The sequence below is a fragment of the Microcoleus sp. PH2017_34_RAT_O_A genome, assembly GCF_020737885.1.
Lineage (GTDB): Bacteria > Cyanobacteriota > Cyanobacteriia > Cyanobacteriales > Microcoleaceae > Microcoleus.
Genome location: NZ_JAEQDD010000021.1, coordinates 1 through 99,996, shown reverse-complemented (window position 1 = coordinate 99,996; position 99,996 = coordinate 1). Strand labels below are relative to the sequence as shown.

The 99,996-nt window shown below is 45.3% G+C and carries 74 protein-coding genes, 1 pseudogene and 1 riboswitch; of the genes and pseudogenes, 35 read left to right on the top strand and 40 right to left on the bottom strand.

The features are described from left to right. Positions 1 to 184: 184 nt before the first annotated feature. The 9 genes from JGK11_RS10165 to JGK11_RS10125 all read left to right on the top strand — a co-directional run bounded on the left by JGK11_RS10165 (position 185) and on the right by JGK11_RS10125 (position 8,988). Entirely contained in the window at positions 185 to 451 is a 267-nt protein-coding gene (locus JGK11_RS10165; protein ID WP_293211464.1) for a hypothetical protein, read from the top strand. Positions 452 to 600: 149 nt separating this feature from the next. Next, positions 601 to 1,746 carry a leucine-rich repeat domain-containing protein gene (locus tag JGK11_RS10160; protein WP_293211462.1) on the top strand — a complete coding sequence of 382 codons (1,146 nt, stop codon included), beginning with the start codon at positions 601 to 603 and terminating at the stop codon, positions 1,744 to 1,746. Between the two features lie 66 nt (positions 1,747 to 1,812). Continuing rightward, complete coding sequence (locus tag JGK11_RS10155) at positions 1,813 to 3,144, top strand: leucine-rich repeat domain-containing protein (protein ID WP_366053581.1); 1,332 nt, start codon at positions 1,813 to 1,815, stop codon at positions 3,142 to 3,144. Between the two features lie 34 nt (positions 3,145 to 3,178). Then, the gene (locus tag JGK11_RS10150) at positions 3,179 to 4,222 is read left to right on the top strand and encodes a hypothetical protein (protein ID WP_293211460.1); all 1,044 of its coding nucleotides are present in this window, start codon (positions 3,179 to 3,181) and stop codon (positions 4,220 to 4,222) included. Between the two features lie 15 nt (positions 4,223 to 4,237). Next, positions 4,238 to 5,077 (top strand): hypothetical protein, encoded by an 840-nt coding sequence (locus JGK11_RS10145; protein WP_293211457.1) that lies wholly within the window; start codon positions 4,238 to 4,240, stop codon positions 5,075 to 5,077. A gap of 263 nt (positions 5,078 to 5,340) precedes the next feature. Beyond that, complete coding sequence (locus JGK11_RS10140; protein WP_293211455.1) at positions 5,341 to 6,180, top strand: hypothetical protein; 840 nt, start codon at positions 5,341 to 5,343, stop codon at positions 6,178 to 6,180. 215 nt (positions 6,181 to 6,395) lie between these two features. After that, on the top strand, positions 6,396 to 6,836 hold the full coding sequence (locus JGK11_RS10135; protein WP_293185915.1) for an Rrf2 family transcriptional regulator: 441 nt from the start codon (positions 6,396 to 6,398) through the stop codon (positions 6,834 to 6,836). Positions 6,837 to 6,995: 159 nt separating this feature from the next. Beyond that, positions 6,996 to 7,958 carry a cysteine synthase A gene (gene cysK / locus JGK11_RS10130; protein ID WP_293199050.1) on the top strand — a complete coding sequence of 321 codons (963 nt, stop codon included), beginning with the start codon at positions 6,996 to 6,998 and terminating at the stop codon, positions 7,956 to 7,958. Between the two features lie 349 nt (positions 7,959 to 8,307). Continuing rightward, positions 8,308 to 8,988: a J domain-containing protein gene (locus JGK11_RS10125; RefSeq protein WP_293157273.1), complete on the top strand. Its 681-nt coding sequence runs from the start codon at positions 8,308 to 8,310 to the stop codon at positions 8,986 to 8,988. A gap of 42 nt (positions 8,989 to 9,030) precedes the next feature. On the opposite strand, the gene JGK11_RS10120 is transcribed toward JGK11_RS10125, so the two are convergent. Together JGK11_RS10120 and JGK11_RS10115 are read right to left on the bottom strand one after the other, a co-directional pair. Next, entirely contained in the window at positions 9,031 to 9,180 is a 150-nt protein-coding gene (locus tag JGK11_RS10120; protein WP_293211452.1) for a hypothetical protein, read from the bottom strand. Next, complete coding sequence (locus JGK11_RS10115; RefSeq protein WP_293191504.1) at positions 9,170 to 10,672, bottom strand: cyclic nucleotide-binding domain-containing protein; 1,503 nt, start codon at positions 10,670 to 10,672, stop codon at positions 9,170 to 9,172. Before JGK11_RS10115 ends, JGK11_RS10120 begins: the two co-directional genes overlap by 11 nt. Positions 10,673 to 11,094: 422 nt before the next feature. On the opposite strand from JGK11_RS10115, the gene JGK11_RS10110 reads away from it, so the two are divergent. From JGK11_RS10110 to thiC, 6 genes are all read left to right on the top strand, one after another. Further along, entirely contained in the window at positions 11,095 to 11,964 is an 870-nt protein-coding gene (locus tag JGK11_RS10110; protein WP_293211450.1) for a 6-carboxytetrahydropterin synthase, read from the top strand. Between the two features lie 303 nt (positions 11,965 to 12,267). Next, positions 12,268 to 14,349, top strand: coding sequence for a tetratricopeptide repeat protein (locus tag JGK11_RS10105; RefSeq protein WP_293191508.1), 2,082 nt, complete (start codon positions 12,268 to 12,270; stop codon positions 14,347 to 14,349). An 88-nt stretch (positions 14,350 to 14,437) separates the two neighbouring features. After that, a complete protein-coding gene (locus JGK11_RS10100) occupies positions 14,438 to 14,998 on the top strand; it encodes a Uma2 family endonuclease (RefSeq protein WP_293199046.1) in 561 nt (186 codons plus the stop codon). A gap of 170 nt (positions 14,999 to 15,168) precedes the next feature. Then, positions 15,169 to 15,729 (top strand): Uma2 family endonuclease, encoded by a 561-nt coding sequence (locus JGK11_RS10095; protein WP_293185907.1) that lies wholly within the window; start codon positions 15,169 to 15,171, stop codon positions 15,727 to 15,729. Between the two features lie 96 nt (positions 15,730 to 15,825). After that, positions 15,826 to 16,650, top strand: coding sequence for a Uma2 family endonuclease (locus tag JGK11_RS10090; RefSeq protein WP_293211448.1), 825 nt, complete (start codon positions 15,826 to 15,828; stop codon positions 16,648 to 16,650). A 235-nt stretch (positions 16,651 to 16,885) separates the two neighbouring features. Further along, positions 16,886 to 16,982: riboswitch (TPP riboswitch) on the top strand. 8 nt (positions 16,983 to 16,990) lie between these two features. Beyond that, positions 16,991 to 18,364 (top strand): phosphomethylpyrimidine synthase ThiC, encoded by a 1,374-nt coding sequence (thiC, locus tag JGK11_RS10085; protein WP_293185905.1) that lies wholly within the window; start codon positions 16,991 to 16,993, stop codon positions 18,362 to 18,364. Between the two features lie 45 nt (positions 18,365 to 18,409). Here thiC and dcm read toward each other — a convergent pair whose 3' ends face one another. After that, the gene (gene dcm / locus JGK11_RS10080) at positions 18,410 to 19,696 is read right to left on the bottom strand and encodes a DNA (cytosine-5-)-methyltransferase (protein ID WP_293211446.1); all 1,287 of its coding nucleotides are present in this window, start codon (positions 19,694 to 19,696) and stop codon (positions 18,410 to 18,412) included. 576 nt (positions 19,697 to 20,272) lie between these two features. Further along, a complete protein-coding gene (gene pyrE, locus JGK11_RS10075) occupies positions 20,273 to 20,848 on the bottom strand; it encodes an orotate phosphoribosyltransferase (RefSeq protein ID WP_293211444.1) in 576 nt (191 codons plus the stop codon). A gap of 84 nt (positions 20,849 to 20,932) precedes the next feature. Here pyrE and JGK11_RS10070 point away from each other — a divergent pair, with 84 nt between their 5' ends. After that, positions 20,933 to 21,457, top strand: coding sequence for a hypothetical protein (locus tag JGK11_RS10070; RefSeq protein ID WP_293185901.1), 525 nt, complete (start codon positions 20,933 to 20,935; stop codon positions 21,455 to 21,457). 265 nt (positions 21,458 to 21,722) lie between these two features. Here the strand turns inward: JGK11_RS10070 and JGK11_RS10065 are convergent, their stop codons facing one another. Together JGK11_RS10065 and JGK11_RS10060 are read right to left on the bottom strand one after the other, a co-directional pair. Beyond that, complete coding sequence (locus JGK11_RS10065; protein WP_293185900.1) at positions 21,723 to 22,484, bottom strand: pentapeptide repeat-containing protein; 762 nt, start codon at positions 22,482 to 22,484, stop codon at positions 21,723 to 21,725. 20 nt (positions 22,485 to 22,504) lie between these two features. Beyond that, positions 22,505 to 23,149: a hypothetical protein gene (locus JGK11_RS10060; protein WP_293151824.1), complete on the bottom strand. Its 645-nt coding sequence runs from the start codon at positions 23,147 to 23,149 to the stop codon at positions 22,505 to 22,507. A gap of 377 nt (positions 23,150 to 23,526) precedes the next feature. Here JGK11_RS10060 and JGK11_RS10055 point away from each other — a divergent pair, with 377 nt between their 5' ends. Then, positions 23,527 to 23,847: a WGxxGxxG family protein gene (locus tag JGK11_RS10055; RefSeq protein ID WP_293185898.1), complete on the top strand. Its 321-nt coding sequence runs from the start codon at positions 23,527 to 23,529 to the stop codon at positions 23,845 to 23,847. A gap of 403 nt (positions 23,848 to 24,250) precedes the next feature. Here JGK11_RS10055 and JGK11_RS32850 read toward each other — a convergent pair whose 3' ends face one another. From JGK11_RS32850 to JGK11_RS10045, 3 genes are all read right to left on the bottom strand, one after another. Next, entirely contained in the window at positions 24,251 to 24,634 is a 384-nt protein-coding gene (locus tag JGK11_RS32850) for a response regulator (RefSeq protein ID WP_366053575.1), read from the bottom strand. Further along, entirely contained in the window at positions 24,618 to 25,028 is a 411-nt protein-coding gene (locus JGK11_RS32845; RefSeq protein ID WP_366053573.1) for a sensor histidine kinase, read from the bottom strand. The genes JGK11_RS32850 and JGK11_RS32845 overlap by 17 nt, the downstream gene beginning before the upstream one ends. A gap of 144 nt (positions 25,029 to 25,172) precedes the next feature. Further along, positions 25,173 to 25,496: a PAS domain-containing protein gene (locus JGK11_RS10045; RefSeq protein WP_293211442.1), complete on the bottom strand. Its 324-nt coding sequence runs from the start codon at positions 25,494 to 25,496 to the stop codon at positions 25,173 to 25,175. A gap of 61 nt (positions 25,497 to 25,557) precedes the next feature. Between JGK11_RS10045 and JGK11_RS10040 the strand changes: the two are divergent. Together JGK11_RS10040 and JGK11_RS10035 are read left to right on the top strand one after the other, a co-directional pair. Beyond that, positions 25,558 to 26,085, top strand: a pseudogene (locus JGK11_RS10040) (creatininase family protein); the annotation flags it as partial. Between the two features lie 343 nt (positions 26,086 to 26,428). Beyond that, positions 26,429 to 27,184, top strand: a complete 756-nt coding sequence (locus JGK11_RS10035; RefSeq protein ID WP_293186854.1) for a DUF561 domain-containing protein — start codon at positions 26,429 to 26,431, stop codon at positions 27,182 to 27,184. 181 nt (positions 27,185 to 27,365) lie between these two features. On the opposite strand, the gene JGK11_RS10030 is transcribed toward JGK11_RS10035, so the two are convergent. Continuing rightward, positions 27,366 to 28,028, bottom strand: a complete 663-nt coding sequence (locus tag JGK11_RS10030; RefSeq protein WP_293186853.1) for a hypothetical protein — start codon at positions 28,026 to 28,028, stop codon at positions 27,366 to 27,368. 84 nt (positions 28,029 to 28,112) lie between these two features. Here JGK11_RS10030 and JGK11_RS10025 point away from each other — a divergent pair, with 84 nt between their 5' ends. The 3 genes from JGK11_RS10025 to dprA all read left to right on the top strand — a co-directional run bounded on the left by JGK11_RS10025 (position 28,113) and on the right by dprA (position 30,872). Beyond that, positions 28,113 to 28,760, top strand: a complete 648-nt coding sequence (locus JGK11_RS10025) for a DUF2301 domain-containing membrane protein (protein ID WP_293186852.1) — start codon at positions 28,113 to 28,115, stop codon at positions 28,758 to 28,760. 158 nt (positions 28,761 to 28,918) lie between these two features. Further along, positions 28,919 to 29,572, top strand: coding sequence for a YdcF family protein (locus JGK11_RS10020; protein ID WP_293198420.1), 654 nt, complete (start codon positions 28,919 to 28,921; stop codon positions 29,570 to 29,572). 148 nt (positions 29,573 to 29,720) lie between these two features. Further along, positions 29,721 to 30,872, top strand: coding sequence for a DNA-processing protein DprA (gene dprA, locus JGK11_RS10015; protein WP_293186850.1), 1,152 nt, complete (start codon positions 29,721 to 29,723; stop codon positions 30,870 to 30,872). A 283-nt stretch (positions 30,873 to 31,155) separates the two neighbouring features. Here the strand turns inward: dprA and JGK11_RS10010 are convergent, their stop codons facing one another. The 10 genes from JGK11_RS10010 to JGK11_RS09965 form a co-directional block, all read right to left on the bottom strand. Next, complete coding sequence (locus JGK11_RS10010; RefSeq protein WP_293211440.1) at positions 31,156 to 38,535, bottom strand: DUF4347 domain-containing protein; 7,380 nt, start codon at positions 38,533 to 38,535, stop codon at positions 31,156 to 31,158. Positions 38,536 to 39,122: 587 nt separating this feature from the next. Continuing rightward, complete coding sequence (locus tag JGK11_RS10005; protein WP_293211437.1) at positions 39,123 to 44,288, bottom strand: DUF4347 domain-containing protein; 5,166 nt, start codon at positions 44,286 to 44,288, stop codon at positions 39,123 to 39,125. Between the two features lie 467 nt (positions 44,289 to 44,755). Next, entirely contained in the window at positions 44,756 to 45,829 is a 1,074-nt protein-coding gene (locus JGK11_RS10000; RefSeq protein ID WP_293211435.1) for a hypothetical protein, read from the bottom strand. A 154-nt stretch (positions 45,830 to 45,983) separates the two neighbouring features. Beyond that, the gene (locus JGK11_RS09995; RefSeq protein ID WP_293211433.1) at positions 45,984 to 49,622 is read right to left on the bottom strand and encodes a calcium-binding protein; all 3,639 of its coding nucleotides are present in this window, start codon (positions 49,620 to 49,622) and stop codon (positions 45,984 to 45,986) included. Positions 49,623 to 49,630: 8 nt separating this feature from the next. Further along, entirely contained in the window at positions 49,631 to 53,161 is a 3,531-nt protein-coding gene (locus JGK11_RS09990; protein ID WP_293211432.1) for a DUF4347 domain-containing protein, read from the bottom strand. Between the two features lie 434 nt (positions 53,162 to 53,595). Beyond that, on the bottom strand, positions 53,596 to 54,474 hold the full coding sequence (locus tag JGK11_RS09985) for an inositol monophosphatase family protein (protein WP_293211431.1): 879 nt from the start codon (positions 54,472 to 54,474) through the stop codon (positions 53,596 to 53,598). Between the two features lie 282 nt (positions 54,475 to 54,756). Beyond that, positions 54,757 to 55,314: a prepilin-type N-terminal cleavage/methylation domain-containing protein gene (locus JGK11_RS09980; protein WP_293211429.1), complete on the bottom strand. Its 558-nt coding sequence runs from the start codon at positions 55,312 to 55,314 to the stop codon at positions 54,757 to 54,759. 207 nt (positions 55,315 to 55,521) lie between these two features. Further along, positions 55,522 to 58,446, bottom strand: a complete 2,925-nt coding sequence (locus JGK11_RS09975) for a pentapeptide repeat-containing protein (protein WP_293211428.1) — start codon at positions 58,444 to 58,446, stop codon at positions 55,522 to 55,524. Positions 58,447 to 58,542: 96 nt separating this feature from the next. After that, positions 58,543 to 59,457, bottom strand: a complete 915-nt coding sequence (locus JGK11_RS09970) for a DUF1822 family protein (protein ID WP_293204660.1) — start codon at positions 59,455 to 59,457, stop codon at positions 58,543 to 58,545. Between the two features lie 26 nt (positions 59,458 to 59,483). Further along, positions 59,484 to 60,110, bottom strand: coding sequence for a hypothetical protein (locus JGK11_RS09965; RefSeq protein ID WP_293186742.1), 627 nt, complete (start codon positions 60,108 to 60,110; stop codon positions 59,484 to 59,486). Between the two features lie 351 nt (positions 60,111 to 60,461). Between JGK11_RS09965 and JGK11_RS09960 the strand changes: the two genes are divergently transcribed. Further along, the gene (locus JGK11_RS09960; RefSeq protein WP_293211427.1) at positions 60,462 to 64,118 is read left to right on the top strand and encodes a DUF4114 domain-containing protein; all 3,657 of its coding nucleotides are present in this window, start codon (positions 60,462 to 60,464) and stop codon (positions 64,116 to 64,118) included. Between the two features lie 235 nt (positions 64,119 to 64,353). Here JGK11_RS09960 and JGK11_RS09955 read toward each other — a convergent pair whose 3' ends face one another. Next, on the bottom strand, positions 64,354 to 64,485 hold the full coding sequence (locus tag JGK11_RS09955) for a hypothetical protein (protein ID WP_293182031.1): 132 nt from the start codon (positions 64,483 to 64,485) through the stop codon (positions 64,354 to 64,356). 136 nt (positions 64,486 to 64,621) lie between these two features. Between JGK11_RS09955 and JGK11_RS09950 the strand changes: the two genes are divergently transcribed. Continuing rightward, positions 64,622 to 65,197 carry a Uma2 family endonuclease gene (locus JGK11_RS09950; RefSeq protein ID WP_293182033.1) on the top strand — a complete coding sequence of 192 codons (576 nt, stop codon included), beginning with the start codon at positions 64,622 to 64,624 and terminating at the stop codon, positions 65,195 to 65,197. A gap of 5 nt (positions 65,198 to 65,202) precedes the next feature. Here the strand turns inward: JGK11_RS09950 and JGK11_RS09945 are convergent, their stop codons facing one another. After that, on the bottom strand, positions 65,203 to 66,489 hold the full coding sequence (locus JGK11_RS09945; RefSeq protein WP_293211426.1) for a folylpolyglutamate synthase/dihydrofolate synthase family protein: 1,287 nt from the start codon (positions 66,487 to 66,489) through the stop codon (positions 65,203 to 65,205). Positions 66,490 to 66,647: 158 nt separating this feature from the next. On the opposite strand from JGK11_RS09945, the gene JGK11_RS09940 reads away from it, so the two are divergent. Continuing rightward, entirely contained in the window at positions 66,648 to 67,667 is a 1,020-nt protein-coding gene (locus JGK11_RS09940; protein ID WP_293191524.1) for a DNA cytosine methyltransferase, read from the top strand. Between the two features lie 9 nt (positions 67,668 to 67,676). Here the strand turns inward: JGK11_RS09940 and JGK11_RS09935 are convergent, their stop codons facing one another. The 6 genes from JGK11_RS09935 to JGK11_RS09910 all read right to left on the bottom strand — a co-directional run bounded on the left by JGK11_RS09935 (position 67,677) and on the right by JGK11_RS09910 (position 73,653). After that, complete coding sequence (locus tag JGK11_RS09935; protein WP_293182039.1) at positions 67,677 to 68,222, bottom strand: hypothetical protein; 546 nt, start codon at positions 68,220 to 68,222, stop codon at positions 67,677 to 67,679. Continuing rightward, positions 68,219 to 68,716, bottom strand: coding sequence for a DUF4365 domain-containing protein (locus JGK11_RS09930; protein ID WP_293182041.1), 498 nt, complete (start codon positions 68,714 to 68,716; stop codon positions 68,219 to 68,221). Before JGK11_RS09930 ends, JGK11_RS09935 begins: the two co-directional genes overlap by 4 nt. A 164-nt stretch (positions 68,717 to 68,880) precedes the next feature. After that, on the bottom strand, positions 68,881 to 69,039 hold the full coding sequence (locus JGK11_RS09925; RefSeq protein WP_293191526.1) for a hypothetical protein: 159 nt from the start codon (positions 69,037 to 69,039) through the stop codon (positions 68,881 to 68,883). Further along, positions 69,036 to 70,859, bottom strand: a complete 1,824-nt coding sequence (locus JGK11_RS09920) for an adenylate/guanylate cyclase domain-containing protein (protein ID WP_293211424.1) — start codon at positions 70,857 to 70,859, stop codon at positions 69,036 to 69,038. The genes JGK11_RS09925 and JGK11_RS09920 overlap by 4 nt, the downstream gene beginning before the upstream one ends. 3 nt (positions 70,860 to 70,862) lie before the next feature. Next, positions 70,863 to 71,708, bottom strand: a complete 846-nt coding sequence (locus JGK11_RS09915) for a FecR domain-containing protein (protein WP_293182047.1) — start codon at positions 71,706 to 71,708, stop codon at positions 70,863 to 70,865. A gap of 679 nt (positions 71,709 to 72,387) precedes the next feature. Beyond that, positions 72,388 to 73,653 (bottom strand): Zn-dependent hydrolase, encoded by a 1,266-nt coding sequence (locus tag JGK11_RS09910; RefSeq protein WP_293198396.1) that lies wholly within the window; start codon positions 73,651 to 73,653, stop codon positions 72,388 to 72,390. Positions 73,654 to 74,099: 446 nt separating this feature from the next. On the opposite strand from JGK11_RS09910, the gene JGK11_RS09905 reads away from it, so the two are divergent. Further along, entirely contained in the window at positions 74,100 to 74,504 is a 405-nt protein-coding gene (locus tag JGK11_RS09905) for a gamma-glutamylcyclotransferase (protein WP_293182053.1), read from the top strand. 204 nt (positions 74,505 to 74,708) lie between these two features. On the opposite strand, the gene puuE is transcribed toward JGK11_RS09905, so the two are convergent. The 3 genes from puuE to JGK11_RS09890 form a co-directional block, all read right to left on the bottom strand. After that, on the bottom strand, positions 74,709 to 75,632 hold the full coding sequence (gene puuE / locus JGK11_RS09900) for an allantoinase PuuE (RefSeq protein WP_293182055.1): 924 nt from the start codon (positions 75,630 to 75,632) through the stop codon (positions 74,709 to 74,711). 415 nt (positions 75,633 to 76,047) lie between these two features. Then, complete coding sequence (locus JGK11_RS09895) at positions 76,048 to 76,755, bottom strand: GntR family transcriptional regulator (protein WP_293182057.1); 708 nt, start codon at positions 76,753 to 76,755, stop codon at positions 76,048 to 76,050. A gap of 358 nt (positions 76,756 to 77,113) precedes the next feature. Continuing rightward, entirely contained in the window at positions 77,114 to 79,375 is a 2,262-nt protein-coding gene (locus tag JGK11_RS09890) for an iron uptake porin (protein WP_293198393.1), read from the bottom strand. Between JGK11_RS09890 and JGK11_RS09885 the strand changes: the two genes are divergently transcribed. Further along, entirely contained in the window at positions 79,374 to 79,502 is a 129-nt protein-coding gene (locus tag JGK11_RS09885) for a hypothetical protein (protein ID WP_293182062.1), read from the top strand. The genes JGK11_RS09890 and JGK11_RS09885 overlap by 2 nt on opposite strands. 13 nt (positions 79,503 to 79,515) lie before the next feature. On the opposite strand, the gene uraD is transcribed toward JGK11_RS09885, so the two are convergent. The 6 genes from uraD to rsmI all read right to left on the bottom strand — a co-directional run bounded on the left by uraD (position 79,516) and on the right by rsmI (position 85,482). Beyond that, positions 79,516 to 80,022: a 2-oxo-4-hydroxy-4-carboxy-5-ureidoimidazoline decarboxylase gene (gene uraD, locus JGK11_RS09880; RefSeq protein ID WP_293182064.1), complete on the bottom strand. Its 507-nt coding sequence runs from the start codon at positions 80,020 to 80,022 to the stop codon at positions 79,516 to 79,518. 215 nt (positions 80,023 to 80,237) lie between these two features. Then, the gene (locus JGK11_RS09875) at positions 80,238 to 81,251 is read right to left on the bottom strand and encodes an aromatic ring-hydroxylating dioxygenase subunit alpha (RefSeq protein ID WP_293211422.1); all 1,014 of its coding nucleotides are present in this window, start codon (positions 81,249 to 81,251) and stop codon (positions 80,238 to 80,240) included. Positions 81,252 to 81,544: 293 nt separating this feature from the next. Then, positions 81,545 to 81,907 carry a hydroxyisourate hydrolase gene (gene uraH, locus JGK11_RS09870; RefSeq protein WP_293182068.1) on the bottom strand — a complete coding sequence of 121 codons (363 nt, stop codon included), beginning with the start codon at positions 81,905 to 81,907 and terminating at the stop codon, positions 81,545 to 81,547. Positions 81,908 to 81,960: 53 nt separating this feature from the next. After that, positions 81,961 to 83,121: an FAD-dependent urate hydroxylase HpxO gene (gene hpxO / locus JGK11_RS09865; RefSeq protein ID WP_293191538.1), complete on the bottom strand. Its 1,161-nt coding sequence runs from the start codon at positions 83,119 to 83,121 to the stop codon at positions 81,961 to 81,963. A gap of 174 nt (positions 83,122 to 83,295) precedes the next feature. Next, positions 83,296 to 84,516: a glycosyltransferase gene (locus JGK11_RS09860; RefSeq protein ID WP_293191541.1), complete on the bottom strand. Its 1,221-nt coding sequence runs from the start codon at positions 84,514 to 84,516 to the stop codon at positions 83,296 to 83,298. Positions 84,517 to 84,600: 84 nt separating this feature from the next. After that, on the bottom strand, positions 84,601 to 85,482 hold the full coding sequence (gene rsmI, locus JGK11_RS09855; protein ID WP_293211421.1) for a 16S rRNA (cytidine(1402)-2'-O)-methyltransferase: 882 nt from the start codon (positions 85,480 to 85,482) through the stop codon (positions 84,601 to 84,603). Positions 85,483 to 85,581: 99 nt separating this feature from the next. Here rsmI and JGK11_RS09850 point away from each other — a divergent pair, with 99 nt between their 5' ends. Together JGK11_RS09850 and JGK11_RS09845 are read left to right on the top strand one after the other, a co-directional pair. Beyond that, positions 85,582 to 86,445, top strand: a complete 864-nt coding sequence (locus JGK11_RS09850) for a sugar kinase (RefSeq protein ID WP_293211420.1) — start codon at positions 85,582 to 85,584, stop codon at positions 86,443 to 86,445. Between the two features lie 245 nt (positions 86,446 to 86,690). Next, positions 86,691 to 87,821 (top strand): cupin-like domain-containing protein, encoded by a 1,131-nt coding sequence (locus tag JGK11_RS09845; protein WP_293191549.1) that lies wholly within the window; start codon positions 86,691 to 86,693, stop codon positions 87,819 to 87,821. An 801-nt stretch (positions 87,822 to 88,622) separates the two neighbouring features. Here the strand turns inward: JGK11_RS09845 and JGK11_RS09840 are convergent. The 3 genes from JGK11_RS09840 to JGK11_RS09830 all read right to left on the bottom strand — a co-directional run bounded on the left by JGK11_RS09840 (position 88,623) and on the right by JGK11_RS09830 (position 91,063). Further along, on the bottom strand, positions 88,623 to 89,066 hold the full coding sequence (locus tag JGK11_RS09840) for a retroviral-like aspartic protease family protein (RefSeq protein WP_293191551.1): 444 nt from the start codon (positions 89,064 to 89,066) through the stop codon (positions 88,623 to 88,625). Positions 89,067 to 89,443: 377 nt separating this feature from the next. Further along, positions 89,444 to 90,727 (bottom strand): sugar ABC transporter substrate-binding protein, encoded by a 1,284-nt coding sequence (locus JGK11_RS09835; protein WP_293211419.1) that lies wholly within the window; start codon positions 90,725 to 90,727, stop codon positions 89,444 to 89,446. A gap of 24 nt (positions 90,728 to 90,751) precedes the next feature. After that, on the bottom strand, positions 90,752 to 91,063 hold the full coding sequence (locus JGK11_RS09830) for a hypothetical protein (RefSeq protein WP_293204646.1): 312 nt from the start codon (positions 91,061 to 91,063) through the stop codon (positions 90,752 to 90,754). Positions 91,064 to 91,118: 55 nt separating this feature from the next. On the opposite strand from JGK11_RS09830, the gene pilM reads away from it, so the two are divergent. The 6 genes from pilM to cobD all read left to right on the top strand — a co-directional run bounded on the left by pilM (position 91,119) and on the right by cobD (position 99,748). After that, a complete protein-coding gene (pilM, locus tag JGK11_RS09825) occupies positions 91,119 to 92,213 on the top strand; it encodes a type IV pilus assembly protein PilM (protein WP_293211418.1) in 1,095 nt (364 codons plus the stop codon). A 458-nt stretch (positions 92,214 to 92,671) separates the two neighbouring features. Continuing rightward, a complete protein-coding gene (locus JGK11_RS09820; RefSeq protein ID WP_293211416.1) occupies positions 92,672 to 93,589 on the top strand; it encodes a PilN domain-containing protein in 918 nt (305 codons plus the stop codon). Then, the gene (locus JGK11_RS09815; protein ID WP_293182090.1) at positions 93,586 to 94,386 is read left to right on the top strand and encodes a pilus assembly protein PilO; all 801 of its coding nucleotides are present in this window, start codon (positions 93,586 to 93,588) and stop codon (positions 94,384 to 94,386) included. The genes JGK11_RS09820 and JGK11_RS09815 overlap by 4 nt, the downstream gene beginning before the upstream one ends. A 410-nt stretch (positions 94,387 to 94,796) precedes the next feature. After that, positions 94,797 to 97,247, top strand: coding sequence for a type IV pilus secretin family protein (locus tag JGK11_RS09810; protein WP_293211415.1), 2,451 nt, complete (start codon positions 94,797 to 94,799; stop codon positions 97,245 to 97,247). 1,043 nt (positions 97,248 to 98,290) lie between these two features. Further along, the gene (locus tag JGK11_RS09805) at positions 98,291 to 98,584 is read left to right on the top strand and encodes an HU family DNA-binding protein (RefSeq protein ID WP_293148925.1); all 294 of its coding nucleotides are present in this window, start codon (positions 98,291 to 98,293) and stop codon (positions 98,582 to 98,584) included. Between the two features lie 15 nt (positions 98,585 to 98,599). Next, a complete protein-coding gene (gene cobD / locus JGK11_RS09800; protein ID WP_293211414.1) occupies positions 98,600 to 99,748 on the top strand; it encodes a threonine-phosphate decarboxylase CobD in 1,149 nt (382 codons plus the stop codon). Positions 99,749 to 99,996: the final 248 nt, after the last annotated feature.

Below are 99,996 nucleotides of genomic sequence, written 5' to 3'. Positions count from 1 at the left end.
CTAGTAAGGCAAAAGTAAACATAAGTTAAGAATTGGGATTCAATCCAGTAAAGCAAAACTTTCCATTATATCATAAAATTATTTTGCAAGAGGTCTATTTTTAGCAGGGGCAGAATGGATTAATAATGGTGAAGTAGAAAAAATTCTAACAGACAATAAGTATTCCGTCGCGCAGAATCCATCTGTGGGTGATGTGGTAATTTATCGAGACAACAAAGGGCAAATTCAACACTCAGGAATTGTGGCAGCCATTTCGGGGAATGAAGTAACAAGGGTTATTAGTAAGTGGTCAATTTATGGTCTTTACGAGCATAACTTACTTGATGTACCTGCATCCTATGGAAACAAAGAAGAAAATATTAAAGTTTACAAAAGCAATCGGACTTCTGGTAATTTTCCCAAAGGTTTGGGCGCAGGGCGTGCTGGCAATCATCTATTGCGCCTACGCTAATAGTATCTTTGCTATAATCTCTCTTCTGAGTGAGAGATTATAGCAAGTCTTACGTTCAAATCAAACTACTAATAAAAATTTATTATCCAATGAAAAGAATACAGCAACTTCTAGGTAGGTATTATTTTCAATTTATACTCATTTTGTGTGTGTCTTTAACACTTGTTTTGAGTGGATACAGTGTGCTTACACCTCTTAAACAACAGGCACAAGTACAAGTGAAAACAGCAAGTTACCGCACCTTTGCTGATTGGTGTAAAAATAAAACTAATTTGACTCCCTCTGCTAAACATACTGTTGAAGTGTTGTTGCGGCAGGTTCGGACAACTGACTGCGCCCAAGCTAACAAGAAGCTTTCCAGTCTCACCAAGCTGCGTATCGTCGGATCTGAACTCGTTGACATTAGCCCGCTGAGTTCTCTGACTAATTTAACAGAGTTAGCCCTTTTTAGTAATCAAATTTCAGACATTGCACCCCTGAAGAATTTAACGAAGCTAACTTTATTGGATCTCAGATATAATCAAATTAAATCTCTCAAAGATTTGCAAAATTTGCAAAATTTGAAGGAGCTAAGCCTAAACGATAATCAAATCTCGAATGTCAATCCCTTAAAATATTTAACAAATCTAACATATATCTCGCTAGGGGCAAATAAAATTTCTGATATTAGTCCCTTGAAATCGCTTCACAAGCTAACTGAATTACTTCTGTCTAGAAATCAAATATCAGACATTAGTACCCTGCAATATTTGACTAATATCAAAACCTTATTGCTGGGAATAAATCAAATCTTAGACATTAGTTCACTCAAATTTATGACTAATCTAACTGAACTTTACATTGATGAGAATCAAATATCAGACATTAGTTCATTGAGATTCATGAGTAACTTAAAAGAAGTCGATTTGGGCCATAATAAAATTTTTGATATTAGTATTTTATATGGGATTAATTTAACGTCTCTTGAGCTTACTAATAATCGAATTGAAGATGTGAGTTCATTAAAGTTTATGACCACCTTAACTATACTTTCCCTCTCTGACAATCAAATTTCGGATATTAGTCTACTGAAATCTCTGACTAAACTGACTGAGTTATACCTTAGCGAAAATAAAATATCTGACGTAAGTTCATTAAAATCTTTAACCAGCTTAACAAAGCTAGACCTTTCTAACAATCGAATTTCTGACATTAGTATGCTCGATCGTTTAATTAACGTTCAGCGATTATACCTCGAAGGAAATCCGTCGATCGATAAAAAGTGCCCATTGCCTTTTTATAGCTGTGAATATTAATAAATAAAACGATTGTAACAACGATTTCACTTTTATTAAAAACTTAAATCACAGGAGCGATAGCAAATGAAGAGAGTACCGAAAGTTCTATGTATGTACTATTTTAAAGTCACCTTCACCTTTTGTGTAGCTTTAATTATTGTTGTAAGTGGATGCAATTCACTTTTATTTAAACAACACATACAAACAATGATTTATCCTACCTTTGCTGACTGGTGTGTAAATAAAACTAATTTGAGTTCGTCTACTAGGCATACTATCGAAGTTATGTTGCGGGAACTTGACACAACCGACTGCGTTAAAGCTAGCAAAAAGCTTTCTAGCCGTGCTGAACTTAGCATTGATGGCGAGCAAATAACTGACATCAGTCCTCTTTCATCTTTAACGAACTTAAAGAAGCTAAGTCTCAGTGTTAATGAGATTTCTGATATTAGCCCGCTTAGCTCATTGACCAATCTAACTATTCTTAATTTAGATTGTAACAACAAAATTTCTGATATCACTCCGTTAAAACATCTGACTAATTTAACAGAGTTAGCCCTTTTTGGCAATCAAATTTCAGACATTGCACCCTTGAAGGATTTAACGAAGCTAACTGTATTGAATCTCAGATATAATCAAATTAAATCTCTTAATAATTTGAATAATTTGAATAATTTGAATAAACTAAGCCTAACCGATAATCAAGTCTCAAATGTTAATCCCTTAAAATCTTTAACAAATCTAACATACCTTTCGCTAGATGCGAACAAAATATTTGATATTACTCCGTTACAATTTCTCAAGAAATTAAAAAGTTTATACTTGCATAAAAATCAAATATTAGACATTAGTCCATTGAAATCTCTAACTAATCTAAATACCTTGTTTATTTATAAAAATCAAATATCAGACATTAGTCCCCTGCAATTTTTGACTGACCTAACTACACTATATATCTACGAGAATCAAATATCAGATATTAGTTCATTGAGATTTATGACCAAGTTAACTGAAGTCGATCTGGGTCATAATAATATCTTTAATATTAATATGTTATCTGGAATTAATTTAACGTTTCTCGATCTCACTAACAATCATACTTCCGATGTTAGATCGCTAAAATTTATGACGACATTAACGGTACTTTCTCTCGCTGACAATCAAGTTTCTGACATTAGTTCGCTGAAATCTCTGACTAAACTGACTGAACTCTACCTTAGCGAAAATCAAATCTCTGACGTGAGCGAATTAAAATCTTTAACCAGCTTAAGAAGGCTCGACCTCGCTAACAATCGAATTTCTGACATTAGTATGTTAAAATCTTTAATTCACATCTTAGAAGCCTACCTTGAAGGCAATCCGCTGACTGATAGAAATTGCCCCTGGGGTTACGACTTTAGATGTCGATACGAATAATTAGACGGTAGACTCCTGCGGTTTTGGAGTGCTGATGGTGAGTGATGACCCTCTGAATTGGGTTCCCACAACTCTCTACACGAATTTAACGCTGACTAATAATACCAATGTCTTTGAGGTGAATGAGGGGGTGGCTGTCACGATGACTAAGGACGGGAAGTATGCGTTTGTGGCCGGTCGTAATAGTAAAAAAATCATCTTGGGTGAAGATCCGCTGGCGGGGGGGAATATTGGGATTATTCAAGATCCGTTGGGGCCTAATCCGAAATTAGTGGCGGCTACTGAACCGGTGCCGGGGGTTTTAACTAATAATGTGACTCTTTCTGGTGATGGGAAGTATCTAATTGGCTCTTATCCTACGCTGGGTGGTAGCGGAAATGCTTATGTCTTTGATGTGGAGGAAATTATTAAGACTGTTGAAAATCCTGCTTACGCTTTGAAAACGCGGGCTGTTGAGAAGTTTAATCCGAATATCATACCAAAAGGTGCTATTCCGGCTGTGATTGCGATCGGTGGTAATCCTTTGGGGTTGATTGCTGCTGCTCCCGATGATCCATGCTTAACACTCATAGAGAAAATTATAGCTCTTGGTAAAGAGTTGAAAAAACGCTTCGACGATCTGCGCTTAGACGATCAGGATCTTTATCATCGGCGTCGTGAAATCAGCAATCCTCCCGTCCCACGAATTCCTCCCTTATCAGGTCGCCGGACTACTGTGACTGGCGATCCCGGTTCTTGGGACGGACATATAGAGAAGTACGATAAAGTGCAAAAAGAGTTGAAAAAATTGCTCGATGATCTTGAAAAAATGGACAATTGTGATGATTATGATCCGGATGGATACGGCGGGTCTACAATGCAGGATGCCTATGATCAAGCTGTGGAGTATAGTCAAAAACAACCTCCTGAAGAGCCAGATATCAGAAACCGAAGTAGCTTACTGGCACGGGCAAATGAGCTTGGCGCACAGGTAAGAGACGGTGCTTTATGGGTAGCAGCGGGGGTAGGCGGAGCTGTTCTGATCGCATTGGAAGTAATTGCAAGGCTTCTAGGGTTAGACTTACGTTTTAGGCCTTGATAGACACTATCATTTATGACAAAACAGAACTGTTTGGAACTTGATTTTTCTTGGAAAGATTGGGAAAGCTGGAATTACTTGAGAGCTTTGTCTTTACCAACTCTGCCTTGGGCGGCTCCTTTCCTACCGTTGCTGGGATTGCCAAATGCTCTATTAGAGCAACCATCTATCTGGGAGTCAATTTATACCCAGGCTTTTATTGAGTATGAGACTGACTATCGTCTGAGAGATTGGACAGGAAGTCCAGACGGGGAGCGGGGCGAAGTGATACGGCAGGTAGTCACGAAGGCGTTGCCCCTGCTAGCACAGCAGATGGGACGGAATGTGGCAATTGATTTAGAGAAATGGGTCAGGTTTCACTTCTTCTGTCTTGAAGCCAAAAGAGCGATGAGAGAGTGGGAAAGAACTCTTCGGATTGCCTATTTTTCGCCAAATTCCCGTAAGTATCAGAGAAAAATTCCTCCACCCGCCGTCTTAGTGCCGATATTGCCAGAAATTCAGGAATTGGTGGATTTAGATCGCAGAACCGAGATCAATCATGCTTTGGAGCGTGTTGCCCCACCACCTCCATACGAGCAGATTCCCGAAGAATATATGGAACATTGTTATGAAATGACCATGATTTCGGGGGTACTCGATCAAGCGCTGACTTTGAAAGCTTTGCAAACAATCGCCTCTAGACTCAATGACACGGAACGAAAAGAAGTGGTAACGTGGGCGCAGGCTCAAGCTCTGATTATGTATAGAGATGGTAAGCCAGAGAATCTGTGTGGAGATAAGTATTTGCAAGTTGAACTACCTTGCTTTGATGTTCCATCATTACTTGACTTTTCTGCTTTAGATGAGAGTGCTTGACGGAAGCCACCACGAGGATCAGACTTTGGATTAATGAGTGATAAGCTGTTCTACATCTAAATTGTATTTTTTGTGCGGGCGAGACGCCTACCCCACAAGAACTTCATCAAATTTTGACTGTAAAGTTTAAATGCAGAACAGCTTAATACAGTGTTTTATGGGTAGGAGCAGGGGTAGCAGGAGCTGCTCTGGTTACATTAGAAATAATTGCAAGGCTTCTGGGGTTAGAGTTACGTTCTAAGCCTTGATAGACACGATCATTTATGACAAAACTAAACTGTTTGGAACTTGATTTTTCTTGGAAAGACATTGAAAGCTCGCATTACTTGAGAGCTTTGTCTTTACCAACTCTACCTTGGGCTGCTCCTTTTTTACCGCTGGTGGGATTGCCAAATGCTCTACTAGAGCAACCGTCTATCTGGGAGTCGATTTATACCCAGGCTTTTATTGAGCATGAGACTCACAATCGCATGAGGGATTGGACAGGAAGTCCAGATGGGGAGCGGGGCGAACTGGTACGGCAGGTAATTGTGAAGGCGTTGTCGCTGCTGGCACAGCAGATGGGACGGGATGTGGCCATTGATTTAGAGAAATGGGTCAGGTTTCATTTTTTCTGTCCTGAAGCCGAAAGAGCGATGAGAGAGTGGGGAATAACTCTTCGGATTGCCTATTTTTCACCAAATTCCCGTAAGTATCACAGAAAAATTCCTCCACCCGCCGTCTTAGTGCCGATATTGCCTTTGATTGAGGAATTGGTGGATTTCGATCGCAGAACCGAGATCTACCAGCATTTGAAGCGTGTCGCTCCGCCCCCCCCATACGAGCAGATTCCCTACGAATATATGGAACATTGTTATGAAATGACAATGATTTCGGGGGTACTCGATCAAGCGCTGACTTTGAAAGCTTTGCAAACAATTGCCTCTAGACTCAATGACATGGAACGAAAAGAAGTGGCGATGTGGGCGCAGGCTCAAGCTCTTATTATGTATAGAGATGGTAAACCAGAGAATCTATGTGGAGATAAGTATTTGCAAGTTGAACTTCCCTGCTTTGATGTTCCATCATTACTTGACTTTTATACTGTAGATGAGAGTGCTTGACGGAAGCCACCACGAGGATAAGACTGTGGATTAATGAGCGATACATACGATCGCCCTGCGAGCCTTTTTTGCAAGGAATTGATGGAAGTCAGTAAACTCTAGTGGAGAACCGGAGTATAATCAAAGGTGAGGAGTGAGAATTTGGAACTCAAAATTGAGAATGATTCTAAAATCTGACTTCGGAGTTGAGAATTCTGGTACTTTCAAGTGCAACTATGGTAGAACTCTCCTGTAAAAGCGAATACGCAATCTTAGCTTTGCTGGAGCTGGCCGATTGCTACGATGAGGGCGAACCCCTGCAAATTCGCCAGATAGCTGCTCAGCAAAATATTCCCGATCGATATTTAGAACAGTTGCTCGCTACCATGAGACGCTGCGGGCTGATTCGCAGCCAGCGAGGAGCTAAGGGTGGTTATATCTTGGCGCGGGAACCGTGGAAAATTACACTGCTCGAAATTATCAACTGTCTCGAAGGCTCAGACTTCGATCGCTCTGAAAAAGACTCGCCTGCTCAAACTGTAGAAAGTGCTGTGATTTGGGAAGTTTGGCAAGAAGCGCGATCGATCGCCAACTCGGTGTTGCAAAAATATACGCTACAAGATCTGTGCGAAAAACGCAATGGCAGACGGCAGCTCAATATTATGTATTACATCTAGTTAAGCCGACGCGCGTCTAATTTTCAAAATCCTGTTTTTTCAAACAATCAGTGCGGTAGGCGAGAGAGCCAGCCCTAAAAGTTAAATCTCAATACGCAATAGCTTAATATTGCCAACTAGGAATTAACATTTACTTTCAACAACAAGCAGACAAAGATTATGCGTATTGCTGGCGACATTACAGAATTGGTGGGGCACACACCCCTGGTGCAACTCAACCGCATTCCCCAAGCCGAAGGCTGCTTGGCTCGGATTGTAGTCAAACTCGAAGGCATGAATCCGGCAGCATCAGTAAAAGACCGGATTGGTGTCAATATGGTGAATCAAGCCGAGGCAGAAGGGCTGATTACTCCCGGGAAAACGGTTTTAGTAGAACCGACATCTGGCAATACCGGAATTGCTCTAGCAATGGTGGCGGCCGCAAAGGGCTACCAGTTGATTTTGACCATGCCGGATACGATGAGCACGGAACGTCGATCGATGTTACGAGCTTACGGAGCTCAACTAGAATTGACTCCCGGCATTGAAGGCATGAGTGGCTGCATTCGGCGCGCTCAAGAGATTGTAGACAAAACTCCGAATGCGTATATGTTGCAGCAGTTTCGGAATCCAGCCAACCCGGACATTCACCGTTCGACAACGGCTGAGGAAATTTGGGCAGATACCGACGGCGAGGTGGATTTCCTGATTTCTGGAGTCGGCACTGGCGGCACGATTACTGGTGTTGCAGAGGTGATTAAGTCCCGGAAACCCGAGTTTAAGGCGATCGCAGTTGAACCAGCAAACAGTCAAGTTCTGTCGGGCGGAAAGCCCGGGCCTCACAAAATTCAAGGTATTGGTGCTGGTTTTGTGCCGCCCGTGCTGAATGTTGATGCGATCGACGAAGTGATCATTGTTACCGATGACGAGGCGATCGCCTACGGGCGCCGCTTAGCCAGAGAAGAAGGACTTTTGTCCGGTATTTCCAGCGGTGCGGCACTGTGTGCAGCTTTGAAAGTCGGCAAGCGTCCTGAAAATGCAGGTAAATTGATTGTGATGATTCAGCCTAGCTTCGGCGAGCGCTATCTCAGCACTCCCTTGTTCCAGGATCCAGAACTGAATCTGGCGGTGGCTGTCAACTAAACTAGCCTCCGGCGCGAGTTGCAGAAACTGAGGGCAGGGCGTAAACTTTACGCCCTGCTTGGCTTTGTTGTTTGCAGTCAGGAATGCAAGTTCTTCTTAACAGTTGTTTGTAGTCAGGAATGCAAGTCCTTCTTAACTCAACTTTCCACAGAGAGGACTGAAGTCCTCACTACAAACTTTAAAAGCATCAATATTTTTATAAAATAGATTTATGGTAATTTGAAAACTTAGGTTTTTTACTTACATTTTTTGGCATTTATATCATCTAAATACTTAGTATATTAGCAAATAATGATATTTTTGTCAAGCACTTTTTCGCAGATTATCCATATTTCAAGGAAATAATAGCGTGTCTTCTGTTACCAATCACTACAAAACCCTAAAAATTAGCCCAACCGCAACCCAAGCCGAGATTAAACAAGCATACCGCCGTTTAGTCAAAATATTTCATCCAGACAGCCAGAGTTCAACAGCCGGTCACGAAGAGATTGTTCGCCTCAATGCAGCCTATGAAATATTAGGAGATGCCCAGCAAAGACAATCTTACGATCGCCAAATCTCCCAGCCCAGCGAAGAGCAATCGCCCTACGCACCAAACGTCACCCGCCAGCGACAACAAGCAGCGCGGGACGCCGACGAACACATGGAACAGTGGCTGATTAAAGTATACAAACCAGTCAATCGAATACTCAACAACATCTTGAAGCCGCTGAAAAAGGAAATAAACGAATTGTCAGCAGATCCGTTCGATGATGAACTGATCGAAAAGTTTCAAGCTTATATCGAAACCTGTCGCGATTTTCTTTCAAAAGCTAATGACTTTCTGAGGGTGATGCCCAATCCATCTAATGTAGCCGGAGTTGCGGCCCATCTTTACTACTGCATCAATCAAGTGGGAGATGGCATAGAAGAATTGCATTTATTTACCCTCAATTATGACGATCGCCATTTGCACACAGGTCAAGAACTGTTTAGAATTGCTGCTAGACTGCGGCGGGAAGCACAGGAGGAATTGAAAATTAGAAGTTAGTGAAGAAGTTATGGTTATTGGTTATGGGTTATTTGTTATTGGTTATTTGTTGCGGGCTATCAATAACAAATAACAAATAACTTCTAATTCATTCCCAATTCCCAATTCCCAATTCCCAATTCCCAATTCCCAATTCCCAATTCCCAATTCCCAATTCCCAATTCCCAATGAGTTCTGAATGTCAAATTCCAAAAAGAACTTGAATTCGCTTCCGGATTTTAATAAAAGGAGTTTGTTCCAGAGAGTCGCCCTCTAACAATCCCAAATCTCTCAAAGCTTGCTGGCGTTCGGACAATTTTTGAGCAATCTGATCTGCCAAATTCGGTTGTTCTGTTAAAAGTTTTTGCAAGTCGTGGCGTTCCACCACAAACAAAATTGCATCTTCGCTAGTTTTAACAGTCGCCGTTCTCGGAGTTCCCAACAGCAAAGAGATTTCCCCAAAAAACTCGCCCTCGTGAAGCGTCGCAATGTACTGATCGGCTTTTTGAGAAAGAACTTCTACAGAACCAGAAAGAATAATATAAAAAGAATCGCCAGGGTCATTTTCATTGCAGACAATCTGTCCTGTTGGAAAAAGTTGTCGGTAGCCGTATTCAATTAACTGCCGCAGTTCTACATCTGTACACTGTTCAAAATAAGTTACTCGCCGCAACAAATCTCGTAGCGTCCAATTATTAGGGGATTTAACCCCTTGCTTTTTAGGCTCGGAAACGGTGGAATTAGATTTGAGTTCGGCTGAATGTTTGGCATTCTGGGGGTAAACTTGACCGTTTGAATTATCGTCTTTGTGATTATTGTGAAAATGTTTGGTTAACTCTTGCGGGTTCCGCAGCCACAAATCCCGCTGGGGAAATGGGATTTCGATATTGCGGTGGCGCAATTCATAATCTATTAAAAAGTTGACCGCACTTTTAATTTCATCGCTTTTCTGTGGCTGGTCAATCCAAATTAAAAGTTCAAAATCTAAAGCGTTATCTCCAAACCCGCGAAACCAAACTTTCGGAGAAGGATGTGATAAGATATTCGATTCCAGTCTCGCAGCGACTAACAGTGCTTCTGTAACTAATACTGGGTCAGTTCCATAGGCAACGCCGACGGGGATGTGGACGCGGCATCTGGGGTCTCTATAACTCCAGTTAATAATGTTGGTTTCGACAAACTTGATGTTTGGTATGATTACAAATAGTCCGTCGATTGTTTTGATAATTGTGGAACGGATGGAAATATTTTCAACTGTTCCTAATAAATGGTCAATCTCAATAAAGTCTCCGACTCGAATTTGCTGCTCAAATAGTAGGGTCAGACCGCTGATAAAGTTGCTGGCGAGATTTTGCAAGCCGAAGCCGAAACCAATGCCGACGACGCCAGCTAAGACTGTCAGAGAGGTGAGGTTGAGCCCTGCACCTTGCATGACGAATATACAGCCAAGGGTTGCTAAGATGTAGCTGATGATGGTGGAAATTGCTTCCCGACTGCCCCGATCCAATCCCATCCTAACTAGCAGGCTGCGTTTGATTCCTTCACTGATGAGACGAGCTATAACGAAGGCTAATATAGCTAATATTATCAGTTTGACGATCGCACTAATGGACAGATGAGTGTCCCCGATATAAAATAGCGGAGTTGCGATCGCACCATACAAATTTTCAAAAAAGCGATCGGCTTGTTCAGTAATCCAATTCATTAAGATTTGGTAATGAGTAATTGGTGATGGATGATTAGTTTTGCTGGCAACTGAACCGCAAACTCCTGACTGTGGCAGAGTTTATGCGAAAAACCCGAAGTGTAGAGTGCGCTGTGTTGCAAAAAGGTCGTCAAGCGCAGCTACCCTGTTGGGAATCGCACTTTCTCAAAGATTCTTAGCTGATGGAAAAGCAACTGATGGCGAGAAACGGTTTTGTAGCGGTATTTTCTGCCCGTGATATCTGTGTTGTGGCGTACCATAAGCCCAGCGGCTGGTGAGGCAACGTGTTGCCAATATCTCAAAAATTGGTAGAAATTCATTCGCAGCACCCTAAAATTATCGAAAAATTCCAGCAAAAATTAGTTTATCCTTAAGAAGTAAGTCCTTTACAGAACTTAACAAGCTTACCTTACTTGACTTTTATGCAGTGCATCATCAATCGTCGGGCACAGTTTTCGGCGAGTCACCGGTACTGGCTGCCGGAGTTGAGCGAAGCCGAGAACTTTGAACGGTTTGGCCCAACTGCCCGCGCACCGGGACACGGACACAATTACGTTCTTTACGTTTCCATGATAGGAGAACTCGACGAGTACGGCATGGTGCTCAACCTGTCTGATGTCAAACACGTCATCAAGCGGGAAGTTACCAAGGATCTCGATTTTTCTTACCTTAACGAAGCATGGCCGGAATTTGGGCAGACTCTGCCAACTACCGAAAACATAGCACGGCAAATTTGGCTGCGGCTAGCTCCTCATTTGCCTGTGAGCAAAATTCAATTGTTTGAACACCCGGAACTTTGGGCTGAATATTTAGGAAATGGCATGGAAGCTTATCTAACTCTGTCCACTCATTTTAGTGCCGCCCATCGGTTGGCTCGTCCCGATTTAAGTTTTGAAGAAAACTCGGAAATTTATGGCAAATGTGCTCGTCCTAACGGTCACGGTCACAACTATCATTTAGAGGTGACTGTTAAAGGGGAAATTGATACGCGGACTGGGATGATTGCTGATTTGGGAGCTTTGCAAAAAGCTGTTGATGATTATGTTGTTGAACCTTTCGATCACACTTTTTTAAATAAGGATATTGCTTATTTTGAGAAGGTTGTGCCAACGGCGGAGAATATTGCGGTTCGGATCGGGCAATTGTTGCGATCGCCCATACGGGAATTGGGCGCTGAGTTGCACAAGATTAAGCTGATTGAAAGTCCGAATAATAGCTGCGAAATTTACGGTGCCGATTTAGATGCAGCGACGGTACAACAGCAACAGTCAGCAGTTTTAGCTGCGGTTTAGAGGTACAAATCGGATCAGTTGGGGCGGTTTAGGCGGATATGAGGCAAATTGTGCAGATTGGTGAAGCCGCCCCGATGATTCCGAGGATGATTGGAGGCGGATTAGGTGCGAGAAAGTGTTCTTTGACACAAGTTATGTGGCGAGTATTATTGGGACTTTTCCTGACAAGTCAGACGCAGCCCGTATTTTGGAGATAGTAACCCAGAATTCCTCATCAAAGCTATTGTCACTGCTGAGAGTATGAGGTCGATCGCCCGATCTGCTGACAAACAACACTAATTTCTCCTAGGTGAGTTGACGTTTATGCGAGTCTCAAATGTAGCTCTCTTGACTCTGGCCGCCCTCGCATCCCAGAATGTAACTGCTCAAACTAACGCCGCTCCGGCTGCACCTCCCATCTCTGGTGAGACACCGCAGGCCAGCAACTTTGTTGATGCCATAAATAATACCGTCTCTCGTCCGGCGGAGTCAATGAGCGCGCCCGAGACGATCGCCGACGAACAATTTTCCCCACGAATTGCGGTAAAATCGCAGACTGGTTTGCTGGTAGCAGCGGCCGGCGCTGAATTATCTCCTGCTGTTAAAACCAAGGCAAATCCTGCTGCTAGAGCCACCGATGAACTGACTCAATCTTTACAAGAAACATGGCTGGCTAAATTAATCGAAACTGGGGTTAAAAGCAGTCCCCAAGTTCGCGACGCTTTCGATTTTTTCTCTCCACGGACTGGCAGTGCAGAAACTGGATATGGTTTTAATAATACGATAACTCTGCTGAATATTTTATTAATTCTGGGTACTATTTTGCCACCGGTGACAATCGCCTTTTTTTGGGCGATCCGCAGGCTGGTAGTCAAACAGTTGGTTGCTGACGCCAATCAAAGATTGCACGGCATTGGTGTGTTGGAATCAGAGTTGCTCAACTCTCGCCAACTGACTCAAAAAATGAGGGATGAATTAGAGGCACAAATGAGTGCAGCTAAACAATCACTTGATTTTTTAACTAGAGAAACTGAACTTTCCAAATCTTCCGTCGAGCAAATTGAGACTCTCAAATCTCAATTTATCATGCGCCTGCAAGTGTTGGTAACAGAAGTTGACGAGAAAAAATCTCAAATTGTTCAGGAAATTTCCCAGGTTCCGGCAATTGTTGCCAAAGAAGCTGTCAAACTCGCACCTCAGCGGCAGTTAAATAATGCACAAACTTCTGCAACAGCACCTGCTAGTGACGGACAAAATTTGATTGCTGACGATTGTATAAAGCAAGTCGAAGAGCTTTATTTTCAGGGCAATTACAATGAGGCATTAGCCTGCGTAGAAAAAGCTATTTTAACGAACAAGAATGCGGATGAGGCGTGGTATTGGCGCGCCAATGTGTTAATTAGATTGCAGCGTCATGAAGAGGCGATCGCCAGTTACGACCAAGCAATATTAATTAAACCGGATCACTACGAAGCGTGGTACAATAAAGCGAATTTGCTGGGAAAATTGCAGAGGTGCGAAGAGGCGATCGCCTGTTACGAGCGAGCAAGTGCGAGCGAGCCGAGAAAATACGGTTGTTGGCACAGCATAGCAGCTTTGTTGGGTAAATTGCAGCATTACGAAGAGGCGATCGCCAGTTACGATCGCGCCCTGGCTATCAAAACAACCGACAGCGAAATATGGCACAACCGAGGTGCGATGCTGGGTAAAGTACAGCAGTACGCCGCCGCAGTCGATTCTTACGATCGCGCTCTTGAGCTCAATCCCAAGAGATACGAGACTTGGTACAATCGAGGTAATATGCTGTGGAGATTGCTCCGCTACGCTGATTCTGTTGCTTCTTACGATCGGGCTCTCGATATCCGGGCCGACAAATACGAAGTTTGGTACAATAGAGGCGCCGTGCTGGGAAAAATGCAGCTCCATCAAGAGGCGATCGCATCCTACGACAAAGCAATTGCCATTAAACCGCAGGATTTTGAAGTGTGGCACAACCGAGGCGCAGCTTTCGACAAACTATCACAACACGAAGCAGCAATTGCATCTTACTCCCAAGCAATCACGCTTAATTCCAAGTGTTACGAAGCTTGGTTTGGCAAAGGCGAATCTTTGGCAAAATTGCAGCACCATGAAGAAGCGATCGCAGCTTACGAAAAGGCGATCGCAATTCAGCCAGAATCCTACGATGCTTGGCACCACTGCGGTACAGCTTTGTCGCAATTAAAGCGCTACGAAGAAGCAATGGCAGCATACGATCGAGCCATTGCTATCAAGCCAGAAAATGCCGAAGCTTGGCGCGATCGAGGCACAATTGCCTCAGAATTAAAACAAGATACAGAAGGATTTGCAGCCGGTGAAAAAGATACTCAAAACCAGCCACAAGTCGATGAATCTTCGGAGAGTTAGTTGTAAGGTACAGCGCAACTGAGCTGTATTGGAATATTTTTGGCAAAAATGGTAAACTTATGCCAAATGCTAAAAAAGGAGAATAGTTATGTCTGTGAAAATGCAAAGACGGCTATTTACAGTGCAAGAATATCACCTGATGAGTGAAGCTGGTGTTTTTAGCGATCGCGAACGAGTGGAACTTATCGAAGGAGAAATTATCCAAATGGCAGCAATTGGTAGGCGCCACGCCGCCCGTGTCGATCGCCTGGCAGAGTTTTTTGGCGATCGGGTGCGAACACGTGCTATCATCCGGGTGCAAAATCCTATTAGCATTGGCGATCGATCTGAGCCTCAACCTGATATTGCCTTAGTACAGCGTCGCGCTGATTTTTATGAAGAATCCCTGCCAAATAGCGAGGATGTTTTGCTGTTGGTAGAGGTAGCAGATAGTACCGTTAATTATGACCGCGATGTGAAAATACCAAATTATTCGCGATCGGGCATTCAGGAAGTATGGTTATGGGATTTGGAAGCAAACTGTTTAGAAGTTTACCGCAATCCCACCGCAAATGGCTACACTTCAGTGCAAAAATTTGAACGCGATCAACAAGTTTCACCACTGGCTTTTCCTGAGTTGACAGTGAGTGTTGATTTAATCTTGGGTTAAAAAAATAGTAAGCTTAAACGGGAGCATCTCAGTTTTGCATTTATAGTGCTGTCCCCGCTCGCGTATGCTACAAATCGCGAGCTCTTAAGCTCGCACTATAATAAAAAAAATGCTTTTTGCAAAATAGAGATGCTCCCGCTTAAACTAACTGCGAAAAAAGGAGAATAGTTATGTCTGTTGAAATGAAAAGACGGCTATTTACAGTGCCAGAATATCACCTGATGATTAAAGTAGGTGTTTTTAATAAAAATAACAGAGTCGAATTGATCGAAGGAGAAATTATCGAAATGGCAGCAATTGGGACTCGTCATGCAAGTTGTGTAAAGCGTCTGATCGCTATGTTCTCCGATCTGGAGAGAAGACGTGCTATTTTGGGTGTTCAAGATCCAATTCAGTTGACAGAAAGGACTGAACCTCAACCGGATGTTGTCTTGCTGCAACCTCGTTCTGACTACTACGCTACAGCGCATCCAATACCATCAGAGGTGTTGCTTTTAGTAGAGGTTTCAGATAGCACTGTAGATTTCGATCGCGATGTCAAAGTTCCTAATTATGCGCGTTCTGGAATTCAGGAAGTATGGCTGTGGGATCTTGAGGAAAACTGTTTGGAAGTTTACCGCCAGCCGACGATAAATGGCTACACTTCAATACAAAAGTTTGAACGCGGACAACAAATTTCGCCGCTGGCTTTTCCCGATTTTGTAGTGAGTATTGATTTAATCTTGGGTTAGGCTGACTTTTATCTTATTTTCGATTCCCACTCCCAATTACCAAAACCTTAGACTTACTATATAATTAATTTAACTCCTCAAATCAGCGAAAGTTTTATGACTGTTGCTAAACCATTTGAATTGGGAGTCACCCATCTCCCAGACCACACCGAACTGCCAGAGTCTGACGGTACTTTTGTGAAAAACTTTCAAGAACTGCCTCAAAGCATTATTCTCACCGATTCCCTGCGGCCTGTATTGCAAAAAATTCACCCTGACGGACGGTACCGCATCGGTCAAGATTGCGGGATTTATTGGCGTTTAACTGACCCTCCCGAACGCGGCGCCGAAGCACCAGATTGGTTTTACGTCCCCAATGTACCGCCACTTTTAAATGGTCAGGTGAGGCGTTCCTATGTATTGTGGAAAGAATACGTTGCACCGCTAATTGCAATTGAATTTGTGTCGGGGAACGGTTCAGAAGAACGAGACAGAACTCCACCGCCAGACCCAGATAGAGAAGAACAACCAGAACAAAAACCTGGCAAATTCTGGGTTTACGAACAGGCGATCCGCATTCCTTTTTACGGGATTTATGAAGTGAAAAAAGCGGCTGTAGAAATGTATCATTTAGAAGACAACCGCTATCAGCGCCTGAGTCCGAACGATCGCGGGCGCTATCCGATTCCACAGCTTGGAGTTGAATTGGGAATCTGGCAAGGGGAATATGATGAGATGAATTTGCCTTGGTTGCGTTGGTGGGATAGTGAAGGCAATTTGTTATTAATAGGGGAGGAACGTGCTCAACAAGAAAGCCTTCGCGCTCAACAAGAAAGCCTTCGCGCTCAACAAGAAAGCCTTCGCGCTGACGAAGAACGACTTCGGGCAGATCGTTTGGCAGAAAAGTTGCGCCAAATGGGCATTAATCCCGATGAATTGTGATTGTTTTGTTAGTTGTTGAATTCTGGGTAATCGCTCTTTTTTTATGACAGAAATATCATAAATTGGGAAAGGACGATTACCTATGGGATAGCTGCGCTTTACGACCATTGATAAATTGCAAAATTAAAGATATTTAATTTTTAATAAAAATTCTTAAAATTCTTGAAAAATTATATATTTGTGGAATTTTTTATAAAGATTTAATCTTTGCCCAACGTAAGTGCTAGTATCATAAGCCTAAAGCTAGGGGTGCCCGCAGATCCGGGCTGAGAAAACACCCTTAGAACCTGAGTCTGGGTAATACCAGCGGAGGGAAGCTGTTTATGAAGGACATTAAGATATGCGTACCGAATGGATCGCTAAGCGTCAGGGTCACAGCAACGTATCTCAAATGCACTACGCCCGTCAAGGTGTCATTACTGAGGAAATGGACTTTGTTGCTAAGCGAGAAAATCTCCCAGGAGAACTGATCCGCGCCGAAGTAGCGCGGGGACGGATGATTATTCCCGCTAACATCAATCATACGAATTTGGAACCAATGGCGATCGGCATTGCGTCTAAATGCAAAGTCAATGCTAACATCGGTGCATCTCCGAACTCTTCCAATATGGAAGAAGAAGTTGACAAGCTTAAACTAGCAGTTAAATACGGTGCTGACACCGTGATGGACTTGTCCACCGGCGGTGGCAATTTGGATGAAATTCGTACTACGATTATCAAAGCTTCACCAGTTCCTATCGGTACTGTACCAATTTACCAAGCTCTAGAAAGCGTGCACGGTAATATGGAAAGTCTGACGGCGAATGACTTCCTGCACATCATTGACAAACACGCTCAACAAGGCGTAGATTACCAAACAATTCACGCCGGAATTCTGATTGAGCATTTGCCGTTGGTGAAAAATCGGCTGACTGGGATTGTCTCTCGTGGTGGCGGAATTTTGGCGCGGTGGATGCTACACCACCACAAACAAAATCCTCTCTACACTCACTTTAACGACATCATTGAAATCTTCAAGAAATATGATGTTTCGTTTAGTTTGGGAGATTCTTTGCGCCCCGGTTGCACTCACGATGCGTCGGATGAAGCTCAATTAGCTGAACTCAAAACTTTGGGACAATTAACTCGCAAAGCTTGGGAACATGATGTGCAGGTAATGGTGGAAGGCCCGGGCCACGTACCTATGGATCAAATTGAGTTTAATGTCAAGAAACAAATGGAGGAATGCTCGGAAGCTCCTTTCTATGTTTTGGGGCCGTTGGTGACTGATATTGCACCAGGATATGACCACATTACCTCAGCGATTGGGGCGGCGATGGCTGGTTGGTACGGTACTGCTATGCTGTGCTACGTGACTCCTAAGGAACACTTGGGATTGCCGAATGCTGAGGATGTCAGAAACGGGCTGATTGCTTACAAAATTGCGGCTCACGCTGCGGATATCGCGCGCGGCCGTCCGGGTGCGCGCGATCGCGATGACGAACTTTCCAAAGCGCGTTACAATTTCGATTGGAACCGTCAATTTGAGCTATCGCTCGATCCTGAAAGAGCAAAGGAATATCACGACGAAACTTTGCCAGCAGATATCTACAAAACTGCGGAATTCTGTTCGATGTGCGGGCCTAAGTTCTGTCCGATGCAGACTAAGGTTGATGCCGATGCTTTGACTGAGTTGGAGAAATTTCTTGCTAAGGAACCTGTAGCGCTAAGCTAACTATATTGCTAGGGCGGGCGGATAAATTCGCCCACCCTTCCCAATTCAAAAGGCACTAACTTTTTGTTTGGTAGATGACAAAACATTCTGCATAACTTCTTTCGCCACAGCTTTTACCACATTAATACTGACGCTATTGCCCAGTTGATAGTAAGCTTTATCATCATTGGAATGCAGTACAAAACTATCGGAAAAACCTTGTAACCGTGCGGCTTCGCGGGGAGTAATTCGCCGGACTCTATGGTTGTGATAAACACCTAATTTATTTGCATCGCTGGCAACAAGTGTTACAGAAATCTTCTGCGGATCTAGAAATTTATAGACTTCAAAGGAAAAGTTACCCGATACAGGTTTATACAAATCATTGTTGCGCTGTAGGTACTTCTTGGCAACCAGTAAATCCAGAATTTCATCAAGATTGGGATGAGCAAAAAAAGTAGCGATTTGTTCTTTAGTTAAAAGCTTCCCATCTTGGTGATGTCCAAATTCTTTATTGCGCCTTTTCAATATAAAACGATTCATCAACTCAATTTCATCTAAACTGCACTGGCCTCGCAAACCCAATTCCCAAGAATGAATCGAATTGCCGCCACGATAGTCGATTAATCGGATTCCGTGCAAGCGATTTAAATCATTGTTAACGATTGGTTTCAATGCCTTGACAAATTCTGGCGAGCAATCATATTTTTGGTCTGGATTGTCTTCCAAAATATCTGCAACTGCGACGGGTTTACTCAACGGGGAAAATAAGGATAACTGTTGATGGTTGCAGGAATGGGAATCTTTTGGGCCTAAGTCGGAAATTAACCCAAATTGGGGCGAAGCATTTAAAATTCCTACTAGGTAAACTCGGACGCGGTTTTGGGGTAAACTAAAGTTGGAGCTGTTGAGTATAAAGTAATCGAAGCTGTAACCTCGATCGGTCATTTCGCTTTTTATAGTTTCTAGGGTTTGTCCGCTGTCGTGGGAGACGAGTCCTCGCACATTCTCAAAAATAAATGCTTGAGGCTTGAAAGTGTCAATCAGCCGTACAATCTCGAAAAATAGTGTGCCTCTGGTGTCTCCAAAGCCTGCTTTTTTGCCTGCGTAGGAGAAGGATTGGCAAGGAAATCCTGCTAGTAAAATATCATGTTCTGGAAGTTGGTCAATTAGTCGGATGTCGCCTGAAGGTGTGTCGCCAAAATTGGTCTGGTAGACTAATTGAGCATCGGGATTGATTTCGCTACTTAATACGCATTCTGTTTCCAGATTCAAGGAATGTGCGGCGGCTTCAAAGGCTAATCTCATGCCGCCTATTCCTGAGAATAAGTCAATGAAACGGATTTTTTGCATGGCGATTTTAGGTATCCGCTCAATAAATCGGGGTAGAGTACCGTGTTGGAAACGATTTTGCGATGTTTGAGTCTCATCATTAAGTGATTTCCCCCGATTTATTGAGCGGATACTATTTTACCATGCTGTGCCTAGATTGTGAACCTTCTTTTTTGCTGTTACCCCTATTTATTGAGCGGATATCTTTTTATCATTTCTCCCCCAAAGTCCGCCAGTACAATTAAATCCTTCAGGAACATATTTCCTGAAAGTGTTGAAGAGTTTACTATTTGAAATAATCCGCTTAACTCTGAAACAGTGACGCTAAGAATAGCAATAAATTGATCTTGAGTTTCTATCAATTTTGGTATAACACTGAGTTATGCTTCCTTTTGAGATAAGTCGGAAGGCGAAAACATCGAAGCTAACTCACGGATTTCTTCAACTGTTCTTCTGTAATTGTGAGTTGACATTTTGGGTTGTCTGTGGTAATGAGTGCTGTGAATTTGATGCGATCGCCCGCCGTTCTCGCTATTAAATGTTCGGCGGCAGTTGACGCGATTTTTTAGGCTAGGAGATTGGCGATCGCACTTTTACCTATTGCTTGCTACTAATCCATTCTTTGAGATCGGCGATCGTAAAAACAGCCTGAAAATCCAATCCCTGCTCGCGATATAATTGAGCTCCACCTTGCTCTCGATCGATCAGCGACAACACGCGATCGACTTTATAGCCAGCACCCCGCAGCCTCTCCACCGCCTGCATCGCCGACTTACCCGTCGTTACGACATCTTCCAACACCGCCACATTCGTCCCTTCAGGCAACACAGGCCCCTCAATATACGCCATTGTCCCGTGTCCCTTCGTCTCTTTGCGGACAATTAGCGCCGGAATCGATCGACATTCCAGAGCCGAAACCACACTCACAGCAGTTACAATCGGGTCAGCACCCAACGTCAAACCGCCCACAGCCTGCACTTGAGGTGGCAGCATCGAGAAGAGTACGCGCCCCGTCGCCAAAGCACCTTCAGCGTGCAAAGTCACCGGTTTGCAGTTGATATAATAAGAACTTTTCTGCCCCGAAGACAGCACAAAGTCGCCCTCGCGGTACGCAAACTCGCACAATAAATCCAAAAGTCGATCGCGCAACACCTTTAAATCAGCAGCATCCATAACTTAACACCTTGTAGAAAACGCAAATAATCCGCCGATAATCAGTCTATATTGGAACCGTAATTAATCTAGAAGCTGAAATTTATGAGTCAAAAGTTAAAAAGCCTCAGCAGTGCGTTGATTCTCGCTGTCGCCTCTGCCGCACTGGCATCCGTCAAACCTGCTCAAGCAGATACAGCCCGATTTAGCCCCGTTGGTGACAACTTCAACCGACAATTCTTTGAAGCTTCAGGAGACTTTTATCACAACGTCAGCTTGCAAGGTTACATGGGCGACTATCTAGGAATTGGTTCCCCCAGCGGCGTAGTTGCCTTTCCCGAAAAAGAAATCGAGCGCGATGCCAGTCGCGTCAGCGGCCTCTACCGACGAGTAATGCAGCGGCAGGTTTCCAGCGACCCTATTCTTCGCGTTCCCGATGCCACCAATCCCTTTGATGCCTCAGTTATGGCCTTGCCCGCAGCCTGCCAGGTAGCACCTCAACCGAGCGGCTGTTTCGCTCCTGGGAGCCGAGTCCAAGAACCGTTTGTACCGCGGCAGCAGCAAGAGTCGGAGGCAGTACCAGGCCCGGTTAGAGGACTGTACAATGTATCACCGGCTCGTGGAAATTAATTAGCGATGAGAAAATTGGTTTGTAGTAAGGACTTTAGTCCTGATTTACTCAAACTCACAGATAAGGACTGAAGTCCTCACTACGAACCTTGATTACTGATGAGAAAATTGGTTTGTAGTAAGGACTTTAGTCCTGATTTACTCAAACTCACAGATAAGGACTGAAGTCCTGACTACGAACCTTGATTAGCGATGAGAAAATTGGTTTGTAGTAAGGACTTTAGTCCTGATTTACTCAAACTCACAGAAAGGACTGAAGTCCTCACTACGAACTTACTGATTGTGAAACTATGCTGCCGTCAGGCATGATTGTCCCTTGCAAATGAGCGCCGTCGAGATTAGCTCCAGCCAAATTGGCTCCTCTGAGATTTGCCCCTGTCAAATTCGCCCCTCTCAAATCAGCTTTACCGAGGTTTGTCCAGCGGAAATCGGCAGCACTCAAGTCCGCAAAACTAAGATTTGCCCTAAAAAGATATGCTCCCGTGAAGTGAGCTTCCCCGAGGTTAGCTTTAGAGAAATTGGCTGCGTAAAAATGTGCTTCAATCAATTCGGCTTGATTGAGATTGGCTTGACTGAGATTAGCATGATTGAGGTTCGCGCCGATCGCATTAACTCGAAACATTGCCGCCCCGATTAAATTCGCATCTCCTAAATCGGTTTGTTGGAGAATCGCACCACTGATGTCCGCCCCAATTAAATTAGCCCCGCTCAAATCTGCCCCCCGGAGGTCGGCCGCTCGGAGATTTGCTCCCGTTAAATTAGCTTTAACTAATTTAGTATCGAGGAGTTGTGCTCCAGCAAGATTTGCTAAACTGAGATTAGATTCAGCAAGGTTTGCTGTAATTAATTTAGCCTTAAACAAGTCTGTTTTAAAAAGGTTACACCGCCCAAGATACGCACCTCTAAAATTTGCTTCAGCGAGGTTAGCTTCGCTCAGATCCGGTTCGAGGTTTGGGTTGAGATTTCTCCATTCAATCCAAGTAACTGCACCTTTTTTTAGCAGCGCTAAATGCTGTGTATTTGCCATAATTGCATCTCCTATAACCCCTATTCCTTGCGACCAAAAATTGCTGGATTTTCGCGACCAGATACGCTTTCCACCGCCGCAATTGCTGCCTGGGAACCTGCTATAATATCTCGTTCTGCTCCGCCGAGGTAAAGCCGTCCGAAACTACCGACAGCCTGAACTTCTAAGATGTTAATAGATGCACCTTTTTCTGCTTCATTGGCTGCCAGCGCTGCATAGGCGGCCGGTTCTACTTCTAAGACGTAAAGCGTTTGTCCCGCCAGCAGCAACTGTCCGCGCCTGCTGCGGTTGATTAATTGGGTTTGGTGGGGGTCGATGTTGCGAATAATTTGACTGGAAATGACTCGCGGTTTGATACATTCTTCTCTACGGACTCCGATGAATTCTAGAATTGCTTTGCCTGCGGCCCTGGTTTCGCCCTGCTGGCCCGAGTGTACTTCCAGCAAGCCGTACAGGCGCTCGACTATCTGCACTCCAGGGCGCACGGAGGCTGATTTGAGGGCGACATCGGTAATTCGGTTAATTTCGATGCCAGGGGAGATTTCTATCCACAGCGACGCATCCCCCGGCAGTGGCAAGAATCCGGCGGCGACAGTGCCTATGTATGCTGCGTGCTGTGGCTGCAAGTTGTCTAGAAATACGTAGCTGCGTAGCTCTATTCCCAATTTGTTTTAATCTCCGTCGATCGAGCTTTTGTTGTCTGTGCAATATCTGAGTTTACCTTTTTTTGTCAACAGTACATTGTCTGTATGATTTTTGACGGTTGACGGTTGACGGTTGACGGTTGACGGTTGACGGTTGACGGTTGACTGTTTGAACAATACCGATGCGGCCGGAAACGATATGAGATACACCCCTCGAAGTGACGTTTTGGGCTTTGCGAGCTATGTTTAATTTCGTATGACCACTAAAAATTTGATATCAATCTGTAGTAATAGCTGGAGTTAATCAATCTTTACTGCTACAGGTGGATTTAACTTTGAAAGGCGATCGATATAGTGATGATAGTTAAAGATTTTTGCCAACAGAGAGCATTTGAATTATGAAACGTTCTGACTTATCCAAAGCAATCGGTGCAGGTATTATCGCTGCTGGTCTAGCCATTGTGCCAGCTAACTTGCCTGCTTCGGCTCAGACAAATACAACTCCGGGTACTAACAGCAGAGATACTACCACTACCACTACTACTCCTCGCTCTGGTGTCTACAGTGCTGAGAACGATCGCGATTTTGATTGGGGATGGTTGGGCTTGCTCGGCTTGTCCGGTTTGCTCGGTTTAATGCCCCGCAAACGCGAAGAAAATGTCCGCTATACCACTACAACTGGCGATCGCGATCCAGCAGTTCGTACAGATTACCGCTAATACTAGGGTATAACGGGCTGTGGGCATGATGCAGGGACAGGATGTTTTAACCTGTCCGAATAGCGCCAACAATCATCAAAAAACCTCCATCTGTGAGGTTTTTTTATTGGATACGATCGGCAATCAATTGGTTCGTGGTGAGGACTTTAGTCCTCAGGAATGAGAATTAAATAACTTACAATTTTATGATTCTTGTCCTTTCTTGACGGGCGGGACGCCCATCCCACAAATATGTGTAAATTATTTAATTTTCGCTCCTCAGACCGAGAGAGGACTAAAGTCCTTACTACAAAACTATTTTATTTGTTTCTTCTTCTTCTTCTTCTTCTTCTTTTTCCTTCGCGTTCTTCGCGCCTTTGCGGTTCGTTAAATAAAGATTTTTAGCAGCAAAAAATAGTTTAAATTAAAAAATGTTTTTGCCCGATCGCTCCACGAACACATCCAACATCGCCTGCACCAACTTGTCTGGATCTAAAGGCTTACAAATGTGTCGCTGGAACCCCGCAGTCAGGGCTTGCTGGTAGTCAATTTCTCCAGCATAGGCGGTAAGGGCGATCGCGGGAACCAATCCGCCTTGCTCCGGCGGCAGAGCCCGCACCTGCCGCAGCAACATATAACCGTCGGTGTCGGGCATTCCAATATCGCTCAACAGCACATCCGGGACAGATTGAGTTAAGACTTTTAAGGCATCGTCGGCGCTAGCAACTGCTGTCACGCTGGCGCCACAATCCTCCAGCAGAAAAACCACCAAATCTCGCGCATCGGCATCATCATCCACCGCTAACACCCGGATGCCGCTCAAATTGAAAGATGACTCCGGCGCCGTCTGGGCAGGAATTGTCTGAGGTTGCACCGGTATCAGGGGTGAACTTGACAGCATTTGACAGCAAGTTCCAGAATACCTGCTGAAGTCTGCCCGCATCGCCCAAAACCAAGCCGAGATGGGGTGCAAATTGAGTGCAGATTTCAATTGATTTGACTTGGGCCGACAGACGCACAGTGTCAATCGCCGCAGCGATCGCCCCAGCCAAATCCACAGGTATGATATTGAAGCTGACCTTACCTTGCAGAATCCCCGACACGTCGAGCAAATCTTCGATTAGCTGGGTTTGCAGTTTGGCATTGCGCTCGATCGTTTCTAGGGCGTAACGCTGCTTTTGGGGCGTGAGACTCTCGACCACTCTGGTGTTGGCTGTGCATCTTCGGGGCGGACACCGATGAGGGAGACAGTCCCTCGGAACGGTAAACTGTGTTGGCTGCCAAATCCCACTCAAACACGATGCCCTCGATCGCCCTGGTAGCTAACTCAAAGCGCTCGTTGCTTGCTAGCAAATCGAGTTCGGCTTGCGATCGGTAATATCAAATACCACTCCGATAAACCGCACTGCTTCGCCTTTGCTGTCGTAGAAATAGCGCCCTAACACGCTCAACCAGCGGATTTTGGCCGTGTCTGCGCGCACGATTCGGTAGTCGATCGAGTAGAGCGATCGCGTTTCCCGAGCCGTTTTGACTGCCTGCAAGACTTGTTTTAAGTCGTCTGGATGCACGAACTTTTTCCACACTGCGATCGTAGTTTCGCCGCCCGGTGTCGGTTCGCAGCCGAAAATCCTGAAATGGTTCGCCGACCAAATTACTCGATTTGTTCGCACGTCTAGATCCCAGCTTGCTATGCCCGAGCCTTTGATGGCGACGCTCAAACGTTCTTCTATGATCGGCGCTCAGACACTTTTAGCCGCAATTGGCGAAATTGCTGACAGTATTTACCGGGCAGGATTTCGGAAATTAGTATTGATGAATGCCCACGGCGGACAGCCGCAGGTAATGGAAATTGCAGTGCGGGATATTCATCAGAAATATCAGGATTTTTCAGTGTTTCCGCTGTTTGTTTGGCGGGTGCCGAATGTGGCGGCCCAATTACTCACGGCGAAAGAGTTAGAATTGGGAATTCACGCGGGAGATGCCGAAACGAGTTTGATGTTGTCAATTTTGCCCGAACAGGTGAAAATGGAGCGAGCAGTTTGCGAGTATCCGAGGGATTTGCCTGCTGACAGTTTGCTGAGTATGGAAGGTAGCTTGCCTTTTGTTTGGCTGACGCGAGAGTTGACTGATAGCGGTGTGTTGGGCGATGCGACGGTGGCGACGAAGGAAAAGGGCGATCGTATTTTGGAATCTCTCTCTGACGGCTGGGTACAAGTTATCAAAGATGTGCACAAGTTTCGACAGCCGGGAAATAATTAAAACAAAACTTACGCATCGGCACCCAGAAACCGGGTTTTTTACCTAATCTGCGGTCTAAAATCCGTCTTTTCGTAAAAAAACCCGGTTTCTAAACAAGGAGTGCGTCATACCAATTTAATGGGTCGTTGCACATATCCCGATCCCCCTAAATCCCCCTTAAGAAGGGGGACTTTGAGTAACTCTTGTCCCCCCCTCCCACCAGGGGGGTTAGGGGGGATCAGATTCTATGCACCCTCATAAAAAATTGGTATCAGTCCTATAAAAATTAAGAATTAAAAATCAAAAATAGTTCTAATTCGTGTCAAAATGAGTCTAACAAATTTTCTGAGTTGGAAGGCTAACTATGAGTGTAACTCCTAAATTGCAGCGCGCATTTGAGCAAGGCCGCGCCCTGAAAATTATCAGCGGTTTAAATAATTTTGATGCGGCTAACGTTGCGGCTGTTGTCAAAGCAGCGGATCTCGGTGGCGCTTCCTTTGTCGATATTGCTTGCGATCGCGATTTGGTATTGATGGCAAAACAGTTGACAAATTTGCCAATTTGTGTGTCGGCTGTGGAACCAGAAAAGTTTGTAGCTGCGGTAGAAGCTGGCGCTGATTTGATTGAAATTGGCAACTTTGATGCTTTCTACGCCGTAGGGCGCCGCTTTGAAGCTGAGGAAGTTTTGGAGTTGACTCGCCAAACGCGATCGCTATTTGGGAACATCACTCTTTCTGTAACAGTTCCCCACATTTTGACACTGGACAAACAAGTACAGTTAGCAACCGAATTAGTCAAAGCTGGCGCTAACATCATCCAAACCGAAGGCGGTACTAGCGCCCAACCAATTCACGCCGGAACTTTGGGATTGATTGAAAAAGCAGCGCCTACTTTGGCCGCAGCCTTTGAAATTTCCCGCGCCGTACAAGTCCCCGTACTCTGCGCTTCGGGCATCTCCAGCGTCACTGCACCGCTGGCTATTGGCGCTGGCGCTGCGGGTGTTGGCGTCGGTTCTGCTGTCAGCCAACTTAACAGCGAAGTGGCGATGATTGCTGCTGTTCGCAGTTTAGTTGAAGCTTTGGCAAAAGTCGAGCGATCGCACTTTGCTACTTCAATCTAATTAAGAAGGAAGAGTTGACAGTTGACAGTTGACAGTTGACAGTTGACAGTTTTCAGAGGGAAGAGGGAAGAAGGAAGAGTTGACAGTTGACAGTTGACAGTTGACAGTTTTCAGAGGGAAGAGGGAAGAGGGGAGAAGGAAGATTTTTCCCCCTCTTCCAATCTCCCAATCTCCCTCTTCCTTAATAATTAATCCACCACACGGCATAATCATGTAATAAATGATTGTTTGGGGGGATATCATCAACTGATTCTAACTCTGCTAAACGCAACATAAACTTTTTGCGATCGCCGACGCGCTGAACTTCCACAAATATGCCGTCTTCCTGAATAGAAAAATCTTCCAACCGATGAATTGTGAATTTATCAGTATAAGAAGGTTGAGTTTTTTTGAGCCTTGCATATTCTTTTTTAGTGCCAAAACCCATAAGATACTCTTCTTCCCATTCAAACTCTTCTATGCCAGTAACATGGCACGGAACTTGAAAATTTTGCTTGAGGTAGTCTAAATATTTGATTGTATTTTTAAGATCGGCATTGATTTTTTTGTTTCCCAGGATTCTTCTAATCTTACTTTCAAATTGACCGCCATTAAATGGGTTGTTTTCATCGAGATCGGCGAAGATTTCTGGCTTGAAGGTGCCTCCTAATTCTGGTAATTCAGCAAGCAAGCGCTGCAAGTCGTTTAGCGGTTTCGGTCTTCTACCTGCTACAATGGTTTCATCAAGCTGAACTAAAGGAAGTTCGGATTCTGAAGGAAGGGATTTGCTTTGATTTGGGCGATCGTCAACTTGAGACTTGTTAACTTTAGGCTGGTTAACTTTAGGTTTGTTAAATTTGGGCATCGCTCGGTCTCGCTGTATCGGTTTATCAATAAAGTATATCTTGGTAGAAGTACATTCGTGTCTGACAAATAGGAGGAAGCTGTGATGCAATTACTGAAATCGCCTGATGAATCGGCAGTCTATCAAGGGCAATTCGGCGAGTTTACGATTACCGAAAGCGATCGCACTGGAGTGTTGATCTACCGCGCCGGATTGGGGGTGGCGGCGCTGTGTTTGGCGGTGGGTGCTACTCTGGTGTTGCAACAGGGCGACAACCCAATGGCAATTCAAGCTGTAACGCCTGTTTTTGCGTGTTTCTGGATAGCTTTAGGCGTTAGTTTGGCAACTATTCACATTTACATGATTGCGCTGCATCGCACGTTACAGATGTTTTGGGCGATCGGCGGCGCGGCAGCACTGTTTGTCGCTTTACAAAGTAGCGAACCTTTGGCTTTGGCGGTGTACGAACATCCAGCGACTTTGTGGGGAATTGGCTTTACTTTTGCTGCCTTGAATGGCATCTTTTTTAAAGAAGCTTTCTGCTTTAACCGCCTAGAAACTAAGTTTTTGACTCCGGGAGTTCCGCTATTACTTTTAGGACATATTTTTGGCTTCTTGACACCGGAAAATGAACAGTTGCTGCTGGGACTTTGGGCGATATTGTTCATCATTTTTGCTGTCCGCAAGTTTTTTCAACCTATCCCCCAGGATATCGGCGATAAGAGCGTTTTTGAGTATCTCAAACACAAATAATTTGGGAATGGGGAATAGGGAATAGGGCATAGGGCATAGGGAATAGGGCATAAGGCAATTTTATAACTTTCTCACTGTCTCACTATTTCCCTCTTCCTGAAACCATTGGTATTGTTGCTTCTTCCTTCTTCCTTCTTCCTTCTTCCTTCTGCTATAAAATGAAAATTCGTCTGATCCGCCGCCGAGAGATGTGGGCAATTACCTGGGAAGGTTGGGTAATTGCGATCGCAGGTTTAATCATTACAATGGTCTTAATTATCACAAATATTCATCCATTTTTGGCGGTAAATGCGCCGATTAAAGCAGATATACTGGTTGTGGAAGGCTGGTTGCCGGATTATGCAGTCGAAAGTGCGATCGCAGAATTCAACAAAGGCGGATACCGGAAATTGGTGACAACCGGGCTTCCGGTAAGTAAGGGCCACTATCTCGCCCAATATAAAAATTATGCTGAACTGACCGCCGCGACTTGTATTGCGCTAGGATTTGATAAGAACAAAGTGGTAGCTGTACCCGCACCGAGTGTTGTGAAACACCGCACTGCTGCTTCTGCGATCGCACTTCGAGATTGGCTAGCTACTTCTGCCCTAAAAGTGGACTCAATCAATCTTTATTCTATTGGCACTCATGCCCGCCGCAGTTGGATGGTTTTCAAAGAAGTGTTGAATCCTGAAATTAAAGTCGGGATTATAGCTGCGGAATCGGAAGATTATAACTCACAAGAATGGTGGAAATCTAGCGCAGGTTTTCGGACTGTGACTGGGGAAATCATTGCTTATATTTATGCCCGTTTTGTCAATTGGAAAGCTTAGGTACGTTGTTGGGCTTCAGCCCTCTTTGTCTATAAATCTAAAGAGGGCTAAAGCCCAACAACGTACCTTTTTTAAGTTGACAGCAATGGATAGTGCTGTTTATACCAAAAATGATAAAATTATTTTCAGATAAATTGAGGGCAAGTCGTTGCTAGAAGAACGCGCTTACTGGTTAGCATGGTCACAGATTAATGGTATAGGGCCGATTTTGTTGCAAAGATTGCACCAACATTTTAATACTTTGGCAGAAGCTTGGATGGCGAAACCAGTAGATTTAATGCGAGTAGAAGGGTTTGGCAAGCAGGTAATTGATACCACTGTACAAGAACGATCTAAACTCAATCCTGAAGAATTTATTGAGAAACATCTTATTAACAATCCCTGTTTCTGGACACCCGCAGATCGGGATTATCCCAGCTTATTATTGGAAATTCCCAGCCCGCCGCCGGTGCTGTATTATCGCGGTTTAGTCGATATCAAAGAGAATCAAGGAATTACGCCGACGGTGGCAATTGTTGGCACTCGCAGTCCTTCGGAATACGGCCGCCGCTGGACTCGTAAAATTAGTGTGGCTTTGGCTAAAAATGGTTTTACTGTTGTTTCGGGATTTGCCGCAGGTATTGATACGGAGGCTCATACAAGCTGTTTGGAGACGGGAGGTCGGACTTTGGCTGTTTTTGGTACTGGGGTTGATATCGTTTATCCTAAGCCAAATGAGCGGTTGTGCGATCGCCTGTTACAGCAGGGATTGGCAATTAGTGAATATCCGGCGGGCACTCAACCGAATAAAACTAATTTTCCGCGCCGAAATCGGATAATTGCTGGCTTGAGCCGCGCTACTATTGTGATAGAAGCTCCGCAGAAGTCGGGGGCGTTAATTACTGCTTATCAAGCGAATGAGTTTTGTCGGGATGTGTATGTTTTGACGGGAAGGTTGGATGATGAGCGATCGTTTGGATGTTTGGAGTTGCTGAGTAAAGGTGCTCATCCGATTCTCCCCAATAGCGATCGACTTTTAAGCGAAGACCGATTGCTAGAAATGCTCGGAGCTATGCCAAAATTGGATAGCGCGCAGCAGTTGTCCTTGTTTCCGGCAAATCCAACCCCTGAAAAGCCAGAGCCGCTATTGGATGGGGAGTTGGCTGTAGTGTTAAAAGCTCTGGGTTCGGGGCCGAATTCTCTTGATACAATTGTGGAGGCTGCGGGATTGGAAGCGGGGACGGTTTCTGGTATTCTTTTGCAGTTGGAATTGTTGGGATTAGTTTCGCAATTGCCGGGTATGCGATATCAGCGCTGTTGATTTGATATGTTAGAAAAATCGGCGGTTGAAACCGCATCTGCACAGACAAAATCCGGCGGTTGAAACCGCGTCTGCACAGACAAAATCCGGCGGTTGAAACCGCGACTATACAAACAATGTCCGCCTCCGCGGACTGAAGAAAAAACGCAATTTTAACCGCCTATTCTTCAACCTGCGGAGGCAGGTTTTGTCTGTATAGACGCGAATTCCATTCGCCCGGTCTTTTTCAACCCGCCTCCGGGGGTTTTGTTTGTATATAGGCGGTTTTAACCGCCGATTTTTGTTAAATCAATCCGAAACTCCCTGCGGTAATACTCCCAGCAGAAACTCCGCTGATAGAAGCTAAAATCTCTCCAGTTTGGGCAAACCGAATTAATGTTACACCGCTATCTTGACTAATCGCCAATTGTGAAGAATTCAGCCCGTTACCCAATACTAAGAAGTCTTTACCAAATTCAAAATCGGTAATAGTATCAGTCCCAGAATTGGTGGAGATTAGGAATTTATCGACTCCCTTTCCTCCAGTCAAAGTATCATTTCCTAAGCCGCCATTGAGTAAATCATCTCCCTTGCCACCAAACAAGATATCATTACCATCATCGCCGTTTAAGATATCAGCACCGCGGCCGCCAAACAAGACATCATTACCGCTAGCGCCGAGCAAAGTATCGCTACCTTTGCCGCCGTAAAGAGTGTCATCTCCAAGGCCTCCGTCTAGGGAATCGTTGCCTCGTCGGCCGTTGATTGCATCATTTCCGGTAGTGCCAGTGAGGATGTCATCGCCATTTGTGCCGTTGATTTGACCAGAATTGCTGCCCAAATCTGCGTCACCGGTGACTATAGGAGTTGCAATCCCAGCAGGCAATGTTACTGCTTGAATTTTGCTATCTAAAGCAGCACCAGTATTGTCAGTAACTAACTGGGAAATTGGCTTGCTTCCGGCACCAACTGCTTTGAAGTCTTGAGTAGTTGCGCCCAAGGATACTTGTTGGACGCGGGCAACGGCTTGGGGAATTGATGTTGCTGTTGGGTTGGTGACGGCGGTATCAATGCGCTGATTTGCTGTTGCCATTACTGTCGCAGCTTGCGAGGTAATAGAGGTGACTTTTTGAATGTTGAAACTGGGGTCAATCTGCTGGATTTTAGCAGCGGATTGCAGAATTATTGGTTCTAAGGCGGCTGGATTGCTGAGGTTTAAGATAGCACCGCCTTGAATTTTATCGCCCATTGAACTGACAACAGCTTTGACAAGATCGCGATCGGCTGCACTGGATGCACCGTCAATCAAAGCGACTGTTTGAGTGATGGTGTTTTGGACTTTCACCATTGCTGCTAAGACTTGGACTCCCCCAGGCTGGTTGTTGTTGGTAGCTAGGATTGGATCTAAGCTAGTCAGGTCAACTTCAGCGGGGAGGGAAAGGGCGGCTTTGACTAAAGATTGGGCGGCTTCGGGTGCAATTCCCTTGTCGATTAAGTCGGCGACTAAGCTAGTTAGGAGTGTGACAACTGTGGAATCTGGTGGTGCGGTGACTGGTGTTTCTAGGGGTAATCCGGTGGCGGTGTCAGTGCCTCCGATCGCAACTAAATTGCCTTCTGATGGGTCGATTTCTCCGTTTTTGTTCGTGTCGAATATCTCGAAGGGGATGTTGAGATCGAATTTGCCGCCTGTATCGGTAATTGTGGATGGTTCGTTGGTGTCTTTGATGCCGTTTTTGTTGGCATCGAGGAAGACAGTTGCACCGGAGATGTAGCCGTCAATTACCCAGCGACCATTTTTTGTTGTCACCTTGAAAGTCTGTTCGCTACTGGCACCGTAAGAGTCTGTAGCGATTAACTTCACCTCGAAGGGTTTCCCATCACTTGGAGGGGTGCCGGTAAATATGATGGTGTTTTCCCAGGGTCTGGATTCAATTCCTAGCCAATTAGTGTTTGGATCACTATTAGATAAAGGACTGCCATCAGGTAGAGTTAACTGGTAGGAAATCTGGTCGCCATAGAGATTGGTATCAGGGTCAATGTATACATCTTTGATGGGTTGGTTAAGCTCAGTGTACCTGCCACTTAAACGAATCTTCTCTTCTGGCGGGCGGTTGTCGATCGTAAAACTGCCTTCTTTGGCAAAAGGCGAACCGGCCCAAGCTGTGTCAATTGCTTGCACGCTCCAGAAATATTTCCCTCGGGGCAAGTTTTTGAGTTGCCATCGGGTGTTTTGATTGACATTCCCCAACCCCACGAGTTGCCGAGTTCCATCGTTCAAAGACATCGGGGAAAGAATCTCTGCGCCCCCTTGCTTAGTGCCAACTCGAAGGTTGTAGCTTAAACCATTAGGAGGAGTTTGAGCATCACTCGCTTTATTCCAGTTGAAGGTAACTTCTGGGCCCGAAGCTGCAGCCGTCAGCCCTGTGGGTGCGGTGGGAGGAGTGTTCGCTTTAGGAGTGTTGTTGCGGAAGATTTTGGTAGAGAAGACATCTCCTGCTGGGTTGTTGAGTTCCTTTATTGAATTACTAGCGACCAGGATATCCAATTTTCCATCCTTGTCGTAGTCTCCCCAAGCTGCATTGGAATAAGCTTGACCACCAGGAGGCGATACGACACTGCCGATTTCTACGCCACTGTCGATAAAGCTATTTTGACCAGTAAAGCTATTTGGGTCAATAAAGCCATTTGGGTCATTTGGGTTAAAAGGTCTGCCTGTGTTGTTGCGATAGACTTTGGTGACTACTTTTTGTGAACTTCCCGCATCTAGCTGAGTCAAAACACTGACATTGACTAGGATATCCAGTTTGCCGTCATTGTCGTAGTCTCCCCAAGGATTTTGAGATAGAGAATTAACCCGACCAGGTATTTTTACACCTATGTCATCAAATCTGTTTGGCTCCCTGGTACTGGTTGCGTTGCAGAAGACTTTGGTGATGGACTGCGATTGCTGGAATGAACTATCGGAACCACTGACTAGGATATCCAGTTTGCCATCATTGTCGTAGTCTCCCCAAGCGATTTGATCAACGTTACTAAAACCAGGAAATATTACGCCAGTGTCTGTAAAACCATTAAAAAAACCATTAAAAACGGAATTGGAATTGCCCGAGTTGCGGTAGAGTTTGGCAGTTGTTCTGCCGCTGGAATCCGGCACATTGAGCAGAACATCAAGTTTACCGTCGTTGTCATAGTCGCCCCAAGCAGCGAAACCTCTACTGGATGGTAGTCCAGTCGTGCTCTGTTGCTCAAAGCTAAAGTTGTCTTGACCGTTGACAGAGCCGGAGTTGCGATAGAGCTTGTTATTATCATCCCGCCAACTATCGTTGGCTGTTTGCAAGATATCCAGACGACCATCATTGTTATAATCTGCCGAAGTCACGTAGGAACGGAACCCGTAAACATCAGGTAGCGTTGCTCTCTTGGCAAAGTTGTTGCTGTAGATGTCTCTGCTTTCATTGTTGCTGCCACGATTCTGGCCGACCGAGAAATCCAGGCGCCCATCATTGTTGTAATCTCCCCATGCTGAGAAATCACCTGACAAGTCTATTCGATTACTTTCGCTAAAGCCATATTCGCTAGACCTTTGATTGTTGTTATCGAGGAGTTCGGTGTTTTTGTAGATTTGGTTGTTTCCGAGGATATCCAGTTTGCCGTCATTGTTATAGTCTCCCCAGATAGCTGAGTACAAGCGCTTCGGAGAAATCGGAACGTTCGTGTCGATGAACCGTGACTCAGCATCCAAAATTTCCACGGTGGCAAAGCTTGGAGTGCCAATACTGGCATTAAAAGCATTATTAGCGATCCGAAACGCGATTTCTTCTGTTCCCTCAGCTATACCATCCGGTAAGATGTCAATTGTGAAAGTTTTGCTATTTTCGCCTGGGTTAAAGATGAGAAAAGGAGGGGTATTGGGGATGGAGGAAAAGTTCCAATCTGTTCTGAAAGTCGCTGAACCTGTAGGAGGTTCTAAGAACACCGTGGAACTGCTGTTTAGATCCCCTAGAGTTCCAGTGCGAGTGAGAGTAATTTGTGCCTGAACAATTCCTGTGAAACTTTCATTGACTTTGTAAGTAGCTTGGGAAAAACTTACCGTGGGAATACCCAAAGGCCGATCGCCAGTTATCGGTAATCCCAAGATAGTTTCATTAGATCTCGGTATGACGATCGGTCTGTTTGTGCCACCTGTTCCTGTAGTGACTGGCGGATTGACGACTACTGGATCGACCACGACTACTGGATCGACGACTACTGGTGGCTTTGGCTCGACGACGACTACTGGATCGACGACTACTGGTGGCTTTGGCTCGACGACGACTACTGGATCGACGACTACTGGTGGCTTTGGCTCGACGACGACTATCGGATCGACGACTACTGGTGGCTTTGGTGCAATGTCGTTATCCGTAATCGCCACAACCACCCCACCAACCACAATCCCGTTATACTTAACATCACCGCTAGTCACACTGTGAGTGATATTCCCGCTGTGCGCCCCTTCCACGATCGCATCATCAACAGCTTTCACCGTAACTGGTTGAGATACATTCCAATTAACGGATGTGAAAGTGATAGGCGCGATCGGCTCAATCTGACTACCTGTGGTGAGAGTGAGAGTGACAGGGGCGATCGGCTGCGATTTCAGCACCGCAGTGTAACTGCCATTAGCCCCGCCTTCTGTAGCAGTTGTTTCGGCAACACTAATAGAAACACCAGCCGTATCATTGTCCTTATTGGTAATACCAACATCCGATACATCTTTGTTGCTGTAATTCGGATCTGTACTAACAGTAGCCGCCGTGATAACTTTGTAGTCAATATCGCCGTCAACAATACTATCGTCTACCCCAGTTACTGTCACCGGTTGCGCTGTATCCCAGTTAGCCGGAGTGAAAGTTAAACTATTAGTCGAAACACTTCCCTCTGCCACATTAGAACTGTTCAAACCAATAATTACATTAGCCGTTGGTTTAGTATTCAGCACCACCGAAAAGTTAGCCTTGCTGCCATCTTCGCCCGTAGTTAATCCCGCCGTCGGATTCACCGTAATTCCCGGAGTTTCATTGTCACTGTTGGTGACGGTGACATCATCAGGCTTGAGATTGTTGTAATTAAGATCGGTGCTGACAGCCGCCGCCGTGATAATTTTGTAAACTACATTTCCATCAGCTACCAAATCGTCAACGCCAGTCACCGTTACTGTTTGCGGTTGATTGTAGTTGGCGGGAGTGAAAGTTAAGCTATTAGTCGAAACAGTTCCTTCGGCAACATTGGAACTGCTTAAGCCGAAAGTAACGTTAGCACTCGGTTGAGAATTGAGTTTGACTGTGAAAGTAGCTTTACCGCCGAGTTCAGTCGTAGTTAATCCGGTAATTGGATTAACAGTAACGCCAACTTTGTCATCATTGGCGATCGTTGTGGTGGCGGTAGCAGTGGTAATTGTTGGTGTTACGCCCGGGCCTGCGGGACTTGATAGGGTGACGATAATTGTTTCGTCGGGTTCAACGATGGTGTCGCCTAACACATCGAGAGTAATAGTTTTCGATGTTTCACCGGCTGTAAAATTAATCGTGCCTGCGATACCCGTTGCCGCAGAAGTGCCACCGATATTGTTGTAATCGCTGACGTTGGTAGCAGTTCCGGCGATCGCATAATTGACGCTACTTGCCCCGCCAGTGCTACCGCTGCGAGTCACAGTAAAAGTTAGAGGTTTTGTGCCGTTATCGCCTTCAGGAATGCTCGCAATCCCCGCAGCAACCGCATAGGAAACAGTACCGTTAGCAGCAATAGTTAGTGTTGTTTGTTTGGTTGTACCCCCAACGCCACCGGTGATTGTGCCAAAGTTGAGAATTGCGGTTTCGGCGTTTTCTGCGATGTTGTCGGGTTTGATCGTAAGTGCAATATTCTTGGTGAGTGCCGCACCTGTTGCACCTGCGGGGAATGTAATCGATGTCGGGGCGATAGTGTAGTCTGAATTTTCGGTGGCACTACTGCTGGAATTAATTACAATCGGTACAAATACCTGGCTAATAGTAGTGCCGCCGCTGAGAGTGACGGGAATATTAACTACTGTGTCTGTTGTTCCTTCTGTACCGCTGTAAGTTGCCGCACCAAAATTGACTGTATTGGGTGTATTTAGCAGAATTGAAACATTGTCTGAAGCGTTATTAGCTACTGCCAAATCGGGGAGAGTATCAGCATTAAAGTTGCCGGAAATAATCGAAGTTGGACTTGTCCCCGCAGCAAAGTTAATCGGTGTACCAAAACCGCCAGTGCCATTTCCTACTAAAATTGCAGCGCCGCTAGTCCCTGTTACTGCTAAGTCAAGTTTGCCGTCTCCGTTTAAGTCTTTCGCCACAATCCCGGAAAGCCCTGTGCCCGCGCTAACATTAGTGGCTGCGCCAAATCCGCCCGTGCCATTTCCCAATAGAATTGAGATACTGGTAGGGCTAACTGTGGCTAAATCGAGGAAATTGTCTCCGTTAAAGTCCCCAGTGGCGATCGAATTGGGATTTGTCCCAGCCCCAAAATTACTAGCTGTACCAAATCCGCCCGTGCCATTTCCTAAGAGAATTGAGACATTATTAGAGAGGCTGTTGGCAACGGCTAAGTCGGGGAAACTGTCAGCGTTAAAGTTGCCTACAACAACGGCACCCGGAATCGAACCAACATTGAAGTTAGTGGCTGCGCTAAAGCTACCAGTGCCAGTTCCGAGCAAAATTGAGACGCTGCCAGAAGCACCTTGAGGGTTAGCGTTTACCACTGCTAAATCTAGAAAATTGTCGGCATTAAAGTTCCCGACACCTATTGAAATGGGAGTATTACCTACACTAAAATTGGTAGCTGCACCGAATCCGCCCGTACCATTTCCTAACAGAATTGAGATGTTAGCACTATTTGCTACTGCTAAGTCGGGGAAATTGTCATTGTTGAACAGTCCCGATGTGACGAAATTCGGAGTAAAACCTACGGCAAAGTTGGTAGCCGTCCCAAAACCCCCTGTGCCATTTCCCAACAAGATTGAAATGTTGTCGTCATTCTGGTTTGTTACTACTAAGTCGGGGAAGGTATCAGCGTTGAAATTCCCTAGATTAATACCTTTGGGATTTGTCCCCGCGCCGAAGTTTGTCGCCGCACCAAAGGTATTTAAAACGTATTCGTAACCTGCTAATACTTCGGGTGCAAATACCAGCGGTGTTTCTATTTTCCCAGTGCTAATTTCTAGTTTCCAATCCCCACCCTTTGCTACACTTCCCGTGAGGTTTTGGGAAGCAGCCACCGACGCCCCGGTTAACTCACTCAACCGTTTGACAAATGCTTTACCTGTCTCGCCTGCTGCTACTTCGCACCCGTACAAGAGGATATTAGGTGGATTTTTGGGGATAGAGGTTAGTGGCGAAAACCACTGCTGTAGAAAATGCCGATCGCCCTCTATTTCATCTAAACTCAAGCTACCGTCGCCCAATTGCAAGCTACCGGGAGCACCGTGAGAAATGATGTGAATGCTATCAATATTGGTACGAAGAGCTAAAATATCAGTAATTTGTGCGATCGCATCCTCATTCCCATCTAACACTACAACTTCCGTACCGGGTGTTACCCCAGCCACCAAACTTTGATAATTTGGTACTCTTGTATCGATAAAGGCGATCGCCCTTACAGAAACTGGAACATTTAAATTTGACATAATACACCTATTTGGGGTTAAAAAAAGACAACAATTCCCCTGTTTCGTAACTTGCGTACAAAACTGTCTATCAATTTTGATTTACACAGACACGGGATTTCTGCGTAAAAATTTGGTTATTTCTGATCTGTTGTAGCTACAATAACAGTTTTTTTAGCAGAGCTATATAAAGTTTTCTTTAAAAAGAGCTGGTTAATTAAACTACCGATAAAGAGCGACAAAATACTTAAGTACAATTACTGCGATGAATACGAGTTGCGCTTACCACAAATATTTTTGAAACGTAAGTGCTATTGTACTGATATTTTAAGCGTGGTAATTGATACATAAATTAGGCAAGTAAGGTGATGTGCGATCGCAAAAATTGGAAACCTAGATTAGGGGTGATTGCCCGGACATGATATAGCCTTTATCAAAGAGATGAGGTATGACTGACAGCTTCTATAACCCTTAAACTAAGAGGGCCCAAGCCCAACTACGTACCTCACCTTTCGGAGAAAGGCTATATAATTTGGCGATTTCTCCGCAGACAACCCGGTTTTTTAGATAAACCGGGTCATCCAGGGCGATCGCACATTAAAGACTAACTACAGCAAAGTGAAATCCGCAGCATTAATCTGAGTGGAAGACACTCCAATTAAAGAAGCAAAAACTTGTCCGGTGGCGGCAAAACCAATCTGAGTTATCCCATTACTTTGAGTAATTGCCAATTGCGAGAAAGTCATGCCATTACCGAGAATCAGCAAATCTTTACCATCCTCAAAGTCGGCAATGGTATCGATGCCGGAATCATTATAGAGTAAAAAGCGATCGATTCCCAGGCCTCCAATCAAACTATCATTGCCCAAATCACCCGATAAAACATCATCCCCTTCACAGCCAATCAAAGTATCATCATCTTCACCCCCATAAATGCGATCGTTTCCTGCGCCTCCATCTATCAAATCATTATTGCGATCGCCCCTCAAATAATCATCACCTTGACCGCCGCACAAGGTATCGTCGCCTAAATGTCCTAAAAGGGTATCATTGCCTTCACTACCCATGATTAAATCGTTATCTTTGCCGCCAAATAAAGAATCATTACCTTTACCGCCATCAATCCAGTCATCACTCTGATTGCCGTTAATAAAATCATCATCTTCTCGCCCATTAATAGAATCACTACCGCGATTACCAAAAATGGTATCTTCTCCTTCACCTCCTAAGATAATATCGTTGTTCTTTCCTCCAGATAGTAAATCATTTCCGAGGTTGCCAACAATAAAATCATTTCCTTCATTGCCGTTAACCGAGTCATTGTCATTGCCACAAAAAAGATTGTCATTGCCTTCAGAAGCATCGAAAAGATTGGGATTTTCACTGCCGTAGAAATCATCATTTTGCAGGGTGCCAAACTGATTTATGTTGCTGCTGTTGCCGTACAGAGTATCATCAACTTGATTGGGTTGGTTGAGTTCTGGAGGCACAATTGTACGGCAAATACAATCGGTGTCTGGGGTTTGAGGTGCGTCAGTTGGGGCGGGGGGAGGAATTACGATCGCAGGTGTTGGCGTTGGCGTTACTTCTGGGGCAGGTGTTGGAGTTGGACTTGGAGTTGGTGTCGGCGTTGGAGTTGGAGTCCTAGTCCGAGTTATTATTGGGGTTGGTGTTGTGTCGTTATCAGCGATCGCCACTGTCACACCGGAAATTGCTATTTGACTATACTTGGTATCAACACTCGTGGCTGTATGACCGATCGCCCCTGCGTGCGGCCCTTCAACAACCGCATCGTCTGTAGCCGTTACTGTAACTGGTTTTGCCACATTCCAGTTACTAGCGTCAAAAGTGATCGGGGCGATCGCATTTATTTGAGTACCATTCGCGAAACTAACCGTCACCGGTGCCATCGGCTGCGCCGTAAGTTTGACGCTGTACGTCCCTGTAGCACCTCCTTCCGTCGCAGTGGTACTCGTCGGTGAAATAGTCACGCCGGCGGTATCGTTGTCAGCAATCGTGGCAGTCACAGAAGAAATCGTCAGGTCATTATACTTAGTGTCGCCGCTGACAGACTTGTGAGCAATAGTGCCGCTGTGGGTTCCTTCGGCGATGCTGTCATCGATCGCGCTAACAGTCACATTTTGAGCAACATTCCAATTATCAAGCGTAAAAGTAACAGGTGCGATCGCACTAATTTGACTGCCTGCGTCGAAGTTAATCGTAACTGGTGCAGTAGGTGCAGCAGTGAGAACCAGGCTGTAAGTGTCTGTGGCACCGCCTTCGCCGATTTGGGTACTCCCGGCTGATTGAACAATAGAAACACCAGGGCGATCGTTATCAGCGATCGATGCAGTAACATTGGGAATTATCAAGTCGTTGTAATTAGCATCGTTACTGGTACTTGTGTGAGTAATAGTGCCGCTGTGCGTCCCTTCCGAGAGATTGTCATCGATCGCGCTAACAGTCACATTTTGAGCAACATTCCAATTATTAGGTGTAAAAGTCACAGGTGCGATCGCATTTATTTGACTGCCCGGATTAAAGTTAATCGTAACTGGGGCAACAGGTTCAGAAGTGAGAACCAGACTGTAAGTATCTGTGGCACCGCCTTCGCCGATTTCCGTACTGCCGGCTGACTCGATAATAGAAACACCAGCGCGATCGTTATCGCCGATCGGTATAGTAATATCGGCAATTGTCAAGCTGTTATAATTGGCATCGGCACTGCTAATAGCGTAAGTAATAGTGCCAGCGAGTACCCCTTGCACTATATTGTCATCGATCGCACTAACAGATATCTTTTGAGGAACATTCCAATTATTGCGATCGAAAGTAATCGCCGCAACCGGATTAATGCGATCGCCCGCAGTTAAACTAATAGTAACCGGTGCAGTAGGTTGCGATGTTAGCCTAACTGCATAGCTTCCTGCTACGCCGCCTTCTGTAATACTTGTATTCCCATCCAGAGGTATGACGTTGATACCTGCTTTGTCATCATTTGCGATCGTAGTTGTAGCAGTTGCAGCAGTAATCGTAGGTGTTATACCCGGTGCAACAGGATTCGACAGCGCAACCGCAATAGTTTCATCCGATTCTACTACTGCGTCACCTAACACATCAACAGTAATGGTTTTGGATGTTTCACCCGCTGCAAAGTCGATCGTGCCAGTAGCAGCAGTTGCCCCGGAATTGCCACCGATATTATTGTAGTCGCTGCCGTTAGTAGCAGTTCCGGCGATCGTATAATTGACGCTACTAGCCCCGCCAATATCGCCGCTGCGAGTCGCGGTGAAAATTAGAGGTTTTGTGCCAGTATTGCCTTCGGGAATGCTAGGAATCTCAGTCGCAATGGCATAAGAGATTTTACCGTTTGCAGCAATAGTTAGCGTAGTGCGATCGATCGCACCTGCAAGGCTACCTGTAATTGTACCAAAGCTAAAAATTGCGGTTTCGGCATTTTCAGCTATGTTGTCGGGTTTGATAGTAACTCCAACATTCTGGGTGAGATTAGTAGTATTCGCGGGGAAAGTAACAGTTGTAGGGGCAAAGGTGTAATCTGAATTTTGGGTAGCCGTGCTACTGGGATTGATGACAATTGGTACAGTTACCGTATTGTTGGGAGAACTGCTAATAGTAACGGGAATATTGACTATTATGTCTGTTGTTGATTCAGTACCGCTATAAGTTGCTGCCCCGAAATTCACCTTAGGAGTTGTGTTGAGCAAAATCGAGGTGTTTTGACCGCCAAAGTTTGCCGTAGCTAAATCGGGTAAGCCGTCTTTGTTAAAATCGCCTACAACAATACCTTGGGGATTGATTCCCACACCAAAATTAATAACAGTGCCAAAAGTGCCGTTACCACTCCCTAACAGCAGGGAAACATCCTCCGATCCATTATTTGCTGTGGCTATATCGAGTTTTCCATCGACATTAAAATCGCCAGCAGCAATAGCAAGAGGGTCTGTTGCGACACTAAAATTGGTAGCTGCACCAAAGCTTCCCGTGCCATTACCTAATATAATTGATACATTACTTGAGCCTTCATTGCTAGTTGCTAAGTCAGGATTATTGTCCCCGTTAAAGTCTCCTAAAGCGACATAATTAGGTCTATTGCCAACGGGAAAGTTAGTGGCTACGCCGAAAGTTTCATTAGCATTTTGCAACAGGATAGATACGTTGTTAGAACCAGAGTTCGCTGTCGCAAAGTCTGACTTACCATCCTTGTTAAAGTCGCCAACAAGCACAAAATAAGGAGTTGAACCTACACTTAAATTAGTAGCTGCGTTAAAACTGCCATTACCGTTTCCCAGCACGATAGAGATATTATTAGAGCTTCGATTGGCTGTAACTAAGTCAGGATTGCCATCAGAATTAAAGTCTCCCGCAGCTACGGTATAAGGACTTGACCCCACACCAAAATAGGTAGCATTACCAAAAGTACCATTGCCATTCCCTAACAGGAGAGAAACGTTGTTAGTATAATAATTGGCCGTAACTAGGTCAGAATTGCCGTCCTTGTTAAAGTCGGCTACAGCAACATACCAGGTAGCTAGATCGCTTGGTGGGTTGGTGTTAAAATTAGTGGCAGTACCAAAGTTGCCAGTGCCATCTCCCAGTGCGATCGAGACGTTGCGATTAGATCCAGTGGTGGCAAATGCTAGGTCAAGGTTGCCATCTTTGTTAAAATCTCCAGTGGCAACTTTGCGGAGACTGTAGGTTATCGGAAAGTTAGTTGAGTTACCAAAAGTATTTAAAACATATTCGTAACTTGCTAATATCTCTGGTGCAAATACTAGAGGTGTGTTAATTTCCCCGATTCTTGCTTCGAGTTTCCAGTCGCCGCCTTTTGCCGCGCTTCCCGTGAGGTTTTTGGAAGCCGCAACATTGGCATTTGTGAGTTGGGCGATTCGTTTGAGGAAGGTGAAACCGTCTATATCTAAATCTACATCTAAATCTCTCGCTTGTTCCCCGGTACCGCCGGGGAATGAATTCCCCGTCTCATAGCGAAAGTCATCTAAAGATGACTGAATATTCGTCTTGTTTTCAGTCGGTTTCAACCGACTTTCGCTTTGAGACAGGGGTTTTAACCCCGGTTGGACTTGCGGATAAGCGCGAGGTGTTAAAGAGCTATTTTCAGTCAGTTTTAACTGAGATTTTGTACCAATGTCAATTGGGGCTTTTTCATGGGGGAGGGCGGGTTTATTTAACCTGTCTGTTGTCTTTAAGACTGTTGGTAAATTCGCCCGTACAGGATTATAGATCGTGCTGCAAGCTGTCAGTTTCAACTGAGATATTGCAGCATTCTCAACAATCGAGAGAGAAACCGGGTTTCTGACATTGGTGAATGAGTTATTTCCAGTCGGTTTCAACCGACTTTCGCTTTGAGACGGGGGTTTGAACCCCCGGCGGACTTTCGGGCAAGGGTAGGAGTTTGATGCAACATTACAACCATAAATTAAAATATCCGCACTGCCTGTAAAAGCATTCCGCCACTGCTGCAATTGCTGGGAATATGTTTCTAAATTATCTAAGGAAAATCTGGTTTTACCGAATTGCAGACTTCCGGGACTGCCGTGGGAGATAATGTGGATGCTGTCAATATTCGCCCGATCGGCTAAGATTTGGGTGATTTGGTCGATCGCATCCTCGTGCCCATCTAACACTACTACTTCCGTACCCGGTGTTACCCCAGCCACTAAACTGTGATAATTTGGTACGCTTGTGTCGATAAAGGCGATCGACTTTACTGAAACTGGAAAATTTAAATTTGGCATTATACACCTATTTGGAAATTAAAAATAAGACAACAATTCATCTATTTCGCTAAGTTTTCTCACAAAATTTAATTTTGATTGCTAAAGACACAGCATCTGTGTAAAAACTTGCAGTTGGAATATCTGTTGTAGTAACAATAGCAGCTTTCTTCGAGGAGTTCTGTAAACTTTTCTTTAAAAATAGCCGATTAATTAAAATTTTGATAAAGACAATATTCAGGAAATGAATCCGAAATCACTGTACCACAAAGATTTGCGAATCAGACGAAACTATCATATTAATTAAGGTACGTAGTTGGGCTTCAGCCCTCTTTAAACGTATAGATAAAGAGGGCTAAAGCCCAACTACGTACCTAATTTTTATGATGAGAATAAAACTGCCCTGCTTCTTAACGAGGATCTCCAATCATCAGGAGTGTTAAACGAACCGTATTGATTTATAGATAACCTCAATAAAATCAATGCCCTCATGTCATGGAACGCAATTTGGCTATACTTAGAATCATGACTGCTAATCCTACGGCGGCGATCGCGTAATAAACATTAATATGAGCGACTAAGCCGTCATCATTGTCAATCGTAGTTGTGGCGATCGCAGTGGTAATATAAGAGCTAAAAGGTGCCACAGGATTTGACAGTGCAACCGCGATCGTTTCATTAGGTTCAAACTGTGTATCGCCCACCACATACAGAGTCAGGCTTTTGGATATTTCACCCGCTGCAAAGTCGATCGTACCTGCGATCTCTGTTGCGCGATCAGTTGCCCCAATATTATTGTAATTGCTGCTGTTGGTCGCACTACCGCCGATCGCATAATCTACGGAACTTGCCCAGGATGTAGCGCCTTTGCGAGTGATGGTAAAAGTAACAGGAGTAGTGCCAGCATTGCCTTCTGCAATTGCCACAGCCTTAGGAGTAATAGAATAGTCGATCGGATCGAGAAGAATAGTTACCTTCCTCACTCCCGAACCCAAGCGATCCGATCGCCCGCTAATCACCCTGTTAAAGCTAGCATAGATGCTGGAGTTGACCGATCCCGTCGTATCAGCTTGACTGGCAGTAGCATACAAGTACGGCGAGTTCAAGCTATTTTGCAGTCCTTTGTGGTTGTTCCATGCCAGATGTTTGTTACTAATTTCTAACTCGATACGGGAACCTTTACTTACCAACTTAGGAACATTTCCCTGGATAATTTGAGCGCCAGGAGGTGCATTGTAGTCGTTACCAAAAACAGCCATATTCCCATTTGCAATCTGCATCTCAGCATCGTTGCTTTGAGTCCCGCCATCCCCTCCATAGCCGTCATTCGATGCCGAATCACCAATATTTACCGTCCATCCTGATGGTGTTGTACCGTAGTCAACAATAAATTTAACTGTGGTGAAACCTTTAAAGTCTATCTTTACTAACGTTTCTAACCAACTGTCGCCGTTGGCATCAATCGGAGGTTGGACAAGAGTAATAAACTGGTTCTGCGTACCTGCGATCGCGCCTGTTCTTAAGTCAATTTCGTAAGGCATTGTCAGGTTTGATTTTACCATGATAGACCATATCGGAGTGGCAAAGATCGAAAAAGTAGGTTTAATAGTATCGATAACTATAACAGAATACGGTTCAGTTAAGGTTTGTTTGTCATTGCGCCGCGGGAGAGCAATCGTTTTTCCCAGTGGACTGTCTTAACTGAACCGTATTGAACTATAACAAAGTGAAATCCGTCGCATTAATCGCAGTGGCAGACACTCCTATTAAAGAAGCAAAAACTTGTCCGGTGGCGGCAAAACTAATCTGAGTTATCCCATTACTTTCAGTAATTGCCAATTGCGAGAAAGTCACTCCATTACCGAGAATCAGCAAATCTTTGCCATCTTCAAAGTCGGCAATAGTATCGATGCCAGAATCAATAGAGAGTAAAAAGCGATCGCTCCCGAGGCCTCCCAGTAAGGTATCATCTCCCAAATCGCCGCTGAGGTAATCGTTGCCTTCACCTCCTACCAAGATATCATTACCTTGACCGCCGTAGAGAGTATCTTCACCCTTTTCACCCATCAGGATATCTTCGCCTCGATTACCAGAAATAAAGTCATTACCAGCGCCTCCTGTCAAGGTATCAAAACCCTTACCGCCGTAGAGGGTATCGTCGCCGATTCCGCCATCAGTTAAGTCGTTGCCTTGATTGCCATTTATCCAATCGTTGCCATCAAGGCCAAATAGGAAATCATTTCCATTTTTGCCACGCAATAAATCATCAGCAGCGCTACCGACTAGAGTATCATCACCATCAGTGCTTTCGGTAAAGTTTTGACCATCTTTGACTAATTCAATACCGCTATCGGGGAAGGGTTCTTCGGGATTTGAAGGTGCGCTGGAATCATCTGTTACAGTATTGCGAACAGTAGGATTGTTAACTGTTGCTGACTGAATTTGGGTATTTAGAGATGCGCCCGTGTTTTCTGCGATCGCCTGCTGAATCGTTTTACTACCTGCTGCTACTTGCTGCAAGTCTTTGGTGACTTCACGTTGTTCCACCAGTTGTACGCGCGCTATTTCGGTGGCTGCATCTGAAGGCGAGGAGTTGCTGGAGGCGATCGCACCAATCCGCTGATTGCCCTCTGCAATAATTTTCGCAGCATCCGAGGCAATGGCAGATACTTGCGGTACTTGCAGTTGAGTCGCTGCCGACTGAATAATGGTTTGTAATTGTCCGGAATTGGTTAAATCTACAGGGCCGGATTTAATTCGATCGGCAAGGGTGGAAATAATGCGATCGGCAATTTCATTTTTAGCAGTAGTTGAAGCACCGCTAATTAAATTAGTTACCAAGACAATGGTATTTTGTACCTGAGCGTGGGCGGCATAAACAGCTAACCCATTCGGATTGTTTTGAGTAATTGCCTCTAGCGGATCGTAGCTAGTCAAGTCAATTCCTGACGACAGTCCTAGTCCCGATTTTACTTTAGTCTGTGCCTCAGTTACGCTAATCCCTTGCTCGACCAACTCAGCCATCAAAGTAGTTAGTGGAGTAACAACAGTAGCATCGGGCGTGGCAAACAATGGTGTTTGCTGCGGCAAATCAGTAGAGGTATTAATGCCGTCGGTAATGACAATTCTGCCTTCATCCGGTTCGAGGTTGCCACTGTTGTTTTTGTCGAATCTGTCAAGAGAGACATCTAAGTCAAAGCTGCCATCGGCGTTAGTAATTGAGAACGGTTCGCTGTCATCTTTGATTCCATTAAAGTTTCCATCGAAGAAGACTGTCGCCCCGGCCATGTAGCCGTTAATTGCTTTGCCTCTAGTGCTATAACTCGGCCCCAAACTAAAGCTAGCTAACTCAAATGTGGCAAAGTTCTTATCGTAGACTGTTTTGTAATCAGCTCCGCAAGGAATAGGTATGGTGATTTCAGGGATAATAGTTTTGCGGCCCCACGGCGTCCAAACTTTTACTGCTGGAATGGTTTTCTTACAGAATTTTACTGAAATTACCTTAGCTTGAGCAGCCAAGAAAGCATTAACTTGTCCTGTTACATCAAACAGTGCCGATGGTTGGCTGATACGGGAAGTGATTTCTGATACTCGGATTTTGCCGTCACCGCCTTGTTTGGGCTGGAATTCTCCAATATCTATCAGATCGATGCCGACTTTTCCTTGAATTCCACCTCTGACAGAACCCTCGGCAATTAGCGCATCTATCTTAGCACCCACGGCAATACTAGCGTCAAGACTGAGTTCGTCAACATCTGCCCCTGTACCGTCAGCATTTTCGCGATCGCTCACATAAAATCCATCCAAAACTTGGTCAGCAGAACCCGCAGCAAAATTCGAGTTTTTCCACTGACTTAATCCGTAGGTATCGTACCCAAAGCCTAGATGAGCTGAAGCACTAAACTTACCTGCGAGTAAACCCTTAAGCGGCCCCCAGATCGGAAAATCTTTCTCAATATTAAAGTCAAATTCCAGTTTGGGTATCTGATAGCTTAAAACCGGAACATCCGGTTTACCTATCAGCAATTGAATCGCGGTTTCTGGTTTGGTCAAGAGTGGGATATCAAAGCCATCAATATCTTGTAAAGCATTTAACAATTCCTTGACTTTGCCGCTTGTCTTGGAGTTAATTTGTTGGTTTGCGCTTTGCTGTACAGCAGTTGTTGGGACTGAAAAAGCAGTCTGAAGACGATCACTTTGATCGGCAACATCTATATTCCCCAGAGTATAGGAGCCTAAGTCGATTTTGTCGGGAGAATTTGCTATTTGGGTTGCCAAATTAACAACCTTATCAACCTTAGCAACCGCATCTAAAAAGCGAGTATCGATATCGCGACCAGATATTTTTGCTGCCAGTTCTAATACACTGACTTTGCCATCGCCATTTTTATCAAATGACCCGGCTAGACCTAGTTTAGACAGTAACTTAGTGTCGGCATTCAAAAAGTTAATAACTGGTCGAAATGGTTTAATGACATCAGAAATTTTACCGATAATTGGTTTGGCAAAATTATTGACAAATGTCCCCAAATCTAGTTGCATATTGTTAAATGCAACTGTGGGCTTTTGCGGTCCAGTTAATTTACCATTAGCGTAATTTAGGAGCGGCCAATCAACTGCTAAGTCGAAGTTATAGGAGGGGAATGCAGCATTGCCGTTGATGCTGGTTTTTCCGGTGAGACCGAGATTAGCATTACTCGTTAAGTTGGCATTGAATAAGTCTTTGAACTGATAGTTGCCTTGCAGTTCTGGCAAGGTGAGGCGAGAACCATCATTGGGCAATCCCAGATTGTCTAAGTCATTCAGCTTGACTTCGAGGTTGGCATCGACTTTAGTAGGGTTTTTGGTATCGTTTGCCAGGTCAACTTGGAAAAAACCTAAGTTCCCTTTAGCCTTGAATTCATCATTTAGAGCCAAGTCGATATTGGCGGTTAACTTGGTTTTGTCAGTGTCTATGTAACAGCCGAAATCTTTACTAACACCAACTCCTAGGGACAAGTTGTAGTTGTATTTTGATTTGGCTTTTCCATCAACGTTTAAACCTAGAACTGGCACTCCTAAATCTTTGGAGAGATTGATATCAGGAAATTGGTATTTCTTGCCAAGTGTAATTAGCAGTGTGCTTTCATCAGCAGTTGAATTTCCATCTACTTTGACATCAAAATCCGGCCCTAAAGTATTGCGGATGCTACTTTCTAATTGACTCAGACTTTGATTAGCGCCATTTTTAATCGTATCGACTAGCTTGGTCTTGAAGTTGCTAATAAAATCTGGAGAAATGTTCTTGAGGGGGCCGACAATGGGTAGGTTAACTGCCTGTAATTGGTTGTCAAGAATTTTCTCAAGTTTATCCAATCCAGCTTCTATACCGCACCAATTCTTTGCATCGATGCCACCAGCAATCGTCTCATTACCTCCAATCCTTGTCGGTGGATCGACTGGCTTGGGTATGACTGGATCGACTGGCTTGGGTATGACTGGATCGACTGGCTTGGGTATGACTGGATCGACTCGACTGGCTTGGGTATGACTGGATCGACTGGCTTGGGTATGACTGGATCGACTGGCTTGGGTATGACTGGATCGACTGGCTTGGGTATGACTGGATCGTTATCGGCGATCGCCACCGCGACATTTGGAATCCCGACAATCCCGTTATACTTAGCATCAGCACTCGCAGCCGTATGAGAAATAGTCCCTGTATGATTGCCTTCAACAACCGCATCGTCCGTAGCCGTTACTGTGACAGGTTTCGCCACATTCCAGTTAGTAGAGTCAAAAGTAACAGATGCGATCGCACTTATTTGATCCCCTGTACCGAAACTAATCGTCACAGGCGCCGTGGGCTGGGATTTTAACTGAACGCTGTACGTCCCTGTAGCACCACCTTCAGTAGCAGTTGTACTCGTCGGTGAAATAATCACACTTGCGGTATCGTTGTCAGAAATCGTGGCAGTTACAGGAGAAATTGTCAGGTTGTTATACTTGGTATCCGTGCTGACAGACTTGTGAGTAATCGTGCCGCTGTGAGTTCCTTCGGCGATGTTGTCATCGATCGCACTAACGGTCACATTTTGAGCAACATTCCAAGTAGTGGGCGTAAAAGTGATAGGTGCGATCGCGCTAATTTGACTGCCCGTGTCAAAATTAATCGTCACAGGTGCGGTAGGTATGGTAGTCAGAACCACGCCGTAGGTAGCCGTTGCACCGCCTTCAGCAATATTTGTACTACCGGCAGATTGGACAATGGAAACACCCGGACTATCGTTATCTGTAATCGATGCGGTTACATTCGGAATCGCTTTGGCGTTATAACTAACATCGGTACTGGTAGCTGTGTGAGCGATCGTCCCTGTGTGCGTTCCTTGTGCTACAGTATCGTCGATCGCAGTAGCAGTGACAGTCTTCTCAACATTCCAGTTAGTGCTGTCAAAGGTAATTTGGGCGATCGGGCTAATTGCATTGCCAGTATTAAAGCTAATGTTAACTGGTGCAGAAGGTTCCGAAGTTAGCTTGACTTTGTAACTGCCCGTTGCGCCGCCTTCTGTCGCAGTGATGTTCGTAGGTGCAACGCTGAAGCCGGCAGTGTCATCATTTGCGATCGTCATGGTAGCAGTTGCCGTCGCAATTGTCGGCGCGCCACCCGGTGAAACAGGATTCGATAGAGTAACCGTAACTGTTTCATCTGGTTCAACCAATCCGTCACCCAACACATCCAAACTAATAGTTTTGGATGTTTCGCCCGCTGCAAAAGTAATTTTGCCAGTAGCAGTCGTTGCGCCAGAAGTGCCGCCGATATTGTTGTAGTCGCTGCCGTTAGTCGCTGTTCCGGCGATCGTATAATCTACTGTACTAAAAAGTTCCGTGCTGCCATTGCGAGCGATCGTAAATGTTGCCGGAGTTTTCCCAGAATTGCCTTCGATAACGCTAGGAGTATTGGCAGCAATAGTATAAGAACTATTCCGATCCAAGATAAAGACTTTTGCTTGACTCGTACCGGCAACACCACCTGTAACTTTGCCAAGATTGAGAATAATTTGTTCGTTACTGTCAACGATATTGTCAGCTTTGATAGTGACTGCAACATTCTGGGTGAGAGTAGTAGTGTTGGCAGGAAAAGTCAGCGATGTAGTTGAAAGAGTGTAATCAGCACCTAGAGTAGCTGTGCTACTGGGGTCGATGACAATTGGTACAACTACATCGCCGAAAGAACTGCTATTGGTGATAGTAACTGGGATATCAATTACTGTGTCGGTAGCGCCTTCATTGACATTGTAAGTACCACCTACTTTGGCACCGACAAAACTTACCTTACTGGGTGTATTGAGCAGCACCGAAACAGTGTTGTCTGAAAAGTTAGTTGCAGCAATATCCAGCGCGCCATCTCCATCAATATCCTTCACCACAACGGAAGTGGGATAAGAATTCGCAGAACCCACCGGAAAGTCGATCGGAGTGCTAAATTCACCATTACCTTTTCCAATCAGAACTGACACGCCTTTAGCACCTCCTGTGAAGGCCAAGTCCGGCTTCCCGTCACCGTCTATATCTCCGGCAGCCACGAATCCAGAAGCCACTAAATTGGGAGCAGTAGTAAAAGTTCCGGGGTTTTTTTGTAATAAAATTGAGGTATTATTAGGGGTATTATTATTCACAGCCAAGTCGTCTGTATTGTCCGCGTCAAACTTCCCTACTACGATCGAATACGGCCCTGTTCCCACTGGAATAGTTGGGCCATTAGTAAAGACTCCACTATTGTTTGCCAACAGAATTGAAACTGTGTTAGCGGTGCGACTTGTCACAGCTAAATCGTCTTGTTTCCCGTCACCATCAAAGTCACCCACGGCGATAGAAGTGGGCTGTATTCCTACCAAAGAATTGACTGGTGCACTAAAAGTCCCGTCAAGATTCTGCAATAGAATTGAGACAGCGCTATTAGTATTGGGGACACCCGTGGCGCGAGTAGTCGCTACAGCTAAGTCTGTCAAGCCATCGCCGTTAAAATCCGTAGCAGCAATGTAATTAGCCCGACTTGTTGGGTTCAAAGATATATTAGTGCTTGAAGCTAAGCCACCCAAAAATAGCGTGAGAGAACCGTTGCCGTTATCGACAACTAAGCCGTCTCTGTTACTTCCGAAAAATCTGCCGATCGCGAGGGCATTTCCTCCCTGAGTCAAGTTAGTAGCTGGATTGAAGCCTCCTGTGGCATTTCCTAGCAGAATAGAAGTGCCAGAAGTGCCACCTCCGGCAGCGTTGCTATTGGCAACAGCTAAATCTTTTATTCCATCGCCGTTAAAGTCTCCAACATCAACTAAGACGGGATTTGAACCCACAGGAAAGTTGGTAGCTGGCTTGAAACTATTCAAAACGTGTTCGTAACCTGCTAATACTTCAAGTGCAAATACCAGCGGTGTTGCTATTTTTCCGGTGCTTGTTTCTAGTTCCCAGTCTCCACCTTTTGTCGCGCTTCCCGTGAGGTTTTGGGAAGCTGCAACCGACGCCCCGGTTAACTCACTCAAGCGTTTGACAAATGCTAAACCTGTCTCACCTGCTGCTACTTCGCACCCGTACAGCAGGATATTAGGTGGATTTTTGCTGAGTCGCGAAAACCACTGCTGTAGAGAATGCCGATCGCACTCTAGATCGTCTAAACTCAAGCTACCATCACCCACCTGTAAGCTACCTGGAGCACCGTGAGAAACGATGTGAATGCTGTCAATATTGGTACGAAGGGCTAAGATTTGAGTAATTTGTGCGATCGCATCCTCGTTCCCATCTAACACCACAACTTCCGTACCCGGTGTTACCCCAGCCACCAAACTTTGATAATCTTGTACTCTTGTGTCGATAAAGGCGATCGCCCTTACAGAAACTGGAAAATTTAAATTTGACATAATACACCTATTTGGGGTTAAAAAAAGACAACAATTCCCCTGTTTCGTAACTTGCGTGCGAAACTGTCTATCAATTTTGATTTACACAGACACGGGATTTCTGCGTAAAAATTCGGTTATTTCTCATCTGTTGTAGCTACCATAACAGTTTTTTTATCCGAGCTATATAAAGTTTTCTTTAAAAAGATCTGGTTAATTAAACTACCGATAAAGAGCGACAAAATACTTAAGTACAATTACTGCGATGAATGCGAGCTGCATACACCACAAATATTTTTGAAACATAAGTGCTATTGTACTGAGGATTTAAACGTGGTAATTAATACATAAGTTAGGTAAGTAAAGTTATGTGCAATGAAAAAACAGGTTCGTAGTGAGGACTTCAGTCCGCACCCATTCCGAGGACTCGCATTCCTCACTACAAACCAACCTGATTACCGCAAACCCGAATCAATCTCAGCCAAAATCCCCTCAGCATCCCTGCACAAAGCATCGTGACAGCAACCGTTACTCGCCAACAACCCCCCCCACTGACTGACATCTCCCCGGTTATATTGCAAAGCAGAACCATCAAAACGAGTAAATCGCCCGCCCGCCTCCGTCAAAATCAATTCCGGCGCCGCCAAATCCCAATCCTTCGGCGCCGACTTCCCCGAAAGAGCAATATAAACATCAGCTTTTTGTTCGACAATCGTCGCAATCTTGCAGCCGATGCTACCCACAGCCAGTTGATTTTGGCAGGGAAATTTGTGCAATAGTCGATTTAGCCGATCGTCCCTGTGACTGCGACTGGTTACTATAGATAAATCTGCCACTATATTTCGCGCAGAAACCTGCAATTTCACCGCACAACCCCCGCGACTTTCCCCAAAAGCACCAGCATCGCGGATGGCATAATAAATCTTTTGCTTGGACGGCCAAGCCACAACCGCTAATATCGGTTTTCCCTCAAAAGCTAAAGCAATATGAACCGCAAATTCACCAGTCTTGTCAATAAAATCGCGCGTTCCATCCAAAGGGTCAATAATCCAAACCCAAGATTGAGATAAAGGAACTTTGCCACAACTTTCTAAATAAGATTTGTAAGTTTCTTCGCTCAGGTAGCCAAATTCTGCATTCCCTAAAACCGACTGCAATTCATCGAGAATGTAAGAATTGACAGCGACATCAGCGGCGGTAACTGGGCCGTCTTTTTGTTCTTGAATGTCCAGGTTGGGAGTATTAGCATCAGGGCGATAATAGGATTGTAAAATATCTGCGGCACCCCAAGCGGCGGCCTGGGCAATTTCGCTTAATTGTTCGAGATTTTTCATGTTTGATTGATTAAAGTAGGGTGCCTCAGATTAGAACTCTTGCTCTCGTCAAATTTACCCCCCGCAAGTCCCCCCTCCCGGAGGGGGAAACAAGAATAATCTTACCCCCTCCCCTTACCAAGGGGAGGGTTGGGGTGGGGTGCTTTGTATTTTTGCAAGAGATCTATTGCATCTACTTGATGATAATCGAAAAAACCCCGACTGACGCAACCTACGACTTAGTCTCAACTCCAGTTATATTTGGGTACTAGCTAACAAAAACTACATTTACTAAATCTAGCACTATTTTATGAAACTAGGATAAGGACAATAAATCTCAGGAGTGGCTATAAATTGTGTCACCATCTGTACTTGTTTAAGCACCGGAGAAGCCAAACTCAAATCAACAGCAACCGGGCCGCACGGAACTAAGATATTATTATCGTGGGCGTAGATAATTCCAAAATAAGATCGCACACCTAAATTTTTAGACACAGCTACTTGAGCTGCAATTGGATAGCCATTGTAAGTCGCAACTTTGATACCATACAAATAATTCTTGCTTTCTCGCACAGAAAAGCCAAAACCTTTCAAAATAGCAGCAGCAGAAGTTGCTGTTGGATCTTGGGAAAATGAAAGCGATCCGAAAGAGTTGGTAAATCCCGTTGCTTCGTAATATTGCGCCGTTTGGTGTTTGTTCAAATAGCTAATATATTGTGTGGCTTCACTTTCTTTAGCTTTACCGATTAACCTGAAGAAGGTAGGGAGGGCGATCGCAGATAAAATCCCAATAATAAAAATGACAACCAGCAACTCAATTAAAGTGAAGCCCTGGGAAGCGTTGGTACATCCTGCACCCATGCATAGCTTGTACCGCAGGGAATCGCACTTCTGGTAACTGATATACAATCCGGTATTTAAGTATATTCTTTGCCTTTGTAGAAGTGACTTGCCCTCGCCTGCAAAACGGAGTTTTAAAAGCGATGTGTGGATATGTTGCACAAAATTGCAGACAAATGCCGACATAATTAACACCTCAAACAAAAACTAAATTTACTCAATATACCGCTAACAATTCCCTTGAAAATCTCCCCATTTCTTGGGATACTCAGATTGATTCTGGCAAATAGCAGGCAACCAACTAGCACCGGGAAATTGCTTATCCCATTTTTGTTTCAACTTTTCTCGCGCCGATCGCACAGAAACATACAAAGAATCGCCACCAGCAAAAGCTTTCAGAAAATGCCTCAAAAACTCCTGGGCGATCGCATCTAGCACAGGTTCCCGCATCACGATAATTTGAGGGATATCTAAATCAGCTAACTGTTTCCCCAATCCCAAGCCATCGCAAGAATTAAAAATTGCTATCTCCAAACCACGTTCAATGGCTATTTTCAAGGAAATTCTGAGTTCTTCGACAGTTAACTTATCTGTTTTATTAATATAAATTGCCCCACTGCTGCCATCTACTTCGCTGTAACTGTGACCGGAAAAACAGAGAATGTCCCAGCCTATTTTATCTCTGAGACATTCCTCACATTCCTCGCGAGTTGGTTTGAGCAAAAACATGATTTCTGTGTCTGACAAATTCTCTAACACCTGTTTGTCTTCATCGATATTAATTCCTGTATCGTCACCCAAAATTGCTAAGATTCTCACTTTACTTCTTGGTAGGACGAATTTCTTTACCCTATTAGATACTGTGCGACTTAAAGCGACTTCTGCTTGTTGGCAATAAACTTCAAAAAACTTCCACCGATGCCAGGGAAGTTTTCGCAGGAAGGCATCTTCAGTTTGCACAATCACCCGCACCTCATCATCAAAGTTTAAATTGTCGTGCAATTTTTGCTCGATCGGGTTAAATGGTGCTGAATTCAGCCAATTATTTACTTCCGCTTCCACATCCTCAGCTAACGTTGTTAGCTTCTTTATAGAAAAGTTAGTGACTTGACCTTCTTTGCCTTTGATCCGGCTGTTCTGGTTTTTAATGTTATACATTTCTTCCCACTGTTGATAGCGTTTTAAAATTTTTGCTTGTGGTGGCAAATTGCCTTCTATTTGGATTGGCAAACGGTGTCCGTCACAGTAAATATCAGCGCTGACGGCAAAGCCTTGGTTCAAGTCACCACGATCTAAGTTTAAGACAACTACCTGTTCTGAAAGTGGTTTTACTATCTTCTCTACTACTGATAGCAAGTATCTTTGCTGTTCTGGGAACTCTTGAATTATTGGATTTTTTACTCTTGCTAATTCTAGCATTTTTTGGTAGAAACCATTGAAATCAGTCTCAATCTTCTCTTTGTCTGTGTCAGGAGGTACGCTAACCTTGATGACAACAACGCCATTGCCTTTATTTTCAATACTCTGAATTTTTAGTTCTGTACCTTTGAGATCGTCCTGAACTTTTTGGAAAGATTGGTAGAAGGCTTTCCAATCAACACCGTTACGGAAAATTAAGTCAACTGTATTGACTACCTCTTGAAAAAAACTGGTAAATTCTCCGATCTCAAATTGAGATTTTTCACTGTGGGGACGGCGTTCGCGATCGTCAGTGCCAGGTTTCGGTTCTTCTAGCAAGTAAACCCACCGACAATCTACCCATTCTAGTTTCGTAGTGCTGTCAATATTCCAGGTTCCTAAACCGCAAGCACCAGTCATTCTCGCATTACTGAAATCAGTGCCGATCGCCTGAACTTGACTAAAAATTGCATACTCTAAATTAGCAGCTTCTAAAGTCGCTTGACTGAGGTCTGCTGTTTGAAGTTTGGCGTAGCCGAGGTCTACACCTATCAAGTTTGCTCCTTTCAAATCCATGCCTTGATATGATTTATTATAGCCGTTGCCGGTCACTAGCAAATCTCGAACTGCGGGATCAATTAATATTGTCTCGCCGACTCTTGCCCACTCAATTCTTGAGCTTTTGTGCCACATTGTACGATAAATATTAGCACATCTAAAATCAGTGTTTTTGAGAAGAGCGTAACTAAAATTAATATTGGCTAAATTAGCACCCCGAAAGCTGGTACCGCCTGCCGCTGCAATCGCATTAGCTAATTGGTGAATTACGGCATATTTATCATCTTCAGCTAAAACTCTGTTGCCAATATAAGTTCCCAATGAGACCAAAGCTACAGCTAAAATTACCGCTATAATGATAATCGCAATAACTATAGGTGGATTGGAAGAATTTGCGACACATTGGTCTAGAAAATCATAACATTTATTGTTCGTGTTGTCAGCTAATCTAGTATTAATTAACACAGATGCTTTTAAATACCGGGTTGAATTATTGATAATAATTCCGGTGGCGATCGCACTTATTGCCAGAGCTTCAAATACAGCTAAAACTGCCACTATTCTGCCCAATACAACCTCAGCCAAAGCCACAGCTAAAGGCAAAGTTACAACTGCGATCGTAGTCGCAGCCACAGCCCCGATCAAACTTACAATTAAAAACGGAATATCGTTGGTATTCGGTTCACCAGCCAACGCCCCAGTTAAGCTCCCAGGTCTAAAACCTCTCAGCCAAGCCAGTATCGGGTGTTTATCGTTCGAGATCGCACTTAAAACAGCAATGCAAGGTACAAAGATTGCAGCCGCCATAGCTAAAGACCCCAAAGCTTTTTGTATTCCTTGGCGAATCGTGAGAGCCAAAAGAACAGTATTCAGTAATAAGATGATTGCTGTTACAATCAAACTGGAGTACCCAATATTTTTGGCAAATAGAGATCTGAATGTCTGACTGATAGCAGTTACAGCAGCCGTTCCTGACATTGCTGATATCAGTGCTACAATTATGAATATTTTGATTTGCGATCGCACTATTAATCCGCAGCGAGCGTGACTGAAGTTAGCACCATCGAGAGTTGCTCCGCTAAAATCTGCACCTCGGATATCTGCATAAGAGAAATCAGTATTAGTCAGATCTTGACCTTTGAAAGAACGACCTTGGAGATTTTGACCGCGCAAGTTTTGAAAGGTTAATGATGACATAAAATCCAAGTGAAATTTTCAATAGGTTAGCAGTCAATACTTGAGTTGTTGCTTTCGTTCCCAGGTGCTAGCTGGGAATGACAAATGCGTGGCAGATTACCAATGAAAATGTTTCGTCACGCTAGCTTCTCCGAGTGCCACAGTAACGCCAAATAATTCTCTTAATTCAGAACTAAATTCCAACTGAATAAAGTTGTCATCATCTCTGGATGTTGCCTCAAGAACTACCTCTTCTGACTCATCCATCACTATCAATTTTAACCCTTCTGGCAAACAAGTTTGATTTCCCATCGGATACACTTGCACTTGGATATCCACTTCGGAACCTGGTTCTGGTGCCAGCATGACTGCAAGTGTTACAGACTGTTGTGCTAGCTGCATTCCCAAATCAATTTTATAACCCCTCTCGATAGGTAATGCGTTCGTACTTCTAAAATGCCACTCCAGTTGTTCGGGATTTAATAGCTCATCAATTACTTGCCATCCCGCATCAAAAACATCCTCAAACCAGTTCATTAAATTAACTGGTTTCAGTTGTTGAATTCGATTCATGTAGGCAAGAAAATATTCTAGGGATTGCAGTTGAGTGAGCGGTACTTCTCTCATTGCAGAAGTTTTAGTAAATCCTAGTAGCGTTGCTTCTTTCAAAGATTGATTTAATTGTACAGCAACGTAACCGATGCGATTTTCCCAAGCATCGGAGGGAATGTTACAAGTTTGGGAATCGGGCAATACGGGACGACATTCAATTTTGCCAACGCCGACGATATCTAAATCGGCGACATCTACAAATTTGAGCATGAGTGAATCGCGACTTTCGCTATGAGCCAAGTTAGTTTCAAATCCCATGCAGCGTAGGTAAGAATCTACTGCATACACTGCTAGGGTATTGAGATAAACTTGTTTGAATTTTGTCGGCAGGGATTTTTGAGCGCACTGTTGAGCGATGTCATGGGCTTCAAAGGATAGCGGTACGGTGAAAGTTATTGGTTCGATCATTTTACTCATCATTAGTTTCTGTGGTTGTCGCTTAATTGCTACTGTAATTTATTACGAAAATCATCACCAAATCTCCGCAGGTTTCGATTAAAAAAACTGTCGATACCTGAAATAGAAACTCCAAACCTTTGAGACATACTATCCAATGTTTCACCATCCAATTTAGCTAAAGCTATAACTTGCCAAGAAATATCCGGGCGACATCTAAGTGACACTCTTCTAAAATGGCCATCTGGATCTTCTTCGATCAATTCACGCAGCATTGTAGCCTCTTCGGACAATGGTGATTGTGGTGACTGGTAATTATCTAGGTCGTTTAAGGAAGGTAGTTCGCGTGTTCTATTTTTTTCTTTCATATATCGCTTAACAGCATCTTTGAATCTCAACTTCAATATGTGATTGACCGGGGCCATCAGTGGTCTTTCTGGATCGTATTTGTCAATTTTTAGACAAATATACTCAATTGTTTTTAGAAGTGCTTCGTTATAAAGGTCTTCGTAAATATTAGGAGACCATGACCTTTTTTGGGGATAAGCAAGCTTGCCCGATAGCCAAATTGCGTTTCTCAGTTTGGTTAATGCTTTCTGTCGCTCAAGGCTAAGGGCTGGGTGCTGTTGAGCTTCGACGGCTAGCTGTTTGAGTTGTAAATCAATTTCGTCCTCCATCTCAATCTCCTCACTCCTCTGGGGATTCTTGTGCAGTCTTGGGGCATTTCTATGTTGTTTTTCGGTAGAGTCTCAATTTTTTACGCATTTGTGGGGAGATTGTTACAAAACTTTACGTTTGAGGGGGTTTGGGAAAAAAGTTTTGAGATTTGCGTAAAAAGTTTGAGGTGGTTTCGTAATTAGGGTTGAGGGGGCGATCGCACTTTCGTGTGAAAAAGCAGTTTTGAGATTTGCGTAAAAACTTGGGGCTGCTTCCGTAATTAGAGTAGAGAAGCCAATTCAACGTTTGGGCGATCGTTTGATTTCATTATATCAATTTTCATTTAATCCAAGATTAGGAGTATAATCTCAATGACAACTATCAATCAAGGTCAAACTAATGTTCTGCTGAAAGATGTTCTAATCGCCGACACTTTGCCGGGAAGTGCTGCCAACAATTCTATCCTCAACCCTTTAAGCAACAGCAACAAGCAAAATATCGGCGAAGGTTCCTTGATGCTTGACAGCAACAATAAAATAGCGATCGAACCCGATAAACCATTAGTTACGACTAATTTACTGAAATCAAAAGATGCTGCTTCCGAGTCAATCAGCAACAAATCCGATGATTCATTAATTGTTCCAAATCCTCTCAATAGCAGCTTAAGCAGGTCAGTTAGTGGCAATACGAGTCGCGGCGACGCCCTATCCGGTTCCCAGTCAGCCATAGATGCCAAGGATACCCTGACTGGAAGCAGCAAAGATGCACCGTTAATTGCCATCAAAGCTGACAGTCTGACAACAACTGACTCTTTGACTAACAATCAGAGTGCCAAGGAAATATCCCCTGATAAAAAAATCGATGCGTTAGCAGAAAAAGAAAATAAATCGGAAACACTGGCCACTAACAGTAACCTGATTTCACAAGCAAAAGAATCCATAATTCAAGCAGCAACTACTGATAAAGTGACGGCGGAGAAACCAGTCGCTATTGTCGATGAAGCGGGCAAAGATAGCAACAAACAAAACTCGACAACTACTACTCAAACTGTTGAGACTTCAAAATCACCAGCCACAATTCAAGCAGCGACTACTACTGATAAATTGACGGCGGAGAAACCAGTCGCTACTATCGATGAAGTTGGCAAAGATAGCAACAAACAAAACTCGACAACAACTACTCAAACTGTTGAGACTTCAAAATCACCAGCCATAATTCAAGCAGCGACTACTGATAAAGTGACGGCGGATAAATCAGTCGCTACTATCGATGAAGCTGGCAAAGATAGCAACAAACAAAACTCGACAACTACTAGCGGAGACAAGGACAAAAAAGTTGCGGATAACAGTCAAGCTGTTGCAGTTGAAACCCCTAAAGAACTCAGCAAAACTACTCCTAAATCTGAGATTGTCGCCGATAATTCGTTTACATCTGGGAAATTTGTTGTTGACTCTAGCGGCCAAGTTGGTATCGATTTCTTGTTTGACGGCGGACTGTATAAGGGTCAATTAGCTATCGTCAGTCTAAAAGGGATGGAGAAGTTTGTACCTGGTTCAGCAGAATTTATCAAGGAAGTGGCTTCAAGGGCATTAAGCAATTCTGTAAAAGGTCATGTAGTCATTAATGATTTGAGCGAAGGTGCAAAATTTACGGGTAATTTACCTGAAGGGAATTATAACGAAGGAACTTATTTGGGAGTCAAGAGTTTTGCAATGACTTCGGGGGATGAGTTTGGCGTTATGTTGGTGCCAAATGGAACTGTGCAAGAGGTTCTGAATAATCCTGTTATTGGAGGGGATAAACGTCCTTTATTTTCAATGGTGACGGCGAATCCTGCTGAGGGATTTCATGTCGGGCAAATTGCTGATGTGACTGGTAGTGGCAAGACTTTTGCAATGGAGGATATGCGGGTTGATTTAGGGAGCGATCGCGATTACAATGATGTGATATTTCAGGTGCGGGGTGCGACGGGTACTGCGGTGAATTTGGATTCTGTGATTAATCCTGAAAAAGATTGGCGTAAAGCTGATATTGGTAAGGCTTTGATTGCTTATGCTAAACCCTATGTTGAACCGAAGGTAGAGCCTGCTAAAGAGGATGAAAAACCTGCCAAAAATACTGATTCTGGTTCGGTTTTAGATGTTCCGATTTCAGATAACGCAAGTGTTTCAAAAGAGAAAGTAATTTCTCCAACTAATACTGAGTCTCTCTCGAAAACGGAGGTTGTTACTTCAGATACAACTGTAACGCCAGCAGTGAAGACTGAAGATGACGAACCTGCGATCGCCAATTCGATCGCTACTCCTACCAAGGATCTGCCGGTTTCAGACAAGGCTGTCGTGTCTGAGGTGAAGACTGAAGATTCGATCGATACTCCTACCAAGGATTTGCCGGTTTCAGACAAGGCTGTCGTGTCTGAGGTGAAGACTGAAGATTCGATCGATACTTCTACCAAGGATTTGCCGGTTTCAGACAAGGCTGTCGTGTCGAGGGTGAAGACTGAAGATTCGATCGCTACTCCTACCAAGGATCTGCCGGTTTCAGACAAGGCTGTCGTGTCGAGGGTGAAGACTGAAGATTCGATCGATACTTCTACCAAGGATTTGCCGGTTTCAGACAAGGCTGTCGTGTCTGAGGTGAAGGCTGAAGATTCGATCGATACTTCTACCAAGGATTTGCCGGTTTCAGACAAGGCTGTCGTGTCTGAGGTGAAGGCTGAAGATGAGAAATTGGCGATCGTACTGACTTCCACTCCGAATGAGTCTGTCAAAACCGATTCGGTGACTTCATCTCCAACAGTCATCGATCCGTTGACAATAAAAGAAGAAAAAGAGGCGATCGCAACCCCTATTTCTACTACCACAAAAGATGCACCGGCTTCAGATAAAACTGTAACGAAATCAGTTGAAATCGAATCTCAAGCAATTGCACCTCAACCTGCGCCTAAAAACATTTCAACCGTTGAGACAGAAACCAAGATAAATCAACCACAACCTGCTGTTACTCTCAGCCCTAAAACCGATGAACAACCAGCAATTTCTACTCAAGCATCTGGTAAAACTTTTCAGCCGATAGTCCACGAAAGCAAGCCAAATATTTATCCTCAAGAACTTTCGACTGTCAATCAATCAATTGCGACAGATAGCAAGCCAGTAACGGCAATACCAGAATTAGCTAAACCAGCAATTTCTACCAACAGCCAGCCAGCAATTTCTATTCAAGAAGTTGCTCCAATAACTCAACCTGTCGCACCCAATGCAACCAGCATAATAGCCACAAATAGTCAAGAAAAAACCAATACAGAACCCACAAATTATCCACAAGATATCGGCTCGAATCCAGTCACAACGACTACCTCATTCCCTTTTTTAAAAGCATCTCAACCCTTAGTCGGTATTATTAGTAGCGGATTTAATGCCAATAATTTCGACATAGACTACAGCCGCATTACTCTCGGAAAAGACCGCATTGCTAATGATGATAATCCCTTAATTCAATCCGGTGAAGGCAGCGAACAAGGAACTCATGTTTTAGGCTTAATTGCCGCCACTCAAAATAATAGCAAAGGCATCGACGGCATTAACAATGAAGCACCGATTTGGTTAGGTAGGGCTAGTGGCAATAACAGTTGGGCAGAATCCTTAATTGAATTTGTCGATAACGCCAAAAAATCCGATCGACTCAATGCAGTTGTTAACATTAGTTTTGAACTAACTCAAGTTGATGTTAGCGGCAAAATAGTTTCTCGCTACGAACTGACAGAAGCCGAAGAAAATGCCCTAGAATACGCTCGCAAAAATCACATCGTTGTTGTCGTTCCTGCTGGCAATAATCCCCAAGAAATATCAGCTTTAGGCAAAGCATCCCTTCAGTTTGACAATATCATCAGCGTCGGTGCATCATCGGGTGGTCAAGTGACAGATTATTCGGGAAATGGCAAAGGTTTAGATATTTTAACAGAAGGAGGAACGCTGAACAATCCCGTGCGATCGCCCTGGATGCTTCTCCAAGCTATCGAAAGGGCGTGAAGCGCAGGTATCCCGAGCGTGAATCGCCCTTATTGAGGTGAAAAGTGCGATGTGCATCAATGCCCAAGAAACCGGGTTTTTCATAATCTGAGGGCTGTGGCGAAATATTGTCGTCAAAAACCCGGTTTCTGGCTTCTCCCTGAATTTCTTACTTCCGCAGCACCGAAGTGATAATCACTGTAATAGTGGCACTAGCAATTAAAGTGAAAGCAAGTTGTACTACCCACTGAGTTGCTTACTGGTAGTTAGAAAAGCGATCGTTAAATTTCTCGGAATCCCTCGATAGCTTATCTACATCTGTCGATAGCTTGTCCAGTTTCTCAATTACATCTACCAAGGTTGGTTCCTTTTTGGATGTAGTGGTCATTTGGTTTATTTTAATTCGATAATTATATTGTAATATATTATATTGTGTGTTTTGTCGCCTTTTAAATTATTCATTTGTTGTAAATTCTGAGTTATGTTAGAATTAAGATTCAACTGAATAATGGGAGAAAACTTTTATGACAGCGATGACAGTCAAAGATTTAAACCAAGTTCAGACCCTTTTTTCCGAAGCGGGTTTAGATTACACAATTGAACTAGAAGACGGGAAAATTTCAGTTATGGGCCCATCAGACATTGTATCCAGTGAAATCAGTAGCCGTCTCATCGCCTTTCTCTTCGCTTGGATAAATCCACGCCGCTTGGGGAGAGTGTTTGACTCCGCAGGCGGTTTCATCATGCCGAATACCAACGTCAAAGCGCCAGATGTTTCGTTTGTGCGCGCGGCCCGCTTGCGCCAAAGTCCGCGTTATTTTGGTGAACTTGTCCCGGATTTGGTGGTTGAGATCAAATCTCAGAGCGATCGCATTAAGGCTATAGAAACTAAGGTTTTGAAGTTTATAGAGCTGGGTGCGGTTGTCGGCATCCTGATCGATCCTGATGAGGAAACAGTGGCAATTTATCGATCGACTGGTGAACCGACTATTTTAGCAAATGGCGATATTTTAACAGTACCAGAGCTTTTTCCCGGTTGGGAATTGCCCGTTTCGGAATTATGGCCTCCCATTTTTACAGAGGAAGAAACACAATCCTGATGCGTTTAAGTTTGAGATTGTTGTTGCAGAAAATAGCCGACTAGATAAAGTGAACCGCACAGGATTGTGAGGTTTTCGTCGGTAACAGCCGCATCTAAAGCTGTTGTTAAGTCGGGAAAAGCTTGAGTGAGAGTTAATTCAGGGCAGATATTTTCAGCAATGGCGGCTAATTCTGTGGGGGATGCTGAGTTTTGATCGGGTACGGGAACGAGATAAAGCCGATCGCCCTTTTTGAGTAATGCTTGTAAAATATCATCGCAGTCTTTCGTCGCCAGAATGCCGATTACCCAGTTAATCGGCGACGGGGAAGTGGTAAGATTGTCTACATATTCGCGCAGGGCGATCGCAGCAGCAGGGTTGTGCGCGCCGTCAATCAGGATGTTGCGGTTGTTCCAAGTTGTCTGCTGAAGTCTTCCCGGCCATTGGGTTTGGGCGATTCCGTTGGCGATCGCACTTTGGGAGATTTGCCATCCTAGGTTTTGCAGGGTGTGGAGAGTTGCAAGTGCGATCGCCGAATTCATTAATTGAACTTGTCCCAGCAATGGCAATTTATATCTTATTGTAACCGCAGATAAACTCGAATTAACGCCGATTTCTGGACTTGGATGATATTCTACAAATCCGTCTCCTAAATCTAGCGCAGGTTTTACCCAAACTGCCGGACAATCCAATTCTTGAATGCGTTTTTCTACTACTAATCTAGCAGATTCCGGCAATTCTCCGACAACTACCGGACACTTTGATTTAATAATTCCCGCTTTTTCCCCAGCAATATCAGCGACAGTCGGGCCGAGGATTTGCCAGTGTTCGAGACTGATAGAAGTAATCGCACTCACAAGCGGAGTTTCGCAAACATTAGTCGCATCCAATCTACCGCCCAATCCGGTTTCTATGACAGCAATATCTGCTTTTTGTTCGGCGAAATACAGCCAAGCTGCGGCGGTGATGATTTCAAATTGAGTCGGAGTTTCCGTATTACCTTCAGCAGCGCGGACAACTTTTTCTAAACAGTCTTGCAATGCTATTGGAGAAATTGGTTTTTGGTTGATACAAATTCTTTCTGTCCAATCGATTAAGTGCGGCGATGTGTAGCGCCCGACTCGATAACCTGCCGCCGTGAGTACCGATGAGAGATAAGCGCAAACAGAACCTTTGCCATTTGTACCGGCAACGTGGATAATGGGTACTTGTTTGTGGGGGTTGTCGAGTTTTTCGAGGAGTTGGTGAATTCTTTCGAGGCCGAGGTGGACGCCGAAGTGTTGGTATGATTGAAGGATGGAGTTTGCATTCATTGAGGATTATAAATTCTGTTTGTTTGTGAATTATATTTTTTTCTTTAACCGCAGAGGGCGCAGAGGGCGCAGAGTGAGAGAAGCAAGAGACAGATATCTCATCAAAGAAAGTTTTATTATTAATTTATTGTATTTATTGCGGGTAACAAAAGGTGGCTTTGAATATTATTTCTCTGTTTGCGGGTTGTGGTGGATTGGATTTAGGTTTTCGTCGGGCTGGGTTTAATCCGGTTTGGGCGAATGAATATGATAAGTCGATTTGGGATACCTATCAATTTAACCATTCTGAAACTATTTTAGATCGCAGAGATATCCGAAAAATTAATTCTGATGAAATTCCTGACTGTGTTGGGATTATTGGCGGGCCTCCTTGTCAAAGTTGGAGTGCGGCGGGCGCGAAACGGGGAATTGATGATTCTCGGGGTCAGCTTTTTTGGGAGTATATTAGAATTGTCCGAGACAAGCAGCCTTTGTTTTTTTTAGCTGAGAATGTTAGCGGCATCTTAGCGCCCAGAAATCAGGATGCTTTCACTTATATATTATCGCAGTTTGAGGAACTTGGGTATCGGGTTTCGTTCAAGTTGGTGAATGCTAAAAATTTTGGTGTTCCCCAAGATAGGCAAAGGGTGATTGTGATCGGTTATCGTCAGGATCTGGGTTTTGGTTTTGAGTTTCCCGCACCTGGAACCGAGGTTTTGACACTGCAAAATGCGATTTTTGACTTGCAGGCGATCGCCCCAATTCTAGTTAAGGGTAAATTAGATAATTATCACGATTCTGTCGCGAATCACGAATGTGCAGATTTAGGATTTTCCAGCATTTATATGTCGCGGAATCGAGTTAGAAGTTGGGGTGAACCTTCCTTTACAATTCAGGCCAGCGGCAGACACGCGCCTTTGCACCCTCAAGCTAGTAAAATGATTTTAGTTGGCAAAGATCAGCGCATTTTTGACCCGCATTCGCCTCAGCCTTACCGTCGGCTTTCTGTGCGAGAGTGTGCGCGAGTTCAGACTTTCCCGGATGACTTTATTTTCAAGTACAAATATATTGCTGACGGCTACAAAATGGTTGGGAATGCAGTACCTGTGAATTTGGCTAGGATGTTGGCGAAAAAGATTTATGCGGATATTTGTTCTGTAGGGGCGGTGCCAAGAGTTCCCGCGCTCTCACTCCTGTAACATTATCTGTTAATTTTGCCATAAATTATCTAGAGTAAAGTTGCGGGGATTTTTGAGAATGAAAGTTTGATTTTCTTTGATCAAATCTCCCGTACAGACGAAAGGCAAGCGTTCTTGATAAGCTTTGATAGCGAGGATATAATCTTTGTCTGCAAGTTCGGTTTTAATTTTCTGTAATTTGTCGCAAATCACGCCTAATAAGGTAATTTCGCCGCTTAAGTTGTCGGCGTTGGGCGTGTGAATTTGCATCACAACTCCCTGAATAGTTGTATTGGGAATCCCGGTAATTAAGTCTGCTAAAATTTCACTTTGCGATCGATTTTCTACGGATTCTAATATTTCGATTATCTCCCGGATTCGGGCAGCATAATCTCCGAGATTTTGTTGGTTGGGGAGTAATATTTCAAATTCCTCTCCGGCGACTGGTTTGTGCCAAAGTGTGGCATTTTCTAAGAAAGGTTTGTCTTCATTCCACCCGTGAATTTGCAGGTAATTTCTAACTTGATTTAGGTTGACTGTTTGGAGGGTTTCGCTATCTTGGAATGTGACTTTCATGGTTGAACTCCTTGGCTAATCCCCTCCATAATTGACTGAAGGGCGATGACTGTAAATTGATTAGTTCTCGGTATAGTGACTGTGACAGCGGTGGTGTTTTGTGTTTCTGGCATTCCCCGCAGAGATATCCAATATCCGCATTCCTTCATGCAGGTTTCTGTTTCTGACTGAGTTAACCAGTTTGCTATTGTTTCGGGGATTAAAACAACAACTAAAATTCGGGGTACGGCGAAGTCATCTATTCTCAAGTCATCGTAGTTTTTGAGTTTGAGAGGGTAGCGAATCGAGTTATTTTCTCGAACATCCCTTGATGTCGATTTTAACTGCAATTCTAAGCGCGGTGCTCGGATGCTACCTGTCCCTCCTTTGGCAGCAATTCCCCAGTCTACGCTATCGTCGTCTACAAATGGTTTGTAAAGAGAATAGCCTGCAACGCTGGCGATGGCTTGCAGGTAGGTGTTGCTAAATTGTTCTTTTTGTTGGTTGATATCCACGCTGGCTTGTATTTTTTATATGGTAACTCGAAGTCCTAGATATAATATCAATTTAGCTAAAAAACTCTGCTATTATATAAAGTTGCGGTGCGTGAATGCTGAGTTCTTATACTACCGCACAAATCTATTCGCTGTCACGCACCATACATCGCTTGAGAAGTAGATTATCGATCGCCCTTAGCAGCATACACAGCATACAGCCGATCGAGCTTTAGGAAGGTTTGCAGCAGCGCATTCGCCCCCTGAGTAAACTGTTCGGGCGAAGTATACTCATCTTCTGCATGGCTGATGCCGCCCCGAGAAGCCACGAAAATCATCTTCATTTTTTGCCAACAAGCGCACAAATAGTTGTTTCTTGTTTTCTGCCTCTTAATTGAATACTCTTAACGGGTTTTGCTTCGTAGCTATCGCTCACCAATTCCCAGGTTTCTCCTGTTATTAATACTCGATAAGGATTGTCTTCTTTAATATCTTTATTCATTGGTTCTAACCTGGCGGCAATATTCACAGTATCTCCTAAAACCGAAAAATTTAATCGATTCCCGCCGCCGACAGTTCCAGCAATAATCGACCCTGTATGAATGCCAACTCCGAATTCAATTTTTGGCTTTCCTTCCCTTTGAAACTTCTGATTTAATTCTTTCAATCGTTCTGACATATCCAAACAAGCGGCAATACAATTTTGAGCGTCCTGTTTGATTTCTTCAGGTTTAGTATGAGGAAAGGGAATGCCAAATATTGCCATAATTGCATCGCCAATATATTTATCGATCACGCCGCCGTGATTCATAATACACTCACTCATGGCATTTAAATATAGATTTAGCCAAGGCATCAATTCATCTGGAGATAGTTGCTCGGAAATGCTAGTAAACCCTCGAATATCCATAAATAAAACCGTAGCGACCATTTCTTGCGGTTGCAGTTCGCCATTTTTAAAGATTTCGTCTTTTCGCTGCCAAATTAATTCAGCAGTTTCTTTTGCCATGTATTTTTCAAATAGGCTCATTAATTGTTGTTTCTCTTGTTGTTCTCGCAGTTGCAGTCCAATTCCAGCTAAGACGATCGTACCAATCGGTGCAGCAATGGGCATTAGTAGAGAATTAAACGTAAATAATAAGAAAGAAACTGCATACCAGATTAGAGGGAAAAGGATAGCGATCGCAATTCGTCCCCTGGGCCCAGATTTCGATAATATTCCGCTAGTAATTGGCCCAATTAAAAGTAATATCAGCCAACTTGTCCAGCCAGGTAAAGGTTGCAGCAGTCGGTTATTTAGCAAGTTATCGATAACTGCGGCATGAAGGTAAATCCCACTGGTGGGTGAAATTTGATTTAAAGGAGTCCGCAAGGGATCTAAACCTGTTGCCGTCGTACCTACTAATACCAATTTGTCTTTAAAAGCATCTTTGGTAATTTTACCTTCCAGAACATCAGCAAACGAATAAGTCGGTATAAATTGCGTTTTCCCAGGCCAATTTATCCCTGCACTGTAAAATTCTAGACTGCCGTTATTAGGCGGTGATAAAAACTTTTCTAGCCCTCCAGATTGCGGTTGCTTGTCGGCGTTGTAAACTCGCAGCATGGCAATTCCCAATGAGGGAATATCTCGCAACCACAGCGTGGCTTGACGACCGATTCCATCTGTGTCTGACTTATGGAAAATATGACCTCGATCGGCGGCTGCGGCTTCTAAAGTTGGTACAATTGGTAGCGGTTTTCCTCGGTCATCCCAAGCCTTAGCTAACACTACATTACCTGTTGCACTCATAGCGTCTGCAAGTTGGTCATCTTGGGGACTGGATTCGGCAAAAATAATGTCGAAACCAACGACTGCGGGTTTAGCAGGGGAAAGGGCTTGTAATAATTGAGTGTAGCGATCGCGCGAAAACGGAAATCTCCCCAACTTTCTTAAACTTGCTTCGTCTATGGCAATGACCACCACTCGTTTATCCCAAATAGGTTTGGGTAAAATTCGACTTTCGCGAAGTTGAAACAGGCTGTTAGAACTCAGTTGTTCCAGCGGTTTCCAGCCACCCAAATGCAACGCGCCCAAGGAAATAAGAGCAGCAGCAACCCCCGGCAGTAAGGATTGGCTGCGGGTAAAAAAAACTCGCAAACGAGGGATTATTAATTGAGTCATTATCTATTTCTTAAGTAAACTAGCACCGAGTTCATAAGACACCTCATTTCCCACCGGACTGCGAACAACTAGCCAGTAGTCAGAGTTAGCTGGTCTCGGCACTATCTCGTCGATTTTACCTGTTCGATCCATCTTTAAGGGTTGGCCGTTTAAATACACTAAATTCAGCGGATCGACAGTACAAATGCATCGAACTTTGTCTTGACTGATGGCTGATAAACTGATCAATTCATAGTTCAGATTTTCTTTGAATGCCTGGGGTGGATTGGGAGGATTGCCGGGAAAAGTGACGGAAGCATAGCCCTTTTCTATCTTCACAGTTTGCCCTTGAGCGCTAGCGTCAACCTTCCCCTCAAATAAGGCAGTTGCGGCTTTTCCCTCTGGGCCAACACCCACGGCGAACTCAGTCCCCCTGACACCCACAACTCCCGCTGGGCTGTTAATTTCTAGGCGCGAATTGGCGTTAGTCAAGCGTCGGGCCGAAACTCTTGCCAATCCTGCGGGGACTGACAGCAAGGTAACTCTACCTCCATTGACAGCAACGGACAGACCTTTAACTTGGACGGTGCTTAATTCTGCTAGATTAATCGTAGCGATGCCAGTGTCTACCGCTAAAACCGCGCTAGAGTTTTTGCCTGTGGAGATTTGCTGGCCGGCTGTTGTCAGGCGATCGCCCACTTTTGCTGGTCTGCCTTGATATGTTACGCTTCCCCTAACTTGCCGTACTTCTACCCACCGACTCCCCGGCAGTTGAATCTCCCTAGCCAGCAAAGGCAAGGCGAAAGTGATTAAAATACTAGCAAATAGGATTGTCAACCATTTAGAAATACCAGACCGATTTAATTTCATCGTTGCTAAAAATTACTTGGCCAATACCCTTATCTAGATTACTATTTTTTTGCTAGCTGCTCTAGACAATTTTTAACGACTTCTTCAGACTTGCAATTGTTCCCTATTAGCAATTATAAATTAGCATCTTGTGTTAAGCTGTCGCACATTTAAATTGTATATTCAGGGCGGGCGAGACGCCCACCCCACTCATTGTCTGATTTTTTTGAGATGCAATTTAAATGCAGAACAGCTTACTACTGGTTTATGAATAAGCTGTCACGCATTTAAATTGGATGTTCAGGGCGAGTTCTTCTGGCCCACTCCACAAGAGGGGGATTATTTTTTGACATTCAATTTAAATGCAGAACAGCTTAGGATCGCAAATTAAATAATTTACACAAGTCTGTGGGATGGGCACCTCGCCCACCCTTTCTGGACGGGCGGGACGCCCATCCCACAAGAAGTATAAAACCTGTGGAAGTTATTTAATTTTCATTCCTTAGGACTTACCTATAGCAATCCTAAATCATTTGCATAATTCTTGTAGGAGCTCTTCCCCCCTCGTGAAGAACCCGATAGATAGGGTAGGCACGGGGGGTAAGAGCTCCTACAAATTTAAAGGAAATATCGAAACGGATAATATTGGCGTATTTTTTAGATTCTCAGCAGTCACTTATTCTCACGTTTTAATGATGCGTTACAACTCCATGAATCGATCGCCCTTAGCAGCATACAGCCGATCGAGCTTTAGGAAGGTTTGCAGCAGCGCATTCGCCCCCTGAGTACACTGTTCTGGCGAAGTATACTCATCTTCTGCATGGCTGATGCCGCCCCGAGAAGCCACGAAAATCATCCCCATATCGGTAAAGCGTCCGATTTCTTGGGCGTCGTGTCCGGCCCGGCTAATTAAATGCCTGTAACTAAACCCTAATTCTTGACAAACTTCTACAATTGCATTCTGAATCTTTGGTGCTGCTAGTGTTGGCTGTACGTGCAGCAATTGAGTTATTTCGATTTCGGTTTGGGTGGCAGAGGCTATTGCTTGAAACTCCAATTTCATTTTAGCTAACAACTGTTCCAAATTAGTTTCAGACAAATCGCGCAAGTCGATTTTAAACTCGACTTTTCCCGGCACAGTATTCGTAGCATTCGGCCACACAGTTAAGTAACCTACCGTTGCCACTTGTTCTCCTGGTGTTTCTACTGCCAGTTTGTTGACTGCTAGTACCATTTGGGAAGCCGCTACCAGCGCATCCTTTCTGGCGTGCATGGGCGTCGATCCAGCATGATTGGGGCTGCCCGTTACTCTCACTCCCAGGCGGTACTGTCCGACAATACCTTTGACTACTCCTATGCAGTCGCCCGTACTTTCCAAAACACCTCCTTGTTCGACGTGTAATTCCACAAATGCTGCTATTTCTTTGGGATGGCGTTTTGCTTCGGCAATTTTTGACCAATCTCCGCCAATTTGTGCTAAACAAGTTTGGATGGAAGTGCCATCGCTGCGACGGTAATATTCGGGGTTGTTGACTGTATTTCCCGCCATCGCTTTGCAGCCGATAACGGTGCTTTCTTCGTCGGTAAATACGATCGTCTCAATGGCGTGTTCCAAGCGCAGGCCGTTTTCGCGCAACACCCGCACGACTTCAATTCCTGCCAAAACTCCCAAAACTCCGTCGAAATGCCCCCCCGTAGGAACAGTATCAATGTGAGAACCGGTTGCTAGTGCGGCACCTTCGCGCAATCCGGGATATCTGCCAATTGTATTTCCGGCCGCGTCAATCCGAACAGTCATCCCTGCTTCTCGCATCCAAGACTCAACAAGTTTGCGCGCCAGCAAATCTTCTTTGGTAAAAGCTACCCGACTGACACCTCCTCCCGGCAGTTTGCCGATTTGGGCGAGTTGGGCAATGCTGCTGTTGAGGCGCGAACCGTTGACTGAAAGTGCTAGCCTAACTGTCATGTTACATTCTCCTATTCTGGGAAATTTAATGATGCGATCGCTCTTGTATTATTAATCATTTAACTGATTATTGTAGAATGTATCCCAGACAGGTTAAATCTGTAAAATAATGTAGTTTTGCCTACAACAGGCGATCGGCTGTAGCACTTAAACTGCTGCAATCAAAATACAGCACGCAGCATAAAGCGATCGCAGCGATTTAACTGTAGAAACAAGTACATTTTTATCGATCGGGTGATATGAGTCAATCCACCTAATTAAACGTAAAATACCGATCGCTAAAAATCTTGGCCTGTATGTCTTCTGTTTACCCGCTGGCGCAGCCTTTATAGCCTTTATAGCCTTTATAGCCTTTATAGCCTTCTTCCTTCTACCTCCTACCTTCTACCTCCTTCCTTCTTCGTTCTTCCTTCTTCCTTCTTCCTTCTTCCTTCTTCCTTCTACTTATGAGTCAAACACCAATTGTAAGCAAACGAGTATTCATTTGCGGTTCCGCCCTGCGGGGTCAGCCGGACAACAGCAACCTGGGAGAAGCAAAGTTCATCAGAGAAGCCAAAACTCGTCCGATTTACCGCTTGTACTCCGCAGAAAATGGCTGGCATCCTGCAATTTACGAAGTGGCTACCGGAGGCGTATCAATTCCGGGAGAAGTGTACGAATTAACTGTCGCAGACTTTGAACAGCTTGCAGCCGGAGAACCCCCACATATGTATCCATCCGATGTGATTTTGGAAGACGGGGAAGTATTAACCGCTTTCCTCTACCCTCGCGAGTTAGTAGAGAAATACCAATGGGAAGATATTTCCGATCGCGGTGGATGGGCCGCTTACAAAGCAATTTCGCACTACTGAGATCTTGCACCATTTGCAATCAGCCTTTTACGGGCGGGCGAGACGCCCACCCCACGGGCGAGACACCCCAGAATCAAACTCACCCTTTGTGGAACAGGCATCTTGCCTGTTCTTGACATGGGTGCAAGATGTCAGCAGTCAGGACTTCAGTCCTCCCAGGTTCGTAGTAAGGACTTCAGTCCTCCCAGGTTCGTAGTAAGGACTTCAGTCCTTCTTAGAAACCATCGGTTTTTGATATTCATGCCAATGTCGGGCAATATCAATGCGGCGACATATCCAAACCCTCTCATGCTGCTGTACATAATCCAAAAAACGCGCCAAAGCTGCCGCCCGCCCAGGCCTCCCCGTCAAGCGGCAGTGCAGCCCCACACTCATCATTTTGGGTGCAATCTCGCCCTCGGCGTAGAGTAAATCAAAAGCATCGCGTAGGTAAGCAAAAAACTGATCCCCAGAGTTAAACCCCTGACTCGTAGCAAACCGCATATCGTTATTGTCAAGGGTATAAGGAATTACCAAGTGAGGCCGATCGCACTCGTACACCCAGTAAGGCAAGTCATCCGCATAGCTGTCGGCATCGTAGAGAAAACCGCCTTCTTCCACTACTAGCTTGCGGGTGTGCGGGCTCGTGCGTCCCGTATACCAGCCGAGGGGACGGCTGCCGGTAACTTGCGTGTGAATGGCGATCGCCCTGTGCAAATGTTCCCGTTCCGCCTCTTCCCCAAAATACTTATAATCAATCCAGCGGTAGCCGTGGCTGGCAATTTCCCAATCAGCCTCCAACATCGCTGCAACGGCTTCGGGATGCCTTTCTAACGCCATCGCCACGCCGTAAACAGTCACCGGTATCTTCCGAGAAGTAAACATCCGGTGGAGGCGCCAAAAACCGGCCCGACTGCCGTATTCATAACAGGATTCCATATTCATGTGGCGCAGTCCCGATAGGGGTTCGGCGCCGACAATCTCTGACAGAAATGTTTCCGAAGAACCGTCGCCGTGCAGGATGCAGGTTTCTCCACCTTCTTCGTAATTGATCACAAATTGCAGTGCTATGCGCGATCGATCCGGCCATTGAGGATCGGGGGGATTTTGCCCGTAACCGATTAAGTCTCGCGGATAATTTACTGGCATATATAACAGTTGACAGTTGACAGTTGATAGTTGACAGTTGATATAGTAATCCGATCTGATTCTCACAAAACAACGCCCGCTTGTCTTCCTCGACTCCTTGTATAGTAAGATCTTCAGGTTTTTGAGATCTAGAAAATCAATTAGGATTGCTATAGTTTACAGTTGATAGTTGGCAGTGGACAGCTTGCCCGGTTGCTTAGAGAAGAGTTGACACTTGACTGTTGTCTGTTCATTGATTACGCATCGGTGCGTCGAAACCCGGTTTCTACGAGTTTTGCTCTTCGGGAACGAGAAATATAGTAAGAAACCGGGTTTGTGAGGGCGCAAGTGCGATCGCGAACTACAGTTGTTAGTTATCAGTTTTCAGTTTTTTTTGATTAACAACTGTCAACTGTCAACTGTCAACTGTCAACTGTCAACTGTCAACTGTCAACTGTTTCCCTTCTATCTCCTGAATTTCTTTAATTACCCGCGCTTTACTGGCAATTAAATGTTCTTGAATTGCTGCGGCTGCTGCGACGGGATTTTGTTCGATGACAGCTTGAAAAATGCGACGGTGTTCGCTGCGGATTTCCAATACTCCGGGATTGTATTCCATCGTGCGAAGCCGCACTAATATCATTTTGTCAAATACCTGATCTAATAAAGTTACTAACCAAGGATTGCCGGAACTTTGGGCTAGCAAGCGGTGAAATTGGCAGTCAGCGTAAAGCAATTGATAATTTGTCAATTCGCCCGATCGCAAATATGTCGTACTTTCTGCCTGCAACACAATCGCTTCCAATTGTTGAACTTGAGCCGGTGTCGCATTTTGGCAGGTCTCGGCTACCGATAGCTGTTCCAAAGCAATCCGACAATCATAAAGATCTGCTGCATCTGCGATCGACAGCGTAGCGACGCGCAATCCGTGATGCGGATCTGCCGTAACTAAATTTTCACGTTGCAGTTCGCACAAAGCCTCTCTCACCGGAGTCCGGCTGACGTTGAGCATATCTGCCAGTTGAGTTTCGATCAAGCGTTCTCCAGCCACTAATTCCCCCGACAGGATAGCAGTTCGGAGAGCTTGATAAGTCTGTTCGTGCAGAGATTGAGTGCGGCGAATCGCGCGAAATGAAAGACCCAAAGTCAGTTGTCCTTAAGTTTTAAATAGAGTTGGTTTGCTATTGTTAAAGATTGTTGATTCAGCCTCATATCTCAGGTTGTTATGTTATATCAATTCCGGCTGCGCCGGAATGATATAGAGGAGACGGCTTGGCCTTTGTCCCTACCCCAGATTGATTGTAGGGACAAAGGCCAAGCCGTCTCCTCATTTTGGCAGCTAATAATTCCGATGCAGCCGGAATTGATATTAAATGACTTTGGCTGACTCATTATTAATCATACAGCACATTAGAGGTTTGTCAACCATTCTCAATAACAGGCAGGATGCCTGTTCCACCATAAAATTTATTCCTTGTGGAACAGGCATCTTGCTTGTTCGCTCAGAAGCTGAACTGAGTGCGAAGATTGCCCACAAACACGGTGGGATTGCTATCAAAATTGTTGGCATTAAAGATAGCGTAGAATGCCGGGACGATCGCAATATTATTAGTAATCGGGTAATAATACGAACCCTCTACCTCGTACTGAGTACCTCCATTGCCGCCGCCCGAGAGCAAGAACCTGCGACCCGAGATATAATCGTGGGGAACCACAAATGAAAGTACACCCAGCGCGCCCTTTTTTCCCAGATCCGGAAATCCAATGCCAACTTGAAAAGATTGTACTTTAATGTCTCCGCCAGAGCGATCGCGATTTACCGGATTTACCTCAAGCTGGCCGTAGGAATACCGCCCGAACAAACCAAAATTCCGGCTCAACAACCAATCAAAATTAACCACAAAAGTATCAGCACCGGAGTCTCTAACTCTTCCCCCAAAACCGTCATCCGCATAACCGTAAGGCAGCGGTTCGCCCACAGCACCGCCAATAAATCCATTATAAGGTTTGAGGCTCGATCGCGCGTAAATCAGCCGCAGATTGAAAGAATTGCTGGGGGCGTATTCCAACTGCGCTGTCATTGTGTTGGAACTGTTAAACAAACCATCCCTGGGATTGCTAGCAGTATTAAATACAGCAGGATTCAAAAATTCTGTATTTTCAGCCATATAAGCAGCCGTCAACTTCAGCGGCTTGGCAACTTGCCAACTGACAACAGCACCAGAACCGCGATCGACTGCATTTAACAGTGTACTTCCGTTCGAGTTAAAACTCGTTGCCCCTTTCAGATAAAATGTGAAACGGTTGCCATCAAAATATCGATAATAATTCAATCGCGGCCCGATCGCAACTTGGACTTTATCTCCGACGGGAAACGTGTAGGACATCTCGCGAATTCCCACAGCATTAGCCGTTGGCGCACCAGTTTGATCTAAAAAAGGACTTCCCCACGAGTTGTAAAAGCCCGCCGAAACTAATTCGTTTGCAGGCGAGTTGCCGTTGCCGAAAACCAACTGAGTTACCAGGGAATCTTTGCCAGTAAACGAAGTGTTTAGCGTCAGGAAAGCATAGTAACTAAAAGTAGTTTCAGGCTGCCCGCGCTCAACGCGAGTCGGTCGATTGTTAGCATCGCGAGTTGGGGCAGCAAACGGGCTTCCGGGGGCGGTGCGGCTGCGTTCTGCGGTGATATCGCCAGTCGGAAATGCTGAGGTGAGGTTGAACCAAACCGTCGCATTGAGTTTTGTGGTAGTTGAGAATTGATTCGATTCTAAATTCGCCGTGCGAGCTTCTAATACATCGATTCTACCGCGCAGCATTGCTAGTTCTGCGGCAAATTCTTCTTGTAGTCTCTGGAGTTTCTGTAAATCCTCTTTTTTAACTAAATTCGAGGTTCCTGCTGTTATCAACTCAGCAACTTTATCGAGGCACGCATTCAAACCGGCGGCGAATTCGTAGCGAGTCATGGCTCGATTTGGGCGATAAGTGCCGTCGGGATATCCAGCTATGCAGCCGTAGCGTTCTACTAATGATTGCAGCGCGCCAAATGCCCAATCTGTGGGTTTAACGTCGCTGAGTTGGGAAACTGATGTGACTTGTTCCATCTCCGGCGAGGCGGAAGGATTGGTTGCTTCTAAGCTGTCTGCTTGGATTTGGGTGATGTTTGTCGGCGCTGGTTTTTCTGGGGTTTGAATTGATTCTGATAAGACGTTTGATTCGCTGGATTCTTGAGTTGCTGTATCTGTCGGTTGCAGATTATTTGGTTGGGAAGTTGCGGCGACTTCCGATTCTTTGTTTGTTGTTGGTTTCGCTGAAATATCGGCAGTTAGTTCTAGGGTTTGTGCAGGCTTTGTTTTTGTGGAATTTGGCTCTAGCGCAACTGGCCATCTAGCGGATTTTTCGGATGTTATATTTGTCTGGTTGACATCGTTGGTTTGAGAAATCTCTGCTATTTTTTCGCTGTTTGTTGTGAGGGAAATACTCTCGGCTTTTTCTGGCTTTTGTGGTTTGGCATCAGCGATTGTTTCTGGCGTTGATGCGGGATTTGCCGCTGTTTCAATTTGGGCGATCCTCTTCGAGGGCTTCGCTAACGCACTTTGTGACTGGGCGGCATCAACCAGCGGTAAGTCGCCTGGCGAGGCTATTATTTCTTGAGTTTTATTATAGGAAACTTCCGCAGCAGAGCTTGCCGGAGAATGCAGCAGGCTAATACAAAATAGTGAGGGTGTTGCTGTCACTAGGATTTGGAAATATAAAAATTTAGACATGAGCCTCACTTGGATTCAATACTGTACCAAAAGTAGCATTTTAGTGCCACTGTTTGCGCTGTGGTTTGGCATTGGTACAGTGCCAGCAATTCTGACGGCATTTTTGCGGGCATTTTCCCGCAGTTAACGTAGTGAGGACTTCAATCCTCTTTCCCAATAGCCGACTCAAGGCGAAACCGCGCAATCTCATAGATTTCTGTTAAAGCCTGCTGCATTTCAGTTTCTGGGGAATTGTTGAGGCGGCGCTCAAATGCTTCAAGAATGCTGGTTTTTGTCTGGTTTTTCACCGCCACAATGAAGGGAAAACCGAACTTTTCGCGGTACGATCGGTTGAGGGATTGCAAGCGATCGAACTCTGCGACAGATAGCCGATCCAAACCTGCGCCGGCTTGTTCGTTAACCGATGCTACAGCCATTTTTGCTTTGCTTCCCAAGTCCGGGTGTGCTTGAATTAATGCTAATTTTTCTTCCCCAGTCATGGAATTGACGACTGTTACCATTTTAGCGCGCAAGTCGGCTGTGGAGGCAAAAGGGCGATCGTCCCAAGTGCAACGGGCGACTGTGGGAGTGCGTTCAAAAATCGCGCCCAAGGCTTCTGTAAATGTCTCCTGGCTCATTTCGTTGAGTTCAATGAGAGAGTATTGCATTGCTAATTAAATTAATTAATACCATTTCTAAAAAATATTGCTACCAAAGAAGTTGGTCAGGTGCGTCGCTGTGAGATTGTCGATCTTTTTTAGGGATTTTCGATGGCGACGCACCCTACATCTACAAACTGTCAACTGTCAACTGTCAACTGTCAACTGTCAACTGTCAACTGTCAACTGTCAACTGTCAACTGTCAACTGTCAACTGTCAACTGTCAACTGACTTTAGTTTGTTCGACTTCGCCGTGGGCTTTTAGAAGTGCAGCAATTTTGTGGCGGATGATGATTCCCGGCTTATCTGTCAGCATATGTTGCTCTTGGGCGATGTCGAGCGGTACGTCCCAATCTGTTGTTTCTAAAATCCGCTTGTCTTCTAAAGTAACAGCGCGATCGAAGGCAATAATATCGCTGGTTTTTGCCTCATTTTCGGTATCGTTCCGGAGGCAAAACTGCACCATTTGAGAAGTCGCATCGTCAATCGGAGTCATGGTATTGACGATGATGTGAACGAGTCCGTTTGGGTAAGCAATCCGCAGCTTGACGGTAAACGGTAGAAACCAAATTCCGTTTATTGTCCGCACGGTTTCAGCTTGCTCTATGTTTAAGTTTTGCTGTTGTTCGGCGGGATTAGCGACACCCAAAACACTTCGGTAATGCAGTTCCCATTCTGTTTCTGTAAACTCCATCACATCGGGCGTGAGATGCTCTTCGCTGCCGAAAGTTGCGGTATGTACAAAAGTAGGATGAGCCATATCTAATTCGTTTTCCATCACCCGCAATCCCGCACAATTCCAAGGTTCGTAAAATTCGTGAATTTGGCGGTAGTTGGGGTCTGCTGCTTCGGGAATATTGGGAATCTCGGCGATTGGTTCGTCCAAACAAACCCAAACGTATCCGTAGCGATCGCAAGCCTGATAAGATTTTACTTTGTAGTTGCCAGAAATCGAGCCGTTTGGCTGTTGTGGAACGCTGACACAAGTTCCTGACGAGTTGAATGTCCAGCCGTGGTAAGCACAGGAAATGTTGCCGCTGACAACTTTTCCCAGGGAAAGTTTAGCAGTGCGGTGACAGCAGCGGTCTTCTACTGCTGCGGGTTTACCTTCAGAATCGAGCCAAAGTGCGATCGGCTGACCTAATAATACAAAAGGTTTTGGTTCGCCTGACAATTCGGCGACGGGAATAACGGGATACCAGAAGCGTTTGAAAACAGGTTGTTTTGTGACTAACATGGTTTTTTTAATTTTAAATTAATTATTTGACATCTCCCCTCTTTAGTTAAAGCATGGTGCGTCGCTCCAACAATTTTGGATATTTACAAATATATAGCCTTTCTCAGATAGATGAGGTACAGTTGACAAATTGGTAATTGGTAATTGGTAATAGCTTGAGAGGGTACCTCACTTTCTTGAGAACTGCTATGGGCGATGCACCCTACCGCGATAAACACTGCGCCCTCAACTGTCAACTGTCAACTGTCAACTGTCAACTGTCAACTGTCAACTGTCAACTGTCAACTGTTTAATCAACTACCGCGATAGGTGCTGTACGACCAAGGCGAAACTAACAGCGGTACGTGATAGTGTGAGCTTGGGTCGGCGATGCCGAACTGAATTGGAACGCTGTTTAAAAAAGGCGGATCGGGCAAATTTTCGGCGGACTGCGCGAAGTATTCGCCAACAGCAAAGACTAATTCATAAATTCCCGGTTTGAACTCGTTTTCTGATAGTAGCGGAGCAGCGGTGCGGCCGTCAGCATTAGTTGTTACAGTTTTTAGCAGGATTTTGGCGCCGGAGTTGGGGTCAATTGATTGCAGGGCGATCGACATATTTGCCGCCGGACAGCCGCGGGCTGTGTCGAGAACGTGAGTAGTAAGTTTTCCTGACATTATTGTAAGGTTAAATGCTAATTTTTGATTGATTTTCCCGCTAGAAGATTGTGCTAGTGTAGGGGCCCTGCCATGATGACTTTGGCGATCGCATCTGTGACATCACTTGGCTGTTCCTTAGCCAGTTGTTCGTACCAAAGTTGTGTCACCTGCGGATCTTTGCCGTGAATTTGTTCGGCACGCTGGCGCGCTTTTTCGACAACTGCATTCGCCCGCTGCTTGCGCTCAGTTTCGTAGCGTTTGAGCGCGTATTCTACGCCTAAATTCGTAGTCGAAAGGTAGTTGCTGAGTACGAGTCCATCTTCCATGGCTTGACAGCCTCCCTGGCCCAAATCCGGGCAAGTAGCGTGGGCGGAATCTCCCAGCAAAGCAACTCTACCGCGAACGTAGGAGTCGATCGGACCTACGTCGTGAATTTCCGGGCGGGCGACTGTATTGGGATCTAATCTTTCTATCAACAATTGCACTGGTTCGGCCCAACCTGCAAAATGTTCTTTAAGTTCGGCTTTGTAATTGTCGGGATTGGCGGGAGTTCCTGTGGGTAACGGAACATCAAAGAAAAAGTAAAAGCGATCGCCCGCTACGGGCATTAATGAGGCGCGCTTGCAGTCACCGACATAAATCGCCCAAGTATTTGGCGGCGCTAGTGCTTCATCCGCCGCTACTAGCCCGTTCCAATTGATATAACCGCCGTATTTCGGCTGTACTTCGCAGCCCAATACATGGGTTCGCAAAATTGAGCGAACGCCGTCAGCAGCCACCAACAAATCGCCGCGCGCTTTGTCTCCGTTCTCAAAAATTGCAGTTACTCCGGTTGCGTCTTCTTCCACGGCAATACATTTGCGATCGAGCTTGACTTCTTCCTTAAAAGCTGCTAATAACATTTGTTGTAAGTCACGGCGCGCCACCGGATAAGGACGCTGACCGACTTGTTGAATTAGCGGCATTAAATCGATGTCATTTAGCAGTTGACCGATTTTGGTGCGGTATTCCATGCGCTCCATTTTTCCGCCAATTTGCGCCATATTTGCGCCTAAACCAAGGCGGTTGAGAACTTTGACGCCGTTCGACCACATGGAGATACCAGCGCCTGCTGGACGCAGTTCTTTTACGCGATCGTAAATTGCAACTTCATAACCTGCTTGTTGGAGGGCGATACCGGCAGTTAAGCCACCAATTCCGGCACCGATAATGACAACTTTTAAGTCGTGCATTCTGTGTTTCTCCTGCTGAGTGACATCCTAATACTATTTTAGATTTTAGATTTTAGATTTTAGATTTTAGATTTTAGTATCAAGAATTACATCTTAAGTCGGTGAGTCAGATTTAATTTACTCGATTATCATCAAACAAACCCAACTGACGCACCCTACATAATTAATTGGGAATTAGCCTAAAAACTTGGTTAATTCACCGAGATTTTGCCCGATCGCATTTGTCCCGCGAATGTGAGATAGCGGAGAACCTCCATACAAAAAACTATCCAAGCTGACTTGATAATTTTGCTGCACGGCCAAATCCAGCCACAAATTCTTAAATCCCGCTCCCGTTTTGTAGTCGGGAATGTTATGCTGGTAGTAGGGAAAACTGTCAAGGCAAGTATTAAAAAAGTTCTTGCGACCGCAATGCTTTAAATACTGATATCGCGGTTTGAATTCAGTTTGATTTTGCAATACTGTATGAATCGTATCCGCTAAGGATTCCGCGTCAAATTTGGAATAAAGACCCGCACCTTCCGGGAAAACGGGCGAGTTTCCTCGGGCGTATTGGTTGAATTCTTCAAAACAAATTACTGGTACGTTGCAACTCATGGCTTCGGTAATTCCCCGGTTTTTGCCTTCGAGAAGGGAACCCAGGACGAATGCTTGTGCCCGCGAATAATAGTTAGGGATTTCTTGATAGTAGTCAACTCGCGGCAGTAAGTTGATGTAGTCGGAGGTATTTCCTAAAATTGTTTCAACTTCGTGCAATTCTTTTAAGGCGTTCTCGTCGAGAGTTTTCAAGTTATTAACATCAAAGTCGTGACCGCTGACAACTGTTAATTTTATGAGTTTTTGCGGATACTTTTGCCGATAAATTTTTAAGGCTTTGGCAATCATCGGCAAGTTCTTTTCTTCGGAAAATCGGGCGACGGCGAGGAGGTCGATGTCTTTGGCGGGGACGTTGCGAGGGGAAATTAAGTATTCGTTGATGAAGTCGGTGTCTTGCAGTGGTATGATTGGTTTGTTGGCGCGATCGGGATATGTTTCGCGAAACCACTTGGCTCGCTGCGGGTTTTTGTATAAACTGGAGTAGGCGTCGGCTACGGGTGCCCAGGAGTAGGAGGTTCCGGGGGAATAGGTGAAGGAATGAAATACTGAGGAAAGTTGGGGAAATAGTTTGTTTATCAGTTCGACTCCTTCGCTGAAGTAAATCCCTTTGATGAATTTTCCTTCGTAAAACAGCGGGGGAAGCAAGACGTAGAAACTGACTGTATCGAAGCGGTGGGGTTGGTCTTCAAATATCTCCCAGCTAAAGGCGTCTAAGTCTGCATAGATTTCGGCGATTGGTTTGTTGATGTGGGGGTTGCGTAAATAGGGTTTTTGGCGATCGTAGTTTCCGCGTACCATAGATTTTATTAGTGTGATTATTTAGCTTTTTTTATTTAACCGCAGAGGGCGCAGAGGGCGCAGAGAAGGAGAAGAGAGAGTTATTCACAAGTCTTCTAAAGGTTGTTCTGGTGATTCGTTGTCGCCAATTGTGAGGGCTAGTTGGTAGATTTGGCGGCGGGGGAGGGATGTTTGTTGCGCGAGTTGGCGGCTGGCCTGGGAACGACTTATGCCTTCTGCGATTAATGTTTGCAATTCGGCTTTGATGGCGTCTTCTGAAAAAATTGGTGCGTCTGTTTGCAGCCCGCCAATTATTAGAGTAAATTCTCCCTGGGGTTCGCGTGTGGTGTAAAGTTCGATCGCACTTTCCATACTACCGCGCCAAAATTCTTCGTGCATTTTAGTCAACTCCCGCGCCAGTACAATCTGTCTGTCGCTTCCCAAGGTGTTTGCTAAATCTTGTAAAGTTTGCCGCAATCGGTGCGGAGATTCGTATAAGATAATAGTGCGCGATTCTATTTGCAAACTTTCTAAACTCCGCTGGCGTTCTTGACCTTTGGTGGGTAAAAATCCTTCAAACACAAATCTGTCTGTAGGTAATCCCGATGCACTTATCCCAACTATACAAGCGCTCGGGCCGGGAATCGGAATAATGTTAATATTAGCATCGGCGCAGGCTTTGACTAATTCGTATCCGGGGTCAGAAATTCCGGGCATTCCGGCGTCGCTGACGAGGGCGATACTTTTTCCTAACAGCAGTTTATCGATTAATTCCGGGAGTCGTTGCTGTTGGTTGTGTTCGTGATAGCTGATTTGGGGCGTTTTGATTTGAAAGTGGTGTAAAAGTTTGCCTGTGTGGCGCGTGTCTTCGGCGGCGATGAAGTCTGCTGTTTGCAAAATTCGGATGGCGCGATATGTCATATCTTCGAGATTGCCGATCGGCGTTCCGACAATGTAAAGTGTTCCTGTATTGGGATTTGGCTGCATTTTGATGTTTTTTATTTTTAACCGCAGATATAACACGGGCGGGACGCCCATGCCACAGATTTAAGAACCAATATCACAAGAAAAAATATCAGACAGATTATGAAGACTGGATTGTTTTTGGGATTGGCGACTTTGGATTTAATTTATTTAGCCTCCAAGCCTCCGGGGGAAAATCAGAAAGTTGTTGCTGTTGATTCTACCATTGCTGCGGGCGGGCCGGCGACAAATGCTGCGGTGGCTTTTAGCGGTTTGGGGAATGCGGCGGTGTTGGCGGGAGTTTTGGGTACTCACGCGATCGCCCAATTAATCCGTGCAGACTTAGCGGAGTACAATGTCAGGATAATGGATTTGCAGCCAGGGCGATCGCACTCTCCGCCAGTCTCTTCGATTATCGTAACTCAAGCAACGGGCGATCGGGCAGTAATCTCAGTGAATGCTACTAAATCCCAGGTTGACAGCCAAGCAATTAACCGAGATATTTTAACATCAGTTAATATCATACTGTTTGACGGACATCAAATCCCAGCCAGCCAAGAAATTGCTCAACTCGCCCAATCAAAAAACATTCCAATCGTCCTCGATGGCGGCAGTTGGAAACCCGGATTAGAAAAAATATTGCCCTTCGTTGAATGGGCTGTGTGTTCGGATAACTTTCATCCGCCCGACTGTCACAATTCCGAACAAGTCTTTGCTTATCTCTCAGCAGCCGGAATACCCAACATTGCCATCACACGCGGCGAAAAACCAATCCAATACTTGTGCAAAGGCAGTTTTGGTAGTGTAGAAGTGCCCCAAATACAAGCCGCAGACACATTAGGCGCCGGCGACATCTTTCACGGCGCTTTCTGTCACTACATTTTACAAAAAAACTTTACAAACGCCCTAAGCGCCGCAGCGAAGACAGCTTCCGATTCCTGCAAATATTTCGGAACCCGCCAATGGATAAAAAATCTGCAACCTTAACTTAAAATTAACAAAAAAATCCGGACAAAAGCGATCGCACCCAGAAAACTCAAACAGCCAACACTCATTAAGCTAAAATAGTGATAGCAACCCTCTCTCTCTTTATTAGCGCCCGTGGAACAGGCGTCTCGCCTGTTTATTATCGCAGATTATAAAACAACTCATTCACAAATCCAACCAGATTGCTATATTAGTTAAGCAACTTCAAGCAAAACAAAACCACCCCAAAACAAAACACTCCAATCATGCCTGACACCCAACCCCTAACCATCACACTTCCCCCTTTGCGGATTACCCTAACCGAAGAACAACAGGTTAATCTAGAATGGCTGACACAAAACTTGCCCAATCTACTCGCAGCAGCGCCAAGCAAACCCGAAGTCCCCGACAATCTGAAACAGTGGGTGGCGGCTAACAAATTATTAAATCAACCAGATGCAGACATCATTCAAGGCCTAATAAATACAGGCATTGATGCCGAAATAGCAACCGCAGAAGTTACAGCCATATCCTCTCATCCGTACTTCCAAGCAGGCAGCCATTACGTACAGTTATTGCAGAAACTGGAATCGCAACTAACCATCAACAATCAATTAGCAGCCCTCTCTTCCAAGTTTGGCACAATCGAACGGAAAAGCAGTCTTTCTAGAGAGTATTTTCTCGAAAATTACTACGCAAAAAACACTCCGGTAATTATTACCAACATCATGCACAACTGGAAAGCCTTACAGTTGTGGACGCCAGAGTATTTGCAGGAAAAATACGGCGATGCAGAGGTGGAAATTCAAGCCAACCGCAATTCTGACCCGGATTACGAAATTAAGATACACAACCACAAAAAAACCGTTCAGTTCCGCGAATATATAGATATGGTCGTCAACGGCGGCCCTAGCAACGACTGCTACATGGTTGCTAACAACCAAACTCTGGAAAGAGAGGAATTTAAACCGCTATTCAACGACTTTGAAATTTTCCCAGAATATCTGACTCCCGACGATACCAAAGGCAGAATTTTCTTTTGGTTTGGCCCGAAAGGTACAATTACACCGCTACACCACGACCCGGTTAACTTAGTTTTAGCACAGGTATCGGGACGCAAATTAATTAAGTTGATTTGTCCGCAGCAAACACCTCTACTTTACAATCATGTCGGAGTTTTCAGCAAGGTTGACGGCGAAAATCCTGACTACGAAAAGTATCCGCTTTACAGAGAGGCGAAAATCATTGAGGTGATTTTGGAACCGGGAGAAGTTATTTTTATTCCTGTGGGTTGGTGGCATCACGTAAAATCCCTGGATGTGAGTATTTCGGTTTCGTTTACTAATTTTGTGTTTCCCAATTATTACGAATGGAAATATCCTCATATTAATTGGTAGTCGGTTGGGGCTCGCTTCACAAAAACCATTCCAAAATTCTGTAGATACTGTCTTGACAAGTCAAGAGGGGCGATTGCATAATTGATGTCGAAAGGCTTTTGGGACTTGAAAACCCCAAAAGCTAAATGCACCAACTAAAGTCTTCTCTTCATCCCTTGGGCTTGCCTTGACAACTAGAATAACTTCTAGCCCTACTTATTCAGCCGATACCATTGTCCTCCATTCAAATCTCTATTCTCTCTCTGTGTCCTCTGTGTTCTCTGCGGTTAAATTATTCCCATACAACTCGAAACGATAATATTACTTTTACTAAAGAAGGACTAAAGTCCTCACTACGAACCTAGGATAATAGTTTTAATGCCGATATTGACCTATATATATGGCGGCACGGATTTCCATTATTTAATGATATGTCAAGTTGCAAAAAAAAGCAAGAGGCGAACTAAAAAAAAAGTTGCCCCAGCTTTAATAAAAAACTACCTTTGATTCCAAGCCGCCGCCGCATCAGTGACAGCTTCCTCTACTGGTTTTTCACCTAACATTGCCGCTTGCAAATTGTCATAACCTGCATTCAGATCTCTATTCTCTCCCTCTGTGTCCTCTGTGTTCTCTGTGGTTAAATTATTCCCATACAACTCGAAACGATAATATTAGTTTTCATAAAATAGTAGGGTGCATCAGCCACTTCTGATTCCCCACCTGAAAATTAGGGCCCTCGCTGACGAACGCTACAATATTGCTGAATTGAGAAAAACGATCGCACTTGTCAACGCACAACCGTCTCAAAAATGGGGGTTAGCGCTACAAAATCGTCAAATAGGTTTCAGTCGGACTGATGGGTAAAGGCTTCAAGATTTGATTTTGCAAGTCTATTTCCAATCCCAATGATTCTAAAGGTATGACACCCAAAAGTGCATCATTACCTCCCGGTAACTCCAAGCACTCGAAAGTGCCTTCCCGGTCAAACATTGATATTTTAGCATCTTGAAAAATGCGGGCTTTGCCAATACCCATTGCTGTTGCTACGTCTACTTCTTTGAGGAGTTTTAGTCCCAGTTTGGCGATCGCCTCTTTTGGCAGACACAAGGTAGTAGCCCCTGTGTCCACCAATACGTTTTTGAGGACGATCGACCGAATTTGGTCTTCTAGAATCGTCCCATCTTCTGCCCGAATTTGGTCGGCTCGATTAACGATTGTCAGAGTGGCAAAAACTTTTCCCATTGGATTGCTGTTTTTAATTTGCATAGTTGCCTCCTGCGGTAGCGTCGGAGTTATTACCTAGTTTAATTATAACTTATATGCACTGGCGATCGCACGGCTTTCTCGTGAGCAATCTATATCAAATCCGATACCATCGTCTTGCATTCAGATCTCTATTCTTTCTCTCTGTGTCCTCTGTGTTCTCTGCGGTTAAATCACCTGACCATACAACCGCAAACGATAATATTAGTTGTACTAAAGAAGGACTAAAGTCCTCACTACAAACCTAGGATGATAATTTTAATGCTGATATTTACTTATATATATGGCGACACGGATTTCCATTATTTAATGATATGTCAAGTTGCAAAAAAAAGCAAGGGGCGAACTAAAAAAAAAGTTGCCCCAGCTTTAATAAAAAACTACCTTTGATTCCAAGCCGCCGCCGCATCAGTGACAGCTTGCTCTACTGGTTTTTCGCCTAACATTGCCGCTTGCAAATTGTCATAAATTGCCTTTTGCAACTTCTTAACATCCTTGAGAGGCGGAATCAACAACTCGGCTTTGTCCAACCCAGAAGCGCTGATAATCCTAGCTCGATCGCTCGAAGCAGCATCGGCCGGAACGCTCTTAAAATAACCGTCCTGCAAAGTCTCAACCGTGGAAGGCAAAACATTAGCAGCCTTGGCAAAAGCTAACTGATTTTGAGAATTAGTTACGTACAAAGCAAACTTGACAGCATCATCAGGGCGCTTGCTATCGCGAGGGATAACTAAATTCATTACTGCCACAGTTTTCTTGCCAGTTTCTCCGGTAATTTGAGGCGCAGCAGTTGAAACAGCACCAATACTCGGAGCATTTTCGGCGATCGCCTTTAAAAACTGAGGCCCGGAACCCAACAAAGCAGTTTCTCCAGCTTGATAAAGCTCGATCGCCCTGCGGTGTCCCTGCACCAAAACATCCTGCGGTAACAGCCCGCCCTTGTACAAATCAACCCAATACTGAAAAACAGCTTTGCCCTTAGCTGTATTAAAAGCAGCCTTACCTTGAGCGTCCACCAAAGGCACACCCATCTGCACGAAAGATTGCAACACTTCCGCCGAATCCTCCGGTACAAAAGTCGCAAAAAAAGCAAACTTACCAGTTTTCTCTTTTACCTGTTTTGCAACAGTTGCCAACTCGGCATAGGTAGCCGGAGGCTTGGTAATTCCAGCTTTTTTAAACAAATCCGTATTGTAAATAGTTACCGGAGTTGTAAGATACCAAGGAATGCCAAAAGTCTTGCCCTCAAGTACACTAGCTTTCCAGATATTTGGCAGATAGCTCGATCGCACTTGCTGCGAAATCCGCGAGTCCAAATCCAGCCAAGCATTGCGCCCAGCCAACAGCGAAGCAAAATCAGGATTCAGGTTCACCACATCCGGCGCAGTTTTCGCCGACACAGCCCCCAAAATCTTGCTTTCCATCGCCGACCAAGGCACGTCCACCCAGCGCACCTTCACTCCCGGATTTTCGGCTTCAAAACCGGCGATCGTCTTGTTGAAATACTCAGTAAACTGAGGTTGCAGTTGCATAGTCCAAAACTCGATCGCGTCCGCATTCTTGGTCTGGGAATTAACAGCCGGCTTGCTGCAACTTACCACCGCAGCCAGCAGCAGCCCCACCAGCCCAAAAACAGCGAACAGTTGCCAAGATTTACGTTTCATAGAAATAAATTTTGAGATTCAAGGTTAGCTAAGGAGAAAACAAGCATCGCCCTCCCAAAGCCCTCCTGGGCTCAAGCGCCAGAGTTTTGTGTGCGGGCCCGGGAGGGAGAGAGTCGGTTTTGCTGCATAACCGGCAGGTTTTCGGTCGATCGAGTTTAAATTTGTTGACATTCGCAACAGAATAGCTATTGTCAAGTAAATTGGATAGCATAAAATCGAAACTGGCGATCGCGCCACAAAGACTGTGCAGCGCAGAATCAGGCGGGATACCGAGATCGCAGCGATCGCAGTATCGGCGGGAGTTGGAAACCAATCTTCCAACAGCCAACGGCCCAATCAGGCTGGCAAGCGTACAACATAAAAAAATACCAATTACCGACGACCCAATCCTATGGTTAACTTTTTCAAAGGTCTACTTTCCCCACGCCAGCCTGGAATCGGGATCGAAATAGCCCCAGATCGCATCAACATCATTCAGATCGAAAAGAAAGCTCAGGCATTAAAATTGGGTCTCCTAGCCTCAATGGAAGTACCAGAAGACATCATACAAGAAGGGCAAATAGTCGATCCGCCGGGAATGGCAGAACTAATACGTGCCCTCCTCGCCGAAAACAAAATCAAAGCCAAGAAAGTAGCCACAGCCATTCCCGGCCGCGAAGCCGTGATCAGGCTAATTCCAGTTCCCGCAGAACTCAACGAAGAAGAACTCCGGGATTACATGAACGCAGAAGCAGGGCTGTACTTACCGTTTCCCAGAGAAGACGCCGACGTAGACTATCAAAAAATAGGCCTATTTGTAGATGACGACGGCGTAGAAAAAGTGCAAGTGGTATTAGTCGCAACCCGCAGAGAAGTTACCGATACCTACATCGAAACCTTCAAAGAAGCCGGACTGATTATAGACGTGCTAGAAGTAACCAGCTTTGCCCTGATCCGCACCCTCAAAGACCAACTGCAACAATTTTCATCCCAAGAAGCCGCAGTCCTCACAGACATAGAATTTGACAGTACCGAGTTAGCTATAGTAGTGGACGGCATACCGCAATTTAACCGTACTATCCCGATCGGCACCTACCAAATCCAGACCGCCCTCAACCAAGCCATGAACCTGCCTCCCACCAGAGACACCAGCGAACTGCAAGGCATGACCCTACCAGTCACAGACACAATGGGCGCATCGGGAGACACCAATCCCGGCACCAATGCGATGATTAAAGTATTGGGAGAACTAGCAGACGAACTGCGCCGTTCAGTAGACTTTTACCTCAACCAGAGCGAAGAACTCGAAGTAGCGCAACTGTTGCTAGCAGGGCCAGGAGCTGCGATCGGCAAACTTGACGAATTTTTCATGCAAAGATTAAGCTTGCCGGCATCTCAAGTAGACCCAATCGAAACCCTAGGACTCGAAATCAGCGAAGAAATTAGCCCAGAACAGCGAGCAGGCTTAGGAGTAGCCTTAGGTTTAGGACTCAGGGAGGTAATGTGACCTAAGAGTTTTAGATAATAGAAAAACAGATTTGAGAATTTTAGGAAAAAGCTTCTTCCGCAAAAAGAAGCCCCCTGATACAGAAGGTAGAATATTGGAGGTAAAAGGTAAAAGGTAAAAGGTAGAATATCGGAGGTAGAAGCAACCACTTCCTTCAGTAGAAGGCAGAAAGTTGTTTCTTTCTTCCCTAAATAAATCCTTCACTTATACCGGCAATCTGGCGCTCTGTCTAAAATCTAAAATTTCAAATTAAAATCTATAGCAACAGCCAAGACGGTTGGGACGTTCTTAATTGCTCAAACCATGCGGCAGATTGCACCTTCCACAGGATTTCCTCCTTCTTCCTTCTTCCTTCTTTTTACCTTGAGCCAAGCCTTTCATGCCTTCTTCCTTCTTCCTTCTTCCTTCTTCCTTCTTCCTTCTTCCTTCTTCCTTCTGCTATAAAATCCAGTGAAGCCATGTACAGCCTAGATATTAATTTTCTCAACGATCGCCCCGACTACAAACCAGTCACAGCAGCCAAAAGCTCAGCTAGAAGAAGTTCCGGGGGAGCCAAAGACCAACTGCCCCTAATTGGGGCGGGGCTGTTTGCCTTGGGTCTCAATGCCGCCGTCATGGGCGCCTGGTGGTGGGCGACCAGCCAAAATAGCAGCTTGGCTACAGAACAAGCAAACATCGAACAAGAACTGGCAAGGTTAAGCACTCAAGCCAACGCCATCAAAGCCATCAACGCCGAAACCGACAAAGTTACCGCCGAATACAAAGCATTAGCCGGAGTATTCGACCAAATTAAACCTTGGTCGGCGATGCTGCAAGACCTGAGTGCCCGCACTCCCGCCGGACTGCAAATTGCCAAAATCGAGCAAATCGACCCCAGTCCCGCCCCCGTTGCAGCAGCACCCCCTCCGCCCGCGGCAACTCCCGCCGCATCCCCCGGCGCGAGTCCATCCCCCGGCGCGAGTCCATCCCCAGCCAGCCCCACCCCGGTGGCTGCTCCTATCCCAGTCGCCCCGCCACAGGTGGCAAAAGTACAAATTTCAGGGATAGCCAGTACCTTTGCTCAAGTTAACGACTTTATGCTTCTAGTCCAGCGCTCTCCTTTCTTCCTCAACACCGATACCAAACTGGTAGCGGCCACATTAAAAAGCAACCCCACGCAATTACAAGTGCGGAACCCAAACGCAGCAGCAGCAGAACTTCCCAAACTGCGGCCGGTGGTGGAATATAAAATTGAAACAACGCTCAGCCCGACTGGCGCCTCCGAGTTGCTCCCCGAGCTGCGGAGCAAGCAAGCAGACGGGCTAGCAATACGGATAGAAACACTTCAAGAAAAAGGAGTGCTAGAACCAGAAAAAACAGAGGTGAAAAAACCATGACAGCAGAGTTTATTCCCAGCGGGGCACAAGCAGAAGAAGCAGGGACTCAGGAAATATTTGGCATTAAGCTGACACCCCAAGTCCAAGCAATAGGCATCGCGGTTCTCGGCCTCGGAATAGCCGGCTACGTCGGCTCCCAGTTCGTACTCCCGGAATTCCAAAAAAGCGACGAAATTAAACAAAAAATTGCCGCCAGCAAGAAAACGCAAGTCGAATTGCAAACTCTAATTCTCAAAAAGTCAGAAGCACAAGCAAAGCAAGAAGAAGCCAAACAGCGCCGGGCCAACGTGACGGCAATGTTTGCTAGCGACGCAGGATCTAACACGCTGCTGCTTGACATGAACCAACTGGTTAATCGCATCAACGCCGGCGTGCAAGGGGACGACCTCAAGGCTAAAATTACCAAATTTGAGCCGGATGTCCCGCCAGCAGGAGCACCAGCACCCGTGCCGGGAGCTCCCGACCCTGATATTCTCAGCGATACGTCCTTCGGGCCGTCCCTGGCTGGCAAGCTCAGACGCAAAAAATATAAGGTAGAGTTTGAAGGCAGTTTCGCTCAAACCCGCAATTTCATGCGTAACTTGGAGTTGATGCAGTCGCTGTTGGTAGTGAGGAATTTGAAATCTGAATTGCTAACATCAACTCAGTCTATGCAAATAGATTTTTTGAAGGGAAGAATAGTCCCTGTGGAGCAGCCACAAACTAAAATTAAAACGGCTTTTGACTTGCACGCGCTGCTGCCGTTAAAGCAAGAAGAAAAACTGCCAACTCCGGCTCCAAGTCCTGCTGCTAAGTAGCCGTATTATTGCTGATATTAGCTCTTTTTTGAAAGTTGCTTTTTCAGCAGGAGGTAGAAGATAGAACGCCAAAATATGAATGCCGCGAACAAAAATATATGGCAATCTAAAATTAGGCTTTTTGCCGAATTCATTCTAACTTCTTCCTTCAAACACAGGCTCGAATCGAGAAGATATAGCCTTCGTTTCAGTAAGATGATGTGCCCATAGGGCTCCGTGGGCATCGGCCTTCCCAGGGCATGGGGCATTGGGCATTGGACATTAGTAGGCCCTCACCAATAACCAATAACTAATAACCAATAACCTATGCCCCATGCCCCATGCCCCATGCCCCATGCCCCATGCCCCATGCCCCATGCCCCATGCCCCATGCCCCATGCCCATAAATAATAAAGTGTAGAGGAGAGAACGTGAAACAGCATCTACGGTTAAGTGGAGGACTCTTGAGCAGCGTTGCCGGAGTTATGCTCGCCCAAGCGCCAGTCTCGGCAGCGCCGACTAAAGTCACAGGAGTGCAAGTAAGTCAAGCTAATAATGGCGTAAATATTGTCCTAGCTACCGAAAAGGGCGATCGCCCGCAAGTTTTTGGCATCAACAGCGGCAATACCTACCAAGCCACGATTACCAACACCCAGCTCCGCCTGCGCCAAGGCAACAGCTTCCGGCAAGATAACCCAGCTCCGGGCATTTCCTCAGTAGAAATCACCCAGCTAGAAGCTAACAGCATCCGCGTTGTAGTGGCAGGAACCAACGGAATTCCCAACGGACAATTTGTGCCCGGACAAGGCCAAAGCATCGTCCTAAGCGTTGCCGGACAGGGCGGGACAGCGCAGTCTGCCCCAGCAACACAGGCTGCATTGCCCTCGCTAAACCAAGCCCAAAATGTACCTCCGCCACCTCCAGGACTGCCGCTGAGCCCAACAACTTCCCGGCCGGCCCCCGTCCGCACGTCGCAAACCCCGGGCGTGATGCTGCAAAATCCCGAAGTTACTATTACTAGGAACGATCGCCCGCCCCTCCCCAGCGAAATACAATCTCAGAACAATCAAGCTCCGTCTTTCCAGCCGCGGGCTGTAGCGCCGCCCTTGGGAGATATCGCAGTTTCTAACATCGCGCCGGCTGGGGCAAGTATTGAACTGAGTTCGGGAGAACGCATCCCCCGTTTGGTGCTGCGCGATGCCCCAGTCCGCGACGTTTTAGCTCTGCTGGCCAGGGCTGCGGGATTGAACATTGCTTTTACAGGCGGCGGGGCCCCCGGCCAACCAGGCCAAGCCGCTCCGGCGGCCGCACCGGGAGCAGCAGGAGGCGCCGATGAAGGGCCGAAGATTTCTTTGGACATCGAAAATGAGTCGGTGCAAGATGTTTTCAACTACGTGCTGCGGATCAGCGGGCTGCAAGCCAACCGCGTCGGGCGCACGATTTTTGTCGGTTCTAATTTGCCTCTGGACTCGCGCAATATTATCGTTCGGACGCTGCGACTCAATCAAGTCAGATCTACCGATGCAGCTAACTTTTTGAGTGCTCAAGGTGCAGAAACTCAACTCCCCATTACTCGGGTGACTATTCAAACCGTGGGCCAGGGAAATACGGCGCGGGATGTGGAAATTCGGGAACCGGACATTAAGGCAATTGGTGCCAAGGATGGCAACGGGCCGCTCTTGCTGAGGGGACTGTCGGTGCTGGCGGATGCGAGGCTCAATTCGATCACTTTGGTGGGCGATCCGCGCAAAGTTGATGTTGCGGTAGCTTTCTTGACTCAGCTAGATTTGCGCCGCCGTCAAGTGGCTGTCAACGTCAAGGTGATCGATGTCAACTTGCTGGGAAACAACAGAAGTAGCAGCAGTTTCTCTTTCGGAATTAATAACAATTTCTTTGTCAATCAGGACGGAGTAGCAAGTCTCAATTTTGGTGGCTTGCGGCCGGCTACAGTCGGTGATGTCAACAATCCCAACAATCGATCGACTCCGCCGATCGTCCCCAACCCCATAGGAGCCGTGGAGCCTATCTACGATCAGAGGGGCAATTTAATCAACGTGCCTCTAACAGGGACTCCTACCTACGATCGGAATGGCAATTTAATCAACGTACCTAACAGTGGCGGGGTGTTCCTCCGCCCGACAGCAATTACTGGTAACCCCGGACGAGTTGGGGTTGAAACTTACGAGCCTGGCCCGGGTGGCAGTGCGACTTTCGCCCTGTTCCCGCTGTTGCAATATCCGAGGAGGTTCCTGTCGGCGTTGCAGGCAACTATTGAAACCCGGAATGCCAAAATCCTCACCGATCCAACTCTGGTGGTTCAAGAAGGAGAAACGGCGAATGTGAATATTACTGATGAGATAATTACTAACATCACTCAGCAAACGCAGACCACGGGAAATACAAGTACCACAACCACGACGGCAGTGAAAGATAAGGCCGGTTTGCAGTTGGGGGTGGCGATCGATCGGGTTGACGATAATGGCTTTGTTTCTTTGCGGGTGAACCCGATTATCAGGACACCGGGCTCCACTCGAGATCTGGCCACGGGCGCGAACACCAATCAGATAACGCTGCTGGGCGAGCGATCGTTGCAATCGGGGCTAATTCGCCTGCGGGACGGTCAAACTTTGATTGTTTCGGGGATTATCCGCGACGAAGAACGGATTACAGCAAACAAGATTCCGATTTTGGGAGATTTGCCGATTATCGGTTCGCTGTTCAGGAGCACCACTAAGGATAACCAGCGGGCAGAGTTGATTGTATTGCTGACTCCCCAGATTTTGGATGATAGCGATCGATCGAACTTTGGCTACCAAAACAACATCAGTCCCGACGCCCGCCAACTGTTGCAGCGCAGTCAGCCCGTCCAACCCAGACAGTAGGCATGGGGCATCGGGCATCGGGCATCGGGCAAAGAGGGCATCGGGATGAAGGAAGAGGTGTCAACTTAAGGTCAAAAGTCGTGCCGGTCTGCTGTCTGACGATTTGCCGAGTCTAGATCCCCCCTAACCCCCCTTAAGAAGGGGGGGACAAGAGCGTCGTCCAAGTCCCCCGACTATCCGGGAGAGAAGAGCGTCGTCCAAGTCCCCCGACTATCCGGGAGAGAAGAGCGTCGTCCAAGTCCCCCGACTATCCGGGGAGAGGGACAGGATTCTTCTCAAAGTCAACCCCTACTCCCCTTCTTAAGGGGGATTTAGGGGGATCGAGACTCGGCTATAAACGAGAGATACAAACGACTATCCGGGGAGAGGGACAGGATTCTTCTCAAAGTCAACCCCTACTCCCCTTCTTAAGGGGGATTTAGGGGGATCGGGCCTCGGCTATAAACGAGAGATAGAGATACAAAGGTTTTTAGGCGATTGGTGACACGAATGGGAAGAGAGAAGAGGTTCGAGGAAAAGAAATATTTCTTTTCCCCTTGACAATTCAGACTTTATTCCTTTTAATTCACCTTCTTTCTCTCAGAAGCAATCAGGAATCAGGAAAAAAAGTTTTGTTTAACCCTTGACAAATGACATTTTATTCCTGCTATTTTTACTTATTTTCAAATTTCAAATCCACGGAGGCAAGAAATCTTCTCTCCAAAGAGGTATTTTTTTACCTAAATTTAGGTATTAATTCTAAAAATTGTCCGAATCCATATAAATTAAAGGTTCCACCGATCCATAAGGGTCGGCAAGACTTTAGAATAATGCAGTGAAAATTAGATGCTGTCGGGTTTTCAGCAACTAAAAACAAAAATTCCTTTTCTGACCAATTACCCTAGGGTAATTAGTATTCAGCAGGAGTTCTTAATTGGGGAAGCGGGCTGGAGTAATAGGGGATAACCCAAACGCTCTCAACCCAAACTCCAATACAGTTACAACTCACAGCTAATAGTTGAACTCTGTTTAACGTATTTTGCAAATCCCAGAAGGAGTTCTGAATGAACAAAGGTGAATTGGTTGATGTAGTGGCCGAAAATGCTAGTGTCACGAAAAAACAGGCAGATGCCGTTTTGAGTGCAGCCTTGGAAGCAATCATGAAAGCTGTCTCCGACGGCGACAAGGTGACATTGGTCGGTTTTGGCTCGTTTGAGTCGCGGGAACGCAAGGCCCGGGAGGGTCGCAATCCCAAAACTGGCGACAAGATGGAAATCCCGGCAACTAAAGTTCCTGCATTTTCCGCAGGTAAGTTGTTTAAGGACAGAGTTGCACCGCCGAAAGAACCCAAAATTTAATTGGTGAACTGAGTCTTGATTAGACCTGTACACGGTGGGAATTTAGCTTGGGCAGCCGCATTGGCTGGCTGCCCTCCCTCTGCTATTCTCGATTTTTCTGCCAGTATCAGTCCTTTGGGCCCTCCTGAGTCTGCCCTGGCTGCGATTCAAGCTCATTTGAGCAGTCTCACGGCTTACCCAGACCCGGATTATGGAGAGCTCCGGACTGCTTTGGGTGAGGCATTGAATGTTGATCCGGATTGGATTTTGCCGGGGAATGGATCGGCGGAATTGTTGACTTGGGCGGCTTGGGATTTGTCGAAGCTGGAGGCGACTTATTTGGTGACTCCGGCTTTTGGCGATTACTGGCGAGCTCTTTCGGCTTTCGGCGCGCAGGTGCTCGATTGTCCTTTGGATCTGAAATCGTTGAACTGGGAGACTGGTAACGGGTTAGTAGCGGATGATTTATCGGTTTCTAACGGTTCCCTTGTCTCTCCTTCTTTCCCTCTCCCGGTTCCTCTTGCTCTCGGTGCCGATCGAGCTTTGTTGCTAAACAACCCTCACAATCCTACGGGTTTGCTCTTCGGTAGGGAGGCGATTCGGCCTTATTTGGAGCAGTTGGGTATGGTGGTGGTGGATGAGGCCTTTATGGACTTTCTACCGCCAGCAGAGCAGCAAAGTTCGATCGCTCAAGTTGAGGAATTTCCGAATTTGGTGATTTTACGATCGCTCACCAAATTCTATTCTCTGCCGGGACTGCGGATGGGATGTGCGATCGCCCATCCCGACATCCTGCGCCGCTGGCAGTTGCTGCGCGATCCTTGGCCTGTGAATGCCTTGGCTGCGGCGGCTGCTGCTGCTATGGTGCGAGATGCTGCTTTTGAGCGGCAAACTTGGGATTGGCTGCCTGGGGCTCGGCGAGAGCTGTTTGAGGGTTTGGCTGATTTACCCGGTTTGCGGCCAATGGCTGGGGCCGCTAATTTCTTGTTAGTTGAGTCGTCGGTGTCGGTGGCTGCAATTCAAAAAAGTCTGTTGCAACAACACCGGATTTTGATTCGAGATTGTTTGAGTTTTCCTGAGTTGGGCGATCGATTTTTCCGAGTCGCCGTGCGCGATCGGGTGGACAATCTGCGGCTGATTGCTGGACTTGCCGATGTGATTAGGAATGGCAATTTAATAACTTAATCGACTTGCTTGTTACCAGGCTCTGCCTCCTTTTACTTCCCAGAGTATAGGAGAGAGGACTGTAGGAGCTGTTTAAATTATTAAATTTTCGTTCCTTAGCTGTTAACTCGGAAATTCATCTCACGTCATAATCTTTGATTTTGGCGTGAAATGAATGCCAGAAGAGCGGGCGAATGGAATTCGCGCCTATACAGACAAAACCCGCCTCCGCGGGTTGAAGAGTGGGCCGTTGAAATTACGTTGTTTTC

Bases quoted from the DNA above. Each gene is read 5' to 3' on its own strand.
- hpxO (WP_293191538.1), bottom strand. From the start codon at position 83,121: ATGCACGACTTAAAAGTTGTCATTATCGGTGCCGGAATTGGTGGCTTA.
- JGK11_RS09955 (WP_293182031.1), bottom strand. From the start codon at position 64,485: ATGACCACTACATCCAAAAAGGAACCAACCTTGGTAGATGTAATTGAG.
- JGK11_RS10010 (WP_293211440.1), bottom strand. From the start codon at position 38,535: ATGTCAAATTTAAATGTTCCAGTTTCTGTAAGGGCGATCGCCTTTATC.
- JGK11_RS10055 (WP_293185898.1), top strand. From the start codon at position 23,527: ATGAAACGTTCTGACTTATCCAAAGCAATCGGTGCAGGTATTATCGCT.
- JGK11_RS10100 (WP_293199046.1), top strand. From the start codon at position 14,438: ATGTCTGTGAAAATGCAAAGACGGCTATTTACAGTGCAAGAATATCAC.
- JGK11_RS09985 (WP_293211431.1), bottom strand. From the start codon at position 54,474: ATGAAAAATCTCGAACAATTAAGCGAAATTGCCCAGGCCGCCGCTTGG.
- JGK11_RS09850 (WP_293211420.1), top strand. From the start codon at position 85,582: ATGAAGACTGGATTGTTTTTGGGATTGGCGACTTTGGATTTAATTTAT.
- puuE (WP_293182055.1), bottom strand. From the start codon at position 75,632: ATGCCAGTAAATTATCCGCGAGACTTAATCGGTTACGGGCAAAATCCC.
- JGK11_RS10030 (WP_293186853.1), bottom strand. From the start codon at position 28,028: ATGCCCAAATTTAACAAACCTAAAGTTAACCAGCCTAAAGTTAACAAG.
- JGK11_RS09970 (WP_293204660.1), bottom strand. From the start codon at position 59,457: ATGATGAGTAAAATGATCGAACCAATAACTTTCACCGTACCGCTATCC.
- JGK11_RS10070 (WP_293185901.1), top strand. From the start codon at position 20,933: ATGAGTCAAAAGTTAAAAAGCCTCAGCAGTGCGTTGATTCTCGCTGTC.
- JGK11_RS10135 (WP_293185915.1), top strand. From the start codon at position 6,396: ATGGTAGAACTCTCCTGTAAAAGCGAATACGCAATCTTAGCTTTGCTG.
- JGK11_RS10155 (WP_366053581.1), top strand. From the start codon at position 1,813: ATGAAGAGAGTACCGAAAGTTCTATGTATGTACTATTTTAAAGTCACC.
- JGK11_RS09920 (WP_293211424.1), bottom strand. From the start codon at position 70,859: ATGACTCAATTAATAATCCCTCGTTTGCGAGTTTTTTTTACCCGCAGC.
- JGK11_RS09965 (WP_293186742.1), bottom strand. From the start codon at position 60,110: ATGGAGGACGAAATTGATTTACAACTCAAACAGCTAGCCGTCGAAGCT.
- JGK11_RS10000 (WP_293211435.1), bottom strand. From the start codon at position 45,829: ATGGTAAAATCAAACCTGACAATGCCTTACGAAATTGACTTAAGAACA.
- cysK (WP_293199050.1), top strand. From the start codon at position 6,996: ATGCGTATTGCTGGCGACATTACAGAATTGGTGGGGCACACACCCCTG.
- JGK11_RS10140 (WP_293211455.1), top strand. From the start codon at position 5,341: ATGACAAAACTAAACTGTTTGGAACTTGATTTTTCTTGGAAAGACATT.
- uraH (WP_293182068.1), bottom strand. From the start codon at position 81,907: ATGTCAGGAAAACTTACTACTCACGTTCTCGACACAGCCCGCGGCTGT.
- JGK11_RS09950 (WP_293182033.1), top strand. From the start codon at position 64,622: ATGACAGCGATGACAGTCAAAGATTTAAACCAAGTTCAGACCCTTTTT.
- uraD (WP_293182064.1), bottom strand. From the start codon at position 80,022: ATGCAATACTCTCTCATTGAACTCAACGAAATGAGCCAGGAGACATTT.
- JGK11_RS09875 (WP_293211422.1), bottom strand. From the start codon at position 81,251: ATGTTAGTCACAAAACAACCTGTTTTCAAACGCTTCTGGTATCCCGTT.
- JGK11_RS10025 (WP_293186852.1), top strand. From the start codon at position 28,113: ATGCAATTACTGAAATCGCCTGATGAATCGGCAGTCTATCAAGGGCAA.
- JGK11_RS10020 (WP_293198420.1), top strand. From the start codon at position 28,919: ATGAAAATTCGTCTGATCCGCCGCCGAGAGATGTGGGCAATTACCTGG.
- JGK11_RS09890 (WP_293198393.1), bottom strand. From the start codon at position 79,375: ATGTCTAAATTTTTATATTTCCAAATCCTAGTGACAGCAACACCCTCA.
- JGK11_RS09910 (WP_293198396.1), bottom strand. From the start codon at position 73,653: ATGACAGTTAGGCTAGCACTTTCAGTCAACGGTTCGCGCCTCAACAGC.
- JGK11_RS10115 (WP_293191504.1), bottom strand. From the start codon at position 10,672: ATGAATTGGATTACTGAACAAGCCGATCGCTTTTTTGAAAATTTGTAT.
- JGK11_RS09905 (WP_293182053.1), top strand. From the start codon at position 74,100: ATGAGTCAAACACCAATTGTAAGCAAACGAGTATTCATTTGCGGTTCC.
- JGK11_RS09945 (WP_293211426.1), bottom strand. From the start codon at position 66,489: ATGAATGCAAACTCCATCCTTCAATCATACCAACACTTCGGCGTCCAC.
- JGK11_RS10145 (WP_293211457.1), top strand. From the start codon at position 4,238: ATGACAAAACAGAACTGTTTGGAACTTGATTTTTCTTGGAAAGATTGG.
- JGK11_RS10150 (WP_293211460.1), top strand. From the start codon at position 3,179: ATGGTGAGTGATGACCCTCTGAATTGGGTTCCCACAACTCTCTACACG.
- JGK11_RS09805 (WP_293148925.1), top strand. From the start codon at position 98,291: ATGAACAAAGGTGAATTGGTTGATGTAGTGGCCGAAAATGCTAGTGTC.
- JGK11_RS10090 (WP_293211448.1), top strand. From the start codon at position 15,826: ATGACTGTTGCTAAACCATTTGAATTGGGAGTCACCCATCTCCCAGAC.
- JGK11_RS10005 (WP_293211437.1), bottom strand. From the start codon at position 44,288: ATGCCAAATTTAAATTTTCCAGTTTCAGTAAAGTCGATCGCCTTTATC.
- JGK11_RS10105 (WP_293191508.1), top strand. From the start codon at position 12,268: ATGCGAGTCTCAAATGTAGCTCTCTTGACTCTGGCCGCCCTCGCATCC.
- JGK11_RS09980 (WP_293211429.1), bottom strand. From the start codon at position 55,314: ATGGGTGCAGGATGTACCAACGCTTCCCAGGGCTTCACTTTAATTGAG.
- JGK11_RS09885 (WP_293182062.1), top strand. From the start codon at position 79,374: ATGAGCCTCACTTGGATTCAATACTGTACCAAAAGTAGCATTTTAGTG.
- JGK11_RS09835 (WP_293211419.1), bottom strand. From the start codon at position 90,727: ATGAAACGTAAATCTTGGCAACTGTTCGCTGTTTTTGGGCTGGTGGGG.
- pilM (WP_293211418.1), top strand. From the start codon at position 91,119: ATGGTTAACTTTTTCAAAGGTCTACTTTCCCCACGCCAGCCTGGAATC.
- JGK11_RS09925 (WP_293191526.1), bottom strand. From the start codon at position 69,039: ATGAAGATGATTTTCGTGGCTTCTCGGGGCGGCATCAGCCATGCAGAA.
- pyrE (WP_293211444.1), bottom strand. From the start codon at position 20,848: ATGGATGCTGCTGATTTAAAGGTGTTGCGCGATCGACTTTTGGATTTA.
- JGK11_RS10065 (WP_293185900.1), bottom strand. From the start codon at position 22,484: ATGGCAAATACACAGCATTTAGCGCTGCTAAAAAAAGGTGCAGTTACT.
- thiC (WP_293185905.1), top strand. From the start codon at position 16,991: ATGCGTACCGAATGGATCGCTAAGCGTCAGGGTCACAGCAACGTATCT.
- dcm (WP_293211446.1), bottom strand. From the start codon at position 19,696: ATGCAAAAAATCCGTTTCATTGACTTATTCTCAGGAATAGGCGGCATG.
- JGK11_RS09815 (WP_293182090.1), top strand. From the start codon at position 93,586: ATGACAGCAGAGTTTATTCCCAGCGGGGCACAAGCAGAAGAAGCAGGG.
- JGK11_RS09820 (WP_293211416.1), top strand. From the start codon at position 92,672: ATGTACAGCCTAGATATTAATTTTCTCAACGATCGCCCCGACTACAAA.
- JGK11_RS10035 (WP_293186854.1), top strand. From the start codon at position 26,429: ATGAGTGTAACTCCTAAATTGCAGCGCGCATTTGAGCAAGGCCGCGCC.
- JGK11_RS10095 (WP_293185907.1), top strand. From the start codon at position 15,169: ATGTCTGTTGAAATGAAAAGACGGCTATTTACAGTGCCAGAATATCAC.
- JGK11_RS09860 (WP_293191541.1), bottom strand. From the start codon at position 84,516: ATGGTACGCGGAAACTACGATCGCCAAAAACCCTATTTACGCAACCCC.
- JGK11_RS09990 (WP_293211432.1), bottom strand. From the start codon at position 53,161: ATGTCAAATTTAAATTTTCCAGTTTCTGTAAGGGCGATCGCCTTTATC.
- JGK11_RS09840 (WP_293191551.1), bottom strand. From the start codon at position 89,066: ATGCAAATTAAAAACAGCAATCCAATGGGAAAAGTTTTTGCCACTCTG.
- rsmI (WP_293211421.1), bottom strand. From the start codon at position 85,482: ATGCAGCCAAATCCCAATACAGGAACACTTTACATTGTCGGAACGCCG.
- JGK11_RS09915 (WP_293182047.1), bottom strand. From the start codon at position 71,708: ATGAAATTAAATCGGTCTGGTATTTCTAAATGGTTGACAATCCTATTT.
- JGK11_RS09960 (WP_293211427.1), top strand. From the start codon at position 60,462: ATGACAACTATCAATCAAGGTCAAACTAATGTTCTGCTGAAAGATGTT.
- JGK11_RS10110 (WP_293211450.1), top strand. From the start codon at position 11,095: ATGCAGTGCATCATCAATCGTCGGGCACAGTTTTCGGCGAGTCACCGG.
- JGK11_RS09935 (WP_293182039.1), bottom strand. From the start codon at position 68,222: ATGAAAGTCACATTCCAAGATAGCGAAACCCTCCAAACAGTCAACCTA.
- JGK11_RS09975 (WP_293211428.1), bottom strand. From the start codon at position 58,446: ATGTCATCATTAACCTTTCAAAACTTGCGCGGTCAAAATCTCCAAGGT.
- JGK11_RS09845 (WP_293191549.1), top strand. From the start codon at position 86,691: ATGCCTGACACCCAACCCCTAACCATCACACTTCCCCCTTTGCGGATT.